Source organism: Microbulbifer sediminum (assembly GCF_021729035.1).
Lineage (GTDB): Bacteria > Pseudomonadota > Gammaproteobacteria > Pseudomonadales > Cellvibrionaceae > Microbulbifer > Microbulbifer sediminum.
On sequence record NZ_JAJSAP010000004.1, the window covers coordinates 172,624 to 287,966 of the forward strand.

The following is a 115,343-nucleotide window of genomic DNA, read 5'->3' on the forward strand; positions in this document are numbered from 1 at the left end:
CTGGCTGCCTTCCTACCAGCAGAGCAACCGCAGTTACACTTGCGTCGCGGTCGGCTGCACCGGTGGTCGCCACCGCTCCGTCTATATGGTGGAGCAACTGGCCAAGACCTTTGCCGGCCAGTTCGATAATATCCAGGTTCGCCACCGCGAACAGCAGCCGTAACGCACAGCCGGAGACCGCGACACCACCATGCAGAAGTGCCGCCTGACCATTATCAACAAACTGGGCCTCCACGCCCGCGCCGCCAGTAAGCTGGCCCAGACCTCGGCCCGCTTCTCCGCGGATATCCGCGTTCACTGCCAGGGCAAGTGTGTCGATGGCAAGAGTGTCATGGCCCTGATGCTACTGGCCGCGGGCAAAGGTGTGGAACTGGAGCTGGAGGCTTCCGGCGGCGACGAGGAGGCCGCACTGGAAGCCATCGCAGCGCTGATCAACGACCGCTTCGGGGAAGGAGAGTAGCCACTCCCCCGTTGCCGCTGGCAGCCCGACGCCGAACGGCATAAAATCCTTTCCCGGCCGCCATTGCCGCGCCACCTCTCTCGAATCCACGCAGTGCAGTAAGGAAACGCCGTGTCCAACCCGCCACCCGCTGACATCCAGTTCCGCGCGCAGAACCAGCTGAGCGAGCTTTTTGCTGCCCTGGACAGTGGTACCGGCCGGGAGGTGCAGCGCATGCTGCACACCTTGTCACCGCAGAGTATTGCCCAGCTGCTGGAAAGCTCGCCGCCGCGCATCCGCCACATTCTGTGGAAGCTGATCGACCCGGAGGTCGAGGGCGAGGTACTGCCCGAGCTGTCATACGAAGTGAAGAGCCAGATCCTCGCCACCATGGACACCGAGGAGATGGTGGCGGCGATGGAAGGCCTCGACGCCGACGATGTGGCCGACATCCTGCAGCAGCTGCCCGATCGGGTCATGGGCGAAGTGCTGGCGGCCATGACCGAGGCAGATCGACTGCGGGTCGAGCGGGTGCTCGCGTTCGACGAGGAAACCGCGGGCGGCCTGATGGACACGGATACCATTTCCGTGCGGCCCAACCTGACCCTGGATGTGGTGCTGCGCTACCTGCGTCGCCACGAGCAACTGCCGCCCTCCACCGACAACCTGTTCGTGGTCAACCGCAGGGACCAGTATATCGGCCTGCTGCCCCTGTCCCGGCTGCTGACCACCGACCCGTCGGTCACGGTGCGCGAGGTCATGAATACGGATGTCGAGCCCATCCCGGCCGATTTTCCCGATACCGAGGTGGCGCGGCTGTTCCAGAAATACGACTGGATCACGGCGCCGGTAGTGGACGACAACAACCGCCTGCTGGGCCGCATCACCATCGACGACGTGGTGGACGTGATCCGGGAAGACGCCGACCACTCGCTGATGAGCATGGCCGGCCTCGACGAGGAAGAGGATACTTTTGCCACCGTGCGACGCACGGCGCCCCGGCGGGCCGTATGGCTGGGGATCAACCTGCTCACCGCCCTGCTCGCCTCCTGGGTCATCAACCTGTTCCAGGGCACAATCGACAAGGTGGTGGCGCTGGCAGTGCTGATGCCCATCGTGGCCAGCATGGGGGGCGTGGCCGGCAGCCAGACCCTGACGGTGGTGATCCGCGGTATGGCACTGGGCCAGATCGGGCGCAGCAACCTTAGCTGGTTGCTGACGCGAGAGCTCGGTTCCGCAGTGCTCAATGCACTGCTTTGGTCACTGGCCATGGCGGTGATCGCTGCCCTGTGGTTCGACGATATCACCATCGCAGCGATCATCCTCGCCGCCATGGTGATCAACCTGATCACCGCCGCCATTGCCGGAGCCATATTGCCAGTGGCACTACGCGCCATCCGCATCGATCCTGCGCTGGCCGGCGGTGTGGCCCTGACTACTGTTACTGACGTGGTGGGCTTTATGTCCTTTCTGGGCCTCGCCACCCTGTTTTACGCCTGAGCAAACCGACCTGGCCGGCCCCCAGGTGCCGGCGAGGCGAGCGACTCTGCACCTTATTTAGCTGGAACACCGCAATGCAAGAATACGACGATTTCGATGAGGACCTGCCCAAAAGCAAGACAAGGGTAAAGCAGGAAATGCACGAGCTGCAGGAGCTGGGCCAGCAGCTGACCCAGCTGGGCAAGGCGCAGCTGGCGGAAGTACCGCTGGATGCGGACGTCCTCGAGGCCATCGACACCCTTCACCGCATCAAGTCCAACGAGGCCCGGCGGCGCCAGATGCAATATATTGGCAAGCTGATGCGCAGTGCTGACCGTGAAGCCATCGAGGCGGCCCTGACGCGATTCCACGAACGCGACCAACAGCACGTGCGCTTCGACCGCATGGCAGAGGAGTGGCGCAAGCGCCTGCTCGACGGCGGTAACGAAGCACAGAGCGACTTCTTCAACCAGTACCCGCACGCAGACCACCAGCACCTGCGCCAGCTGGTCCGCGACTCATTGCGCGAGCGGGACAGGCAAAAGCCACCCACCCACCAGCGCAAGCTGTTCCGCTACCTGCGGGATTTCTTTATGCAGGAACAGGAAAACCAGTAGACGCCACGGCGGCCAGGCGCAGCTGCCCGGGAGGGCGAATTACTGTCGCCCGGGCTCAGCGGCGGAACAGGAAAAAGGGCGAACTGCTGGGTTCGCCCTTTTTCATGAGCTGCCGGCCCCGACTCAGGCCGCCGATTCGGCCCTGCTCTCCGCCGCCGTCTCCGCCTGCCACTCGAACAGGTTCAGTTCGATAAAGAAGAAGGCCACCAGCCACAGGAAGGCATCCCAGAAGTCCAGGAAGCTGCCGTTGATACCCCAGTAGATAGCGCACAGCAGCAAGGTGAAATACAGCACTGCCTTGATCACCTGCGAGTAACGCATGATGGCGCTGGACAGCTCATGGCGCAGCTGCAGCCAGACATCGAATGCCAGGATGGCCACCACCAGCAGCCAGGCCCCCGCATTGATCACATCGGTCCACGCCAGCCACTTGATCTCGTTCCAGGTGGACACTGCACCCACGATCTGCGCATCTGCCAGCCGCAGCACCTGCGTGTCAGCGAGGGCAGCACAGTTCTGCGCGGTCAGCGCCACGTAGTCATCCTGCCCCACGACCAGCAGCCACCCGCCGCTGGCTGCCAGTTGGCAGGCGGACTCGGAGACCGGTAACAGGTGGGTCAGGGAAGCCATCTCGGCCACATAACCGTAGAACGAATAGACAATAAACAGGTAACAGAAAGCGGACACGCCATTCAGGGCCCACTTCACCCAGCCGCGAATCCGGTCATCCGCCAGCACGAAGGTTTCCAGCTCGAAGACCAGTAGCAGCAGGACCCACGCCAGGGTATCAATGGAATCGTTGTAGGCCTCGATCACCCGCCCCAGCTGTACACCATCGGCGAACACAGACCCGGCTGCGGCGTGGTTTTCGACAAAAAACGCATACACATTGTATGCGAGCAACAGGTAAATGGTGTATTTGAATACCCGGAACAGGGCGTAGCGGTTGACGGAAAACCCGCCCAATGTGGCCACCTCGGACATCTGCTCGAACCTCTATTGATTATTGTTTTGCATCGGTAGCCCGCCCGCACTCAGCCGACAGCGACTCCCGGGAACGGTAACGACGCACTCGAATCCATATATCCAATCGGCACCGGCCTGTCCCACTCACTTTCGCTGGGCCGTGCCGCGCGGCTGGGCCGCACGACACAATATCGAACAATTATTCGGTTTTTTCAAGCGCCGGGACAAAATCCAGGGCCAGGGAATTCAGGCAGTACCTCAGGCCGGTTGGCGGGGGGCCGTCCTTGAATACATGCCCAAGGTGCTCCCCGCACTTGGACAACACCTCGGTACGCTTCATGCCCCAGCTGTAGTCCTCCTTGAGGATTACATTTTCCGGGTGGGCCACGTCCCAGAAACTGGGCCAGCCGGTGCCTGACTTGTACTTGTGCTCTGAGCTGAACACCGGCAGCCGGCAACCCGCGCTGACATAGGTCCCTTCAGCCTTGTTCTCCAGCCACTTGCCGGAAAACGGTCGCTCCGTCTCTTTTTCCCACAGTATCTCGTACTGCTCGGGGGTCAGGATCTGCTTCCAGACCGAATTGGGGATGGCAGACAGGTTGGTGCCCGTGCGGATATTCTCTCGGGCCTCGGCCACGGTCATGTTCGCGTCCGTGGCGCGCTCTTCATCCGCCTCGGTACAGGCCGGCAGGCCGATGACCATCGCCAGCAGTGCGGTTCCCAATAGGCGCTTGCGCATGCGTACTCTCCTCTATGTCCAGAACTCCTCGCTGTACAGTTCTAGTCGGAGATCCGGCCTTCAGATTACACCTGTGGGGTTTTCACCCTCATTCTTTTCTGGCCCCGGAGCGGGCGAACCGGAGACTTCCTCAGCATCCGGCGCCTCTGGCTGGCCCGGCTGACCGCCAGGGGGCGGGCGATACAATCCCGCCTCGGCACCCTGGCGCTCGGCGCCATCACCATCGAACAGCTTGTCGAACCGCACCTCGGGCTCGGACCAGTCGCCGCTGATGCGGTAACTGACACTGGCCATCTTGTTCACCTGCTTCTTGAACGCCTTACTGATCAGGTAAACACCGGCCGCGGCGGGCAGGCCGCCGGCAAGCGCGGCGACCAGGGCCAGGTTGTTGCCCACCGGCAGAGTCGCCACAAGTGTAAGGTTGAGATCTTCACGCTTGAGGTTAACGCGCCCCGCCATCTGCAGCTCGCTGGTGGGCCCCTCCACCTGGATCGGCACCGCAATCAGCAAGCTGCCATCCCCCTCAAAGAACACCTCTCCACGCACCCGGTCGAACGCCATACCGCTCTGGTAAAGGTCCGAGAAATCCAGCCGCAGGCGCCGCGCCCAGGTATCGAAGTTGAACAACGACAGCAATCTCAGCAGGGCCGAGCCGGCATTATCGCTGGCCCGCAGGAAGCGCCCGTCACGAATATCGATTTTCAGCTCGCCGGTGAGTGCATCTGCCGCCACCCGCGCTGGAGAACCATCCCAGCGCAGGGCGGTATCGAAACGCGCAGACTCACTCTCGATCGCGGGCTCCTGCCCCCAGGCCCGCTGCACGTCCGCCAGGTCATCGGCGACCAGGCGCCCGACAAACTGGGAGGACTCGTTGCCCTCCGCGTCCCGCATCCACATCAGCTGGGCACCCAGGCGGTCATCTCCGTCACCGCGGCCCTCCACCCGCACGCCGCGGGCTGCGCCACGGATATCCCCAACCACCAGGCGCTGCGCAGACGGACGCAGGTTGAATGACCAGCGGCCGAAATCCTCGTCGCCCACATAGAGCCGCTCGGTGCTGAAATCCAGCTGTGGCAGGTCGGCAAACTCAAATCCGGCCCAGGGATCGGCAGCTGGCTCAACCTGCGGTGACTGATCCACCCCTGCCTCAGGGGATTTTTCCGGGCCCGGGAGCCTCAGGTGTTCCAGCTCAAGCTGCAGAGGAGTCTCCGCGTTCAGTACACCACTCAGGTGGCCGGCAGCCATTTCGCTGTCGAAATCCAGCTCCCAGCTTGAGCCCAGCCCCCGCCCGCGCACATGGATATGCTCGATGTCCGTCTTGCCCAGAATCAGGCGATCGGTGCTGAGATCCAGCATTACCGGCAGTGGGTCCGCCGTATCGACCCCGGTTCCCGAGGCGGAGACAGTGGCATCACCGCCTTCAATTGCCGCAGGCCCGCTGCTGCGAACCGCACGCACGGCCGGCTCGGTAGCAGTTTCGTAAATCTTGAGCAGTCGCTGCCAATGGGGGAAGTCCACCTGCGACAGGTCACCGGTGATCGCGAGCCCCCGCTCACCGGGCAGCCTGGCCTCGGCATTCAGGGCGATTACCGCGCGCTCCAGTTCACCATCGACTTTCCAGAACTGCCCGGCGACGTGCTCACCATACTGGAGGTTGTAGAGGCTGCCCTGCTCCCCAATGGGCACCCGCATCACAAAATCGGAGGTCTCACCTGCCGCTTTGCCGAGCGGCGCCGGCAGGTTGACCGCCACGCCAACCAGGTCGGAATTCACCTCCACAATGGCCCGGTAGGGCTTTTCCTTGCTGGCCGCAGGGATAGTCACCAGGGTGTGGTACTCCAACTCTCCATCCAGCCAGGACAACTCGGGCCGGCCAGTCCACTCGCGCAGTGCCTGGGTGGTAGTGCGTCCGCGCACCACCACCTGGGTGTCGCGGTTGTCCCCCTCGCCCTGGTGACGGATGCTGGCGGTCAGGGGACGCCCCCAGAGCTGGCCACTCAGGGCTGTACCCTCGAGACCTTCATCACTGTCGTAGTGGAAGTTGCCGGCCAGGGACTGGACCACCAGCCGGGTATCCTCCATGCGCAGGTCACCATCGACCAGGGTCAGGTCAATCATCTGGCGCGGCTCGATACTGGCTTCTCCCAGGGGCTGGGAGAGGGTCAGGTTGCCACGCAGCTTCCCATCCAGCTGCCAGTCATCAAAACCATCACCGAGCCGCTCGCGCAGGGGAGTCTCCCGCAACAAGCGCAGGCCATCGCCGGCCGGGCCCGCCAGGCTGGCATGGACACCGAGCAGCGCCCCCTCCCCCGCAGGGTCCGGCGAGACGCCCACCTCGATGTCGCGGGCATCAATCCCCCAGAGCCGGGCGTGTTCCGCATTGACCATGACATGGGCGTCGTTGATGGCGAGGTGCGCATCCAACTCCCTCGCTGCGGGCCAACCGGGAAGGTAGTCGATGTGCCCATTCTCCAGCTCGGCAGAAAGCTGCACGGTCTGGCGCTCGGGGCGCTCGCCCAGCGCCAGTAACTCCGGGTCATCGCCCTCGCGATAGCCATAGCCGCGGTAGAGGAAACCCGCCCGGGACAACCGGCCGGGATTATCATCACCCAGCGAACGACCGAGCCAATCGCGCAACGAATCACTCACGGTAAAGGGCACCAGCAGCTTCTGCGCCGAAACCGGCGCATCCCGCAAGCCCAGGGCCAGGGTCAACTGCGCCGCCCGCGAATAAGGCACAAACGGCAGCTGCAGCAGGAACTGGCCGCGAATGGCGCCCGCCCCGCCCTCGAGCTCCAGCGGACCGGAATTCACCTGGACAGAATTTCCCTCTTTGTCCACATGCCACGCAACGGTGCCGCGCGCACGCTCAAAACTGAACGGCTGCTCATAGAGCTCGGGGAAGTGCAGCCGCAGGTCTTCGTCACCGGCCAGCTGCACCGCCCCCTCACTACCGCGCACCTGCAGGTAGCCGTCGAGCCCCTCTACCGCCGGGGCAGACTTATAGGCGGAAGCGCGCATATCCCGCAGATTGGCACGCAATGACACCATTCCGTCACTGTCGCGACCGAACCGGAGATTCTCGAGCGCGCCGGCGGGCTGCAGCGCCTCCAGCCAGGCACCGGCCTTTTCCGGCAGTACCTGCAAGCGCGACAGGATGCGGCTCCAGGCCTCCAGCTCCAGGTGGTCCAACGACAGCTGGACCCCGCTGTCTTCGCCGCCGCTGGCCTGTACGTTCAGGACCGGCATGGCGACATCGCGCCAGTCCAGCTCGATGTCCTGCAACGCAAGTCGCCACTGGCCGCCGGGCAACCATTGCCCGGAAATATCCCCGCCCAGGGACCGCAGTGGCTCCAGGGTATCCACCGCCACAGCAGTGGCATCGCCCGACTCCTCTCCTGCTTTTCCGCTATCCCCGGGAGACAGGTCTGCCGCCGTCGCGGGATCTTCGCTCCCCGGCGAAAGCTCCCCATCGAGCTGCACCAGGTCGAGTCTTCCGCGCAGGCGATAGCCGGCATCGTTGTCGCTGTTCAACCACAGGTTGCCTCGGGCAATTTTCCGGCCCTGCCAGTGATAGCGCTCGGGGACCGGTGTCAGCTGCTGCAGCAACGCCACAGTGTCCGAATTCACCTGTAACTCATTCAGCTGGAGATAGCCGTTGAGCCTGAATTCTTCCCGGTCGCGAGGATCACCCCGCCCCTCCAGGATCAGCCTCAGGGTTTCCATACCAGCCGGGGCCTGCGCGGCCGGAGCTGCCCCTTCCGCGACAACCGTATCGGCAATAAAGGCGCGTGCGCTAAGCCGGTGGAATGCCCCACTGTTCTCCAGCAATACCTCTGGCAGATTGATCCGGGCCCGCTGGCCATCAGCAAGCTGCAGCGTAATGCTGGCGTTCCTGACCTCTACTTTGGGCCCCAACTGGAAGATGCGCGCGGGATCACCGAGACGCTCACCAGCCTCGCCCCCGTCTGCTTCGGCGCCCTGGGGTGCGGCGGGAAAGCCGTCCACATGCCAGTTGCCCGCACCAATGCGGTTCAGCTGCGCGGTGAAATCCCGCACCTGCAGGTTTTTCCACACCAGCTCGCGGTTCCACAGGCTCGCCAGCAGGTCGAGGTGGAACAGGCCGTAACCCAGGCGCATCTCGCCATTTTCCCCGAGGCGCAGGCCATCCAGCTGCAGCGCCACTTCCAGGGCCTCCCAGCGCAGGGCGATGCGATCCATCTTTACCGGCGCTCCCAGGCGCTCGGAAAGCAATGCAGTGATCTGCGGCCGGTACTGCTCCACCTGCGGGGAGAGCAAACGCCCGGCCTGCACCACGATGGCCAACAGGATCACCACAGTGACGGTCAGTAACCAGAACTTGCGTGCCAGCCAGCGCACCGCGCCCATCATAGGTCTGCTCCCCGCGGCTCGCAGGCCGGAAGCCGGCCACGCACGGCCGCCGCGCCAGCGGGCGCGGAACAACAGCTCGGGCGAGCATGGGGATGGGGATCAGACCAGAACAATGTCGTACTGCTCCTGGTTGTATATAGGCTCTACCTGGAACTGGATCGGTCGATCGATAAACTCCTCCAGGTCCGCCACGTTGGCCGACTCCTCGTCGAGGAGCAGGTCGATCACCACCTGGCTGGCCAATACCATGATTTTTTCGCTGTCATAGGCCCGGGCCTCACGAATAATTTCGCGGAAAATCTCGTATACCACTGTCTCAGCACTTTTCAGTGTGCCGCGCCCCTCGCATACCGGGCACGGTTCACAGAGGATCTGCCCGAGTGACTCCCGCGTGCGCTTGCGCGTCATCTCCACCAGCCCCAGCTCAGAGACCCCGGTGATGCTGGTCTTGGCGTGGTCGCGCTCCATGGATTTCTCCAGGGTTCGCAGGACCTGGCGCTGGTGCTCGACATCCTTCATGTCGATAAAGTCGATAATGATGATACCGCCCAGGTTGCGCAGGCGCAGCTGGCGCGCGATCGCGGTGGCCGCCTCGAGATTGGTCTTGAAAATGGTCTCTTCGAGGTTGCGGTGCCCGACAAATGCCCCGGTGTTCACATCGATCGTACTCATCGCCTCGGTCTGCTCAACGATCAGGTAGCCGCCGGACTTCAGCGTCACCTTGTTCTGCAGGGCCTTGCGAATCTCCTCCTCGACACCGTAGAGATCGAACAGCGGACGTTCTCCCGGGTAGTGCTCCAGGCGACCGGCGATCTCCGGGGCATATTTGCCTGAAAACTCCGCCGCGCGGCCATGGGCCTCCCGGGAATCAATGCGGATCTTTTCCGTGTGCGGGCGGGCCAGGTCGCGCAGGGCGCGCATAAACAGGGGAAGATCCTCGTAGATCACCGATGGCAGCGGCCGCGAGCGGATGCGCTGTTCCAGTTCCGACCAGAGCTTGTACAGGAACGGGATATCCCGCAGCAGCTCCTCCTCGCTGACCCCCTCGGCCACGGTGCGCAGGATAAAACCGCCATCGCCGGACTGGCCCTCGTCGGCCAGCTTCGCCGACGCCTGCTCAACCAGCTCCCGCAACCGCTCGCGCTCCCCCTCGTCCTCAATGCGATTGGAAATGCCGATGTGGCGGGTCTGGGGCATGTAGACCAGGTAACGGGCGGACACGCTCAGGTGCGTGGTGAGGCGGGCGCCCTTGGTACTGATCGGGTCCTTCACCACCTGTACCACCAGCGACTGGCCCTCGCGCACCAGCGCGCGGATATCCGCCACCTCGGCCTCGCGGGACTCCATGCCCTCCTCGTCCAGGGGGGCGATGTCGGATGCGTGGATAAAGCCGGCGCGCTCCAGGCCGATATCGACAAACGCCGCCTGCATGCCCGGCAGCACACGCACTACCTTGCCTTTGTAGATATTGCCGACGATACCGCGGCGCGCGCTGCGCTCCAGGTAGACTTCCTGCAGCACGCCGTTCTCCACCAGGGCCACACGGGTCTCGGTGGGCGCCACATTGATCAGCAGTTCCTCGCTCAAGATGCCTCCCCGGCCTGCCAGTAAGGGATTCCCGCTTCCTCGAGCATGGGGACCAGCGCCTCCAGGGGCAACCCCACCACGTTGCTATAGCTGCCACTGAAGTTTTCCACCAGCGCCGCACCCAGCCCCTGGATGCCATAGCCACCGGCCTTGTCAGCTGGTTCCCCGGTGCGCCAGTAAGCCTCGACAGTACTGTCGCGCAGCGGGCGCAGACGCACCCGGGATTCTACCACCCGGCTCAGGCGGCGCTCGTCGTGGCACAGGCAGATGGCGGTGAGCACCGAATGCTCAACAGCAGAAAGTGTCGCCATCATGCGTCGAAAATCACTGAAATCCGCGGGTTTTTCCAGAACCTCGCCGCCACAGACCACCACCGTGTCAGCACCCAGGGCCCAAGCCCGGGCCTCGGTACGGGGCTGGGCAGCAAAGCCGGCCGCCGCTTTCTCACACGCCAGCCGCAGGACATAATCACGAGGTGACTCGCCGGCGGCCCTCGATTCCGGAACGGCGGTCTTCGCCTGGGTAAAAGGCACCCCGATCTGCGCCAGCAATTGTGCGCGGCGCGGGGAGCCGGAAGCGAGGATCAGTCTGCTGTGATCGACGGTATCTGGCACGGTACTGCTTTATTGTTGGTGAATCAGCCGCTGATTATAACGGCATCGCTCGAAAAATGAGCGCCTCTTTACCGGACTTAACGGAAAATGTGACGTGAACGCCGGTTCACACACCCCGCAACGCCAGGCCTCAGCGCACCTGCAGGCGCCCGGCCATACGGTCGAGCCAGGGTGTGATCAGCGGCCACAACAGCGCCGAGGTGAGCGCCGGCCAGAGGAAGGTCAGCCCGGGCACTGGCTTTCCTGCCAGGCTGTGCACCCAATTACCCACCACCTGGTGAATACCCACCAGTACAAATACCCACATCAGCTGCTGGGCGGGGTTGAACGCGCGGGTGCGCTGGTAGGTAAGCAGGCAGAAATAGGCCAGCGCCCCAAGAGCCAGGGCATGGGTGCCCAGCACAGCGCCGGTGACGAAATCTTCCAGCAACCCGACCAGCCAGGCAAACCCCACCCCCAGGCTCTGGGGCATCCGGTTGATCCAGAAAATCACCAGCAACGCCATAAACGCGGGGCGAAACCAGAGCCACTGGTGCGGCAGGGGCATCACCGAGAGCAACAGGGCCACCAGCACCGTCGCGGCGATGAACCAGCGGTTATTCGGTTCCAACGGCCTCTTCCCCTTCGCTGATCACAGCCAGTACGAAACGACTGCGGTTCATGCGGCCCCGGGGCTGGACCTCGACCTCGGCAAAAGCGCGCCCGGGATCCCGCTCGACGGAAATAACCTCACCCACCGGGTAGCCCGATGGAAAGCGGCCACCCAGGCCGGAACTCAGCAGCAGGTCTCCCTCACGGACATCACTGGTATTGGCCACATGGCGCAACTTGAGCCGATAGAGGTCCCCCGTACCCTCGGCAACGGCGCGCACACTGTTGCGCAACACCTGTACCGGCAGGGCATGGCTGGCATCGGTTATCAACAGTACGCGACTGGCACCGGGGCCCGCCTCGATAACCTGGCCCAGCAGGCCGCTTGCGTCCATGATCGGGGTGCCATCGCGCACGCCATCATCAAGCCCCTTGTCGATCACCACGACGTGTTCCAGGGGATCCGGCGACACGCCAATAATCTGGCTGACCAGGACCCGCTCATCCAGCGAATCAGCCGAGTTCATCAACTCCTTGAGCTGGGTGTTTTCCGCCTTGACGGCGGCGAGCAGCTGGCTGCGCTGCTCCAGCAGCAGCACCTGGCGCCGGAGACGGCTGTTCTCCTCCTCCAGCTCCTCGCGCGAGCGCAGCTGGTCGCCGGCCCACTCCCCTACGCGGGAGGGCGCACCGGTAATCCAGTAGAAAGGCGCCGCCAGGCTGGCCACGCGCTCACGCACGGGCTGCAGCCAGTCGGTATAAATATTGATGACGATAAGCGCGGCCGCCACCAGGCCCAGGACCAGGATGCGGGACTCCGGCGAAGGGCCGCGGGTAAATAGCGGTTTAATGGGTAACCCCCATTAACTGGTGAGGTTGCGTTGTTGTTATCGATATCCGGTACAAGGGGTGCCGAACTCAGTTCGACACCAGGTACAGGCGGCTCTTGTCCATCATGTCCAGCGCCTTGCCGCCACCGCGGGCAACGCAGGTCAGCGGGTCGTCAGCGACGATCACAGGCAGCCCGGACTCTTCCATCAGCAGGCGGTCCAGGTCGCGTAGCAGTGCGCCACCACCGGTCAGGACCATGCCCCGTTCGGCGATGTCGGAAGCCAGCTCGGGCGGAGACTGCTCGAGGGCACTCTTCACCGCCTGCACGATACCAGTCAGGGGCTCCTGCAATGCCTCGAGGATCTCATCGGAGTTCAGGGTAAAGCTGCGCGGCACGCCCTCGGCCAGGTTGCGGCCACGCACGTCGATCTCGCGTACCTCGCTGCCCGCGTAGGCGCAACCGATCTCTTCCTTGATGCGCTCGGCAGTGGCATCGCCGATCACGCTGCCGTAGTTACGGCGCACATAGTTCACGATCGCCTCGTCGAAGCGGTCGCCGCCGATCCGCACAGAATCGGAGTACACCACGCCGTTGAGGGAGATGATGGCGATTTCGGTAGTACCACCACCGATATCCACCACCATGGAGCCGCTGGCTTCCTCCACACGCAGGCCGGCGCCGATGGCGGCCGCCATGGGTTCCTCGATCAGCCAGACCTCCCGCGCACCGGCACCCATGGCCGATTCGCGGATCGCGCGGCGCTCCACCTCGGTGGACTGACAGGGCACACACACCAGCACGCGCGGGCTCGGGCGCATCCAGCTGTGCTCATGCACTTTCTTGATGAAGTGCTGCAGCATTTTCTCGGTGACCTGGAAATCGGCGATCACGCCATCCTTGAGGGGGCGGATGGCCGTGATATTGCCCGGCGTGCGGCCGAGCATACGCTTGGCCTCGACACCAACGGCTTCGACGATTTTCTGCCCGTTATAGTGGCGAATGGCAACAACAGAGGGCTCATCGAGCACGACCCCACGATCGCGCACGTAGATCAGCGTGTTGGCTGTCCCCAGGTCGATGGAGAGATCACTGGAGAACATGCCCCGCAAACGTTTAAACATGGAATTCGATTACCTTGTACTAATAGTAACGGCGCCCCGGGCGGGCACTGTCAGCGCAGACTCGTGCATGCTGTAAAGCCTAATTAGTCAGCGCGAATTATTCTGAGTTCCGGGCCGCATTATCCGAATTGGGAGCGATCCCGAGGCCCTGCCGACATCCGGTGTTCGGCGGCCTTCCGGGCGATGGCACACAGTCCACCTCCAGAATCGGCAAACTCTAACAACGGCGGGGGGTCAGGGCAAGGCTGAATCCGCCCAAACATGGCAACAGGTCGCAATATGCCGTATCGGCGGGCTCCCGCCGCGCAACGTTCGGTGCCTGTTTATGAGAATCGTGGCCGCTTGTGCTAAATTTGCGGCCCTTCTGCCCCACAAAAGAGTCCGGTTGGCCGGTCACGGGGCAGTTCCCATTTGCACCCAAGCTGGAGCCCCAATTGCCATGTCTGTGGACAAGCAAACCGTAGAACAACTGGCCGAGCTGGCCCGCATCGCCATCTCGGAGGAAACCATCGACGAAGTCGGCAAGCGCCTGGGCAATGTGCTGCAGCTGGTCGACCAGCTGCAGTCTGTGCACACCGAGGGCGTTGCACCGATGGCGCACCCGCTGGACGAGGTGCAGGCATTGCGGCCGGACGAGGTCACCGAGCCGGACAGGCGTGAAGAATTCCTGCAGCTGGCCCCCCAGTCCGAGCAGGGCCTCTACCTGGTTCCCAAGGTGATCGACTGAGCGATCCCTGGCAAGCACCTGAACACAGAGAACACAGCGGGAATACCATGCACCAGTTAACCATCGCCGAAATCATCCGCGGCCTGCGGGAACGTGAGTTCTCCAGTGTCGAGATCACGCGCCAGCTGCTCACCCGTATCGAGCAACTGGACGGCGACCTGAACAGCTTTATCAGTGTCACCGCCGAGAGTGCCCTGCGGCAGGCCGAGTCCGCCGACCAGCGCCTGGCGGCGGGCGATGCCCCCGCCCTGTGCGGCGTCCCCATTGCCCACAAGGATATCTTCTGTACCCGCGGGACGCGCACCAGCTGCGGCTCCAAAATGCTGGATAACTTTGTGCCGCCCTACGATGCCCATGTGGTGGAACAGCTCCAGGCCGCCGGGATTGTGAGCCTCGGCAAGACCAACATGGACGAGTTCGCCATGGGTTCCTCCAACGAGACGAGCTATTACGGCCCGGTGAGGAATCCCTGGAACCCCGGTCATGTACCCGGGGGCTCATCCGGCGGCTCGGCCGCCGCAGTGGCCGCGCAACTGGTACCCGGCGCCACCGCCACCGATACCGGCGGCTCTATCCGCCAGCCGGCGGCCCTGACCGGCACCACCGGGCTCAAGCCAACCTACGGCCGGGTCTCCCGCTGGGGCATGATCGCCTTCGCCTCCAGCCTCGACCAGGGCGGCCCCATCGCCCGTACTGCCGAGGATGTGGCCTACCTGCTGTCGGCCATGGCAGGCCACGATCCGCGTGATTCCACCAGCCTGAACCGGCCGGTCCCGGACTTTACCGCCACCCTGGGCGACGACATCCGCGGCCTGCGCATCGGCGTGCCGAAGGAGTACTTCAGTGAGGGGCTTAATCCGGATGCCGCTGCACGGGTGCAGGACGCCCTGAAGGAATACGAGCGGCTCGGCGCTGAGCTGGTGGAGATCAGCCTCCCCCATACCCACCTGGCGGTGCCCGCCTACTATGTCATCGCGCCGGCCGAGGCATCGGCCAACCTGTCGCGCTTTGACGGCGTGCGCTATGGCTATCGCTGCGAGAATCCCGCCGACCTGCGCGACCTCTACATGCGCTCGCGGGGCGAGGGCTTTGGCGAGGAGGTCAAGCGACGCATCCTTGTCGGCGCCTACGCGCTTTCCGCCGGCTACTACGACGCCTATTACAATAAGGCCCAGCAGGTCCGCCGCCTGATCAAGCAGGACTTTGTCCAGGCCTTCGGGCAGGTGGATGTCATCATGGGCCCGACTGCCCCCAACCCCGCCTTCCGCCTCAATGAAAAAACCGACGACCCGGTGGCCATGTACCTGGAAGATATCTACACCATCTCCGCCAACCTGGCGGGGCTGCCGGCCATGTCACTGCCCTGCGGACAGGTAAACGGCCTGCCTGTAGGCCTGCAGGTCATCGGTAACTACCTCGATGAAGCGCGGATGCTGAACGTCGCCCACCAGTACCAACAGGCTACCGACTGGCACCGAGCAAGCGCCCCATTTGCTCAAACGGCAGGAGAACAATGATGGAATGGGAAGTCGTCATCGGGCTGGAAGTCCACGTCCAGCTCGCCACCCAATCAAAACTCTTTTCCGGGGCCAGCACCCAGTTCGGGGCGGCACCCAATACGCAGGCCTGCGCCATTGACCTGGCCATGCCCGGCACCCTGCCGGTGCCGAATGAAGAGGCATTCCGTTTCGCCGTCATGTTCGGCCTGGCCATGAATGCGGAGATCGGCCGGCGCTCGGTGTTCGAGCGCAAAAACTACTTCTACCCGGACCTGCCCAAGGGCTACCAGACTACCCAGCTGGCAGAGCCGATCGTCGGACCGGGCGAGATCGAGATCCACCTGGAAGACGGCAGCAGCAAAAAGGTGCGCCTGCACCACGCGCACCTGGAAGAGGACGCCGGCAAGTCCCTGCACGAGGACTTCCACGGGATGTCCGGCATTGACCTCAATCGCGCCGGCACACCGTTGATCGAGATCGTTTCCGAGCCGGACCTGCGCAGTGCCGCCGAGGCGGTCGCCTACCTGAAAAAGCTGCACAGCATCGTCACTTACCTGGGCATCTCCGATGGGGACATGTCCCAGGGCTCCATGCGCTGCGACGCGAACGTCTCGGTGCGACTGAAGGGCGAACAGGAGCTCGGCACCCGCACCGAGATCAAGAATGTGAATTCCTTCCGTTTCGTGGAGCGGGCAATCAAGGTAGAGGCCGAGCGCCAGATCGACCTGCTCGAGGACGGCGGCACTGTTATCCAGGAAACCCGCCTTTACGACTCGGACAAGAATGAGACCCGCTCCATGCGCAGCAAGGAAGTCGCCAACGACTACCGCTACTTCCCCTGTCCCGACCTGCTGCCGGTTGAACTGTCCGCGGACTACATCGAGAAGCTGCGTGGTGAACTGCCGGAACTGCCGGATGCCAAGAGCGCGCGCTTTGCCAGCGATTACGGCCTGTCCGCCTATGACGCCGACCAGCTGACCCAGGAACGCGCGACAGCCGATTACTTTGAAACCGTGGCCAAAAGCTCGGCCGAGCCCAAACTGGCTGCCAACTGGGTGATGGGTGAGCTGGCAGCACTGCTGAACCGTGAGGAGCTGTCCATCGGGCAATCGCCGGTTACCGCCGGGCAACTGGCGGGACTGATCGCGCGGATCAAGGACAACACGATTTCCAGCAAGATCGCCAAGCAGGTATTCGAGGCCATGGCGAATGGCGAGGGCGATGCGGATACCGTGATCGAACAGCGCGGTCTGAAGCAGGTCTCCGATACCGGCGCGATCGAGAAAATGATCGACGAGGTAATCGCCAACAGCGCCAAGCAGGTAGAGAATTACCGCAATGCCGACGAAGCCAAGCGCCCGAAAATGATGGGCTACTTTGTCGGCCAGGTAATGAAAGCCTCGAAGGGCCAGGCCAACCCGCAGATGATCAACGAGATTCTCAAGGCCAAGCTCGACGCCCTGCTCTGATTGCCCGCTGCGAGCCCGGGTCCCCACGCAAGACGCCTCGTGCATTGCGTCGGGGGCCCGCCCTCCCGCTCTGCAGGAGCGGCCGCTGGCCGCGTTCCTCCCGCCTCTCATGCACGGAAAGCCGGATTCCGGTCACAAATAGTTCGCCCCATTCTCTGGACAAAAGGGACGCAAGTCAGGAAATTAAGGACCTGCAATTGATAACAACAAGAGGTGCAGGTGATGACCGAGACACTCCCGAGCTATACCCGCGGCCAGGCTGGGCAGCCACTGATCGAAATGACCATCGGCGACAAGCTCGACGAGATCACCGCGCGCTTCCCGGATAACGAGGCCCTGGTTGTGCGCCACCAGGGCATTCGCTGGAGTTATCGCGAGCTCCAGCAGCAGGTCGACACCTGTGCGCGGGCCCTGCTGGCCATCGGTATCGGCAAGGGCGACCGCGTGGCAGTCTGGTCACCCAACAATGCCCAGTGGACCACGCTGCAGTTCGCCACTGCCAAGATCGGTGCCATCCTGGTGAACATCAATCCATCCTACCGCCTGCACGAACTTGAATACGCCCTCAACCACTCGCAGGCGCGCATGCTGGTCACCGCCGAACAATTCAAGGGCACGGATTACACGGCCATGCTCTATGAGGTGGCGCCGGAGCTGAGGACCTCCCCTGTCGGGAAGCTGCAGTCCGTGAAACTGCCGCACCTCGAAATAGTGGCGAACCTGGATGAGCAGGCACACGAAGGTATGTGGCGCTGGCGGGACCTGCTGCAACAGGCCCCCCAGGTCGATGGTGCCCGGCTGGCCGCAGCGCAGGCATCACTGCACTGCGAGGAAGCCATCAATATCCAGTACACCTCCGGCACCACCGGTTTTCCCAAGGGCGCCACCCTGTCCCACCGCAACATCCTCAACAACGGCTTTTTTGTTGCCGAGAGCATGGGGCTGACAGAGCGCGACCGGATGGTAATTCCCGTGCCCCTGTACCACTGCTTTGGCATGGTGATGGGTAACCTGGGCTGTGTTAGCCATGGCGCCACCATGATCTACCCCGGCGAGGCTTTCGAAGCGAAGACAGTGCTGGAGACAGTGGCCGCGGAACGGGCCACAGCCCTGTACGGCGTGCCCACCATGTTTATCGCCGAGCTGGAGCACCCGGACTTCGACCAGTTCGACCTCAGCTCCCTGCGCACCGGCATCATGGCGGGCTCCATCTGCCCCGCCGAGGTGATGAAAGCGGTCAACAGCAAAATGCACATGCAGGAAGTACAGATTGCCTACGGCATGACCGAGACCAGCCCGGTTTCAACCCAGACCGCCGCCGACGACCCTTTCGACAAGCGCGTCACCACTGTCGGGCGCACACAACCTCACCTGGAATCGAAGATCATCGACCCGACCTCCCGCAAGACGCTGCCCCGCGGCGAGGTCGGCGAGCTCTGTACCCGAGGGTACAGCGTCATGCTCGGCTACTGGAACAACGAGGAAGCCTCTCGCAGCGCGATCGACGAGGACAACTGGATGCACACCGGCGACCTGGCCACCATGGACGAAGACGGCTATATCCAGATCGTCGGGCGCATCAAGGATATGGTGATCCGCGGGGGCGAAAACATCTATCCGAAGGAGGTGGAGGAATTCCTCTACACCCACCCGGCGATTGCCGATGTGCAGGTAACGGGCGTACCGGACAAGAAATACGGCGAAGAGCTTGTGGCCTGGGTCCAGCTGCGCACCGATGCCGGGGAAGTGACAGAAGAGGAATTGCGCGAGTTTTGTAAGGGCAGGATCACCCACTTCAAGATCCCGCGCTATTTCCGTTTCACCGACAGTTTCCCGATGACCGTCACCGGCAAGATACAGAAATTCCGTATGCGGGAGATTTCCATCGAGGAGCTGGGCCTGAAGGCCTGACTTCTGCGGGGCCAGGATCCTGCCTGAGCCCCGTACCCCCTTACTCCCGCTTCCCTGCCCCGGTCCCCCTGGCCCGCATTCCTGTAGCTGCCGACATGAGCAGGAATCCGGGCAGTCCTTTGTATGCCGGTATTCTCAGGTAATATGGGGTTTCCCCTGCGGCCACTCCCCCGAGAGCACAGCCACGGGGATCGCCTTCCGGATACAGGTGGACCATGAAAAACATAACAAGATTGATATCGCTCGCCGCCGTCGCACTGACCGCGCTCGTGTCTGTACCGCTGACCGCAGACGACTACCCATCAGTCAGCGACTTGCGCACAGCCCTGGACAGCGGACAGAAAACCTCTGCCCAGCTGGTGCGCGAATACCGGCAGCGGATCGACACCTTTAACGAACGACTCAATGCCATTACCCGCCTCAACAACGAGGCCCTGCAGGAAGCGGAGCGACTCGACCGACTGCGTGCCGCAGGCACTATCCTCGGTCCACTTCACGGTATCCCCGTGCTGCTCAAGGACAATATCGACACCGGCGACGGCATGCCCAACACCGCTGGCTCCTGGCTCTTGCGGGAGAACATTCCGGCCGATGACGCTTTCCTGGTGAAGTCCCTGCGGGAACAAGGTGCCATCATCCTGGGCAAAGCCAATCTGAGCGAGTGGGCCAACTTCCGCTCCACCCGTTCGTCCAGTGGCTGGAGCGCCATCGGCGGCCAGACCCGCAACCCCTACGACCTGTCCCGCTCGCCCTGCGGTTCCAGCTCCGGCTCTGCCGTCGCCGTGGCGGCCGGCCTTGCCCCCCTCGCCGTGGGCACCGAGACCGATGGCTCCGTTACCTGCCCGGCAGCAATCAACGGCGTGGTGGGTATCAAACCCACCCTGGGACTGGTCAGCCGCGACGGCATTATTCCCATTTCGGCCCACCAGGACACCGCCGGCCCCATGGCCACCACTGTCAGCGGCGCGGTCATGCTGCTGGATGCAATGGTTGGCGAGGATCCGGCGGACCCGGACAGCATCCCCGCGCGCGGCCCCTACCGCCGGCACCTGCAACCGGATGGCCTCAAGGGACTGCGTATCGGTATTGTCCGCAACCTCACCGGCTATAGCCCCAAAACCGATGCGGTGTTTGCACAGGCGCTGGAAGTCCTGCGCGCACAGGGGGCAACCCTGGTCGACAATGCCAATATCGATACCCTGGACGAGATACATGCCCTGGAATTCGATCTGCTGGCGTGGGAATTCAAGGATGCCGTGGCCGAGTATCTGGCAACCGCACCGGTAAAGGCGAAAACCCTCCAGGCACTGGTGGCGGCCAATGAGCGGGCGCAGGGACGGGAACTCCAGCATTTCGGCCAGGAGATTTTCATCATGGCCCAGGAATCCCGCGGTCGCCAGGAAGCCGGGTTCACCGAGGAGGTGGCGCGGCTCAAGTCACTGGCCGGCAAGCAGGGGATCGATGCCGTACTCAGGGAACATGACCTGGATTTACTGGTGGCGCCCACCACCAGCCCGGCCTGGAAAATTGACCAGATCAATGGCGACCACTACCTGGGGTCGGCTTCCACACCGGCCGCGGTTGCCGGCTACCCCCACATCACCGTACCCATGGGCTTTGTGCGGCACCTGCCCGTGGGACTCTCGTTTTTTTCCGGCGCCAACCGGGAGGACATCCTGATTGCAGCTGCGTACAATTACGAGCGGGCCAGCATGGCGCGCCGGGCACCAGTGATCCCGGCAGCCCCGGGACGGGACGAACAGCCCTGAGCGGGGTGTACCCCAGCCTGGCCAATTGACATCAGCCAAAGCGAAGGAACAGATTGTGACCCTGAAGAAAGACAAGCAGAAAGTCCTCGGTGAAGTATTCGATGAAGAGCGTATCGCCGGATTTCTTGAGGGGGAGGCGCCCGCGGGCGTGGAGCGGGATTTCTATCTGCTGGAGCGCGCCTACCGGGGCATGAAAGCGGAAAACTTTTCCACGTTCGTACGCCTGTTCCTGGAGCAGGGCCACAACCTGGACAGTGTCGGGCCCGAAGGAAAGACACTGCTGCAGAAAGTCGCCGAACATCGCCAGGCTGACGAATACGCACATATCCTGCGCGAAGCCGGCGCTCGCGAATAAGTCACCCGCACAGGGAGTGTCCTGATGACTTCCAATCCCACCCACGGTGTCGATGCGCTGATCCAGGGAGCACGCCTGCTGGGACGCCGCGAACTGCGGCCGTTCATCATTGTGCCGCTGCTGATCAACCTGGTGCTGTTTATCGCCCTGACAGCGGTCATGCTTTCGCAGCTTGGCGGGCTGGCGGAATACCTCAACAGCCTGCTGGCGCACGAACCAGTCAATACCGAGACCATGTCCTGGTGGCGGGCGATCCTGGCGAAAGGCGCTGCCTGGGCCGCCAATGTTTTCCAGTGGCTGGCATGGCTGATTGCCATCGCTGTGGTGATTCTGTTCCTGTTCGTGTACGGCTACCTTTTTGGCATCATCACCAACATCATCGCCGCACCATTCAATGGTTTCCTGGCAGAAAAAGTTGAGGAGCTCCTCACCGGCCAGGCTCCCCCGGCAGAACCGATGCTCAGCATGGTATGGCGCACGATCGGCCGGGAACTGCGCAAGCTGGTGTACTTCATTGGCTGGGGCCTGGTGATTTTTGTCATCGCCATGCTCACCAGCTGGACAGTGTTTATCCCTGCCATCATGGGCGGGCTCTGGGGCGCCTGGTGCATGGCAATCCAGTACGTCGACTACCCGCTGGATAACCACCAGCGCCCCTTCGACGAGCTGAAAAGCGTGCTAATGCGGCGCAAGCTGTCCAGTCTCAGTTTTGGCGGCGCGGTAATGCTGGCAAAAATGGTACCAGTCCTGAATATCTTCGTGATGCCGGCGGCTGTGGCCGGGGGCACGGTCCTGTGGGTAGACCGCCTGCGGCGACACGGTGACCCGGGTGCAGGGCGGCTGCTCAATGATGGGCGCAGCCAGCCCTGATACGGCTGGCCGCCCTTCCCAGCCTTCCCTGCCCGCAGGCTACCGGCGGGCATCCGGATTCAGACAAATGCCGCCATGGGCCGCTGACGGTACCAGCGCGCAGCCAGCACGCAGGATGCCAGCACCACCAGGGTAACCACACCGGCGGTGATTCCCAGGTACTCGGACGGCAGCGAACCGGCGAAGCCTGGCGCCGGCGTGACTCCAGTCGGGCGGTAACTGGCTGCCGCCATGCCGGTATAGTGCATTCCGCTCACCGCTACTGCCATCACCAGCGAGCTGCCGATTTTCTGCCAGCGCCCACGCATCACAAACGCCATCCACAACGCGGCGTAGGCGGCGACCACGGCGATCATCACGGAGATGATCATGATATTGAGGTTGTATTCGATGGTGGCGGGCATCAGCATCGCCTCCATGCCTACATAATGCATGCCCGCGACGCCAGCCCCCATGAACACCGATGCCGGTATCAGCCGATCAAACATGAATTTCCCGGTACCCACAATGGCCAGCCCCAGGGAGCATGCCGCCACCGCCACCAGTACTGAGCCGATGGTGCCGGCCACGTCATAAGCCATAGACATCTCGGTTTGCAGGGCCAGCATACCGACGAAGTGCATCGACCAGATGGCCCCGCCACCCATGGCCAGCCCTGCCACCAGAATGGCGCGACGCCGGTCATTACCGGTTACCGCCTCGGGAATGGCAGTCACCAGCTGCAGTGCCGCAAAGGAACCGACAGCGGAAACCAGGTAGGAAAGCAGCACTAGCAGGGGATTGTACTCGGTGGACATGGCAGCCTCGTTTTGATTATTGGAACTCATGCCCCGGCCGGTTGCCGGGTAAGTTGCGATGGGCTACGGCAGGAAACGTGAAACAGATCACATAGAGTGCAAATTCGCTGAAAGGCCGGCCGTCAATTCCGGCCTGGATGGGGGGCAATTCGCGGATCCCATGGGCGGGAGCCAGCGGGGCCCGGGAGCGGCCAGTCGCGAGGAGCGGCCGCAGGCCGCGACCGGAGGAGGAGGATCAGCAGGCGTGTAGAGGTCATATCCGGATAGAGCGCACAGCGCCGCAGGCAGCCGGAGGAATCAACAGGTGAGGGAATCAGCCGCTGACGCCGTCCCGGCATTCGCCACGGACCTCGCCACCGTATGCATACTCAGTGCGCTCCAGTTCGAAAAAGCCATCGCGACAGAAACCGGTCTCAGCCAGTTTCTGCCGCAACATGCGGTCGAACTGCAGGCGGTCACTGAGCGGGCGCACGCGGTTGCGCGGCTGTACCATACCCTGCTGGGCCATGCGGTTGCTGTTCATGCCGCTCGCGGTTGCCGGCAGGGGAATATCATTGCGCATGATTTCCAGCGCATAGGTGAAGCGCTTGGCACCATTCCTGGCGATTTCCGTGTGAAAGGATTCCTTCAGGCCCGGCACGGGCAGCGGCCCACTGGCACAGGCGGAGACCAGCAGAACCGGCAAGAGGAGCAACAGGCGAGGATTACTGGCGCCGCTGTGTTTCTTGTTTTTCATCTTCTCATACTCCAGAGGGGGAGCTCTTGCTCCCACGACCCAACACAGCCCTACCCGGGGCCGGTATTCTCCCGGCTTCCGGACGGGTGGCGGTTACAATCGCCCGTTTCCGGGCAATTACTTGAAGACTACCGTCTTATTACCGTGGATAAAAACCCGCTCCTGCAGCACCAGTTGCAGGGCCCGGCTCAGCACCGATTTCTCCACATCGCGCCCCGCGGCCGCCATGCCATCCGCCGAGTAGGCGTGGTCCACGTGAATCACATCCTGCTCAATAATCGGCCCCTCATCCAGATCATCTGTGACGAAGTGGGCTGTGGCACCGATGATCTTGACCCCGCGCTCGAAGGCCTGCTGATAGGGACGCGCACCGATAAAGGCGGGCAGGAAGGAATGGTGGATGTTGATGATGCGCCCGCGGTAACGGGCTACAAAGTCGGGGGTCAACACCCGCATATACTTGGCCAGCACCAGGTAGTCCGGCCCGTAGCCGTCCACCAGCTGCATCACCTGTTCCTCGTGCGCCCCCCGTTCCAGGCCCTCGGCGGGCAGACAGTGAAAGGGAATATCAAACTTCTCCACCAGGGCGCCCAGGTCCGGGTGGTTGCCGATCACTGCGGTGATCTCGACATCCAGTGCGCCGGCATAACACTTCATCAGGATATCCCCCAGGCAGTGGGGTTCCCTGGTGACCATCAGCACCAGGCGCTTGCGCCCGCTCGGAACCAGCTTGCGTACCGCACCGGCAGGCAACGCCATATCCAGGTCTTCCAGCAACGTGGAGTCATTGAAATTACCCTCCAGTGCCGTGCGCATAAAGAACCGCCCCTGTACACGATCCACATACTCATCGTTCTTGATGATATTGAGCTGGTGCTTGTAGCAAATATTGGTGATCTGGGCGATCAATCCCTTGGCATCCGGGCAATCGGTTAGCAGTATCTTCTTTTCCATGGTAGAAATTCAGGCCAAATATCCAGAGCAGAGACTATACACTAAGGGCTTATCCCGATTCACACTTGCGCAACCCCTGACAGGCCCGCGGTCTGCCACGCGGGTTTCCAGGCACCAGCCAACCAAGGGCAACCATGGACAAGAAACTGTACGCCACGCATATGGCCACGCTGCGCCAGCGTTATGACCAAATTCTGGAAGAGACCGGCTTCGACACCCTGAACGTCCTGAGTGGCCGGCCCAAGGTGCAATTCCTCGACGACAATTACTACCCGTTTCGCGTCAACCCGCAGTTCAAGGCACTGGTGCCGGTCACCGACAACCCCCACAGCTGGGTAATCTACCGCCGCGGCCAGAAGCCCAAACTGCTGTTCTACCGCCCGGTGGACTTCTGGCACTATGTACCACCGGCGCCACAGACTTTCTGGAGCGACGAGTACGAGATCGAGCTGCTGAGCAAGCCCGATGAGGCGAAGCAGTACCTCGAAGCCGAAAATGCCGCGTTTATCGGCGAGACCGATGGCCTCGACGGCTGGAACATCGGCAACGCCAACCCCGAGGAACTGCTGGCACGGCTACACTGGGCCCGGGCCTACAAAACCCCCTACGAGATGGCCTGCCTGCGCGAAGCCAACCGTATTGCGGTGAGAGCCCATCGCGCCGCAGAGGCGGCATTCCGCGATGGCGCCAGCGAATTCGAGATAAACCTCGCCTATTTGCAGGCGGCGGGACAGGGCGAGAACCAGATGCCCTACGGCAATATTGTCGGCCTCAACGAACATGCCGCAATCCTGCACTACACCCACCTGTCCGGCGAACGCCTGCCCGAGAGTGAGCGCCGCAGCTTCCTGATTGATGCCGGTGCCGACTGCAATGGCTTCTGCGCCGACATCACCCGCAGCTACGCGTATCGCGATGGCGAGTACGCCGAGCTGGTGGCGGCCATGCATGAGAAGGAACAGGAACTGGTGGCCGGCCTGAAGCCCGGCGTCCCCTACCCTGACCTGCACCGGGACTGCCACCAGAAAATCGGCGAACTGCTGGAGCAGTTCGGGGTAATCAACTGCCCGGCCGCGGCCGCAGCCGAGTCCGGGCTCACCGCCACCTTCATGCCTCACGGCCTGGGTCATTTCCTCGGACTGCAGGTACACGACGTGGGTGGCCACCAGAGTGCTCCCGAGGGCGGCACCACCCCGCCCCCGGAGCAATACCCGTTCCTTCGCACAACGCGGACGGTGGAGGAGAACCAGGTCTTTACCATCGAGCCGGGCCTGTACTTTATCGACAGCCTGCTGGGCGACCTGAAGGACACCAAACTGGCTGGCGAGGTCAACTGGGCCAAGGTGGAGGAGCTCCGGCCCTTCGGCGGTGTGCGTATCGAAGACAATGTCATCGTGCACGAAGACCGCGTGGAGAATATGACCCGGGACTGCTATTCAGGCTAACTGAGACGCACCCGCGCGCCAGGCCCACTCTGGCTCCGTGAGCCGGGCGCGCAGGGCTGTGCCAACCGGGGACCAGGTAACAGTCCCCTCGGCAGGCAACTCACCCTTTACTCCGTTTTCCGCGCAATGAACGTAAGCGCTCTCAAGGCGCTGATCAGGGCCCGTTTCTTTCCAGACTTCAGTACCGATTTCTGACTCCAGGACCGCCAGGTAGTGAACGCAATGCCTGGCCCACAGTTGCATAGCACTGTCGAGTTGGCTTCCCCCCGAGATCCCCCTACAATCCTTCCCCTGCTGCAGGGAAAGCGCGGCTATGAAATCCAGGGAGGGATAATGTGAAACCACTCAATGCACTTTACGGCCCGGCACGATCCGGCACCACGTGGATAGGCAGTGTATTCAATGCCGCCCCGGAAGTGGCTTACCGTTTCGAGCCAATCCATCGCCTGCGCCACCACGAAATCTGCCAGGCATTCAACCGCCCGGAAGGTCCCTTTGACCGCAGCCACCTGGAGCAGCTCTACACCTTGCTACTCCGCTCCACCGCCGCCATCGACAAGCCACCCTTTTTTCGTAAAGCCCTGGAACCCGGGCTGGGCAAATCCCTGCTGTGGCCGCTGGCCCGTAAGCTCCCGGTCGTCGACAGACTGTACAGCAGCCTGTATTCGTCGAGTAAAGAGCGTCCACTGGTTTTCAAGGAGGTTGCCCTCACCCATACGATTCCGCACCTGGTAGCGGGTGGCATTCCCGTGGCTTACGTCGCCCGACACCCGTACGCGACCATCATGTCAGAAATCCGCGGCCAGCAGGCCGGGCTGATGCCCAGCGGCAGGGCCTCTGTGGTGGCATCACTCCTGGAGAAATACGCCCCGAACCTCTATGAGCAATACGGTGACAGTATCGAGAGGATGGAACACATCGAAAAGCAGACGCTGATCTGGCTTATGGAAATCCAGTTTACCTATCAATCCCTCGCCGCTGCCGACCAGGGCACTGCCCGGATTTACACTTACGAGGAAATCTGCACCGATCCCCTACCCACCTTTCGCCAGATGTTTTCCCTGTTCGGGATTCCCCTGGGAACTGAAGTGGAAAACTATCTCGACCGGCTTTATGCCAGCAGTCCGGCTGCAGCGAAACGCCGGCCGCAGTGGATGAGTTATTTCAGCATCATGAAAAACCCGGCACACTCTGTGCATCAATGGCAGCAGCGCGTCGACCGCCCGGTAATGAATAAGATCATGGGCTTCCTCGAGGGCAATACGGCTTTTGAGTACTTTGCCAACCGGGGCAGCTGGTAGCCACCCCCGGTTTCCCCTGAAGCCCGATAGGTAAACAACGTGAGGTGGTGGCTATATTGGGGGCAACAATCACCCCCGGGTACCTCAGGCAATATCCACAATTTCCAGCGCTGTCCTGACCTCCCGTGCTGCCTCCACCATGTTCAGCAGTGAAGTACCCACCTCGGCCCATTCGCGGGTTTTCAGTCCGCAGTCCGGGTTCACCCACAGTTTTTTCGCGGGAATCACTTCCACCAGCTTCCGCAAGCGGGCCACCAGCTCCGCGCGCTCCGGCACATTGGGCGAGTGGATGTCATAGATGCCCGGCCCGATCTCGTTCGGGTAACCGCCATCACCGCTGGCAAAGGCCTCCAGCAAACGCAGGTCGGACCGCGCCGATTCAATGGTTATTACATCGGCGTCCAGCGCCACGATGGCATCCATGATGGTATTGAAGTTGCTGTAACACATATGGGTGTGCACCTGGGTTTCCGGCCTCACCGCACTACAGGTATAGCGGAAACAGCCCACCGCCCAGTCGAAATACGCCCCGTGGTCGGACTCCCGCAGCGGCACTCCCTCGCGCAGGGCCGGCTCGTCTATCTGGATAATGCCAATCCCTGCCGCCTCCAGGTCCAGCACTTCATCGCGCAGGGCACGGGCGATCTGCAGGCAGCTTGCACTGCGTGGGATGTCTTCCCGTGGGAAAGACCAGTTGAGGATGGTCACCGGGCCGGTCAACATGCCCTTGACCGGCTTTTTCGTCAGTCCCTGGGCATAGCGGCTCCACTCCACGGTCATGGGCTGAGGACGACGGATATCCCCGGCGATAATCGGCGGCTTCACACAGCGGGAACCATAGCTCTGTACCCAGCCATTTCCAGTGTGGATAAAGCCATCCAGTTGCTCACCGAAATACTCCACCATATCGTTGCGCTCGGCCTCACCGTGAACCAGCACATCCAGGCCGAGGATTTCCTGGCGCCGCACCGCCTCGGCAATTTCAGCCCGCAGGTGCTGCCGGTACTCCTGCTCGCTGATCTCACCGGTACGGAACTGGCGGCGCACCTGCCGGAGCAGGCCCGTCTGCGGGAAGGAGCCGATGGTCGTAGTTGGCAGCACCGGCAGCTGCAAGCGTTGTTGCTGCAGCGGCGCACGCTCGGCGTACGACTGCGGGCGCCAGCTGTCCCGCAATTCCGCCAGCACACCGGTATCCCCATGCGTATCGGGTGACTCGGATTTCCCATCACCAGGCAACAGCTGGCCCGACGCCAGTGCCGCCTGCAAAGTCTGCAGCTCTTCGAGCTTCTGGCGGCTGTAGGCCAGTCGTTGTCGCTGTTCAGCCGGTAGGTCAGCCTCTGTTTCCAGATCTACCGGGCAATGCAACAGGGAGCAGCTGGCCGATAGCCACAGGGCATCCCCCAGCTCCCGCTCCAGCGGTTCCAGGCGCTGCTGCCAGCCGGCCAGCTCAGTGCGCCAGACGTTGCGGCCGTTCACCACCCCCAGTGACAGCACCTGTCCCTGACTCCGCGCAGCCACCGCCAGGTCGATTTCCCCCGGTGCGCGCACCGCATCAATATGCACTCCCTGCACCGGCAGGCTGAATGCCAGCGGCAGGTTTTCCCGCAGCGGCGAGAAGTAGGTTGCCAACAGCAGCTGTGGCCCCGCGTCAGTGCGCAGCTGCTCATAGGACGCGGCAAATGCCTGGCGCCAGCGCTCTTCCAGGTCCAGCCCGAGGATCGGCTCGTCAATTTGTACCCACTCCACGCCGGCCTCTGCCAGCTGTTGCAGCAGTTCCCGGTACAGGGGCAACAGGCGCGGTAACAGCCCAAGCCTGTCGGCGCCGGAACGGCCGAGCCACAGGTACGTCAGCGGGCCGATCAGCACCGGCTTGGGGGGGAAGCCCTGTGCCCGTGCCTCAGCCACCTCTGCCAGCAGCCATTCACTGTCCAGCGTGAACTCCTGGGTCGCATCGAATTCCGGCACCAGGTAGTGGTAGTTGGTGTCGAACCACTTCGTCATCGCGCTGGCCGCAACCGGTTCGCCGGCAGGGGCGCGGCCACGGGCCAGGCGGAAATACTGGTCCAGTTTTGTGTCCGCCGCCCCCCGGGTAAATCGCTGCGGGACCACGCCGAACATCAGCGAGTGATTCAGCACCTGGTCATACCAGGCAAAGTCCCCCACAGTGACAAACTCCAGGCCGGCCTGCTCCTGCGCGCGCCAGTTGTCGCGGCGCACGGCGGCCCCCACCTCATAGAGCTGCGACGAGGACAGCTCCCCGCGCCAGTATGACTCCAGCGCCCGCTTCAGCTCACGCCGCGCGCCAATGCGCGGATAGCCGAGGATATGTGTCTTTGCCATTCCTGGTTTCCCCCATGTCCATTGATACGGCAGGAACGCGTCCACGCGCCGCCGTTAAACCGTATTCCCACCCGCCCCCTATCGGCTTGCGGCACCGCAGTGAGTCCGGCAAGCGAGGGGGTGTGACGGGTCCTGATATTTCGGGGTTGATTCTGGGCCGCCGCTGATATTCAATCAATTTCATATTTTTTGCCAAAAACATGAATTTTTCTAAAGATGATCGAGCTGCGCCAGCTTCGCGCCCTCACCGTGCTGCGGGAGACCGGCAGCATGGTGCGTGCCGCGGAACGCCTCCACCTGACCCAGTCCGCCCTGTCGCACCTGTTCCGGGAAATGGAAGACCGCCATGAACAGGCACTGTTCGTGCGGAAATCGCGGCCACTGCGTTTTACCACCGCGGGCCTGCGCCTGCTGCAGCTGGCAGATGAGGTACTGCCACGGGTTGCCGTGGCACAGCGTGACCTGGCCCGGCTGGCCTCGGGCCAGGCGGGGCGACTGAACATCGCCATCGAATGCCATAGCTGCTACCAATGGCTGATGCCCACCCTGGATGCCTACCGGGATAACTGGCCCGAGGTGGAACTGGACCTGTCCAGCGGCTTCCATTTCGCCCCGTTGCCGGCCCTGACTCGGGGCGACCTGGACCTGGTGGTGACTTCCAACCCGGATCCCGAACTACAGGGCATCCACTATGAGCCCCTGTTCAGTTTCGAAATGGTACTGGCGGTCAGTCGCAAGCACCCACTGGCCAACCGGAAATGGGTGGTGGCGGAAGACCTGTCAGGCGAGGTACAGATCACCTATCCGGTGGAGCGGGAACGCCTGGATATCTTCCAGCATTTCCTCGACCCGGCCGGGGTGGAACCGGCCGAGATCCGCACCGCCGAGCTGACCGTGATGATGGTGCAGCTGGCCGTCAGCGGTCGCGGAGTCTGTGCCCTGCCCAGCTGGGCCCTGCACGAATACCTGCAGAAGGGTTTTATTACGCAGTTGCGCCTGGGGGAAAAGGGACTGTGGAGTACGCTGTACGCAGCTGTCCGGGAGGAAATGCTCGGGCAGGCTTACCTGACGGATTTCCTGCAAACCGCGCGGGATACCTGCTTCGGCAATCTCAGGGATATCCGGTCCGTTGCCCATGCCAGTCCCCTGCCGAGTGCGGACTACCCCCTTGCACGGAAAAAAGGATAAGCTTTGCCAAAAGAAAAGTTACATGAACAGGGAGATATATCATGGCCAATACTGCCCCGACACAATGGCACTTTCTCAGCAGGAGCCTGCACTGGCTGATCGCCGTTTTCTTCCTCTTCGCCTGGGCTTCCGTGGAGCTGCACGAGAGCTACGAGCGTGGCGACCCGATGAGAACCTGGTGGATGGTGCTGCATTTCTCCATCGGCCTGACCATCCTGCTGCTTGTATTTGCCCGGATTTACGGCCGCGCGAAACACCCGCGGCCGCAGCTCTATGGCGGCCGCTGGCAGCGCAAGGTATCGCTGTCGGTGGAGGGACTGATGTATGTCGTCATGCTCGCCATGCCCATCACCGGCCTGGCCATGCGCCAGTTCGAGGGTGACGAGACCCTGGTTTTCTGGCTGTTCAAGATCCCGGCTTTCGTACAGGAAAATGAGGGCATCGCCGAGCAGCTGGAGTTCTTCCACAAGGAACTGATCTGGAACACCTTTCTCGGCCTGCTGGTGCTGCATGTAGCCGGCGCACTCTGGCACCACTTCGGCAAGGGCGACGCGACACTGCGACATATGCTGCCCTGGTCGAAAAGCGAGTAACCCTGGCGCCTACTGACGATGCGCGATTACCAGCGGCAGGTAACGCGCATCAAACCAGTCCAGATTGGCCCACCTGATCGCCATCGCAACCAAAACACCCCCGGCCCCCATAGCAGAGCCCTGGTAAATACAAACCTTCAGTAGTAGCAATGCCAGGCGGGCCAGAACAGAACACCACAGACTCGCGATAAGTTATCGGTTCTGCTCAGTGAAACCGGGTTTCTGCCTTCAGAGTAAATACGAAAAGAAACGGAAGACGGTGGGAAAAGGCAGGGAAAGAAAAGGAAAAGAATAAAACAGGAGTCGGGAATCATTGGTGCGGCATCTGCCGCACCAATGAGGAACCCATTACTGCTTTCTTTTACGCGGCTTACCTGCCGGCTTGGGACCGGATTTCGGTTTGCGCTTGCTGTGTGATGGCTTGCCGGCCTGCTCACTGAAGCGCGAGATCCGCATTTCCCGCCCCGCGACACGCACCTTTTTCAGGTGGCTGAAGATTTCCTTCGGCATGCCTTCAGGCAGGTCCACGGTTGTGTACTCGGGATAGATCTCGATACGGCCGATATAGGAGCTGTCCAGGTCCACCTCGTTGGCGATAGCGCCGACGATATTACCCGGCTTGACGCCGGCCTCGCGGCCAACCTCGATGCGGTAACGTTCCATGCCCTCATCCGGCGGCGGCATCTTCTTGTCTTTTTCGTAGCCACCCTGCTTGCGGCCACGGCTTTCGTAGTCACCCTCGCGTTCGCGGCGCTCGCGCTTCTCGCGCGGCTTGAATTCCTGCTCCTTGACCAGCAGCGGCTGGTCGCCCTGGGCCATGGCGGCCAGTGCGGCGGCCACATCCAGGGGATCCGCCTCATTCATTTCCAGGTACTTCTCTACCAGCTCGCGGTAAGGCGCCAGATCAATCCCGCCTTCCAGGGTGGCCGTGATCCGGTCACGGAAGCGCTGCATGCGCGCGTCATTCACCGCCGCCGCACTGGGCAGCTGCAGCTGCTCGATGGGCTTCTTGGTGGCGCGCTCGATGGAGCGCAGCATACGGCGCTCGCGCGGGGCCACGAACAGGATGGCATCACCCTCGCGCCCGGCTCGACCGGTGCGGCCAATGCGGTGAATATAGGCTTCGGTATCGTAGGGAATGTCGTAATTGATCACGTGGCTGATACGGGCGACATCCAGGCCCCGCGCCGCCACATCAGTGGCAACCACGATATCCAGCTTGCCCTTCTTGAGCTTGTCGATCACCGCCTCACGCAGGTTCTGCGCCATATCGCCATTCAGGGCCGAGCTGGCGAAGCCACGGGCGGCCAGCTTGTCCGCCAGCTCCACCGTGCTGTTCTTGGTGCGCACGAAGATAATGGTGGCATCCACCGGTTCCGCTTCCAGGATCCGGGTCAGTGCATCCAGCTTGTGCAGGCCTCCCACCGGCCAGTAACGCTGGCGAATGGTTTCGGCAGTCTCGGTCTTGACCCGGATCTTCACTTCCACCGGGTCACGCAGGTGCTCGCGGGCAATGCGGGCGATCTCTTTGGGCATGGTGGCGGAGAAGAGCGCAATCTGGCGCTCGGCGGGAATCTGTTCCAGCACCCACTGTACGTCATCGATAAAGCCCATGCGCAGCATTTCGTCGGCTTCATCCAGCACCAGGGTCTTCAGGTTTGACAGGTCCAGGCTGCCGCGACGCATATGGTCCATGACCCGGCCGGGGGTACCCACCACCAGCTGCACACCGCGCTTCAGCTGCTTTATCTGGCCGCGGTAATCGGCGCCACCGTAGACGGGGGCCACATGGAAACCTTTCAGGTTCTGGGCGTAGGACTGGCAGGCCTCGGCCACCTGGATGGCCAGCTCCCGCGTGGGCGCCAACACCAGCGCCTGGGGGCGACGATCATTCAGGTCCAGCTGCGCCAGCAGGGGCAGCGCAAAGGCCGCGGTCTTGCCGGTGCCGGTCTGTGCCTGGCCCAGCACGTCGCGGCCGTCCAGCAGGGAGGGAATGGTCTGTGCCTGGATCGGCGACGGGGTTTCATAGCCCAGGGACTGGACGGCACTGAGGATCTCGGCCGGCAGGTCCAGCTGGTCAAAGCCAATCGGCTCGGGGGTATCGGTCATGTTGGAATTCACTTGAATCTATGTAGGGGGCCTGGCGTGGCCATGTCCCGGTGGGGTAACCATAGCGCACAGCCGCACATTGCTGGGCAGGCGCGAAAGCCCACTAATAGCAACCCGCTATCTTCAAGCTTAATCAACGCAGTACAGGGGCCTTTGGCGAGGAGGTCTGTTACCCATGAAGGCTTATGCCCCGCTTGCAACCCTCGACGGGTGGGGACAGAAGGCCGCGGAGTCTAACAGAATGACACGGGAATTGGCAGTATATTTTTTGACCAATTTCGAGGGGAGAGGGGGAGGCTCGTGATGACAGCCCCTGGATCGGGGAGGCCCCCGCCGCCCTGAACCGGCGGCGGGGATGGGCCTACTCAGTCACGGCCATACAGGTCGCGGGTGTAGACCTTGTCCGCAACGTCCTGCAGTTGCGGGCACATGCGGTTGGCAACAATGACGTCGGCGCGCTGCTTGAACGTGTCCAGGTCGTTCACCACATCGGAATTGAAGAAGCTGTCACCCTCGTAGGTGGGCTCGTAGACAATCACCTCGATGCCCTTGGCCTTGATCCGCTTCATGATGCCCTGGATCGAGGAGGTCCGGTAATTGTCGGACCCCGCCTTCATGATCAACCGATGCACCCCCACAACCTTTGGCTTCAGCTTGAGGATGGACTCGGCCACAAAGTCCTTGCGGGTCGAGTTGGCATCCACGATGGCCTTGATCAGGTTATTGGGCACATCCTCGTAGTTGGCCAGCAGCTGCCTTGTATCCTTGGGCAGGCAGTACCCCCCGTAGCCAAACGAGGGGTTGTTGTAGTGATCGCCAATGCGAGGGTCCAGGCCCACTCCACTGATGATCTGGAGGGTATCCAGCCCGTGCGTTTCGGCGTAAGTATCCAGCTCGTTGAAGTAGGCCACCCGCATCGCCAGGTAGGTATTGGAGAACAGCTTGATCGCCTCGGCCTCGGTCGAGCCGGTCATCAGGATTTTCACATCCTTGCTGAGGGCACCCTGCAGCATCAGCTCCGCAAACATTTCCGCTTTCGGCGATTGTCCGCCGACCACAATGCGCGAGGGATACAGGTTGTCATGAAGGGCCTTGCCCTCACGCAGGAATTCCGGCGAGAAAATAATGTTGTCGTTGGCAAAGCGCTCTCGGACTTCGCAAGTGAATCCTACCGGGATCGTCGACTTGACTACGATCGTGGCATCCGGATTGATGGCGGTGATATCCTCGATTACGGACTCAACAGTACTGGTATTGAAGTAGTTGGTCTCGGGATCATAGTCCGTCGGCGTGGCCACGATGACAAACTCAGCATTTTCATATGCCTGCTGCTTGTCCAGCGTGGCGGTAAACTGCAGTTCCTTCTCGCGGAGGAACAGCTCGATCTCGGCATCGACAATCGGGGCGACTCCCCGGTTCAGCCCATCTACCCGCTCGGGCACCACGTCCAGAGCCACCACTTCATTGAACTGCGCCAGTAGCAGCGCATTGGAAAGCCCGACATAGCCGGTGCCAGCCACGGCGATTTTCATATAGGAACCTCTTGGAATCTCTTCTTGCCTCGCAGCAACCTTTGCGCGGGTACGGTTGGGTGGGGCCCTGCCCCGCCGAAAGTGGGCAATTCTACGAAAAAATGTCCCAGGGGAACACATGCCGGGCCCTGAAAAGGGCCCGGCAGGTCGAAAAGGGGTCTAATAACCGGGTGGGGTTGCTACACAGCCTCGGGCACCGGCTGCTGTGCCGCCACCAGGAACCCCTGCAATTCTTCGCCCAGGTCAGGATGGCGCAGGCCATATTCAATCTGGGCCTTCATATAGCCCAGCTTGTTGCCGCAGTCGTGGCTGCAGCCCACGATCTGGTAGGCTTCCACCCGCTGGCGGGCGAGTAGCTTATCGATGGAGTCGGTCAGCTGGATCTCACCACCGGCACCGGGCTGCGTCTCGTCCAGCAGGTTCCAGATCTCCGCCGGCAGTACATAGCGGCCCACCACGGACATGTTGGAAGGGGCCGCGTCGACACTGGGCTTCTCGACCATACCGTCAATCTTGGCGGTGCCGCCAGCATGCAGTTCGGCACCCAGGCAATCCACCACGCCGTACTTGCTGACCTCTTCCCAGGCCACCGGCTCCACCATGATCTGGCTGTGGCCGGTCTGTTCGAAGTTGCGCACCATGGCCGCCAGGTTATGGGCCGCCGGGTCGGCGCGGTACTGGTCCACCAGTACATCCGGCAACAGCACGGCAAAGGGGTTGTCCCCCACCACCGGGCGGGCACAGGCAATGGCATGCCCCAGGCCCTTGGCCTGCGCCTGGCGCACGGAAATCACGGTGACGTCCTCTGGCACAATAGAGCGCACCTCGTCCAGGATCTGGCGCTTCAGGCGGTTTTCCAGCTGGGCTTCCAGCTCAAAGGAGGTGTCGAAGTGGTTGGCGATGGCATTCTTACTGGCGTGGGTGACCAGGACAATCTCCTTGATCCCGGCACTCACCGCCTCATTGACCACGTACTGGATCAGCGGCTTGTCCACAATCGGCAGCATCTCTTTCGGGATGGCCTTGGTGGCGGGCAGCATACGCGTCCCCAGACCCGCTACCGGGATGACCGCTTTTTTTACTTTGTTCATTTTTTGCTCCTATTAATACTTTCAGAATTCCATTTCACAGAGCGGTTCAGACCCGCTTTTGACAGAGTGCCAAAGACACCCGGGACTCACTGTCACCAAAAGTCGTAATTCGTTACTCCCGGAAGCAGACAGGCCTCCAGGCAATCTTGCCCCGTTATCTGCAGCTTGCAAGAGGTGGGCCCTCCGGGCAAGTGTCTGGCACTCACACCTCATTACAAAAGCCTAACTCCCGGCCAGATAGGCCGCCTCTTCCTTTTCCGGCACGGGTATACGCCTGCCGCTCCCCACCACCGGCAGTATTCTCAGACTGGCGGCGTCCACCGCATAACCGGCCATTTTAAAGAAACTACCGTCCAATTGTGTCAATTCGTAAAGGTACTGGCGGAAGCGACGGAACAGCTGTGGGTCCACCGCGTCGGCATCGCGCCAGAAGCTGGCCAGGTCACCACCGTGGGTCAGGCCCGGGATATCGTACAGGGCCCGCCCGAGCAGCTTGGTGGGCACCCGGTGCAGCAGCGCGGAAATACCCACGGTACTGTTGATGGTCACCACTCCGCGGGCATGATCCAGGAGAGTGGGCAGGTGCTGGTCGTGGCAGTAGATCACCCGGCGTTTCACCCCCTGCTGTGCCGCCAGTGTGCGGATAAGGCGGCCGTAATGACAGAAGCCCCGGTCCATCGGGTGATGCTTGATCACCAGAAAGGCTGTGGGCTCCGCGTTGGCTGCAAACGACGAAATGACTTCATCAATGGAGTTCTCGATCGACAGCAGGTCGGAATGGGTGCGCAGCTGGAAGTCATCCCGGGTCTGCAGCGGGAACAGGTAGAAGCGACCGGAGAGCTCGCCGGCAAGACGCGGCTGAATCGAGCGCTCGGTCAGCCGGTACAGGCCCTTGCGGTAGAAACTGCGCAACCAACACAGCCCCTCGCCCACCCAGCCTCGGCCACGGTGATGGTGATAATGCGGGAACTCCCCGCGGGCCAGGCGGGCGAACAAATAGTAACGGCAGGCATACTTGGTGCGCTGCCAGAAGGTGGGGCCCACCTTCACCGAAGGCTTGCGGCCCCGGGGCCGGTAACTGTCGATCGCCGGAATGGACCAGTCGGTGTGGGAGTTCGCGTTGACGCCGTGCCACTCAAAGGTGACAAAATCCGGCCGCAGGTACCCTTCCTCAAAGACCCCGAATGCCACCCCCAGCTCTTCACAGATCTCACCGGCCACACGGTGGTAATACCGGCAATCCCCATACACGAAGACCGCATCGATCTGATGTTCTACCAGGTAGCTGCGAAAAAAGGCCGACCAGTCGCGGTGCCCACCGGTGTAATCCACCCGCCGATGCGCCCAGCAAAAATGACGGTCGCCGCCATTGAAGTTGATCTTGTGGGTTTCTGCCCCATGGCGCGCCAGGCGCCGCGCCAGCTTGGCGAAGAAAGGCCCCAGGGGCCCCTGCAGAAAAACGACGGATGACACGATTCCCCCAGACCGGGTGCGGGCCTGGCGGCCCGTTGCCCCGGAATACAGCGGTCCCGACACCCGGCCCCGCGGCAATCCCCATTGCCGACGGAAACGTTTTTACGGTGTCGCAGACCGCCCCCATTTATGCGGCAGTGCCGCCGATCAGTGGCTGCCGGTTCCGGCAGGATATGGTTACAAAAGCCGGAGCCGTGCAGAGCCCCTGGCCACTGATCTCCCCTTTGACCGCTCAAAAAACAGGCGGACTTAGTATAATTTCATCCGCTATTCTATCCAGAATCTGCTACCCAGTCCGCAGTTTGTAATGCGATGTAATGGTATTCGCGGAAAGAAATTGGCTTGCCGGCGGTGAGACAGTCCAGCCTGCTGCCGTCGACAGGGATCCTCTAGCAATCGTCGTTCCAGAAAGCGGCAGTGGGGGGATTTTTCCGGGGTTCAGCGGCTGAAGCGGCCGGTAAACCTGCGCTGCTCACCGGCGACCTCGCGGGGCCCATCGAGCCTGCGCAGTACCCGTTCCCAAACCCACTCAAAGGCGCGCCCGGCAGCCCGGGGCAAGGGCGTAAACAGCGGGTTGAACGGGTTGTCGCGCGCCTGCATCCAGATGGTCATACGGTGAGAGGCAGCACCGGCCTCGCCGCGGCGGTGGAAACCGTAGACATTGGCCACCAGCAGGGTATTGGCCGGCACCCGGAAAGCCCGGGGGGCAAAACCCATTTCCGCCAGTTCGTGCTCACTGACCCGGAAAGAGCCATCCCAGTAGCGCCCCGGGGCCCGGGCCTCCCCCTGCTTGCACGCCTCCAGGCTCTGGCGGTATTCCCACCTGAGCCTCGCCCAGCCCAGCTTCTGGGATCCCGGTACGTATACGAAAGGACCATTACTGTCGTCCACAGGGTCAAGGTACAACCACCCTTTCACACAGGGATGGAAGGTATCGGCGTGCATATCGCGCTGTGGATCCGGTCGCGGCGTCACGTTGGCGTGATTGCAGAGATTCTCCACATAGAACAGTGGCGGCCGGTTCTTGGAGGAGCAGTAGCGCACCAGGTGATCGAGACGCGGGTCATTGGCGAAGGCAGCCATCTGCGGCGTCCCATTCCGGACCTCATGCGTCATGAAAGTGCGCTGGGTGAGCGTGGTGCCCTCCACGGTCTCACGCACCTCACCCTCATAGTGCAGGAGCTCATCCCGCAGGCGCTGGAACTGTTCTGGCGGCAGGAAGTTTTCCTTCAGCACATAGCCATCGCGCAGGAAGGCCCGGCGGTCTGCAGCGGGCACCAGTGGAGCCAGCAACAACAGGCGGAAGCGGAACAGCCCATGGGCAATCACTACGCGCACAACGTGCAGCCCACAGCGGTTCAGCCAGTAACTGCCGATAACCGGGTTGTTCTTGAAACTCTTCCCCCAGGCGAGCAGCTCCACAAGCCACAGGGGCAGTTTCCACAATGTTTTCAGCCTGCGTGTTGGCATAATTTTTCTCGAATAATCGTAATTTCGCCCGGTAGCGTCATTATGAGCCAGCCCCCGGTCGCGGCCAGCGGCCGCTCCTACGGGCTGCTTGTATCACCCCGGCGCAGGATGGAACCCGGATCCGCGGCGGGCTAACGGCGCAGGAACGCGTTGCGGTAAAGGCGATACAACCAGCGGCCGAAAGCCAGCGGGCCCGACGGTTCGGGCCGCTCCCGTTGTCGCTGTAACAGACGCGCCGCCGTCTCGGCATTCACCAGCTCACCGGTATGCGGATCGCAGTACACGGGGTACAGCAGCAACACCCCCGCCACCAGTTCATCAATCTCCAGCGCGCGTCCGCGCCGCTCCAGCACGGCCGCAGCATCAACCTGCCCTGCCCGTCGGTCCGCCAGCTCCTGTAACCGGGCCAGGCTGTCCGCATCCAGTAGCAAGTCTTCGCTTACCCCCCAGCCCGTATAAAACGGCAGCCCGTAGGTCACCACCTTGCGCCCGCGTAACAGGGCCTCGAAACCGCTCAGCGAACACAGCGTATGCACCTCGTCCACCTGCTCCAGCAGCTGCGGCATGGCGATATCCGTGACCTCGAGATCGCAGAGCCCCGTCCCCGTGACCGCGCCCTGCCGGGCGCCGGCCACCACATCCGGATGGGGCTTATAGACGATATACGCATCGGGGTTCAGCCCCCGCACCGCGCGCAGCAATTCTTCATTGGTTTTCAGCAGCGGTGAGCCACCGGTAATGGACGCATCGGTTTCCACCTGCCCCGGTACCAGCAATATTCGCTGCCCGGGCGCCGCGCCGAGGTCTGTTAACTCCGCAGCCTGGCCCACGTTGTATTTACTGAGTCGCGCCCTCACCAGTGATTCCCGCAACGCACGGGCTCGCTCTACCAGGGCTTGCTCAAATTCCGTTTCCGCCAGGATTATCTCCAGGTCACTGGCAGCCCGGGCGTCGTAATAAATGCCTCGCGCATCCAGCACCAGCGACAGGGGCCGGACCAGGTCGGCCCCCAGCCCCACCGAGCGCAGGAAGCCGTCTTCCATCCGCCACAGCGGTATGCCCGCATCGTCACAAGCGCGCAGCAGTGATTGGGGCAGGCCACTGGCCCAAGCAACCACACGCAGGCTGTCCTCGTCCTTTCGCACCCGCACCGAAGCCGCCCGCGCCGGGGCAAATTCCATGGAATCTGGACGCCCCAGGAAATCCGGCACAAAGCGCCTTTTCCACGGCGAGAAACCCAGCCCCAGCCAGCGATCGCCCAGCCTACCCCGCTGGCGTTTCTGCTCTGCCAGCAGGGCGATGGTGTCCTCCAGCGCACAGCGCTCGCCGGTGTAGGGATTGATATAGCGGCTGTAATGCAGGTAGGCCGCGCAGAACACCTGCTCCAGGCTGCGCGACACTCCGCGGCGCTCGCAGGGCTGCCGGTCTTCCGTCAGTCCCCAGCCGGCATAAAACGGCAGGCCGTAGCAGTGCACTTTCCTGCCCGCCAACAGGGCATCAAAGCCCATCTGGCTGGTCACCACATAGACCTCGCTCACCACATCCAGCACCGCCCAGGGCGAAATATCCTCGGCCAGTACACGGCAGCCGCGCTCCCGCGCCAGCTCAAGGAGATAGCCACGCTTCTTGCCGGCAATCACATCCGGGTGCACCTTGACGCACACCTCGGCCTGCGGGTGCTCCGCAATCGCCGCTTCCAGCATCTGCCGGAAACTGCCTGCATCCGCACCGCCAAATGTCACCGCCGCATCCCCCAGGGTCTGGTCCACCACCAGCACCCGCGGCCGCTCCGGCCATTGCAGCGGCGTATCCGGCGCGCGGTTATATTTGGACAATCGGTATCGACGCAACAGCGCCATACATTCGCGCGCGCGCTCCAGTTCAGGCTCACTGAATGCCGCGGCGCTGATCAGGCTTTCCAGGTCACTGGGGCGGGTGGCGTCGTAATAAATACCGCTGTGGTCCACCACCATGCTGTGGGCTGGCGCCCCGCTCACACCCAGCTCCAGCGAGCGCAGGAAACCGTCTTCCAGGCTGATATAGGGCAGGTTGCGGGCCGCGGCAATGCGCCGGGCCTTTCTTGCCGTGGGCTTCAGGCCCCAGCCGGCAACATGGGTGATGTCACTGCCGGGCCGCTGGAAAAAAAACCGCGCGGGCGCTTCCAGCAGGGCCTCGAGATGGCGAATCCGGCGAATGCCGGGTGAACAATAGCCGACTACAGGCATGCCCGGGCCCCTTCCAGCAGCCGCTGACGCAGGGCAGCGTCATCCGCCAGGCGCAGGATCGCCTCCACCCAGGCCCCCTGCTCCATGGGCACCAGCAGGCCGTTTTCCCCGTTGCGGACAACATCCCCGTAAATTGCCCCGGCGGCATAGACACCAATCGCGCCCGCCAGGGTGATATCGAAGAACTTGGTATGGGAACGCGCGCGATTGAAACGGTTATCCAGCAGCGGCGCCAGGCCAATGGTGCGGCCGGGCCGACGTACCAGTGCCCGGTAGGCGGGCCACTTCATGGGATGTAATACGTGGACTCGCGGCAGACCCCGGAACACACGGTTAACCGCCGCATTGCCGATCACCTCGAACGCCAGGTTTTCATTGCGCTCCAGAACCGTGGCAATCACCGGTCGCAGCCAGCGCAGGTCGGCCCCATGGGAGGCGGAACCGTGGTAAAAGACTGTTATTACTGGCGGAACCTGCGCCGGGTCATCCCCCTGTCCGCCTCGCAGGGACTGCGGCGGCCGGGCCGGCAATAGCTGTGGCTGCCAGTGGGCATACTTCGCTTGCAGGTAGGGGGTAGAGACCAGCAGCTGCGCGCCCTGAGACTGCAGCCAGCCACGGTGACGCCAGCTGCGGCGCAGCAACTTGGCCTGGTACCGCAGGGGCATACCAACGAAGGCGCGCCAGTCGAGCAGGTCATCGTCCATGAAAAAGTAGAGGCCGGCAATGGCGGCCCGGTGCCGCGTTACCAGCGCGCGCCAGGGCCCGGGCAGGTAGCGGACAAACACCACCGTGGCCCCCTGCAGTTCACCCACAGTGGGCAACTGGGAAAAAGTGCGGCGCAGGGGCGTGTACCCCTGTTCCTGCAGGAAGGGCATCACGAAATAATCGGTGGACGGGTTCTCCCCCTCTTCCACCACAAAGCAACGCTTATCCCCCACCAAAAAACTTCCCCAATTCTATTTTTATTATGTAGCAGTGGCCGCTGGCCGCGACTCCCCGCGCCGAGAGCACCCTCTCCCGGCCTATCAACAATTCGTAGGGGCGAACCTTGTGTGCGCCCGGGCCCCAAAACCGAAACAGGGCGGATACAAGATCCGCCCCTACAGAACCCTGCAATCTCAACCGCTAAACGGAAACACCAGCGGCAACAACAGCAGCACCGTCACCGAATAGGCAATGGTCAACGGCAGACCCGCCCGCAGGAAATCCCGCAGGTGATATCCCCCCAGGTTCTGCACCATCAGGTTGGTCTGGTAGCCGAAGGGCGTCAGGAAACTGGCGCTGGCTCCATAGGCCACCGCCATCACGAACGGCATCCAGCTCACGCCAAAGCTCTCCGCCAGGCTCCAGGCCAGCGGGAATGCCAGCGCGGCCGCGGCGTTGTTGGTCATCAGCTCGGTCAGCGCCAGGGTCAGGAAGAATACCCCAATCAACCCCACATAGGGCCCCGCATCCGCCACGGTCCCCCGCAGGGCCGAGGCCAGTGCATCCGCCAGCCCACTGCCGGAAAACGCCTCCGCCAGCACCAGGGCGCTGGCAATAATCAGCCAGATCTGAAACGGGAAGCGCCGCTGCAACTCAGTGGTCGTCACAATATTCAGGCTAATCATGCCCCCCAGCAGCACCACCAGGCCTTTCAGCAGCGAGAAATACCCCAGTGCCGCGCCGGCCACCACCGCCGTAAATCCGAAGCCCAGCAACCAGCTGTCGCGGCGGGACAACTGGCGCTGGACCTTGCCGCCGCTGATGACATAAAAGTTCTTGTCGATATTGCGGTGGTGCTTCCAGTCCGGGCCCACCGCCAGCAACAACGCATCCCCGGCCCGCAACTCGATTTCCCCCAGCTTGCCGGAGAGCCGCTCACCGCCACGGCGCATCGCCACCACGGCCGCGTCGAAGCGGGTGCGGAACTGGCAACTCTTGAGGGACTCCCCCAGGATGCTGGAGTTGGGCGTGAGCACTACCTCGGTGAGGTTCATCTTCAGCTGCTCGTCCTCCAGGGCAAAGACCTTGAGCCCCTGGATATCCTGCAGCCGCCCAAGGTCTTTGACATCGCCACTGAAAATCAGCTTGTCGCCACTGCGGATAACCTCGGTGGGTGCCACCGGACTGATTACCGTACCGCTGCGCACAATCTCCACCAGGTAGAGCGTCTCCAGCTGGCGCAGGTTGTTCTGCTCCACCGTGTTGCCGTGCAGCGGTGAATCCTCAATCACCTTTGCCTCCAACAGGTATTCCTTCACTGCCTCTGTGGCCACCCGCCCCTCCGGCAGCAGGCGGTTGCACAGCAGCAATACCACCAGGCCCACCAGCGTTGCCGCCAGCCCCACCGGCAGGAAGGCAAAGAAATCCAGCCCGGGCAGGCCCCGGTCCAGCACAAAACTGTTCACAATCAGGTTGGTGGAGGTACCGATCAGGGTCAGGGTGCCACCCAGGATGGCGGCGTAAGAGAGGGGCAACAGCAGCTTGGCGGGCGGGTAGCGACGCTGCGACCGCACACTGGAAGCCAGCGCGGCCACTACCGCGGTATTGTTCAGGAAAGCCGAACTCAGCGCCGTGGCACCGGTCAGGCGCAGCAGGCTACCCTTCAGGGAACCATTGATCAGCCCATCGGAGATCGCCCGCAGCCAGCGCGCCTTCTCCAGGCCGATAGAGGCCAGGATCAGGGCCACCAGGGTCACCAGCCCCGGGTTCACCGCCTTCTGCAGCACGGATTCGGCCGGTACCAGGCCGGTCAGGAAGCACACCCCGGCAGCCGAGGCGAACACCAGTGACGGGCGGACACGGCTAAAGACCAGTGTGCCGATCACGACCAGGAAAATACCGGCAACAACGATTTGGGTAAGTGTCATAAGTTATTGTGCCGGTCTGCTATTCAGGTGAATGGCCATATTTTAAACACTCGGCGGATTCAGGCAATTATGCCAAACCTGCCGACGCCGCCCAAAGTACTTAGCGCTATCGATATATAGCCAAACCCACGCTATTTCAGTGAGAAATCCTCATGCACCAGCGTCAGATTGGGATTGTAGGCGGGGTCCGTGTCCAGTGCCTGCCCCCAGCGCTTGCGCATATATTCGGCCTCACGCTGGGCACGGCGGCGTTTGCGGAAAGTGTCATCCGCGCCCCGCGAGAGGGATTCGTGGTGATATAGCTCCGCATATGGCGTCCACAGGTTGCGGTAGCCTGCCTCCCGCACCTTCAGGCACAGGTCCACATCGTTATAGGCCACCGGTAGGTCCCGTTCATTGAGTCCGCCGACCTCCTCAAATACCGATTTACGCAACACCAGGCATGCGCCGGTTACCGCAGACAGGTTTTGCACCACCTGCAAGCGTCCCATATAACCAGGCTCTTCCCGGCGGGCATACTTGTGGCTGTGCCCGGCAGTACCGCCAATACCGAGGATCACGCCCCCATGCTGGACCGTATCATTGTCGTAATACAGCTTGGCCCCGACACAGCCAATCTCCGGCCGGCAAGCATGGGAGACCATCTCCCGTAACCAGCCCGGTGAAATGACTTCGATGTCGTTATTGATTAACCCAAGTAGCTCGCCGCGGGCATGGCGAGCCCCAAAATTATTGATGGCCGAGTAATTAAACGGGTAATCCCACCGGAGTACCCGTACCCGCGCATCAGTCTCCACCTGCTGCAGATAGGCCAGTGTCTCCCGGCAACTGCTCTGGTTATCGAGCACCAGCACCTCGAAGTTGGGGTAATCCGTCAGGGACAGGATAGAACCCACACAGCGTCGCAAGTATTCAATGCCATCACGTGTAGGCACCAACAGGCTCACCAGCGGCGCTGGTTCAGGGATAGGGAATCGGCAACGCATGACCGCCGCAGAACCGGGAAACAACTGACCATCCTCAAGCTGAGTACCGGGCATTACCCGGCTCAGGTAGCCAGCCAGGGCCTCTCTCTCCGCACCTTGGCACGCAGCCAGAGCCGTCTCCAGCAGGGGCTTCTGGTGGTAGAGCACCCGGGGCACATGCGCCACATCTTCCTGACCAAGCCGCGCCCGGGCCTCTAACAGCAGGCGATATCCACTCTCACTCCATGAATCTAGGCGAAGCGACCGGAAACCATCCAGGAGTGGCCTGCGGAACAGGCAGGCACTACCGATATAGTTATAAGCCAGCAGCAGGTCCGGGTTCCAGCCTGGTTTGAACAGCGGCGCTTCCCGCTCACCCGCCCGGTTCAGGGAGTCGGAATCGGTGTACACCAACAGCGCGTCGGGCTGTGCTCCGACTGCCCGGGCGATGTAATAAAGAGCATGCTGCGCCAGGTGATCGTTATATGGCAGGGCTGCCACAAAATCGCCACGTTCCTCCTCCAGCAAATCGCCCAGTCGGGCATCGTCAGGCAACAGGGTGATACGCTCGTCGTCAGCGGAAATTCGCTCCAGCTCAGCTACCAGCGCCGGCGGCACGTCGACTCCTATCGTGACAGCCAGGCGCCAATTCGGGTAGGACTGCTGCCGCAGGGAGTGCAACGCACCCAGGTCCAGTTCCTGGATAGCGGGCAAGTGCAGGTGGAAAAGAAACTGTGGTGGAGATTTCTGCTCGGCAAGGTAGTCAGCGACCTCACCGGCGCAGGGCAGGGTCTCTGCCTCTACTTGTGCCAACCACATTTGGTAGCCCGCATCCGGACAGCGCTTGTGGAAGGTCTCGGCATAACGGGAGAGCCCCTGGCCATGCCAGGTGCGGCCCCGTCCGGCCGCTTCCTGCCGCAATGCTCGCACAACCTCGCGATGCTCCAGCCCCCGGTAACGATGGTGCATATTGGCTAGGCGCTGGCATATACGCCCGCGCGCAAAGTGCGGAGCCAGCCAGGCAAGGCAGCAGTGGCTGATTTCTGGCAGGCCGCTTTCAGGCGCTGATTGGCCATCGGGAGCAATGCTGACTTCCAGTACCAGCTCGCGCACCGGCTCTGGAAAATAACACACACGCTTGGCCACCCTGCCCCATTTTAGCGGCAGGGAGACCGACAACGCTGGATCCGCACCTGAGCCGCAATCTACATGGAGGGTAAGCGTTGCCCGGCTGCCGGCGTACTCCGCAGCAAATTCCAGCATATACCAGCCCCGGCGCGGCAGGCGCCCTTGCCACGGCAGCCGCACAGTCGCTTCAGCAAAACACTCAGGCTCCAAGGATTGCCGGTCTTGAATACACTCTTTTGGCACAAGAGCAGTGGGCTCCAGCCGAAAAAAGCGGGCGAATGGACGAAAATCCATGATTGTTAGCTGCCTGCCGGGATATGAAGAGAGGACTGCGTCAGCGGCTGACCGGTCGAAAGGACCACGCATTGCACTTCATCGCTCGCTTCCAGGCCTGGCACCTTGATCGCGAAGCCCACCAGTCCAGCGCGACCAACACCCTGCGCCCGTAACCCCGGACGGCTCTGGGTCGCATCGGCCTCTCCTGCCAGCTCGCCATTCACCAGCACGCCGATTCGCGCAGGCTCGTCACCCAACTCGGGCAGCGCCCAGCCGTGAATACGATCATTGCGATATTCTCCTAGCGCCCCGGCCACATATATATTGCCTTGCTCTGCCAACCGTTTGCGCCACTCAAACTGTACCCGAGCACTCTCGTAAAAGGAGACTTCGCGCGCATTGAGTCTGAGGATTTCCTCCCGTTGCGACTCTGACACCGGGTACTGCTCAGCAAGCGAATCTCGGCCACGGTTCTCAGCCAGCACCGGGATTTCCAGAGCATACTTGCTGTTTATCAAAGCCACGGACTCCTCATAGGCCTCGGTCAATCCGATCATACCGAGCGCGGCCCAGGCCGTGTTATCGAACATGCCCAACTGTCGATTAATAAACGGCGCTGACCGATAGAAATGCTCAAATCCGTGCTGGTAATCATAGTGGCGTTGAAAATGCTGAAATTCGGACACAATCCGCTGCACGGGCTCCCGCAAAAAGGTCACCATTCGGTCGACTCCAAAAATGGGCAAATAGCGCTGGGCGTTGAAGTGTCCGGTCAGGAATTGGTACTGCTTTTCATTAAAGGCTCTGCGAAAGCGCCAGATGTCGCTTCGTTCGAGAACCCAGTCGCGCACGATCTGGCTTGTTTCCGGAGAATTGGGGCCGTAATCACGGCAAACATTATCGCCCCCCCAGTAGCTGTCTGCACCATAGCGAAAACTGGTTCCAGCCGTCTTGGGAACATGTACAAAGACCAAAGGGGTCATCTAATACTGCCTTAAGGAAAAGTCCTCACGGGAGTGTGTGAGGTTGGGATTATAGTACGGATCGCGCTCTAGAAGAGCACTCCAACGATCGGACAGCCGGGCCTTCTCCTGATCAAAACGGGCGACTTTCTCAGGCGTGTCTTCCTGTCCGCGTGTCTTGCTCTCATGGTGATACAGCTCGGCAAACGGAGTGAAGACGTTGAGATATCCGGCTTCCTGAACCCGCAGGCAGAAATCCACGTCGTTATAGGCCACGGTATAGCTCTCATCCAGCCCACCGACCTGCTCGTAAAGCTCTTTGCGCACAAACAGGCAGGCACCGGTAACGGCGCTGAGGTTTTGCCGTACTTTCAGCCGATTGAAGTAACCCTGGCTGCCCCGGGGCGATCCCCGGTGGGAGTGGGCCGCGTAGCCTCCCAGCCCCAAGACCACTCCCGCGTGCTGCACAGTATCGTCCGGGTAGTACAGCAGGGCACCGATACACCCATTCTCCGGTCGCTGGGCCAGAGATGCCAGCTCCTCTATCCAGCCGGGCGTGATCACTTCCACATCGTTATTCACCAGACCGATAATTTCACCGCGGGCGTGCGACGCACCGAAGTTGTTGATAGCGGAATAATTGAACGGAGCATCGTAGCGCAGCACCCTCACGCGGGGATCCCCAGCCGTAATCTCCTCGAACCACTGCAGGGTGTCGTGCTCGACGCTGCCGTTATCCAGTATCAGCAACTCAAAATTGCGGTAACTGGAGCGGTTCAGAATGGATTCCACACAGGGGCGCAGCACATCCAGTGCATCTCGGGTGGGAATCAGTAGGCTCACCAGGGGCTCGCCCTCCAGTGGGTAGTCAATCCGGTAGAGGTTATCATCCTCGGTATCCAGCACCTCGGCATCGATACCCTGGCGCGCCAGGTGATCCTGCAGGGCACGCTTGCCCGCGGCCGATGTATAGGATTTTTCCTGGGGACCCAGCGCGGTGGAGCCCTCGTGGGCCCGCCAGTGATAGAGCACCCGGGGGATATGAACTATCTTGGCCGCATCCGTAAGTTCGATGCAGCGCAGCAGCAAATCGTAGTCCTGTGCCCCCTCTACCCCCGCGCCCTCGCGGAAGCCGCCTACCCGCTCCAGCAATTCGCGACGAAATACGGCCAGGTGCGTAATATAGTTGTGGGAAAGCAGTAGCGCAGGATTCCAGTCGGACTTGTAATGGGGCGCAAAGCGCCGGCCCTCGGCATCGATAAAGTCTTCATCGGAGTAGAAAATATCCACCACAGGATTGGCCTGAACCGCAGAGACCACCTCCAACAGCGCATGCTTGACCAAGCAGTCGTCATGGTCAAGTAGCGCCACATATTCGCCCTCCGCAAGGGCGAGCGCGGAATTACTCGCGGCGCAAATATGTCCGTTATTTTCGCGCCGAACCCAGCGGATACGCTTGTCCCGCTTCTCATATTCCTCCAGCACCTGTCCGACTGCTAGATTTGTCGAAGCATCGTCGGCGATACACAGCTGCCAGTGCGGGTATAGCTGCGCGAGTACCGAGTCCAGACAAGCCTTAAGCAGCTCGATTGGTGGGTTGTAGACAGGCACTACGATAGAAATCAGCGGTTGTACTTCGAGCTCCCGCAACCGGACGGAAACCTCGGGTCGAGCGTAACGTGCTCGCTCCTCAACAAGCTGCATCTCATAGCCCGAAAGAGCGCGGCGGATAAACAGGGCATTGTATTCCGTCCACAGTGTCTTCCAGCCCAGCTCACGAGCCTGCGTAAGTGTTTCAAGCGCTCCCGCGTTGACGAGCTTACGTGCCATCGACCCTATAGCGAATCTTCGGGTGACCCTCGCAAGCACAAACTGGTCTACTTTTATTCGAGCAGAAAAGTCACAGGGATCAAACCGCAAAGAGCGGGCACGATGAGGGAAATAGCAAATGCGCTTCGAAAGTCGGCCGGAATCTACAGGCAGGCAGAAAGACTCTAGCTCCTTATACCCATGGCCGTAATCAGCATAGAGCTTCGCGGGGAGAGTATCTGTCTCCGAAGCAGCCAAGACCTCCAGCATATACCAGCCGCGAGGCAGCAAGTCGGATTCCGGCTCCACACGAAAAGCCGGATCCAAGCCAACACATTGCCAGCCATCATTCATGACAGCGCATTCCTGAAGTGGAACAAGATCACAGCCTTGACGACGGTGTAGCCAACGGCGCAATTCACCTACAGCGTAATGGAAAAAAGACATTGATGAATCATATATAACTATCGAGTAATCTATATTCAGAAGTTACGCAAAAATCCAATTAGAATTCGTTCTATTTTTTAAAAACGCCAACAACAACACCTTTGTCAGCCACCAACACAGACGTAATCTTCCTAGATTCCATTAATTGCAAAGCATCCTCAACTCTCGTCCCAACGGAAATGGTAATAGGATCCTTAGACATGAAATCTACAGCTCGGATCTCAAAGATTCCGACACCATAAGATTCCACAGCGCGCCTGACGTCGCCATCAGTAACGACCCCATAACTGCTGCCGGTCTTAACTATGGCCAGCCCGAGCCTTCCTCTACTCATTGCCTGAATAACTTCCGTTACGGAAGCATCACTCTCGACAAAAGGTAGCTCCTCTCGCTCCATTTCGTCATCAACACGAGCCAACAATCGACGTCCCAAAGATCCACCAGGGTGAAACCGAGCAAATTCTTCAGGCTGAAAACCCTTAGCTTTCATCAAAGTCACAGCCAGCGCATCACCCATAGCCAAAGTTGCAGTCGTAGAGGCTGTAGGGGCAAGCTGAAGAGGGCAGGCTTCTTCTTCGACACCGATATTTAAATGGCTATCAGATGCCCTGGCTAGTGTTGAGTCTCGATTACCTGTCATTGATACCAAATAATTACCATTATCCTTTAGAAAGGGTATCAGCTTTAGAACTTCATCAGTCTCACCGGAATTCGATATCGCTACAAAGACATCCTCAGGGGTAACCATCCCCAAGTCCCCATGGTACGCCTCACCTGGATGCATGAAAAAACTCGGGGTCCCTGTGCTTGCCAAAGTCGCCGCTATTTTCTTTCCAATAATGCCGGATTTACCCATTCCACACACAATGACACGAGCTTGAAGTTCCAAAATTCGAGATACAGCATCATCGAAGTCCGCACCTAAACTTTCAGTCAACGAACGAACTGCGTTTGCTTCAATATTAAAAACATCTCTGGCAATTGACCTGTAATCTAACATCTACTTATGCTCGCTAAACCATTTAACTATCTTTTCCGCATCGGAAGGGGTGTCTACACCATGAGGAGGACAGGAATTCCAGTCAAAAACTCGCACTCTAATCCCAACCCTTAACGCTCTAAGCTGCTCCAGCTTCTCCATTGATTCCACAGGGTCAACAGCAGTTTCCGAAAAATATTTGAGCACCCGATACTTATAGGCATAGATACCCACATGCCGACGAAAATTATCCAGCGTAAACTCTTTAAAATCTGAAATATCGCGCACATGCGGTATAGGGCTGCGAGAAAAGTACAAAGCATCACCATGCACGCTTGAAACAACCTTTACCACGTTAGGGTCCAACAACTCCTTCTGCGTCGATATCGGGCACGAAACCGTAACCATTTCTAGATCATGTAACCGACGGCAATAACCCGCGAATCCTTCCAACAAGTCTACAGGAATCAACGGCTCATCACCCTGGACATTCATTATGCAATCGTCTTCAGACCAGTCCAGTTCCGCACCCACCTCCGAGATCCGATCAGTGCCTGATTCATGCTCCCGATCTGTCATAACTCCCGAAATACCGTGCGCCTCTAGCACTTCCATGATCCGCTCATCATCCGTAGCCACAACTATGGAATCGGCAATTGATGCTTTCACTACTTGCTGAAAAACACGTACGATCATCGGCGTGCCCGCTATATCAATCAGCGGCTTACCGGGAAGGCGGGATGACGAATAGCGTGCAGGGATAACTACTCGAACAACGGGATCACTCACTTTATTGCACTACCTCGACCTTTTCTTTGCTCTCCAGTAAGGGCTGGTACATTTCCTCAAGAGAAAGCCCTCTTTGAAATAAAATGTACTCCGCAACTTCGCGAGCTACCCCGCCGCCACCAATGCTTTCCAATGTGACATCGGCCCGCCTCTTTGCCAAAGCATGAGCGTCTGCAGGGGCGAAACTAATACCGGCGAACATCATCGCAGACAAATCGATTATGTCATCCCCAACGAAAGCGACTTGAGAACTTGTAATGCTCATCGCCGACACAATTTTTTCCGCCGCAACCAACTTATCTTCACAGCCGGTTACTACTACATCGAGACCCAACTGATCGCACCTAAAGTCTAGGGCTGCACTTTTTTTACCCGAAATCACGCCAGTTTTAATACCGTGACTTTTCAACAAAGCGACGGCCACACCATCCTTTACATTGAACTGTTTAAAAATTTCTCCCTCAGACGCTATGCTTAAATAACCATTGGTCAACACTCCATCGACGTCAAACAGAACAAGCTGGAGGCCCATACATTTCTCTAGCGTACTCACTGTATTTCGAGCCGTGGTAAAGACTTAACTAGATCATCCACAGCCTTGACCTGCGCCAAAAATGGTTCCAGCTTGTCTAGCGGCAAAGCGCTAGGGCCATCACAGCGCGCCTTATCCGGATTCGGGTGTGATTCCAGAAACAGCCCCGCCAAACCAACGGCCATTCCCGCTCGAGCCAACTCTACAACCTGCGCACGCCTTCCCCCAGAAGCCGAACCCATCGGATCTCGCATTTGAAGACTATGAGTGACATCGAAAATTACTGGACAGCCCTTAGATGCTTCTTTCATTTTTCGAAAGCCGAGCATATCAACGACGAGATTATCGTACCCAAAGCAAGTCCCACGCTCGCATAGAATCACCTGCTCATTCCCTGCCTCTCGGCACTTATCGACGATATTGCCTACTTGCGTTGGGCTTAAATATTGTGGTTTCTTTATGTTCATTGGTTTACCAGTTCGTGCGACTTCGACCACCAAATCAGTCTGACGCGCTAGAAATGCTGGTATTTGGATAACGTCCACCACTTCGGCAACCGCCGCGACCTGATCTATTTCATGAACGTCAGTAACAACCTTAACACCGAACTCATTCTTTACGGCGTTAAATATTTCAAGCCCCTCGTGTAGGCCTACCCCTCGAAAAGACTCTATCGAAGATCGATTAGCCTTATCATAAGAAGCTTTAAAAATAAAAGGAATGCCAAGTTTCGTCGTAACATTTACATACTCTGAGCAGGCGAACAAGGTTGACTCCAGGTCTTCCAGGACATTGATCCCACCAAATAACGTGAATGGTAAATTATTACCTAAATTTTTCATTGTCTTCTTACCGAATTCTGCAATTAAAATTTACTCAATTATCTACTTTGCCTTCAAGGCAAATAACTTAATAATGAACCGCCCATCATAATCAATAATAAAAACTTGCGATCACCGGTCCCAAACCTCTAACAAATAGGCCGCAAACAAGGGGCAATTGGGCTTAGACGCTTTAGACAGAAGAAACCCCTCATCAACGAGACGAAAAAATCTGATAACAATCACGATGCAGCTACAGAATACGCTTAGCTTTTTCAAATGGCACTGAAAACACACCACTTTCCGCACGGACCGAAAGCGCTCAGGATGAGTCTCAGCCCGAGGCGCGATTAGCAACAAATAGCGCTTCAGCCAAGTCTGCGGCTAGGCAGTCCAATTCATCTGCATTCGGCTTTTGTGGACTCGGAGGCTCAACTTCCTTACCTAAATAGGCATCTATGGACCACCAGCGATTATCCGACTCAACCGCAGCGCGCTCTTCCGGGCTCATTAATTTTAAAAGTTCTTCATTATTCTGCTTCAGTCGACTTAAAATGGAATTACCAATATCCACAGGAATAACCCAAGGGGGTGCCCCAGATAGACTTAAATGCCGAGCCAAGACAAAATCTATACCCGAACGATGGGGTGAGGGTCTCAACCTAGCGGAATGGCGCTGGAATAGCCGTAAAATACTTGCTGGCAAACTTGCATTTGCCCTGCTAGCTTGAACGGAGCCTGGATCGCAGCCCAAAGCAGTTAGACACTGATCAATGATATTACCACCTAACGGGTGAACGAGGATTTCAGTGCCTGGAAAGAGCTTCTGAATTTTCTTTAGTGAGGTTAACCAGTCGCAAACGTTAGCAGCATGCTCGACCCATTTTTCAAAACCATCTCCGGACCATGCACCCCACTGCCACCAACCAGAATTAATAAATTCCAATGGAGGGCGAACAAATGCAATAATCTTCACTCGGCCCTTCCAGAATGGGAGAACGAAGGAGGCTAAATCTTGCGGATTACCAGACCAAGCCTCCCTCGACAGAAGCAGAGAGTCGACCTTTAACTCTTCTATTTTGCTCCACCACTGCGAATGATCGAGATGCTCAGCTCTACCGAGCTCAGCAGATGCGGACGCCACATAACCGGAGTTACTTTTAGCTACCGAGCGATAAATTTCTTCGCCAAGCACTAATTTTCCAGACGGAAGAATTGCACCATAACATCCGATTCCACCTTCAGAAGTTCTGAATATAGGACTCTGAGAAAAGGTCGACTGAATCGAGCTAGAGCCACACTTTGGAAATCCCACGTGAAGCACTAAAGTACGGTCTGACATCACAACCTCAAAAAAATAGAAAATTTAGTTGAAAGCATTAAAACTAACGCTAAAAAACAATCTGAATAACTAATAGGCGCCGTCCTAGCAACGACATTACCTCTACCCATTAATCGAGGGCAAACACCATATAACCAACAACAAAGCCCTACACTATTACCCCAGAAAGCACTAACTTGAGAATAAAGATCGCGGCCTCAAGAATCTAAATTTTTTCGAATATGATTCATTAGGTACCACTCGTTCTTTGGCAGCCCCGGGACAATTATTTGAGAACATATCCCAAAATTTTGAACACTCGTTATCAACACTCGCAGACAGCAATACATCTTCCCTCATTCGCACTAATTCAGAGCCACCAATAGTACCTCCAAAGCGACTAAGTTCTCGATCCCAGTCCCCGGGGGTGGAACAGGTGGTTAATAAATCACTTTGAAACCGAGTTATGTCAGGAATAGGGGATGCAAAAACCTTGGTATTAAAAATCGCACTCTCAAAAAACTTTAATCCACTTTTACAGGAATTAAATATTGATGCTTCTAACGGAGCAATGATCGCGTTGCACAGCGAGACATACGAAGCCATCTTATAGTAACTTTGCAGCGGAAGGTGAGAAACCTGCCCGGTGTTCATAAGTCTGTCGCTCACCTCAAGCGGGCCCATGAGCAACAGCGAAAACTCTTGATTACTCTCGAGGAGCTTTAACAGTGCTCCTTCCACCATCCTGAAGTCCTTATCATGGCTCTTCGTTCCTGAAAAATATCCGAGGGTATATTTTTTATGCAATTGCTGAGAACATATGATCTTCGCAAAATCAACGTAATCGGATGTCAGACCATTATGCACCACAGTTACATCAATATGCGGGAACAGCTCCTTCATCCTTTGCATCAGGGGTTCAGTCGACACAGTTGCCTTATCAAATAATGAAAGTGCCGATGCATTTCTATCAAAAATTTCACAAACTTCTCTAGCATTCGCCCTACCATTTTTGTAGATAGAACTATTTAACGCGTTACTAACATCAAAAATCAGATCATCATAGTCCGCCGCCAGGTATCGCTCCTTTACTTTTGCCTTCGCAATAAACTCAATCAACTCAGTAGAAAAGCTTGGACGATGAAAAATAAAGGCATCAAAATTATCTAGGAGACTGTCACATAGCTCGTCCTGTGAAATAACACACGTTTTCCAACCATACTTACGCTCAAGCGCAAAGGCAAAATTAAAACAACGGTACCGAACCGATGGGTCAAAGTAGGGCCGGCTAATCCTGGATGTATTCGTTACAAAAAGGACTTTCACAAATATTTCTCCACCCAAAAAATCAAAAATTATTTAACTAGGTTAAATTCCGAATAGAAGCCTTGATTGATAAATCCGATTTTCAACCTGGCTTTATCTACACAGCCGAGATTAACCTTAGAGTGGAAACCAACCATTTCAGAGCGCAACTCGAAAACTCGCCTAACATCGGGTCTCATTGCACCACAGAAGGAAATTACATACCTATCGCCATCGTGAAAGTAAATTATATCTGGGGAGAATTTCTTTGCTGTACAGAATGCCCACCCCCTAACCTCTACAATCTCCTCGGTGATTACTAACGAATCAATATGAAACTTGACCGAATCACCATGCGCAGCGCCCTTTTGTCCAATAAAAGAGGCAACAAGGCGATCAAAATCAGACCTATTGACAGGCTTATTACTTGGATCAAACATCGACAACAACATCCTTCAAAAACTCGTTATCCAATCCCTGCTTAGAAAGCCTTATAAAGTCAGGTACAGAAAAAGACTTAGCTGAAGTTAGCGTAAGCAGCTCAACACGTTTGAAAAACTTTTGAGAATATACAGATTCTGGGCTAAGAAAATAATTCCGCAGGATAAAGCCAACCAGGTATTCAATGTTATTTTTGTATGCGGATAGATCAAACCGATCAGACAAGACACACTCGAGTGTCGGAAATACGCCTTTCACTTTATACATCGCATCTCCAAGCACGCAAACCACCTTACCAAGCAGTAAGCTTTCAAACCCTAAAGAACTATTTATCGTAACAACCAGGTCGACGGAATTGATTAGCTCTAAGTTTTCCAGTGACGACACACCTTCATCCAAGATCGTAACGTTCGGCAGGCTTTTCGCGTACTCGATACACTTCGTCTGATGAAGGTAATTTACTGGTCGTAACTTGGCTGCGGGATGCGTCTTTACCACCACATGATATCCCCCGTCCAACAACAGTTGTACAGTTTTTTTTAAAAAATCAAGCGGCGTTTCGAACGGTGAGTAAAGTAATATATTCGCATCGTCATACAACTGTAAGGGAAGAAGTGCCACCTTTTCGGCGTTCAAAATTGCGCCATCCTTAAAGACTCTTTTTCCTGCATCAAATGGCGTTCTAGTTTCCGCTTGGTTTTGACTATCTATTGACAATAAGAGCCGCGCAAAATGTGGATCTAGAGGCTCGGAAAAGCGCTTGATATCTTTGATAGTGAGCTTTAAAGGAGAGGCGTTTCCATTAACACCGCGGGGATCCAATATCAAGTACTCTGGGAATGGGCTTCTTATACTTCCCAACTCCATGTGCAGCAATACCACTTTATTTTTCTTACAAAATTTTTCCAATGCGCCATTTTGGCCCCAGCAAATTAGAACATCAAAATCGAAGCTTTTGGTCTTGACGTCAGTGAGCAGCTTATCCGTGAACTTTGAGAACTCCCCCTTGCCACGCATCAAATCCTTCCAAATCTCGATCCCCTTTGCCCTCCAGTCAACCAACATGTCTTCAATAGTTGAGTCAATTTCAGGATCTAGAACATGGAGGGCTGGCCTCACGACCGGCCTTTTTTCTAAAAGCTCATTATGCACGTGCTGATTGGCAAGAATTTTAACTTTTATCTTTTTTTCCAAGATATAATCGAGATTATTTTCAATAATATCAGCGAATTTTGACGCGACTGCAGAGTGCTGATGAAAACTATTCCTGATAGGTAGTGGTTCTGCGTAAAACAATATATTCATTTTTGCCAAACACCGGACTTAAATTTTAATGGACGTCGTAAAAGCACGTAACGCGCCGATACCTTCAATCTGATTTTTTGGCCCACCACCTGTCATTACAAAGATACCAGCTGATAGTCTTTTCGATGCCCTGCGAGAAGGAGAAGCACGGCTCGTAATCGAGCTCGTCTCTAGATTTTATTGGGTCTATCGCATAGCGCCTATCATGGCCGGCACGGTCTTCCACAAAAGTAATTAGATCTTCAGCACGGGCCTTAATGGCTCTAGTGGCTGAAGGATATTTTTCAACCAAGGCCGGATCGTTCATAAACGCCTTATTCATTAGCTCACATACGAGCTTCACGATATCGATATTGGCCCACTCGTTAATACCGCCGATGTTGTAGCACTCTCCCAGGCGACCTTTCTTTATCACCAATTCGATTCCGCGAGCATGGTCCTCCACATACAGCCAGTCCCGAATCTGTTTGCCATCGCCATAGATTGGCAGCGGCTTGTCCTGCAGGATATTCGTGATCACCAGCGGTATCAGCTTCTCCGGAAAGTGATAGGGCCCGTAGTTATTGGAGCAGTTGCTGGTGGTGACCTTCAGTCCGTAAGTGTGGTGGTATGCGCGGACCAAGTGGTCCGATGCCGCCTTGCTGGCAGAATATGGGCTGTTTGGTGCGTAGGGGGTGGTCTCACTAAACGCTGGATCATTCGGGCCCAGGGTACCGTACACCTCGTCGGTGGAGACGTGGTGGAAGCGGTGGCTCTCTTTGTTCAGCCCCTCATCCAGCCATATTTTCTTCGCGGCCTTGAGCAGGCTGTGGGTGCCGATGATATTGGTTTCGATAAAGGCATCGGGGCCCGTAATCGAGCGGTCTACATGACTCTCTGCGGCGAAGTGCACCAGGGTATCGATGCGGTGCTCTTTCAGGAGCATTTCTACCAGAGCCGTATCACAGATATTGCCGTGACAGAAAAAGAAGTTCGGGTTTTGTGCGACCGGGGCCAGGTTGGCTTTGTTACCGGCATAGGTCAGCGCGTCCAGCACGACGACTTTGTCTTCTGGATAGGTTCTCATCCAGTAGTGGACGAAGTTGGCGCCGATGAAGCCGGCGCCGCCGGTTACTAGTAGGTTGCTCATTGCTTGCGTGTCTTCTGTGTTCTTTCCGTCTGCTGGTCGCGGCCATGGGCCGCTCCTACAGGTCTTAAATTTTTTCTGGATCCAGGGTTCGGCGGTGCGCTGGCCCAGCGGGATGCCGAATTCCTATTGGGTTTTGCTTTGCAGGACCTCGCGGAGGATCTGGCGCCAGTGCGTTGGCCTGAAGCCGCTGCCGAAGTCTTCTACCCGCTTTTCCAGCACGCTGTAGGGCGGGCGGGTGGCGGGAGTCGGGTAATCGGTAGTGGTGATCGGGGTTATGTACACCTGCTTATTGGCCGGGATCAGGCCGGAGGTTTTGCCTTCCTCGTAAATTGCCACGGCGAAGTCATACCAGCTGGCGGCGCCGGCGTCGGTGCAGTGGTAGATGCCATGGGCGCACTCGTCGGCAGCCAATGCGTATAAAGCTTTTGCCAGGGTGCCGGTCCAGGTAGGTGTGCCAACCTGGTCCGCCACCACACCCAGCTGGTCTCGCTCATTCATCAAACGCAGCATGGTGTTGACGAAGTTGTTGCCGTGGACGGAGTACACCCAGGCGGTTCGGACGATGGCGGCTTCCGGCAGGATGGCCTGGACGGCGGCCTCGCCGGCGGCCTTGCTGCTGCCGTAGACGCCCAGAGGGCGGGTCGGGTCCTCGGTTGTATAGGGGGAGGACTTCTGGCCGTCGAAGACGAAATCCGTAGATACGTGGACAAGGCGGATGCCGCATTCCTTGCAGGCCTGGGCCAGGTTCTCGGGGCCAGTGGCGTTGATGGCGTAGGCGTTTTCCACATCCGATTCCGCCCTGTCTACGGCGGTGTAGGCGGCGGCGTTGATTACGACATCCGGGCGGTGCTCGGCCAGGGCACTGAAGACGGCATCGCGGTTGGTGATGTCCAGGTCTTCGCGGCCGAGGGCGATCAGTTCGGCGCCTTGCGGGGCGTCTTGCTGTAGCTGTTGGCCTAGTTGGCCGTTTTTGCCGGTAATTAATATTTTCATTCGTTTCTGTGCGTATTTGCTTTTGTTGCGGTCGCGGCGGCTCTCTTCTTTTCGCCTGCAAGCAGGCTCCTACGTGGTTGCGAGTGCCTGTTCGCCTGCAGGGCAGGCTCCTACGGTGGTGGAGCCTGCGCGTTTGGTATCAATCGAAGGTGACGGCGTCTTTTAGCAGTTTGCCGTCGGCGTCTTTGGCAGAGAGCTTTGGTGGCTCGCCGTTTACCAGGGGCCAGTCGATGGCCAGTCCCGGGTCGTCCCAGCGGATGGAGTGCTCGTGCTCCGGTGCGTAGTAGTCGGTGCACTTGTAGACGAACTCGGCGGTTTCGCTGGTGACGTAGAAGCCGTGGGCGAAGCCTTCCGGCACCCATAGCTGCCGCTTGTTTTCTGCCGAAAGGATGACGCCCACCCATTGTCCGAAGGTGGGGGAGCTTCTGCGCAGGTCTACGGCCACGTCGTATACCTCACCCTGGGTAACGCGCACCAGCTTGCCCTGGGTGTTCTGGGTCTGGTAATGCAGGCCGCGCAGGATGCCCTGGCTGGACTTGCTGTGGTTGTCCTGTACGAATATGCGGTCGGCGCATTCGCGGCTGAATACGTCGTGGCGGAAGGACTCGAAGAAAAACCCGCGCTCATCACCGAACACCCTGGGTTCGATGATTTTTACTTCTGGAATTTTTGTTTCGATAATTTTCATACTGCTTATCCTGGAAATCGTCTGCTCACCTGTCGGCCGTTTAGTTGTAAAACGTCCGGGCCGAATATTCGGTAATCTAAAACCCTGTGAATCAACGCCCGAAGGCGTGGTCGCTGCGGGACTCGGCCAGTATCTGCATCAGGTACTCGCCATAGCCGCTCTTGATCAGCGGCTGGGCCTGGGCTTCCAGCTGGGCGGCATCAATAAACCCCTTGCGATACGCCACTTCTTCCGGGCAGGCGATCTTCAGGCCCTGGCGCCGTTCGATGGTCTGCACATAGTGTGCGGCGTCCAGCAGGTTGTCGTGGGTACCGGTATCCAGCCAGGCGGAACCCCGGCCCATCAGCTCCACATTCAGCAGGCCCTGCTCCAGGTAGATACGGTTGAGGTCGGTGATTTCCAGCTCGCCGCGGTGGCTCGGCTTGATCTCCCGTGCCAGTTCGCACACCTGGCTGTCATAGAAGTACAGGCCGGTGACGGCGTAGTTGGACTTGGGCTGCGCCGGCTTTTCCTCGATGCTGATGACCTTGCCGCTGGCATCGAACTCGGCCACGCCGTAGGCACGGGGATCCGCCACGTGGTAGCCGAATACCGTGGCGCCCTGCTGGCGGGCGTCCGCATTGCGCAGCACTTCATTGAAGCGTTCCGCGTAGAAAATATTGTCGCCCAGCACCAGTGCACTCGGGCTGTTGCCCACGTGCTCGCGGCCGATAATAAAAGCCTGCGCCAGGCCATCCGGGGAGGGCTGCACGGCATAGCTGAGATTGACGCCCCACTGGCTGCCGTCACCCAGCAGGTTCTGGAACAGCTGCTGTTCGGTAGGCGTGGTGATGACCAGGATATCCCGTATCCCCGCCAGCATCAGCGTGGTGAGCGGGTAGTAGATCATCGGCTTGTCGTAAACCGGCATCAGCTGTTTGCTGACCCCCCTGGTGAGCGGGTACAGGCGCGTGCCCGAGCCACCGGCCAGGATAATGCCCTTGCGGGCGGAGAGTCCTTTCTCCATTGCAGGCGTGGCCTCCATAGCTTCCATGGTTTTTCCCCTTTCTTGTTGTGCGCAGCGGCGGCTCCGGGCGGGTACGGCCAGAATCATCCCCACAATGATTCAAGTGCCGTGCCACCTTGCCCCGGAGTACTGCTGCTTCCCCAAATTGCGGTGTTGACACCGCGACCCCTTTTGCCTGTTTTCAGGCGTTAAGAATTTTTTGTTCTACGTTGTTTCTATATCAATTGTCAGAAAGACAGCACCGCGGCAGTCCCCACTGCGATACGGTACAGGATCTCTGTGACATCCTTGGTCACCTGCAGCTCGCTGGAATTGATCTTCGGCATCACCATGATCTCGTCCCCCGGCCGCAGGGCGTCACCCAGGCGGTTGTCGAACTTGCTGTCTTCAATGCGGCTGATGGTGCCGTCCAGGTGCAGGATCACCAGTTCATCCTGGTTGGCGTTGTTGGCAAAGCCGCCCGCGAGTTCGATATAGTCTTCCAGCGTGCGCCGGTCGTTGTAGACCAGCGAGGTGGGGAACACCACCTCGCCCACCACGGAGATGGTGGAGGTCTTCACCGGCACCACCAGCTCGTCGCCATCTTCCAGCAGCATGGTGCCGGCGTTGGGCGTGTTGGCCAGTACCACCTGCCCGCGCGGTTGCGCCTTGCGCGCCTGCTTGATAAAGCTCTGGATCATGGCCGCATTGTCTTTCTGGGCGGTCTTTTCCAGGTCGGTATTGGGCTGGCGGGTAAGCACTTCCATCTGTAGCGCATCCAGCGAGCGCTCCAGTGCCACGCGCTGTTTCTCGGCCACGCTTTCACGATACAGCTGGATGGAATCCCGGTCGGCATTGGCCTTGAACTGCAGTTGCGCCAGCAGCTCGTCCAGGGTGGCCCCGTAGGGCAGGACGTAGGTGGCCGGTCCGTCCGCTTCTCCACTGACTTTCACCGAGATGGACTGGATCTCGTTATCGCGAATCAGCTCGACGCGCGCGCCGGGATACAGGGGGGTGCTCAGCGCCTCTTCCAGTGGTACGTAGGTGGCCTGCTGCTGGTCGTCGATCACCTGGGTGATGCGGGCAAAATTCGCCTGCGGATCCGGCTTGGCCACCATCAGCATTTCCGCCAGGTGGGTGCTGGGGCCGATAAATTCGATCTGGGCCGGTTGCTGTACCGCGCCCTCGATGGTCACCGCACCGTTGCGCGGGCCCACCACTATCGCATCGCCGTTACGCAGCTGCAGCGGCGGCATGGCGCCCGCGACCAGGAAGTTATACAGGTTTATTTTTTCGATCAGCCGGCCATTGCGCTGCACTTTGACATCGATAAAGCTGCCACTTTTGCGATCAATGCCCCCGGCGCTGTCCAGGTAGTAGAGAATGGAGTCGGAAGAGTAGCCGTTGTACAGGCCCGGATTCTTCACAAAGCCGGTGACAAATACCTTCACCGGCTGGCTGGCTTCCAGGTTGGCGTAGGCGCGCACATTGTTCTTGAATACACGCTTCACATGACGCAGCACGAACGCGTTCAGTTCGCCATTTTCCACGCCGGCCACATGCACCGGCCCCACTTCCGGGATAAAAATATTACCCTGCGGGTCTACCGGCAGGGTGGCACTGAAGCTGTAGGCCCCCCACAGCTGCAGGTTGATCTGGTCGCCGACGGTGATGCGGTAGGACGGGTTGAAGCCTGCGAACGGCTGGTCCTTGAAGGCGCCGCGAAACAGTGAGGCACCGAATACCGGCACGCCGGTATCCACCGGCATCTGCGCCGCTTCCCCCTCCAGCTGCTGGGTCTCCAGTGTCTGGGCAGTGGCAGTGAACCCGGCGCTCCCCATCAGTGCCAGCAGCAGGATCCCCATGCCTTGTTTCAGTGTCTGTTTCATGTTGTCCGTTTTAATTCGCTTTTTAGCTTTTGTTCTGTTTGCCCATCGACGGGCAAGCCCTGCCCTTCGATGACGGATCAGTAGTTGCCCACTCAGATCCGGTGGTCGCGGATGCTGGAGACCAGCATCTTGCCGATGCCGTAGAGCAACAGCAGAATCACTGCCAGGCTGGCCAGGTTATAGAGTTTGCGCGGATACTCCGCCTCTTCAGGCAATGAGGGCTTACTTACCGTCATCAGGTGCTTGAGGCGGCCCGAGGCTTCCATACGTGCGGTTTCCAGCGCAGCCAGGGCAGCCTGGTAGGCGTCCATGGCGAACTGCAGGTCCAGTTCCAGGTTCTGGAAGTGGGCACTCAGGCTGTTCAGGCGCTGTTCCCCGTCTTCTTCCCCCGCGCCGACCAGGCGAACCTTTTCCGCCTCGATCTGCTGTTCCAGCGCACTGATTTCCGCCCGCAGCGATACCACCTGGGAAGACCCCGGGTTCAGGTAGGTCCTGGCCGCAGTGAGCTTGGCACGCAGCTCGGACACCTTGGCCTCCAGACCCTGGATAATGCTGCTGATGCCCTTGGTCAGCTCTTCGGGGCTGACCACCCTGTTGCGATTCTGGAAATCCAGGATCTCCTGTTTGGCACTGCGCAGCTTGGTCTGTGCCAGTTCCAGCTCCGTGCGTACAAAGGCCACCTGCTTGTCTGCCAGCTGGTTGCTGAGGGCGTTGACGAAGTCCTCGGATTTTTGCGTGAGCACCTGTACCTGCTGGCGGGCGAATTCCGGATCAAATGCCTGGGCGGCAATGGTGATGATGCCGGTCTGCTCGTCGAAGGCTACCGAGACGTGTTCCCGGTAGTACTCCAGGTAATCTTCCTGCGAGGCGTCGGCAGCCAGGCGGGAAAACACATCGTGCTCGGTACTCTGGTAGTAGTCGGACAGGCCCAGCTCCTCATCCAGGAACAGGGCCATATCCAGGGAGTGAATGTAGTTCACCACCAGGTGGGCATCCTGGTTTTCACTGCCTACACCCGGCACCAGGAACCCCAGCGTAGAGGACATACTGGGCTCGGAGCCATTCTCTTTAACGATCAGCTGGGTGGTGCTGACATAACGCTCGGTGACCCAGAACAGGTAGTAAGCACTGACCAGCAGTAACGGCAGCAGCACAAATACCGCCAGCCCCTGCCAGCGACGCCAGCCGCCCGCCACGGCGGACTCGCCCGGCTGGGGCTCATTCGCAGAGAAGCGAGCCATCATGCCCTTTACACTGGCCGCGGCTTTTTTCAGGCCCTGCGCTTCGCCGCCCGCTTGCTTTGCCTCGGGCCCGGACTGTTGCGCCGGTGCGACCGGTTCTTTCGTTTCCATAGGTTCTGGATACTTCCCTGAAATCAGTGATTCGCGGCCGCCGCGGGTCGCTGGTTGTTCTGTTGTTTCTGTTTTGGTTTTGGCAGGCCCTGCTGGTACAGCGCGATGGCCTCTTCGACCGTGTCGAAGATTTTCAGGCCGCCATCCCCCACATAGATGCCCACATCGCAGTTCTTTTTCAGCTGAGGCATGGCGTGGGCGACGATAATAAAGTTGGATGTCTTGCGCTTTTCCGCGATCACCTGCTCGCACTTGTGCTTGAAGTGGGCGTCCCCCACGGACATCACTTCATCCACCAGGTACACATCAAAGTCCACGGCAATACTCAGGCCAAAGGCCAGCCGTGAGCGCATGCCCGAGGAATAGCTTTTTACCGGCGCATCAAAGTAGTCGCCGATTTCGGCGAAGTCCTGCACCCGGTCCAGCACCCGGCGGCGGGCCGAGCCCCAGATGCCGTGGATACCACAGACAAAGGCACAGTTTTCACGGCCGGTCATACTGCCCTGGAAACCGCCTGACAGCCCCATGGGCCAGGAAATACGCTTGTCGGTGATTACCCGCCCTGCATCCGGGTAATCGATCCCCCCCATAATGCGCAGCAGCGTCGACTTGCCGGCACCATTGCGGCCGAGGATGCCGATGTTCCTGTTCTCCGGGAACACCGCGCTCACGTCCCGGAAAAGTACCTTGCGGCCGTGGGGTGTGCGGTAGGACTTGGTGAGGTTGCGCAACTCGATCATCGGCTGCGCACCAGGTCGCGCCACTGGCTACGATAGACCAACAGGCCAAAGGCCAGCATGGCCAGGGAACTGAATGCCAGGTACGGCAGGTTGGCGAACATGCCGTGGTAGCTGGCAAACAGGCCCTCGCGGGTCAGCTCGATCACATGCAGCAGCGGGTTCCAGGACAGGTACGGGTGGTACTCCTCCGGGATCTGCTCCAGGGAGAAGAACACCCCGGACATGAAATACAGAGGGCGCACAATCATCGGCCCGAATTTGGCGGCTTCCGGGTACTTCTCACCCGCAACGCAGAGTGCCAGGCTGAGCCCCAGGCAGAACCCCAGGTAAAGCAGGTTCACTGCCACCAGCAACAGGAAATCATTGAAGGTGGCCGAGACCCCGAACCAGGCCAGGATGGCAAGCAGCGCGACCATGGAAAACAGGTAGATGGAGAATTCCAGCAATACCCGGGTGATCACCGCATCGAATGGCCGGAGCTGGCGGTAATTGAACAGGCCCCGGTTGGATTCCACCGCCGCCAGTGATTTCTGGAAACAATGGGAAAAGAACAGGAATGGCCCGATACCACCGAGCATAAACAAGACGGTGGGAATGCCCGGATAGAACTCCCGACCCATAAAGCTGAAGATGAAGGCCAGCACCATGATGTGCATGGCCGGCTCCAGCAGCACCCACGCATAGCCCAGGCGCCACTTGCCGAAGCGGGTCTTCATCTCGCGTACCAGCAGCGCGTGCACCACGTCGCGCTGGATCTGCCAGGGACTGCGTTGAGTGATGGAGTTCATTTTTTGTTACAGCTTTTTCTTTTTGCTTTTGACGCTGGCATTGGCGTGCCGCCCGGACAGGCTTTCACCAATGCAAAGCCCGGGCCAGACGCCAAAAACTGGCGGCAACCAGCCGGGACACATCAATGACGGCCAACAGTGCCGTCAATGGCAGCCAGCCCCGACATTTTGTGAACTCCCTCTCCTTCCCCTGCTGCAAGGCCGGTTAGTATGCGCGGCCTGCCAGATTCCATTTCCGATACTTGGGGGATTCTAACTCCCGTACCACAGCCACTTCAGCCGTTGTGTGATTACAAGCTATTACAGCGCCTTCCCCTAAAAAGAGGTGCCCTGCGGAAGCAATACCACCACGCCCTGACTCCGAGCACTTCGGCCGGCCACCACTGCTGTAACGAACCAAGGAGCACGCCCCTCAACACATGACGCACCAGGTTGGTGCAAACAAAATGTAAGCAAGCGGATGAAAAACAATCAACTCATCGTGACTGCTTTTGCCAGTAATCCCTTCTTCTTTAAACGCACAAAATACAAACAATGTGCTGCAGTCTGCACCAAAAATGCAAACTGGTTCACAACACCGGCGAGAGTATGCCGGATTATCAGCGGCCAATCCAGCTAGCCCCAGAATAAAATTTGCTGCCATTGCAACGAAGCAGGTGTCTTTAGAATGCTGTGCTCAGGGTAACGCCGCGGTAGCAACCGACAAGCTGGCTTAAATGCCGGTTCGGGAAAACCGTGACTGTCCACTTGGGCGCAAACGTGCGATGACCGGCCCGTCATCCAGGAGACTCGCCCCGGGCAAACCAGGCAAGCTATCTTGATCAGCGGAACCACCCTCCGTTAGCCTCCCCCCCCTCTGGCCTGTGCACTTGGGTTTCCGCCTGGCTGCCACAGTACTATTCTGAGACCCGTTTGGAATCAGCATTCGCGGCCGCAACCCGGGGTAAACTGAAACCCGCCCCCCGGTTCAAGGTTGCATGCTCGTTTCCGTATTCATCCAGCAACGGTGATGAGCTCACCACACTGAAGTGAATCTCTTTCTCGTTCGCATAGATGACCTTGCCCATGAACACGGCAGCTGTACGGACAGGCCGGCCATTCTTGCCCGGCTTCTTGTAAAAAAGCACAAGCTCAACTTCTTCAGCCTGCTCGAGCTGTATGCCCGGTGTCACCTCGCCCAGCGGATAAAGGACCCCATCTCCCATCGCCATGGGTTTCCAACCCTTGAATCCTTTGATGAGTTCCCGCACGCGGATGGCGTGCCCCTTACGGTTCGGACGCAGCGGTTGCGCCTCTGCGTCAGCGGTTTCCCGGCTGCGTTCCTCTTCGGAGACAGCGGAATCCCTGTTCGCCCTGGACTCTTTCTCCCCCTCTTTTTCCACCCCGCGATGCTTGTCCAACGGCGTGGCATCAGCGGGAATATCTTCACCGTCCCCACCACCTGCAAAGATGCGATAAATGGTCTTTACCAGCCAGCAGTCCGGCAAGTACTTGAGCGGGTGATCCACCAGGTCCTCCAGCTGCGCTATTACGTCGGCCAGCGTTCCACCCTTCAGCCCGGCATGACAAGTCTTGCCCAGCTCCACGAAGATATCTCCCCGCACCTTGGCACCCGCACCTAGCTTGCCGCCTGCGCCGATCGCCGGCCCGGACATGAGGTAGAAATGTGGCTTCTGCACCTGCACGCTGCGCAACAGGAACTGGATCAGTTCGTCCGAGCGCTCACCAAGCCTGTTGCCGTAATCACTGAGGTAATCAGCAAGTGCCCTCACCTGCACCAGGGGATCGCTGGCGGAAGGCTTTGGCAGGCCCGAGGGCAGTTCAGGGAGCAGCTCATAGAATCGGGTGGCCAGGTCTGCCAATTCGGAACCACTCATCTTTACCGTCATTTCCGCGTACATTTCAAAGCGGAAACCCAGGCGCGAGGCCTTCATGGAAAACTCGTCACCCAACAGCGAGCGTGCCCCGTGCTGGCGGCGCATGAAGGTCCGCAGGCCCGACCCGCGCATGCCGCCAAGGCTCACCCGGTTCCAGAAAATTGCCGAGTCCAGCTGGGTAAAGATCTGCAGGAACGAAATCGACATGGGCTTGCCTTCGGCAAGCCGCTGCAGGATCTCGGGGATCGAGACCACCTCGCTGAGCGGGAAGCGCAGCTCCTGCCGGCTGGCGGGCCCGGCCAGGTAGTCGTCTTCGCCGGTAAAGCTGTAGACGCTGAGCAGGACGTCGCTGAGCTTGTCGCCCTCATACTGGAAAAGCAGTGCCACCCCAGCACCGAGACTGGTGGGGAGTAGTTGCAGTAGCTGTTTTACTCCGGGAATGGGGATTTCCAGGAGTACCTTAAGCTCGCCCTCCATGGACGCCTTCACGGCATTGCCGGGAATATCCTGCTCTACTGCCACGGTGGCCACGCCCCTGGCGAGGGTGGTAAACCGAACCGACAGGAAGTTGAGCAGGGCCAGCGGATCCAGGTTCAGGTGCTGTACTACGCCGGAGCCATCGCGGGTGAGCATTTTCCTGACTTCCGGGTTGGCAAGCCTCGGTTTCTTGCCCGGCTTGTTCCGCTTCTCTGCAGTGGAGCTCCACATCGAACCGGCCGTCGTCACCCGCCCCTTGCCGCCCTCTTCCGCCGGCCGGGCCAGGCCGGCTGTCGCCTCAACCACACCCTGCCCGAAGGCGCCGATCTCCAGCTTCTTCTTGACCAGATATTGTTCGGCGTACTGCGCCAGAAAGTCATTCAGGAAAGTCCCGGCCACCTGCGTTGTCGGATTCATCATCAGCATGGGGCTGAACTGGTCGACCCAGACACTGAGCAGCGCCGAGTAGAGATCCGCCACCGGCAGCTCGTATTCCTCGATCACCGTACCCAGCACGCCGACTTCCACATTGGCACCGGCCGCGAGATTGACGCCGGTCTGGTGGCGTTTGCTGCCCGTATAGAAGCCGGCACCGACACCAATATCCAGCCCGACCCTGCCGGTCTTGAGGACCAGAACACTCACCTTGTCGCCGGGCGGTGAGCGGGAGATCACGCCGCGCACATGGCCCTCGGTGCGCACGGGCACCCCCCAGGTCACGCCGCCCTGGAAATCAAAGTGATAGCGGCGATTGGGGGGGAACAGCTTGTTCAACAGCGCAATCGCACTGCCCGTCTCGCCGTGTTGCCCGGCCGGGTTGGCGGGGCCGTTGCCGGCCCCGGGGGCACGGCCGCGGGTGGCGGGGGAACCGGTTGCCCGGTCATCACGGCCCCTGTCGGAGGTGCCGCGATCCAGTGTTTCTGCTGGGTCTGCCATGGCTTTCGATGTGACTCAATTTAGAGGGATGCAGGGCTGGCGCCCGGCGGCTTGCCGGCGGGTGCCAGGTTCACCACTGCGTATGGAAAGCGAAGGGTGGCAATGTATCCTGCCACCCTCCGGGTAAGGCCTGTCAGACCTCTACTTCCGCATCGCCGTGCACAACTACCTGCTTGTCGATCTCGGGGTCACCGCGCTCACCGGCCAGCAGGCGGTCGGCCCGGCGCAGGTTCTCCAGCCGGCGCTCCCGCAGCTCTTCCTCAGCCTGCAGGGTGTCGAGGGCGCGATGCTTCAGCTTGAAGTCCTCCAGCAGCGGGTGGGTGCCGGGCAGCGCCTCGATAAACAGCTCGCCGGAGGGCACGATGACCAACTGGCCCTTACGGTCAAGGTTGGCCATGGCCTCTTCCAGTGCCTTCCGCATCCCGGGGCTGAGCACCGGGCGTGGAATATCGAGTGAGGCATTCCGCAGGCGGCATTCGGCGAGACTGGCAATATCGAACGGATCGAACAGCTCCCCCACATGGTCGGGGTCCCGCACTCCCTGCTCATCGTCCAGGTAACCCTGCATCATATAGGTGGTAAGGGCATTGGACTCGCGCATCGGGAAGATCGCGTAGTTGCCCTTGAAACCCAGCAGGTTGTCCACGTCGGCCACCTCGTAAAGCGGACGCTCTTCCCCCATGCGGGGCAACGGGCACTTGATCTCCAGCTCCTCGCGCTCGATGGGCTCGCCATTTTCCCCCAAGCCCACAAGACGCTTGCCGCGGCGACGTACGGTGCAGGGACCGCTGGCTTCGGGCTCGCGGATGGGCAGGTCGTACAGTTCGAAGAAGCGCTGGTCGGGCGGCATGTGCACCCAGATGGCCTGCATGTAGTAGAGGATGTTCTGCTTGATATGCATGCGCAGCTGGTCGATGGCCGTGCGGCGGTTCTGGCGCTCGCGCAGGGCGGACACGTAGCGGCGGGTGGTTTCCTGCACCGAGGCGAGAGAGCCGGACAGCTGGCCCTGCATTTCGGCCAGGTCGGATTCCAGCCACTCCAGCGTCCGGACCGCGGACTCGGTGCGCGCTGCATAGGTGGCGTCCTCGTTCTCTCCGCCAAAAAGCGCCTCCAGCCCCTTCTCGATAAGACCCTCGCTGCCCTGCGGCGCCGTCTTGTACCAGGTGAGGATGTCTCGGGCGTTGCGCCGGGCATCGCTGGCAGAGGCGAGATCACCCTTGAGCTCACGCAGTGCGGACATTTCCTCTTCCCATTGCGCCTGCAGCACACTCACGCCCAGCTCGTCGCCGGAGAAGGTTTCGGTGAGGTAGTCCAGCGCCGGCACCAGGTCTTTATCCAGGAGTACCCGCCGCAGCACCCATTCGTGGGCCAGCAGCCAGTCCTCGTCTATTTCGTGGGGCCTGGGCATGTCCATGGCCACCATGATCACCGGCTGAACGCCGTGTAACTGCTCACTGACCCAGTACTGGCGCTGCAGCTCGTAGAACAGGTAGGTGACGGTCAGCTCGCTGTTGGGGTTGCTGAGCTCACCGGTTTCCTCCATCAGCGACTCTGTGCTTTCCTCGCTGGAAATCTCGATGGTGCGCTCGTTGCGGTATTCGGTCGCCGCACGACGCACGGCCTCGCGGAAGTCCCGCTTGGTGCTGGCCGACTCCCGCGACTGCTGGCCACTGAACTGGATGGACTGGCTCAGGCCACCCTCGCCCACCTGGGGAATCTTGAGTTTCAGCGAGCCCGATGTGGTCATGTCGAAATTGGTGGCGAAGCTGGCCCGCTCGACGATTTCCGCATCGGCGCGCCGTTTATGCTCGCTTTCACGGGTCTGCGAGGACATCGCCTTGCGAACCTCCTTCTCGGCTCGGCTCTGCTGGATATTGCGGCGCTTCTTGTAGGATCTTTTCTCGCCCGGTGCCAGCGGGATCGTCGCTACCAGGTCTCCGGCCTGGTAGGCCTGGGGTTCCCACTTCTGGCGATAGGTGGTCATCAGGCCGAAGTTATAGGTGTGGGGCTTGAACACGTCGAAGCGATACCCCTCCTTGAGGCGCTTGTCGATACCGGCGATCAGGCGGTTGAGACGCCCGAGTTTTGGGCCGCGGTCTTGATCGTCCTCATTGCCCCCAAACAAGACAGCAAGAGGTTTCCAGCTGCGGGCCTTGCCGCGAACCTCACTTACCAGGTCCTGCAGGTCATTCAACTCACTCAGGTCCCGCGGACGATCCAGCCCGTAATCCTCCGCTACTTGGACAGCCTCCTGGTAGAGTTCAGCCATTTCGTCGGCGAGTCCCGAGTCGACCATCGAGGTCCAGGTATTCTCGAACGCGATCTGCAGGGAGTGGAAATCGTGATAGGCGGTCTCGTCGGCCGGGCCGCCCGAGAGCGAGGTGTTAAGGTTGCGGGTAACAGCCTGGGCATCGGGCCTGTTCCCCAGGTTGAAGGGCTCGCTGCCAAGGGCAGCCAGGATCTGGTGCCGGAGCTCCTCCTGTGGTGTGGCATTTCCCGAATTGGCCGTGTTTTCCGGCGTGTGGCGGGCCCCAGCGCCCGAACCAGCGTCCGTCAGGCTGAATGTTTTCTGGTGAAGCAGGCTTTTTGCCTTGCAGTCGCGGCGCGGATCCCTGAAGCGGGTGGCCCCACCCACCAGGCCCTGGTTACGCAGGTAATCGCTAAGCCTGCCAGGGTCAATTGAATCCGGCAGATTGATCAGGCTGCCCTGGGCGTCGAACTCAAAGCGGTCGTCAAGTTTAGCCAGCCGCTCAGGATCGATGCCCACGCTGACACCCGAGACCTGGCCGTCCACTTTTCCGAGACGCTCCATGCCCGATGCCACGCGCTTGTCATTCAACTCGCGCACGTCCCCACTCGGGGAAACGAACAGGCGATCAAACACAGGGCGCTGGATCATCATTTTATCGAGTGCGAATTGCCTGCCCTTGTTGATCCATTCCACATGTCGCGCGAGCAGGTTTTTTCTCGAGATCTTCGGCACCACTTGCGCCTGCTCACTGAGCAGGGACAGCTTCATGGCTTGCATACCGCTCTCGGCAACTGACAATTCAGTCGCCGGTATGCGAATCACAAAATTCTGGTTTCCGCTTGAATACGGATCGGGGCACTCCTGGGAGTAAAGTACTTCACCCTCTGTACCGCCTTTACCGGACACGGCCGGCGAGTGTACCGCCAGGTGCCACGGGTCTTCTGAAGCGGCGGCATATTTTTTATCGAGCGCCAACTGGATGGCGAACTGACCATTGTCACCGGAAACAGCAGAAGCAACCCGGTTCGCCCCCTTTAATGTACCCGGCCGGTATAGCCCGATGACCAGCCCTTCCAGGGGCTTGTTTGTTTCATGTGCGATTAACTTACCGTCAATTGAATACATAAGCTTCCCTTCTTATTGATATCCACGCTTGCAGTCGTATCCCGAGTCCCCGGTCACGCAACCTATGATCGCTTTCGACGAAACGGATAGACAGGACCAAGTCTTCATCGTCGACCCTGTTACACGAACAATTTGCTGCGTTCACGAAGAGGGCTGGTGCCAGTCTCAATGATCCCCTTTTTCCTTTTCAATGGTTTGTAATCTAACGTAATGACTTCGGCGCGTATCACTTCCAGTTTCAGCGGGATACACACCTTTAAAGCGCTTGCGGAATGTCATCCGGGTTAGAAAAAACAGCTGTTTCCGGGAACCAGGGGAACTCTGTTCGAGAGCAGGCGAAAATAAGTAGGGGGAATATCAGGGAGCGGGGCACTTACTTTATCCATCTTGTCTGGCGCTGTTTTCTCCGAAACCTCCCGGTTGCGCAGACTCCGGGACGCCAATAGTCGCGCGCCCGCGGAGAAAGTATCCCGAGGCTATCGCGTATAGAGGTATCCGCCGGCGGTTGGCGACAGGGGAGGGTTTTACAGATGGTTTCGGTTGCTTCGGGGCCAGCAGGCTACAAGGAGGGACACATTCTGACCTATTGCACTGGCTTTCCCGTCCCGCGCAGTCATTTGGATGGAGGTTACGGCTCGACGCTCCGAACGTGGGAGCAAGCTCTGGAAGTGAAATGATTTGCGGGCGCAGCCTGGCCAGTCCTGCACTTTCCCGGGTCCGGCCACATGCGGGCTCGCGCGTGCGAAAGTCCTGCGTCGCCTGAAATACGGCGCATATGAACCGAGAGCCAAACCTCCATCCCCCAGCGACAACGGATACAAAAAAGGCCGCATCCTTTCGGATGCGGCCTTTTTTGTATTTGGTGGAGCTAAGGCTGGGCGCCCCCGCGGCATCAAACCGCTTTCAGCGGTTCGGTCTCTCAGGGTCAGGCCAAATAAAAAACCCCCGCACCTCTCGGTGCGGGGGTCTTTATTTGGTGGAGCTAAGCGGGATCGAACCGCTGACCTCAACACTGCCAGTGTTGCGCTCTCCCAGCTGAGCTATAGCCCCAAATTGGGTTGCCTTCGTTTGAGTTTCCCCTGAAAGCGAGGCGCATTTTAACAGCGCGCCGGCGCCTGTCAACAAGAAAAACAACTTTTTAATCAATCAGTTACGACCGGGGCGTCGCGACTGGTTCCCGGCCGCCCCGCCAGGGGCACCGGGACCGGCCCGGTTTGCCCCCGGAGGCTTACGCCAGGCTGGCATACTCCTTTTCCCAGCGCTTCAGCACCTTCTTGCCGGCACCCCCAAGGACGTCCACGGCCTGGCGCAGGCGTGCGCGGCTGAGATCGGGGCCCAGCAGGACCATGGCATCCATGACCGAGAAGGAGGCTGTGGTACCGCTAATGGCCACGAACAGCGGCGCGTTGAAGTCCTTGAGCTTGATGTCCATGGACTGGGACAGCGCCTTCACGGCCTGGAAGATGCTGTCGCGATCCCAGGTGCGCAGGGCTTCCAGGCGCCACAGGGCGAATTGCAGCAGCTTCTTCTGCTCGTCCAGCTCCAGCTTGTTGCCACTGAAGCTCGCCTCGGTGAGGGGCAGCTGGCCGGAGGCCAGGAAGCTGACCAGGGGGGCGAAGTCGCCGAAGGTCTCCATGCGCTCCTTGGCGTGGGGCAGGACCTTGAGCAGGTTGTCGCGGTTGAACATCCACTGCTGCAGCCGGTCTGCCAGCTGTTCGTTTTCCAGCTCGCGGATCCACAGGCCGTTGAGCCAGGACAGCTTCTCCACATCGAACACCGGGCCGCCCAGCGAAACGCGCATGATGTCGAAGTGCTCCAGCATCTCGGCCAGGGTGAACTTCTCGCTTTCGTCCGGCATGGACCAGCCCATGCGGCCCAGGTAGTTCAGCAGGGCCTCGGGCATAAAGCCGGCACGCTGGTAGTAGAGGATGGACGTGGGGTTCTTGCGCTTGGATAGCTTGGTCTTGTCCGGGTTGCGCAGCAGCGGCAGGTGGCAGAGCACCGGCATATCCCAGCCGAAGTATTCGTACAGCAGCTTGTGCTTGGGAGCGGAGTTGATCCACTCCTCGCCGCGCAGCACGTGGGTGATCTCCATCAGGTGATCGTCCACCACATTGGCCAGGTGGTAAGTGGGCATGCCGTCGGACTTGAGCAGGATCTGCGCGTCCACCTGGGCCCAGTCGATCTCGATAGGGCCGCGCAGCAGGTCTTCCACCACGCAGGTGCCGCTTTCCGGTACGTTCATGCGCACCACATAGGGCGCGCCGGCCGCGCGGCGCTTCTCGACTTCCTCGTCCGGCAGGGCCAGGTCGCTGGGCTTCAGCGCGGTGCGGCCGGCCTCGCGCAGTTCCTCGCGCAGCTGTTCCAGCTCGTCGGCTGTGCGGTAGCAGTGGAAGGCGTGGCCTTTCTCGACCAGCTCGTCACAGTACTTTTTATAGACATCGCCGCGCTCGCTCTGGCGGTACGGGCCGTGCGGGCCACCCACGTCCGGGCCCTCGTCCCAGTCCAGCCCCAGCCACCGCAGGCTGTCGAGGATGGCCTGCTCCGATTCCGGGGTACTGCGCTGCTGGTCGGTATCCTCGATGCGCAGCACAAACTTGCCACCCTGGGCGCGGGCGAAGCACTGGTTGAACAGGGCAATGTAGGCCGTGCCTACATGGGGGTCGCCGGTGGGCGACGGGGCGATACGGGTTCTTACGGTCATGACTAACCTGGTTGTGAACGGGTGTATTGAAGGCGCGGCATTATATCGCCACGGGGCGCGGGGGCACAGTCATGTGGCATAACCTGTACAAACTGACAGATCGATCAAAATAACTCCAAAAAGTGCAAAAAGGGCCCGCAAAAAGCGTGACTAGCGTCACAAAAAAAGTATTATTGCCGCGAAAACCGGGGGGATACGACGCCCGTACCCAATAACCGGTAGCAGCCACAAAAGCTGGCCTGATAACAACCCAACAACGACCTGTTCTATTTAAGGGGAAAATCCATGCACTCAACCCTGCGCAGTGCCCTCGCGGGCCTGATTCTCGCCGTTCCCGGTGTCGTCATTGCGGCTGGAGAAACCGACTTCAAGGATATCCAGGTCAACCTGAATATCCCCGAGCGCATCGTCGTCGACCAGCTCGACAATATCGACCTGTCCGCAGTTGCAGGTACCGATGCCGCCGGAGCCGATGCGTTCTGTGTGGGCGGCACCGGTTTTGCCACTTACTCGATCCAGTTCGACAGCAATGCCGGCGGCGCTACTAATGAATTCCTGCTGGCCAATGTTGCCGATACCAGCCTGACCGTGCCTTACTCTGTCGGCTATAGCAACGATGAGACCGCGACTGACGCCGCATCATTCGCCGACGAGGGGGTGGTACTGCCCGGAAACCTCCGTCGTGACTTCCGCTGTGGTGCGGGCTACGAGAATGCCAAGCTGTTCGTCAACGTCGCCGCCAACGATTGGCAGAATGCCACTGGCGGTGATTACAGCGACACCCTGACAGTCACTGTTGTGGCTGAGTAAGTGCGCTTCCGGCACCGGGTACCGCCCGGTGCCAATGCCCCTCCCCGATGAAGTACCTGATCGTGGCCGCCCTTCTCACTGCCGCCTGCTACAGCTGTCCGTCTGCAGGTGCGGCCGCGTTCACCCTGGAAACGGCTCCCCCGAAAGGCTTCGACGATCTCACCGGGCCCCAGCAACTGGTGGCGGACCTGTATTTTGGCGGCCGCATGCTGGGAGCAACGCAGGTGACGGTGACACCAGGCCGCATCCGCTTTGACGAACCTGCCGCAGTGATGGCCCTGTTGCCGGAAGCGCTGCCCGCGGAAAAGGTCATTCCGTTGCTGCAGGGGGATCATCCCATCAACGCCTACCGTATCTGTCGCCGGGACCAGGCAGCCGGCTGCGGTTTCCTGGAGCCGGAGTCCTTCGCGCTGATCTACGATGAGGATCGCTTCCGCGTCGACCTGTTCTTTGCCCGGCACCTGCTGCCCCGCCGCGCCGCGGTGGAAGATCCCTACCTGCCTGAATCCAGCAGCGACTTCTCATTCGTCCACAGTTTCAGCGGCAGCTGGAGTGGTGTGGAGGGAGACACCAGCAGCGATACAAGCACAGCCACCCTGCTCGGCCGGTCCATCCTCGGTTTTGGGGAGAGCGGCCTGCACGCCCAGTGGGCCACCGGCAACAAGCGCGGGACCGAGCTCTACCAGCTCAACTGGGCGCGCGATTATCGCGGCCGGGCCTGGACGGTGGGCCTGTTGCAGCCGCAACAGGGTTTCAGCAGCTTTGCCGCTGCCCCTTACCTGTACGGAGTGGAGTACCGCACCTCCTACAACAGCCGCACCGACAACCGCCAGCAACAGGGAGCACCGCTGGAGATCAATATGCCGCTGCGCGGCCGGGTGGAGGTTTACCGGGATGGCCGGCTGCTGTACAGCGAACTGCTGGAGGCTGGCAACCAGTTGCTGGACACCTCCGGGCTGCCCGGTGGCGCCTACGAGGTGGAGGTGCGCACCTACGACGAGAGCGGCCGGCCGCTGGCACAGTTCACCCAGTTTTTTGCCAAGGATGCCCTCCTGCCCGCCCCGGGAGAATGGCGCTGGAGCCTGCAACTGGGGCGCCCGGCAGAATTGTCGGAAAGCCTGTTCCCGGCAACGGCCGGGGACTACCTGGCGAGTGGCGGGGTGGCCCGGCGCGTTCATGACAGCGCGGGCATTTTCGCCAGTGCCGCCGCCACTGAAGATGAGCAAGTAGTGGAGATCGGTGCCCGCTGGATCACACCGCTGCTGAGCGTTTCACCAAGCGTTATGCAGACTGCGGATGGTCGCCGGGGCCACCGTCTCCGTGCCCAGCTCACCACTCCCTGGTTCCGCCTCAATGCGACCGAGTCTTACCTGCAGGCCGGGGAACCGGCCGGCTCAACGGAGGAATTTTCCCTGCTCGGCCGGGGATTCCGGCAACGCAGCGCCAGTGCCCAGCGGGAATTCTGGGATGGCCAGCTCGGCCTGCGTTACAGCTCGCGGGAATTTGGCAACGCCGTGGTGGAACCGGAGTTTGTCTTGGACACCGGGCTTGAGGGCGCCAGCCAACTTACCACCGTGGAATACCGCCGCAATATTTTCCGCAGCGGCAACTGGCTGGGTGATCTCACCCTGGCGCACAGCGAAGCCGACGGCCGCGCCTTTACCACCGCAAGCCTGCAGTTTCGTGCACGCGGGGAACACTGGACCCACGGGGCACGGCTACGCAGCGAGCGCAGCCCCGCTGGTTTCGGTAATCGCGCGGGTATGGACAGCACCTGGAACGACCGCGACTTGTGGGCGGCGGAGCTGGAACAGCGTGTAACCGCGGAATCTACGGGAAGGGATCACGTCCTGGGCAGTCGTACCCGCCTGTCGGGCCACCGCGGCTACCTGGAGTCGACCATGCAATGGACGGATACTGCCGATTCGGAGTCTTTCAATTACGTGGGCAGCTTCAGCACCAACCTGGCCGGCGACGGCGAAACCTTTGCCTGGGGAGGGGAACGGCCGTACGAAAGTGCCGTGGTTGTGGATATCGATGGCAGCCCGGAGGAGAACTTTGAGATTCTCGTGAACGGTGTGCGACGCGGTTATGCCCGGGGCGAGCAAAGCTCGGTGGTGAACCTGCCCTCATTCGACAGCTATGAAATCAGCCTGCGGCCACTGTCCGACGGGTTTCATGACTATGCCGAATCGAGCGAAACACTGACCCTGTACCCCGGCAATGTTGCCCGCACGCGCTATCGCATCCAACCGTTGATCCTGGCGCTGGGAAGGATTGTCCGCAACGGCCAGCCAGAGCCCGGGGCCAGGATCACCATCGGCGAATACTCGACTGTCACCGATGAAAACGGGGTTTTCCAGATGGAAATCCACGGTAACCCACGCACCCTTGACATGCCGCCGGTGCGTTGGCGCGACTGTCGCGTGGCCCTGCCCGGGCAGAGCGCCGGCGAACACTGGATCAACCTGGGTGAAATCGATCTGGGCAAGGCGGAGTGCACGCCGGCGAACACCCGGAACCGACAAGGAGGCCAGAGTGATTGAACGGATTCGACAGCGGCTGCTCCTGTGCACGCTGGGTGCACTCACACTGCTGGTAAGCCATGGCACAAGTGCGGCCTGTGATGCCAATGCGTTAATGCAGGCCTGCGATTTCGACAGTCCCTACAGTGCCACCCTCCAGTATCCTGTCACTACACCTGCGATCGGCGATATCGGCTTTCGCATTACGAGTAAGCGCATCAAGAAAAACGGCAGTTTCCAGGACAATAAATACCGTGTCACCGCCTATCCCGATATCGGGTCCGGTTTCACCCTGGTTTCCGAATACGGCGACGAGCTGGCGCTGGCGCTGACCTATAACAACTGGGATGGCAACAGTGAGCTGCTGTCTGCCGGCATTGGCTCCGGGCAAATGAGCGGCACTGTCAGCTACCAACCCGCCTCGCTAACCCTCGCGCGTGCCGACACAACCACCACACCCCGCCCCGGCAGCTATGCCGGCAGCATCCGGCTGGTGTGGGAACCTGCCTTCGCGTGCAAGAGCTGCACGCCCTTTGCCACAACCATCGATCTCACGGTGGTCATCCCGGCCACCATTGCGATCAGCGGGCTGGACGATGTCACGATCGATTACCCGGCCAATAGCCACATGCAAACCTTTTGTGTTTCCACGTCTGCCGGGATGGGTTTCAATATCCGCGCGGACAGTGAAACTGGTGCCGGCCGTTTCGCGCTGCTGGGTCCGGGCACCGGGGACATCATCGATTACCGCGTGGCCGCCGGTGCCGCCAGCGGTATCACTGAGGACCTGGTGGAAGGCCTATCGAGTGCTACGCACTGGCCGGGCGACCCGCTGGATAACTGTGCCAGCGGCGGCGAGAACATGCAGCTTCTTATCTCGGTAGACACCAGTGCGCTGGAACGCGCTGTGGAAACAAGCTATGCGGACAAGCTGACGCTGACCGTCGAAGTGCAGTAACGCCGATCAGCCCGGCACCGGCAGTTCGAGCCGGCGGCTTTCACCGCCTCGGGCCAGCAGTTTCAGGACTCCGCCCGGCTGCAGCGGTTCGCCCAGTGCGAGACCCGCGCCGGCGTAGATGCGCCCCGCCACCCCCAGTGGGCGGCAGGTTGCCGGGGAGGGACAATAGGTGATATCCGAAACCTCGGTGTTGATGTTGCCACGATTGGTGAGTTGCCACCCGGACTGACTCCGCTCCAGGGCCAGCTGGAATTCACCGTCCTGAGGCTGGATAAACACCAGCGCCTGGTAGGCCACCAGGATTTTCAGCGCGGTGCGATCCGTCTTGATATCCCCCACCACCGGTTTGAAAGTCACCCGGTAAACCTTTTCCGTGTCCAGGTCCCGCTCCAGCGACATCAGCCGGAAACGCTTCTGTTCACCCTGGCCCAGCACCGCTTTGGCGGGGTTTACCAGTAATTTGAATTCCTTCGGGTCCACCACCCGCACACGCCTCTCATCGGGCATGCCCGGATTATCGACGCGGTAGATTTCCGTCTGCAGGTAAAGGGTTTCCGCATCGGGGTTGGTCACCACGATATCGTCACGGGAGTTGGGCTGGTCGTCCAGATAGACAATGATCTTGTCCAGCGACATGGCGCCCAGCGCCGGCTGCGCCAGCAACAGGAGGATAGCGACGATATAGCGTTTCATGGCGAAGATGGTACCCATTGATATGTGGGAGACGTTCAGGGCGCCATTCTATGCCGAAGTCCCATGCCGGCAACAGCCCGTCACTCCGCCGCGACAGTAACCGTGAGCACGCCGCCCCCCTGCCCGCTGGCAGGGGCCGGCTGGCCGGTTCGCGGTATCGGGATACAGCCACCTGCCATCCCATCCCGGTTCTTGCCAACAGATCCGGAGCCCACCAGGACGGAATAATGCCTGGCCGGCACGTGGCGAACACAGAATTGCCGACCTGGACGGCCCGCCTCTGGGGACCTCCATTCGCTGACGGCCGGCAGGCGCAGGGTGATACGCACGCTGCCGGAGGCGGAGGCAGAGGTACTGTCCGCCACTGCGACTGGGCAGGCCAATAATGACACCACCGCGACCAGTGCTGCCTTGCCGCACGACATATTCACCTCCGCCCCGGCCAATGGGACAAAACCTGACCAATGCTGTCAGTCTAGACAGGAGCACCAGGGCGCAGTGATCTCCTTGACCCGCCGGGCCGGCGGACACTGTTTTCCGCCCGCCATAAGCTTGCAACCGCGGGTGTACGGTCTATTTTTTCAGTGGGGCCGCCGGCACAGGGCGGCCGCCTTGACAGGCTCGTTACCGCTGGACCGCTTGCGTAGCGCGGCAGCGGCTAACGAAAATAATGCCGCCAGCAAGGTCAGACACTCATGCTCATTGCCCACCGAGGCGACACTATTCGCCAACAGGCCAATACCATCGCCGCCTTCGAGGCAGCTCACAGCCTCGGTGCCTGTGCTATCCACACGGAAATCCAGTTCAGCGCGGACGGCACGCCCTGGTGTCACCATGCCCCCACCCTGCCCTCGACCGGCAAAAAGCCGGTGTCCATCGAAGATCTCCGCGATCGCGACCTGCGCGGCCACGGCCTGAACACCCTCGCCGAGGTTGTGGACTGGGCCGGTCGTCACCGCCACCTGGACTGGTTTGTGGAGGTGGACCTGGCGGTGATGGAGCGCGTGGGGGTCGAGAACACGGTTGGGCAGATCGCGCGCCTGATCCGCCCGGAGAGTGATTCCTTTGCCCTGCTGAGCCGCGATATCCGCAGCCTGCGGATGGCGCGCAACCTGGGCTGCCACCAGGTGGCCCTGAAGGTGGACAGCGTGGCGCAGAGCCTGTCTGTGGGCGTGCTGACCCTGGCCCCGGACTACCTGCTGATTGGCGACAGCCAGGTGGACTGCCCGGAACTGCCACCGGGGCCCTGGCAATGGGTGGTGTACGAGATCAACTCTGCCGAGGAGGCGGTACGCTGGCGGCGGCGCGGGGCGCACCATATCCTGACAGGCAATCTCGCCCTGTTGATGCGCTCCCGGGAAGCCAGTGATGTCTACGGATTTTGATGTACTTGTGATCGGTGCCGGTATCCAGGGAGCCGGTGCCGCCGAAGCCCTGGTCAATGCCGGTTACAGTGTGGCCATCCTCGAGCAGTCGGGCATTGCAGCGGCTACATCATCCCGCTCCTCCAAGCTGATTCACGGCGGCCTGCGCTACCTGGAGACCGGCCAGTTACGGCTGGTACGCGAATGCCTGCGGGAGCGGCAGTGGCTGCTGGACCACAAGCCACACCTGGTCCACATGGTGCCCTTCTACCTGCCCGTATACCAGCACAGCAAGCGGGCCCCGTGGCAGATCCGGCTGGGACTGACGCTCTACTCCCTGCTCGCCGGCGCCAGCCGGGAGTACGCCCGCTTCCGCAAGATTCCCCGTGAGGAATGGCACACCCTGCAGGGCCTGGACCAGGAGGGCCTGCTGGCGGTTTACCGCTACTTCGATGCCCAGACCGACGATGCGGCCCTCACCCATGAGGTGATCAATTCAGCTCTGCACGGCGGCGCGCGCCTTATCTGCCCTGCGAGCCTGGTAGGGGCGGAGCTCACCGATCACGGGCTGCTGGTGGACTATGTGGCCGATGGCCAGCTCAGCACGCTCCATACCCGTGCCCTGGTGAACTGCAGCGGACCCTGGGTGGCATCCACCAACGAGCGCTGCACCCCGGCCGCGCCGTTACCGAGGCTAGATTTGGTGGCAGGCACCCATATCGAGCTGCCCATTATTCTCGGCGACAGCATTTTCTATGTGGAAGCTGAGGATGGGCGCGCCATTTTCGTAATGCCCTGGCGGGGGCGTACCCTGGTAGGCACCACTGAACGCAGCTATCACGGTGACCCCCGCGATGTGGGCCCCACGGTGGAGGAAGAGCGCTACCTTCTGCACACCCTGCAGCGTTATTTCCCACGCACCCGCAACCTGGTCCTGAGTGATATCTGCGACAGCTGGGCCGGCCTGCGGGTACTGCCTCAGACAGAGGCCAGTCCCTTTGCCCGTACCCGCGAGACACTGATTTCCAGCGACGACAGCCGCCACCCACGCGTTCTCGCGGTCGCCGGTGGCAAGCTGACCAGCTACCGTGCCACTGCGCGCAAGATCCTGCGGAGACTGCGCCCGACCCTCGATGGTGGCCTGGGCGGTGGCAGCACGCAATCGGCGGTAAATAACCCGCAGGGCACCTCCGAGAAAGAGCGCAATCTCTGAGCTGTTTCCCGCAGCCCCCTGCTGGCCCGGCTTATGGAATGACGCCCCCATCCCCTATAATGCGCGGTTTGGCCACCCCGCAAACCGACACGCTGTTTTATGTCCGCAAGTTTTTCGCACCGTTTCTGCACCGCGCCCCTGCTCGACTGGAGCGACCGCCACTGCCGCTATATGTGGCGGCTGCTGAGCAAGCGCGCAGTGGTTTACAGCGAGATGGTGACCACCGGGGCCATCATCCACGGCGACCAGGCCCGCCACCTGCAGTTTGACCCCGCCGAACAGCCGGTGGCACTGCAGCTCGGCGGCAGTGACCCGGCGGAGCTGGCGGAATGCGCGCGCATCGCCGAGGACTGGGGTTACAACGAGATCAACCTGAACTGTGGCTGTCCCAGCGACCGGGTACAGTCCGGTCGCTTCGGTGCCTGCCTGATGGCCGAACCGGACGTGGTGGCCGAGTGCCTGGCGGCCATGCGCGCGGCGGTCTCGGTCCCGGTAACGGTGAAGCACCGCATCGGTATCGACGATATGGAAGACTATGCGGGCCTGACCCGCTTTGTGGAGGCACAGGCAGCCGTTGGCATCACCACCTTTATCGTTCACGCCCGCAAGGCATGGCTGAACGGGCTGAGCCCGAAGGAAAACCGTGAGATCCCGCCGCTCAAGCATGAGATGGTGTACCAACTGAAGCGGGACTACCCGCAGCTGGAAATTGTCCTGAACGGCGGCATCAATACCATCGACGAATGCCGCGAGCACCTGCGCCATGTGGACGGAGTCATGCTGGGCCGCGCCGCCTACCAGACCCCCAACCTGCTGGCAGAGGTAGACAGCGCCCTGTTCGGCGGGCAACCCGGCCCAGGCCCGGTGGAAGTGGTAGAACTGATGCTGCCCTATATCGAGCGCGAACTGGCCGCCGGGCAGCGCCTCAACCACATTACCCGCCATATGCTGGGACTGTTCCAGGGGCTGCCGGGTGCGCGCCGCTTCCGCCGCCACCTGAGCGAAAACGCACACAAGAAAGGCGCAGGTGTCGAAGTGGTGGAGCAGGCCCTGGCACTGGTGACCCAGGCCGCCTGACCGCCCGGAGCCCCCAACCGTTCACCGGGGGTTGCCGTGCGCCCGGTTCCCTTCCATGATGGTTAGCCGCTTTTCACCGCCGGAAATCGCTGCACCCGGGCATGGGTGCACCAGGAAGCAGGAAACGAGGTAATACAGGGAGATCAACCATGAGCAAGCTCGAACAACTCAGGCAACGTAGCCAGGTAGTGGCCGATACCGGTGATATCGAGGCCATCCGCCGCTATCGCCCCCACGATGCCACCACCAATCCCTCGCTGCTGTTCAAGGCCGCGCAGCTGCCCCAGTACCGCGACACGATCGACGAAGCCCTGCAGTGGGCCGACCGCCAGGGCGGTGACCAGGCCAGGCTCGCGGCGATGAAACTGGCTGTCAGTATCGGCAGGGAGATCCTGGAGCTGGTTCCCGGCGTGGTTTCCACGGAGGTGGATGCCCGCCTCTCATTCGATACCCGTGCCTCGGTCGAGTACGCGCGCCGCCTGATCGCCCTGTACGAAGAGGCCGGCGTGGAACGCGAGCGGGTGCTGATCAAGGTGGCCTCCACATGGGAAGGCATTGCCGCCGCCTCGGTACTGGAGCGCGAAGGTATCCATTGCAATCTCACCCTGCTGTTCAGCTTCGCCCAGGCAGTGGCCTGCGCCGAGGCTGGCGTCACGCTGATTTCACCGTTTGTGGGACGGATTCTGGACTGGCACAAGGCCAGGACCGGGGTGGACCATATCCCCGCCGAGGAAGATCCCGGGGTAGCCTCTGTGCGCAACATCTACCATTACTACAAGTCTCGGGACTACCCGACGGTGGTGATGGGTGCCAGCTTCCGCAACACTGGCGAAATCGAGGCCCTGGCCGGTTGTGACCGCCTCACCATCAGCCCGCAACTGCTCGACGAACTGGAGCAGGACAGCGGCCCGCTGGCCGCCGGCCTCGATGCCGGGGCGAAAGGCGAGGCGCGCCCGGCCACCCCCCTGGACGAGGCGGCCTTCCGCTTCCAGCTGAACAGCGATGCCATGGCCACGGAAAAACTGGCCGAGGGCATCCGCAACTTTGTACACGACCAGGAGCAACTGGAAACCCTGCTGGCCCAGCAGGCGACCACGGGAGAACAGAACCGGCATGCTGCGACAAATACGTAAGCTGTTCGAACAGATCGGCAGTGGCGACGATGTGGAGGTCAGCAACGATCGGGATGTGCGCATGATCAGCGCCGCCCTGCTGGCCGAGGTGGCCACCGTTGACCAGAAACTGGACGACCGCGAGCAGGCCACCCTGGTGCGCCTGCTGCAGGAGCACTACCAGCTGGGCGAGCCGGAAGCCTGCGAGATGGTTGACCATGCGCTGTCCCACCGGGAACAGGCGACCTCACTGTACGAATTCACCCAGGTGGTGAACGACCAGTTCGACGAGCGCAACAAGTACCTGCTGGTGCGCCAGATGTGGGAGGTGGCGTTCTCTGATGATGTGATCGAGGCATTCGAGGAACACCTGATCCGCCGGGTGGCGGAACTGATCTACCTACCGCACGGGCTCTTCACCCGCGCCCGGGCCGAGGCCCGGGAAATGCGCAACGGGGAGGACTGAGCGCACTCGCCACTGCTGGTCGCGGCCAGGAGGAAAGAGCCGGAAAGGGAGTCGTGCCGGGGGCCTGGGAAAGGTAGAGAGCTAGAGAGGTATTAAAGAGAAAGACAGTCAGTGCATGCGCGCAGAGGGCTTGCGTGTCGGCTCGCACTCGCGCTCGAGGGTATGGACCAGGTCGCGGAAGGTCTCCGCATTTTGCTCGTTCAGGCTCATCAGCACCCGGTGGGCCTCCAGCACTTTCTCGCGCGCAGCACACTCGTCCGGGGTGTTGCAATGCAGCGGCTGCGGTTCGCTGCCGTAATCGCGCTGCTCGTCACTGATCTCGATCAGCGCATCAAAGCCCATGGCATCGAGAAGGTGGCGTATCCCCGGGTCGGCACTGAGCGCCAGGGGTTTCTGGCAACCCCGGTCCAGGGCTCGGATGGCGACCTTGGCCATCAGGCCGAGGGTGGTGCTGTCGACCCCCCTGGCATCATGCAGGTCGAACACCACATCGTTGAAGTCCTCATGCGTGAACATCTTATCGATAAAAGTGTCGAAGGACGTGCACAGGTTCAGCCGCACGTCGCCCACCAGTTTGATGACATAAACACCCTCGTGGGCGCCGACCATAATTTGCCCGGACTGCATAACAACCTCTGGCACGCCGGTCAGGAGCGGAACAGCTACTGGGGCGGCGGCGAAAGTTTATCGACAGGGCACTGTGTCAACGCGTTTTCATCGCGCTGCAATCACAGTGCAACTTTGATGCATAAATCGGGCGGAGCTTACTCCTGCATACCGGCAGTGACAAGCTCTGGCCGCCAACAAGCCGGACCATCCGGTCACCGGCGTGCTCCCGCTAGTCCTGGCGAACCGTCAATATGGTAACGTCATCCGGCAGCTCCTCGGAGGTATCCACGTGCAGGGCCCCGCACAGGGTGTCCAGGTCGCCGCGACTCTCGTTAATCTTTTGCAGCAATTGTGCCTCCCGCTGTAACAGGTCCCCCTGCAACAGTTCCAGGACCCCGTCGGAGCAGGCAACCAACCGCCAGCTGGTGGGCAGGCTGGCCCGCAAGACCTGCCAGTTGCCCTGCTCGAACAGGCCCAGGGGCCGGCCCTTGCCAGGCAACCACTCGGCCCCGGCCGACGTCACCAGGGCCGGCATGGGGACCTGGCCGGCCACGGCGTAATGCAGTTTACGCGCCCGGCTGTCGACAACGCCGACAAACATACTGGCGTGCTTGTCGAGGTGGGTGGAGAGCAATTCCCGGTTGATCAGCTGGAGAATTTCGAGGAGATCCGAGTCCAGGGACTCCAGGCTGGCAAAGAGCGGCTTCTCCCGCAGCAGGTGCATAATGCTGTGCTTGATCAGCGCCGTCACCAGTGCCGATGAGACACCGTGGCCCGAGACATCGACCAGGTAAAAGGCGACAAAACGCTCCCCGAACAGGCCGTAATCGATGAAATCGCCGCTCAGGTAGAGAGAAGGCACGAGCCGGTAGGCGGCCTCGATATTGCCCGGGTACTTGTAGGGTGTGCGCGGCAACAGGTGCTGCTGCAACAGGCGCCCGGCTTCCTGGTCCCGCTGCAGCACCTCGACATGCTCGTGCAGCTCCCGGTTGCGCTCCTCGAGCTGCTCGCGGTACTCGTGATTCTGGCGTGCCAGTGCCTCAGCGTCGGTGATACGGGTTACCGCGTGCTCGATAACCGCTTCGTCCTCGATGGGCTGCAGGAGGTAGTCGCTGGCCCCAAGGCGCAGGGCCTGGACCACATCACTCACTTCGCTGTTGGAGGCGATCACCACCACAGCAGCGTCGGGGGATAAGTGCTTGATCTTGCGCAGTACCTCCAGCCCACCCATGTCGGGTAGGTGCAGGTCGGTAATCACCACGCGGTAGAAACCGGGAACAAAGCGGCCGATCCCCTCCAGGCCGGTTTCCGCCTGGTCGACCTCAAATCCCAGGCGAGTGAGGCTGCGCCGCACGAATTCGCGCGACGCGCCATCAGATTCAATCAGTAGCAGGCGCTGGCGGTCAGGCATGAAGCTGGAATGCGGTCTGCTCGCCGCTGGTGGACATCAACTGTCGAAGACATCGGGTTCGTCGGCAGCATCGCCACCGCTTTCATTCGCCGGTCCGGCCGGTTCCTCAACGGTACCGGCATCTTCGCCGCTACCAAATGGGTCACTGTCGTCCGCGGCGGTATCTGCGTCACTGCCGCCACCACCGCCAAAAGGATCATCATCTCCACCGAACGCGTCGTCTTCATCGCCGAAATCGTCATCTACGTTACCGTCGTTGATGAGGAAATCGCGGCGCTGCAGATAGGCGTCGCGCAGCAGGACATAACGGTCGCCCTGCAACAGGGATTCGGTCTTCAGCAGGCTGGCCCGGGTCTGGGTCAGGTCCGTGAACCGCAGGCTGTACCGGGTCTGGTTGTGGTCAACATAGGATACCGGGTCGGTGTAATAGTCCACCGCCATGCTCGGCACGCCGCGCACCGTTGACGGGCCCAGGAAGGGCAGCACCAGGTAAGGACCGGAGGGCACGCCCCAGACGGCCAGCGTCTGGTCAAAATCCTCGCCATCGGTTGGCTCCAGGCCCACATGCTCAGCCACATCGAACAGCCCGGCAACACCCACGGTGGAGTTGATCAGGAAGCGGCCGGCGCCGTTACCCGCCTCTCCCCACTTCCACTGCAGTACGCTGTTGAAGGAATTGGTGATTTCCAGCAGGTTGCCGAAAAAGTTACTGACGCCATGCTGCATGAAAATCGGCGTTACCTGGCGATAGGTAACAGCCACCGGCTTCAACACCCACCGATCTGCGGTGTCGTTGAAGCGGAATACGGCGCGGTTGAACCCCTCCCAGGGATCGCGCGCCACGGGATCCTGGCCGCCGGAGAACTCTTCAGCGGGGTCGAAACCGTACTCGTCCTCAAGGCTGGAATCAGTGGATGCTCCTGCAGTCGATGTATCGTCGTCCCCTCCTTCAGCAAAGGGATCTGCCTCCCCCGCCTCGGCGGTATCGCTGGCAGAGCCATCATCGGTGGGGGCTGCGGCGGACTCACCGGTACCAGAGTCGACAGGCTGGTCCGCCGGCTCATCCCCAGGCTGCCCTGCAGCCTGGACTGCGGCGCCTTCCGCAAAGGGGTCCTCCTGGGCGGCTTGCGCCAGTACAGGACTGGCAGCCAGCAATGTTGCCAGCAACCAAGGCGATTTTACTGTGCGTCCAAGCAAGCCACTGCTCCTCTAATCATTCACCCGGAAGTTGCGCAAATTCTACCGCCGCCCGGGTATGCAGGCCACCCTTGGCAGCATAGCACCTGCCCGGGTTACGGTTTCTGTCAAAGATCAGGCAGTATCGGGCAAGCTGACGGGGAGATTCCACCAGTGCTATTCGAGGGGTTCCAGCCCCGCAATCACACCAGCCTGCAGCAACTGCTGCATAAGGGACTCACCGAAACCTACTACTGCTGACACATCGCCGTGGTTCATTTCCGCGGCGAGGTCTTCGAGCAGCGCCCGCCCGGTTTTGTTCCCAGGCTCCGCCAACTGTAATAGTCGCGCGGTTACGGCATTGATTTCCATGAACCCCACCTCATCCTCACGATTCCGGTATACCAGCAGGAAGGTGGGGTCTGCCGGCGGCTCCTGTGGCTGGAAGCCGGCTCCGATCATATGCACCGGGAAGCGGTAACTCAGGCTCCATGCCAGTGGCGACACCACCGGCACCTGTGCCAGCACATCGCCTTCCAGGTCAAGCCCGCCGGGCAGCTGGGCCGGGTTGACATCAAGCGCCAGCTCTACCCATTCGTAATGCGCCAGCTCCAGCAGGAAGGGCGGATCCGATTCCTGCGTACAGCGCTCTTCCTGCAGGTAGTGCAGGAACTCCTCACTGATTTGCAGGAAATAGGGGCTGCGCGAGGCATGGTGATGGACAAAATCCCGCACCATCCTGTGCCAGGCCTCATCACTGTACAGGCTCCGCAACACCGGAAAACCACTGGCGATAAAAGACTCGATATTGTTGTAGATAAGGTCGCGATAGATGCCCATACGGCGGTCTTCGATCTCCGCCGGGGCCTCATTCTCTACAGGGTTGCGCAGGTGCGCAGCGAACCGGCGCTGCACTTCGGCAAAGTGCGACGCCCCCGAAATGGCACGTTTTTCATCGGTACGCGCGGGCATGGGCCATCCCTCCTGGCGCACTCGCACTGCTTTCAGGCATTGCTGCTCCCGCTGCCCCAGCCTGGAGTTGGCGCACATGTCCCACCTCCTGCACCAGTTCCCGCAGCGGCGGGATATTGAAGTCCCTCTCCAGCAAGGTGGGGAAAACGCCAAAGTGCGCATAAGCTTCCTGCAGCAGCTCCCACACGGGGTCGATTACCGGCGCGCCGTGGGTATCCACCATCAGGTCTTCCGCCTCATTGAAATGGCCCGCCACATGCGCGTAGCGGATCCTTGCTCCGGGAAGCCCACGCAGGAACTCCACTGGATCGTAGCGGTGATTGATGGCATTCACGTAGATGTTGTTGACGTCCAGCAGCAGATCGCAGTCCGCCTCCTCCAGCACGGCGTTGATGAATTCCAGTTCGGTCATTTCCTGGGCCGGTGCCGCATAATAAGAAACGTTTTCCATCGCTATGCGCTGCCCAAGCACATCCTGGACCTGGCGAATCCGACCGGCTACATAAGTCACCGCCTCCGGCGTAAAAGGAATCGGCAGCAGGTCGTACAGGTGGCCGTGGTCGGAGCAATAGCTGAGGTGTTCACTGTAACAACGGATACCGTGCTCGCGGATAAACCCTTTGACGGACTTTACCAGCTCCAGGTCCAGCGGGGACGGAGAGCCTATTGACAGTGACAGACCGTGAATAACGAACGGGTAGCGCTCGGTATATTCGCGGAGCCAGCGACCGTACCGCCCGCCGACATTGATCCAGTTTTCCGGTGCAACCTCAAGGAAGTCAACCGCACCGGGTGGCATTTCCTCCCCCATCATGGAGCGGCGCAGGCCGAGCCCGGCGCCACTTACAGGGTATTCAACGGTCTTGCTAGTGATCATATTGCCTCTTCTGCTGTTGCCAGCAGTGGGAGCGGCAGGGGCGGGGCTACGCCCTACCCCCGCACGGGGACCATGCGGACATTATCCGCCGCATTTACCCTCACCACATTTACCTTCTTTTTTCTTACCTTCTTCGCCGCACTTACCTTCTTTTTTCTTACCTTCTTCGCCGCACTTACCTTCTTTTTTCTTACCTTCTTCGCCGCACTTACCCTCTTTTTTCTTGCCTTCTTCGCCGCATTTACCTTCTTTCTGCTTGTCGTCGCCGTGCTCACTCAGCATGGCCAGGTTGTAACCGGAAGACAGCTCTTCGGCCGCGAAGGGGTTGGCGCTGCCCACACCGGCAGAAGCGTTCATGGATGCCGAAGCGATAAAAGCCGCACCAACTGCCGCGGCCAGGGGCAAATTCTTCTTAGTCATAACAACTCTCCTTTTAATATCCTAATGTACATCAATCCACGCTGACGGAGCGCTTATGCCCGCCTGCCCGGATTATAACCAGCAATCCCATGGAGTGGTCACGGGCTGAGACCAGCAGTATCCCGAAAGCATTCAGCATCCGCGGGTACGTATCTCTGTGTCTCCCGGGTACAGTCGCGGGCCATCGGCGTTTGTTACAGTCCTGACCAGGATTTACTTCCCTGACCTGTGCGCTGGCGCAAACTCCCGGTTCAGGAGCCACCCGGAATCATGACTGTATGGGGAAGGGGGAACCCGCGAGCAAATAAAGAAAAACCGGCCCGCGCACTGAATGCAGCGGGCCGGCCACCGGAACTCCGGCGATAGCGGATGGACAGAACATGAAAAAAACCACAATGACCGCCGGAGCCAAAAGCGGGAGCGGTCACCTTCCCTGGCGCAGGCGCTACCCAAACCCCGACAGCCGTTTCCGTCAATGCTGTATACGGCCGTCAGGGCAGACTGGATTGCTCCAGTTCACTCCAGAGTTTGCCGAGGCGCTTACCGGATACCGGCATCAGCATTTTCAGTGACTGTGCAAACAGGGAGACGCGAAACTCCTCCAGCATCCATCGGTACTGGCGCAGCTCCGGCTCAGAGGCCATCACGCGCGGGGAGTGTTGCTCGGTCAGTGCCAGGAACGGCTCTGCCGCCTTGTGCCACTCGGCCTGCAAACGCCGGTCGCGGTTGGGGTCCAGCGCGGCTTTCTCCAGCCTCAACTCGATGCCCTTGAGGTAGCGGGGGTACTGGCGCAACCACTCGAGCGGCGTGTCGAACAGGCAGCCCCGGTAGAAGAGCCGCTGCAACTGGTGCTGGATATCCCCCACCGCCATCGCCACTGCCAGGTTCTTCTGCTGCTTGATCTGCTTGCGCAGGGGCACCAACTGGCCGAGCGCCTTTACCAGCAGGTCGGCAATTTCCTGCGCCACCGCAACCAGCTCGCCACTGCGCTCCAGCGCCGAGAGGAACTCTGCCTCGGTCCGCGGCCAGCTTTCATCAGGCCAGAACAATTCGCGCACCGCCGCCAGCAGGATGTCGTCGGCCACGTCTTCCCGCCGGCCCAGGTCGGCGGCACTGAGGCCCAGCTCCTTGCCACGCAGCAATTCCTTGCGCAGGTACTTGACCGGCTCCGGCAGGTGCAGAAGCGCCAGCCGGCAGGTACCGGCCCGGGACAGTCGCCAGGCCTCGCGGGGGTTGTCGAGCAGCTTGAGGGAGACACTCTCGCGCTCTTCCTGCAGCGCCGGGTAGGCGCGCACTTTCAGGCCGCCCTGTTCCAGGGTATGGGTTTCCGGCAGGTTGCCGAAGTCCCAGCGAGTGATGCCGTCCCGCTCGAAACCGTCACCGGCGGAGGCCAGCTCGCGCTGGACACGGTCTTTATAACGCGACTGCAGGGTGGGCAGGTCCCGGTCCTGGTCGATCAGCTCACCAGACTCGTCGAGCACCTGGATATTGAAACGATAGAAATCCTCCAGCGACTGCTCGGCGGACTCCCACGCTTCTGCCGGCAGTTCAATGGCCGTCTGTCGGTGCAGCTCGTGCGCCAGCGCCCGCCACAGCGGTGTATCACCAGCCTGCATCCGCGGCAATGCACGGTCCACGGCCGCGGGTACGGGGACAAAGTATTTGCGCCACTGCTTGGGCAGCGCCTTCACCAGCGCGATACATTTATCGCGCAGCAGCCCGGGCACCAGCCAGCTCAGTCGCGCCGCCGGCACCTGGTGCAGGGCGCCCACCGGCACCTGGATACTCACGCCATCATCCACGGCCCCGGGCTCGAAGTGGTAGCCAAGCGGGAACTCGATGCCGCCGGCCCGTAAGTCATCCGGGAATTGCGCCTCACCCACATGCTCAGCGCTCTGCTGCATCAGCAGGTCGCGGGGGATAAACAGGAGTTCGGGATCCTCTTCCTCCACCTTCTTGCGCCAGTGCTCGAAACCCGCCAGGTTGACGATATCGGCCGGGATGCGCTCATCGAAAAAGCGGAACACCACCTCGTCGTCCACCAGGATGTCCCGACGGCGCGACTTGGCCTCCAGGTCACCCAGCTCCTCCAGCAGATCGAGGTAGTGACGGAAGAAACGCCCCTTGCCCCGACGATTCTTGTCGTAGCGCTGCTCTACCAGAGCCTGGCGGATAAACACTGCGCGCGCGGTCTGGGGGTCCAGCTTGCCAAAGTGGATCCGGCGCTTTTCCACCAGTACCAGGCCGTAGAGGGAAATTTTTTCATAGGCCATCACCTGCCCGGCGCGGGCGTCGTAGTGGGGCTCAAAATAATTGCGTTTCACCAGGTGCTCGGCAGCCGCCAGTACCCAGTCCGGCTCGATTTTCGCCACGGTGTGGGCGAACAGGCGGCTGGTCTCCAGCAGCTGTCCGGCCACAATCCAGCGCGGCGGTTTCTTGTACTGCCCGGAGCCCGGGAAAATATGAAAACGCCGGTTGCGACAGCCTATGAATTCCTTGTTTTCATCCCGCACACCGATGTTGCCCAGCAGGCCGGGCAGGATCGCCCGGTGCACCGTGGCGTACTCGGCGGGCTCGCGGTTTTCCTTCAGCTTCAGTTCGCGACTGGCCACCCGGAGCTGGTGGTGGATATCCCGCCACTCGCGCATGCGCAGCCACGACAGGAAGTTTTTCTGGCACCACTTGCGCAACTGGTTTTGGCTCAGCTCCTGGCGCTGCTCCTCGAATCCGTCCCACAGCTGTACGAAAGAAAGAAAATCGGATTTCTCGTGGCGCCATTGGCGGTGTTTTTCATCCGCCGCCTGGCGTTTCTCCGCCGGGCGCTCGCGCGGGTCCTGCACTGCAAGCGCACTGACAACCACCAGCACCTCGCGCAGGCAATCGTGCTCGCCCGCCGCCAGCAGCATGCGGCCCAGCTGCGGATCCAGGGGAAGGCGCGACAGGGCGCGACCAAGCGGCTTTACCTGCCCGTGACTATCCACGGCCTGCAGCTCTTCCAGCAGCTTGTAGCCGTCATTGATCAGGCGCGGGTCGGGCGGGTCGACAAAGGGGAAATTGTGGATATCGCCGATGCGCATCTGCAGCATCTGCAGGATCACCGCGGCCAGGTTGGTACGCAGGATCTCCGCATCGGTAAATTCCGGCCGCTGCTCGAAATCGCGCTCCTCGTACAGGCGCACACAGACACCGGCACTTACCCGGCCACAGCGACCGGCACGCTGGTTGGCGCTGGCCTGGGAGATCGCCTCTACCGGCAGGCGCTGGATCTTGCTGCGGTAACTGTAGCGACTGATTCGCGCCGTGCCCGGATCGATCACGTAGCGGATGCCCGGCACGGTAATGGAGGTTTCCGCCACATTGGTGGCCAGCACGATGCGGCGGCCCTTGTGGCCGTGGAACACCCGGTTCTGCTCTGCCAGGCTCAACCGCGCATACAGGGGCAACACTTCCAGCTGGGGAATCTGTGCATCCCGCAGCGCTTTGGCACACTCGCGGATTTCCCGCTCGCCGCTCATAAACACCAGGATATCGCCGCCGCGCCGGCTGCTGCCCTTTTCTTCATGTAACAGCTCTTCCACTGCCGCGATCACCTGTTCACTCAGGTCCGCATCGCTGTCCGCGGGTGGCCGGTAGTGGATTTCCACCGGGTAGGTACGGCCGGAAACCTCGATGATCGGTGCATCATCGAAATGCTTCGAGAATTTTTCCAGATCAATGGTGGCGGAGGTAATGATCAGTTTCAGGTCCGGGCGCTTCGGCAGCAGGGTCTTGAGGTATCCCAGCAGGAAGTCGATGTTGAGGCTGCGCTCGTGGGCCTCATCAATGATCAGGGTGTCGTACTTGTTCAGCAACGGGTCCCGCTGGATCTCGGCCAGCAGGATGCCGTCGGTCATCAGCTTGACGTGGGTGTGCTCGTCGCTGTGGTCGGTGAAGCGGACCTGGTAGCCCACGGAGTGACCGAGCGGTTGCTGCAGCTCCTCGGCGATACGGTTGGCCACGGTCCGCGCGGCGATACGCCGGGGCTGGGTATGACCAATCTGGCCATAGACTCCACGCCCCAGCTCCAGGCAGATTTTCGGCAGCTGGGTGGTCTTGCCGGAACCGGTCTCGCCGGCCACCACGACCACCTGGTTCTGTGCAATCAGTTCGGCGATCTCATCGCGGCGCGCCACCACCGGCAGCTCTTCCGGCCAGGTGACCTCAGGCAGCTTGTCCCTGCGGGCGGCAGCCAGTGCCCGCGAGGCCTCCAGCTCCTTGCCCAGCTTCTCCAGCATGCGGTCCGCCGGCTTACCCTCCCGCAACCGTCGCCGGGCGCTGTCCAGGGTCTTGCGCAGGCGATGGCGATCGCGCCCCATGCACTCGGTGATGCGGGGCCCGAACTCCTCGCTCAGGGCTTTCAGGGCGGCGGTGGTTTCGGTGTGACTCATAATCCGGAAACTGACTGCAAACGGGCGATTATACCCGCTGGGCCGTGACGGGCTAAATGCCCCGCCGGAGACCAGCAGGTAACGAGCGGCACTGGGATGTGCCGCCCGCCGGCAAAGCCGGCGCGAGCCCCGGAATGCCAGCAGGTTCGCACACCTGCGCCAGCATTCCCGGGGCGACGGTCTGAGCGGTCAGGACGACCGCGAAGACCAGCAGGTAACGAGCGGCACTGGGATGTGCCGCCCGCCGGCAAAGCCGGCGCGAGCCCCGGAATGCCAGCAGGTTCGCACACCTGCGCCAGCATTCCCGGGGCGACGGTCTGAGCGGTCAGGACGACCGCGAAGACCGGCAGGTAAAAAGTGGCGCTGAACTATACTCAAGGCAACACCGTCCCCGGAGGTGCAGCCCGGGCGACACCTTTTCCTATGCCCGGGACTTGCCAGAGGTACCTTCATGCAAGATCTCAAGCCAAAACCGCCCGCCACCGCCGGGGAGATGCTCGGCCATCCCAAGGGGCTGTTCCTACTGTTCGGCACCGAGATGTGGGAACGGCTCAGTTATTACGGCATGCGCGGTATCTTTGTCTTCTACCTGACCTCTGCCGCAGCCGCGGCAGCATTTGGCTGGGAGCAGCTGTCGGATACCGAGCTACAGTCCCAGGCCCTGAGTTACCTGGGCTGGTACGCGATGCTGGTGTACCTGACCCCGATCATCGGCGGCTGGATGGCGGACAACAAATGGGGCCAGCGCCGCTGCATCATGTTCGGTGGCACCCTGATGATGCTGGGCCAGTTCGCCCTGGGCTTTCCCCATAGCTGGCTGCCTGACGGTACCGAAATCTACATGCTCTGGCTGGGCCTGGCGCTGTTGATTGTGGGGAACGGCTTCTTCAAGCCGAATATCTCCACGATGGTGGGTGACCTCTACGATGAGGGTGATCACCGGCGCGATACGGCTTTCACCATTTTCTACATGGGCATCAACCTGGGCTCGATCCTGGGGTACCTGGTCATCGGGTGGATCGGTGAGAAGGTGAATTACCAGCTGGCGTTCTTCACCGCCGGTATCGGCATGCTGCTGGGCCTGCTGCTGCAGATGGCCCAGGCGAAGAAATTCCTCGGTGATATCGGCTTACAGCCCTCGGCCAAGCTGGGGCTGAAAAAGGATACTGCCGACAAGCACAAGCCCCTGACCCCGGAAGAACGCGACCGTATCAAGGTAATCCTGATCCTGGGTGTGTTCACGGTGATCTTCTGGGCCGGCTTCGAGCAGGCGGCGGGCTCAATGAACCTGTTTGCCAAGTACAACACCGACCTGAACGTGATGGGTTTCGAGATCCCGGCCAGCTGGCTGCAGATGGTGAACCCCCTGTTTATCATTATCCTGGCGCCGGTGATGGCGAGCCTGTGGGTGGGGCTGGGCGCACGGGAGCCCAGCTCCCCGGCCAAGTTCAGCATGGGCCTGGTATTCCTGGGCCTGGGCTTTGTCTCCATGTGCGGTGCCGCCCTGCAGATCGGCGATTCCGAGACCATCAAGGCGAGTATCTGGTGGCTGGTATTCGCCTATATCTTCCACACCATCGGCGAGCTGAGCCTGTCACCAATCGGTCTCTCCATGGTCACCAAACTGTCCCCTCTGCGCTACCTGTCACTGATGATGGGGCTATGGTTTGCCTTTATCGGCGTGGCCAACAAGGGGGCCGCGGAAATCGGTAAGCTGGTGGGTGAATCCGGTCCCCTGGCCACGTTCGGTGGCGTCGCCATCGCGGCGATCGGTGCGGGTATCATCCTGTTCCTGATCCGCAACAAGCTGGTGGACTGGATGCACGGTGCCGAGGAGGAGCATACCCGGGTTGGGCCGACCACCCAGGAAGAGATCGGCATCACCGCCGACCACGAGGGGGCACCACAGCGGCACTTCAGGGAATGATTTGAGGTAATCGGGCCGCTCCCCGCGGGAGCGGCCTATGGCCGCGATGGGCCGTGCGGGCACCCGGGGCTCAGCGCCCCTTGACCAACCGGCCGATCGCGCGATCCAGGCCTTCCAGGGTCATGGGGAACATGCGCCCTTCCACCAGCTGCGCGGTCATGCCGATACTGGGCGTGTATTGCCAGTATTCCTCCCCCACCGGGTTCAGCCACACCAGGTTGCTCCAGGTATCCGTTACCCGCTCCATCCAGGCTGCACCGGGCTCTTCGTTCATGTGCTCGACACTGCCGTAGCGGTGGGTGATCTCGTAGGGCGCCATCGAGGCATCGCCCACAAAAATCACCTTGTAGTCGTTACCATAAGTGCGCAGCACCTCAAGCAACGGTGTGGTCTCCTGATAGCGGCGCTGGTTGTCTTTCCACACATGCTCGTAAATGAAGTTGTGGAAATAGAAATACTCCAGATGCTTGAACTCCGACCGGCAGGCTGAGAACAGCTCCTCGCAGGATTTCACATAGGAATCCATGGAGCCGCCCACATCGAAAAAGATCAGTACCTTGATAGCGTTGTGGCGCTCCGGAACCATCTTGATATCCAGCAGGCCGGCATTGCGGGCGGTGGAGGAAATGGTGTCGTCCAGGTCCAACTCTTCGGCGGCGCCGGTGCGGGCGAACTTGCGCAGCTTGCGCAGGGCGACCTGGATATTGCGGGTACCCAGCGACACGCTGTCATCCAGGTTGCGGAACTGTCGCTTCTGCCACACCTTGGCGGCGGACCGGTTGCGGCTGTTGCCGCCCACACGGATGCCTTCCGGGTTGTAACCGTTGTTGCCAAACGGGCTGGTACCGCCGGTTCCGATCCACTTGTTACCGCCGCTGTGGCGCTCTTTCTGTTCCTCCAGGCGCTTCTGGAACTCCTCCAACAGTTTTTCCAGGCCACCCAGGCTTTCGATCTTCGCCTTTTCCTCCTCACTCAGCTGCTTGAGGAATTCGGCCCGCACCCACTCTTCCGGGATCATCTGCTCCAGCAGGTCGTCGAGGGTTTCCAGGTCCTTGAAGTAGGCATCGAAAGCACGGTCAAACTTGTCGAAGTGCTTCTCATCCTTCACCAGGCAGGTCCGCGCGAGGAAATAGAACTCCTCCAGGTCGGCGAACACCAGCCGTTGCTGCAGGGCCTCGATCAGGGCCAGCAGCTCGGTGATGGACGCCGGGAGTTTGTAGCGGCGCAGGTTGAGGAAGAATCCAATCAGCATGGGAAAAGGCCGGCTCAGCGGTTTTCGCGGCGCGCCATAAACGCCAGGCGCTCAAGCATATGCACATCCTGCTCGTTTTTCAGCAGGGCGCCGTAGAGTGGCGGGATGGCACTGGTGCTATCGCGGTTCTTGAGCACCTCCTCGGGGATATCGTCTGCCATCAGCAGCTTCAGCCAGTCAATCAGCTCGGAGGTGGAGGGCTTTTTCTTCAGGCCCGGGACCTCTCGCAACTGGAAAAAGATATCCATCGCTTCCCTGACCAGCTGCTGCTTGATACCCGGGTAGTGCACGTCGACGATCCGGTGCATGGTGTCCCGGTCCGGGAAACTGATGTAGTGGAAGAAACAGCGGCGCAGGAACGCGTCGGGAAGTTCTTTTTCATTGTTGGAGGTGATGATCACAATCGGGCGCTGCCTGGCCCTTACTGTTTCGCCGGTTTCGTAGACGAAAAACTCCATGCGATCCAGCTCCACCAGCAGATCGTTGGGAAATTCGATATCGGCCTTGTCGATCTCGTCGATCAGCAGCACCACGCGCTCGTCAGAGTCGAAAGCCTCCCACAGCTTGCCGCGCTTGATGTAGTTGGCGATGTTGTGCACCCGGTCCACCCCCAGCTGGGAATCCCGCAACCGCGACACCGCGTCGTATTCATACAGGCCCTGCTGGGCCTTGGTGGTGGACTTGATATGCCACTGGATGAGCTTCAGGCCCAGGCTCTGTGCCACTTCCTCTGCCAGCAGGGTCTTGCCGGTGCCCGGCTCGCCCTTGATCAGCAGCGGGCGCTGCAGGGTGACCGCCGCGTTCACTGCCATCTGCAGGTCATCGGTGGCGACGTAGTTGTCGGTGCCGGTAAATTTCATGGTGACTCCCATCGCGAAAGAACAGAGATGGGCAGCATGGTAAGGGATGTCAACGGGAGATCAATGACAATTCAGCATGGATCGCTTGCCCGGACTTTGCAGTATCCGGGACGATGGATTCAGGAATGGCCGGTCACTCACCCACCCGCTCGTCGGCAACCGCCTGCGAGCTGCGCCGGCGCACCACCTGCCGGCCCTTGTCAGTGATATACCAGCGGATGCCCAGGTGGCTGTGGATCTTGCCCACCATCTCCAGCACCAGCAGGCTGTTCAGGGCGCGGGCGGTGGAGTTTGTCTCCATCCCCCCTTCCTGCACCATCCCGCCCAGGGAACGGAACACACACTCACCGGTGTTAAGCAGTTTCAGCACGTGCAGGGCGTTCTCATCGAGCTTGCGGATCTCGTTGAAATCCAGGGTCGGCCCCTGGTCCGGGTCGCCCTCGATTTCATGTTCCAGCAGCGGCATCATCTCCAGCTGCATGGCGCGCAGTTCCTGCTCCAGGTTTTCCACCCGGGCACGGGCAATGCTGGCGTCGCGCAACTGCCGGCGCGCGGCGTTGAATACGAACATGCGCGAGGCGATGGCGGCAAGCAGGCAGTAGCCGGTGAACAGCAGCAGGCGGGAGGGGTCACCCTGGATCTCGATCAGCAGGTCGCTCTGGGTGAACTTGAGGAAGATGGGCACCATCAGTGCGCCACACAGCCCCATGATCAGGCAGCGTGCCAGGCCCGCCGGATCCTCCTCGGTGAACAGCATCTGGTAGTAATTGACCAGGCCACCGAGAATACCGGAGACCAGCATGACAGCACTCAGAATTAACAGATGGTCGAGCATCCGGGCTCCTCTGCCGGGCAGGACCGGAAACCCCTGTGCCCCCGGACCGGAGGCCCGGGAGGCTGTCTGGAAGGGAGGAGGGTTCCCGGGTACCAGGCCACATTCTTGTAGTCACCGGGCCCCGCCTTGCCGCGGGGCCAGCCCTATAGATATAGCAGCTGTCCGCCGGGCGCGGACAGCGCCATGAGGAATTGCGCGCCTTTGCTCGACCGGGCGCGGGAGATCGGTACTGTTACAGCTTCCGGTTATTGATTGCTGTAATAGGGGTCGTCCTCGAACTCGCGACGCTTCTCCCGGCGATGACGCAATATCAGCGCCACCAGCCCCCACAGGGATACCAGGGCAAGCGCCCCACCGGTGGCGAAAACCAGGTTGGCAGTCACTTCCGGGGCTGCCCCTTCTTCCTCAAATACGAGCTGGTAGACAAACATGGGCAGTACCGGCATCGGCGCGGATTCCGGCGTACGCCCCACGGTAGGCACCAGCAGGGCCGCAGCCGCTACCAGCAACAGGGCACGCCGCGGCCATGACCAGCGCCAGTTACGCATAAACCACCAGCCCGCCAGTAACAATACCAGGGTACCGCCCAGGTAAATCATCCAGGCAATTCGAAACTCTTCCGCCATAGTGTCCTGTTCTTAACTTTATGTCTTGTGTTGGTTTTAAACGGGATCGTCACCCACCCAGGTGACAATATGTTCCTCGAAGTCGTCCGGATGTACCAGCTCTTCGCTGATCACGCAGCCCTGTACCGAGATGCCGGCTTCGTGTACGGACTCGGCTCGTCCCGACACCAGCGGATGCCAGTCCTCCAGCGGGCGGCCTTCCGACAGCGCCCGGTAGGCACAGGTCTGCGGCAGCCAGTGGAAATCGGCCAGGTCGCCGGCACGCAACTGGATGCAGTCCGGCACCCGTTGCTTGCGGTTCGGGTAGTCACTGCACCGGCAACTGTGGGTATCCAACAGGCGGCAGGCAACACTGGTGGTGAAGACCTGGCCGGTCTCCTCATCTTCCAGCCGGTGCAGGCAGCAGCGCCCGCAGCCGTCGCAGAGCGACTCCCATTCGGTATCGGTCATCTGCTCCAGTGACTTGTACTGCCAGAATGGTTTGTCGTTCACGGTTCAGCGCTGTAACTTGCTGTTCTGCGCGGCGATCGCACGCATTTCATCGTCGGCAGCGGGCGGCATCTGCAGGTAGAAACCGCGCTCACGGATCTCTTCCAGAACCCTGCCCGCATCGGCCCGCGCCAGCGGCTTGTCCGGTGTAATCAGCAGGGTCACCATATGCTCGGGTTTGCCGAAGAGGTCCAGCAGCTTTTCCGGGACACGCGCGATGCCTTCACGCTTCTCCACGTAAAGATACATTTCCTCTGTCCGCGGGCTGCGGTAGATATCACAAACTGTCTTCACTACGGTATTCATCCTACTCTCTCGCCACGCAGTGCCTGTAACTCCCGCAACAGGGGCTCACCGATAACATTGCCTCGCCAGCCGGCCAGGCGCCCCTCCAGGCAGGGCTTATCGGACTGCACCAGCGCTTCCAACTCTTTCTTGCGCACCAGGATTTCCGCCGGCAGGCGGCGTTCCTCGGCGACCTCGCGCACACGCTGGCGCAGCTGCTTGAGGCATTCCCCCTCGCGCCGGTCAAGGGGCCGCGGCATGGCCGGAGGCGTATCGTCACGCCCTGCCGCACGCCCAATAATCTGCAGCAGTATATCCCCGTACTCCCGCAGCGCCTTGCCTTCAAGCCCCGGTTGCGCCATAGCGGCGGCGTGGTTCGGCAACTGCTGGGCCAGGTTCATACAGACACTCTCTTTCAGCAGGTGATTGCGCGGCATGTCCCGCAGGCGCGCCTCGCGCTCACGCCAGGCACAGAGATCCTGCAACGCAGCCAGCTGCGGGCCGCTCAGGCGCCAGGCGCCCTTGACCCGCTGATAGTAAAGCTCCGGTGGCTGCGGATTGCGTGCGGCACTAACCAGCGCCGCGCAGTCTTCCTGCAGCCACTCGAGCCGGCCCTGTTCCCGCAAACGCTTCCACAGCACACCGTAGACCGGTGGTAACCAGGCGACATCCAGGGCCGCATAGTTTTTCTGCGCCTCGCTCAGGGGGCGCTGCAACCAGTCGGAGCGGGTCTCGCTCTTGGGCAACTCCACATTGAGCAGTTCATGGACCGTGGCGGCATAGCCCAGGCCAGCCCCCATACCGGTCAGGGCCGCTGCGATCTGGGTATCGAAGACCGGGTCGGGTATTGCCCCCAGCAGCCGCTCCAGGGTCTCCAGGTCCTCACTGCAGGAATGCATGACCTTGGTAACCTCCGTATCCAGCAGCAACTCCCGCAACGGTTCCAGGTCATCAATTGCCAGGTTGTCGATCAGGTAGGCGTGCTCTCCATCCCCGACCTGGACCAGCGCCGGCTGTGGATAAAAGGTGCGGCTGCGCATGAATTCGGTATCCAGGGCCACAGCTTTCTGCCCGCGCCACTTTTCACACAGTTGTGCCAGCTGCGCACTGTCATCCACCCAGACGGGTGTGGTGTCCACATTGAGCATCGAAACCTCAGTTACCGGAGAAAAACGCCGTACGGCTGTTGAAGGCGTGCGCGAGGGTACCGCCATCGATATATTCGAGTTCCCCCCCGATAGGTACACCATGGGCAATGCGGCTCACGGCAATACCCCGGTCACGGGCCCGCTCGGCGATAAACTGCGCGGTGGCCTCACCTTCGACGGTGGGATTGGTGGCGACGATCAGTTCCTGCACCGGCTCGCGATCGAGCCGCTGCTCCAGCAAGTCGATGCCAAGGTCTGCCGGCCCCACCCCGTCGATCGGGGAGAGATGCCCGTGCAGGACAAAATAGCGGCCGTGGTAATTACCTGCCTGCTCGATGGCCAGCACATCGGCCGGCGTCTCGACCACGCACAGTGACGCGCCATCGCGCCGGCTGCTGCCGCACAGGGCGCAGAGCTCCTGCTCCGTGAGGGTTCGGCACTGCGAGCAGCGCCCAACCTTCTCCACAGCCAGCTCCAGGGTTCGTGCCAGCAGGCCCGCCGCGTCGCGGTCCCGCTCCAGCAGGTACATGGCCATGCGCTGGGCGGACTTGGGGCCGACGCCCGGCAGACAGCGCAGGGCGCGGATCAGGTCTTCAATCAGGGGACTGAACATAGGTACGGGTAGCCCTTAAAACGGGAACTTGAAGCCTTCCGGCAGGTTCATGCCGGAAGCCAGGCCACCCAGCTGGTCTTTCTGCAGCTTTTGCGCCTGCTCTTCCGCCCGGCGCACCGCATCGTTCACCGCGGCGGCCACCAGGTCCTCAAGCATTTCCTTGTCTTCACCCATCAGGTCGGGGTCAATCTCGACCCCGGTGACGTCGTGGCGGCCGTTCATGGTGACTTTCACCATGCCGGCGCCGGCCTCGCCGACCACGCGCAGCTCATTGAGTTGCTCCTGCACTTTTTGCATCTTTTCCTGCATGTCGGCCTGCATTTTCTGGGCCTGCTGCATCAAATCGCCCAAACCTTTCATGGTCTCACTCACTCTCTTTCAGGTATTCAACCGAGTCGGCCACCAGTTCGGCGCCGAGCTCCTCCTGCAGTTCCCGCACCAGCGGGTCCTGCGCCAGGGCATCGCGGGCCGCTGCGGCCCGCGCCTCGCGGGTCGCCTGCACCAGCCGCGCGGGGGTGGTGCCATGTACCTGGCCCACCTGGATATGGACATTCACCGGCTGCTGCACAAAGTCACCGATGACGTCCGCCAGCCGGCGCTGGTGCACCTCGTCATACAGGCTGCTGTAGGACTCATCGAGGGTAAAGGACAGTATATTGTCCTGCCGCCCCACCAGTTCCAGGTGCATTGCAATGGAGTGCAGTATGCCGGTAATCCCCAGCTGCGGGTACAGTGCGGGCCAGTTGCCCGGGGTCAGGGCCTCCAGCCGGGCCCGCGGCGCCGCCGGTGCTGGCTCCGGTTCAGGTGCCGCTGGCTGGGCTTCCTCGCCGACCACCGGGGCAGACTCTACCGCGGCAACCTGCTGGCGCAGCTGCTCGCGCAGCGCCGCGCGCTGGTCCGTCGCGGCCCCCGATTCCGGAGACCGGGGTTCGGGGCCGCCCTGGACGGGGCCGCCCTGGACGGGGCTGCGCTGTTCGGTAGCCGGAGCCGGCTGCCGCGGCTGGGGAAATGGCCGCTCCACAGGCTGGGGGCTCTCCATTCGCTGAGGGCTTTCCACGGGCTGAGGGCTTTCCACGGGCTGACGGCTCTCAAAATGCTGGGCACCCTGCCTTTCACCGGGAGCTTCCTCCCACGGGGGGGGACTGTCCGGGAAAGCGCTATCGCCGGGGTCCTGCGGCGCGCCGGCGGTATCCGGGGCAACTTCCGCTCCTGTCACAGACAAGTTTTGCGCCCCGGCGGGGGCAGGCTGAGGGTCCTGGTGCTGCGGCGCAGTGACTGGTCCCATGGGCTGGGGGCCTGCGGCACCCTGCTGTTGATTTGTGAACGCGGGGCCACTGGCCCGCTGCGGAGGTACTTCCTGCGGGGGGAGGTCCTCGGCCTGAGGGCTCTCTATCCGCTCAGGGCTGTCCATCCGCTCAGGGCTGTCCATCTGCTGAGAGCTCTCTGTACGCTGAGGGCTCTCTGTGCGCTGAGGGCTCGCAGCAGGTGCGGGCGCTGCGCCGGCAGCCGCAGGCTCGGGCGGCGGTTGTACAGGGGACGCGCCGGCTTCAGCCGGCTCCGGGCTCGGTTGGGACTTTTTTGCCTCGGGTTCCTCCGCGCTGGCCGGCTGGCCGGAGTCCAGCCGGGCACTGGGGATATCCGCCACACCCTGGGGCCGGAAGGCCAGCATCCGCAGCAGTGCCATCTCGAAGCCGCTGCGCGGGTCCGGCGCCAGCGGCAGGTCACGGCGAGCCAGCAGGGCCATCTGGTAATAGAGCTGTACGTTTTCCGGGGCCAGTCGCGCCGCGTGCTGTTGCAGGCGCTCTCCGTCACCCAGCGTGTTGTCCACCGACTGGGGCAGGACCTGGGCCACGGCGATACGATGCAGGTTGTTCGCCAGCTCAGCCAGGGCGGCACTGAAGTCCGGCGCCTGCCCGGCGAGTTCCTCCACTGCGGCGAACAGGGCCGGGGCGCTCTCATCGGCCAGGGCTTCCAGCAGCTTCCATACCAGCCCGGTATCAATACTGCCCAGCATGGCACGCACCTCGGCCTCGGCCACCTTGCCACCGCCAAAGGCGATGGCCTGGTCGGTCAGGCTCATGGCATCGCGCATACTGCCATCTGCGGCGCGCCCCAGGTGCCACAGGGCCCCCTGCTCAAACGGCACCATTTCCTGCTCAAGCACAAAGCGCAGGTGCTCCACCACGCGCTCCGGGCTCATGTTCTTCAGGTTGAACTGCAGGCAGCGGGACAGGACAGTGACCGGTAGTTTCTGCGGGTCGGTGGTTGCCAGCAGGAACTTGACGTGGGGAGGCGGCTCTTCCAGCGTCTTCAAGAGGGCGTTAAAAGAGCTGTTGGAAAGCATGTGCACCTCGTCGATCAGGTACACCTTGTAGCGGCCGCGGGTCGGCGCATACTGCACATTTTCCAGGAGCTCCCGGGTATCCTCCACCTTGGTACGTGACGCGGCATCCACTTCAATCAGGTCGACAAACCGGCCCTCGGCGATCTCCGTACAGGCCGTGCACTGCCCGCAGGGTTCCGAGCTGACCCCACTTTCACAATTGAGGCATTTGGCCAGGATTCGGGCAATAGTGGTTTTCCCCACCCCCCGGGTGCCGGCGAACAGGTAGGCGTGGTGCAGCCGACCGTTATCCAGGGCATTGATCAGGGCCTGCAGCACATGCTCCTGCCCCACCATTTCCCGGAACAACCGCGGCCGCCACTTGCGTGCCAGTACTTGATAACTCATCCGTTCTCCAGCGCCCCCGGCGCCCTGTGAATTCTGTCAGCGTTGGCGCCTGTGGCGCGGGGCCATTATAACGGGATCACGGGCAAGTTATAGCGCCGCGACCACCCCGGCCGCCCGCGAGGCTGGTAATCCGGGGCAGGGATTTCCCCGAGCCCCCTCGTCGGCGGGGAGATGGCTGTGATATAACTGTGCGCCAGCTCGCAATACAACAAAATCACAGCGGGCGTAGTTAGGAATCCCACTTATCGATGAATAAAGGTCGGAAAACGCTTCTCGAAAAGCTGTTTGCCGAACACGGCCAGGCGCTGGTGCGCTTTGTGACCCGCATTGTCAGGAATACTGAGGATGCCGAGGACATTGCCCAGCACGCCTACCTGCGCCTGCAGAAGCTCAGCGACGAGAAAGAGCTGGACAACCCGCGGGCGTACCTTTACCAGATCGCCAACAACCTGGCCGTAGATCAACTGCGCCGCGGCCGCCTGCACATGGATTATGTCAGCCAGCAGACTCCGGCAGAGGGAGAGCCCCCGGCTGACGACCACGCCGACCACCAGTCCCCTGAACGGGTGCTTGCCGCCCGCCAGCAACTGCAGTCTATATACGAGGCAATGGACAGCCTGCCGCTGAAGTGTCGCCAGGCATTCCTCCTGCACCGGACTCGCGGCCTCTCCTACAACGAGATTGCCCGGGAAATGAACACATCGGTGAGCAGTGTCGAAAAATATATCCTGCAGGCCCTCAAGACCTGCCGCCAGAGGGTCACTCCCCCCTGACCACGGCCTGTGCCCCAGCGACTACACTTCCCGACGACAGTGCCAGGCAAAACCAGTCAGGGAATCTTCATAATCCACTGCTACCGTGCGCCTACGGCCACGACCGCCGGCACACCCAGGCGGGAACCATCAACCGGACGGTGCTGTCGCGGACTAAGCCGGCCAGGGCGCCTGCGCGCTGTGCCAGCAAAGGCTTCCGAGAGCCAGCGCACAAGCGTTGTGCGCAACGAGTTAGATTTTTCACAAAAACACTTGAGGGATCCACTGTGCCGGTCGTCTCATCTCAAGAGCCGGTCATCTGAGCACAAAAAGCGGGCCCGGCAACACAGGAAACGCTAAGATTCAGCGCAATTGATAGAAGTTATTGCGCGAATGGTTAGCAGGACGCAGAAAAACGCGCCAATAGTGCACTTTGCAGATAGAATGCGCCGTTTTGGGGCGGCCAGCCGGCCACCCCAGCTGCAGGCAGGCGTAACAGGATTCTTAAGTAAACAGGATAAACAGTGGTGAACTCAGCGGGCGGACAGACAATTCCCAGCGATGAGCAGCTCGACCAGGCCTGTGCCTGGATCGCGCGCCTGCGCTCGGATTCTGTTTCCGCAGCCGACCGCCGCGAGTTCACCCACTGGATCGGCAGCGCCGAGGCAAATCGCCGCGCATTCGATGAAATGTCCAGCCTGTGGGGCGACCTCGGTGCCCTGCGTCACATGCCGATCAACGAACTCTTCCCGGAAAGCCTCCCCAGTGCGTCGAGCCGCCCCGCTCCTGCAGCCCGCAGCACGGCCACTGCGAAAAGCACCGGCTGGAGCTGGCCACAATGGCTGACCGGGGGAGGCCTGGTAGCCGCATGCCTCGTTGTGACCCTATGGGTAGGCAACCAATGGCTGGCCGGGGAAGCTGTAAATCAACAGGTTTACGCCACCGTCGTTGGCGAGACCCGCACTGTCACCCTTGCGGATGGCACGCGGGTACAGCTGAATACCAACTCCGAACTCCAGGTGAGCTACAGCCGCGAGGAGCGCCACACCGCCCTGCTCCGCGGCGAGGCGTTTTTCGATGTGGAACGCCAGACATCACGGCCATTTATCGTTGCGGCAGGCAAGGCCAATATCCGCGTCCTGGGCACTGAATTCAATGTGGAACGCAACCCGGATAACACCCGCGTCTCCGTTACCGGGGGCGTGGTCTCGGTGAGCGAGTCCAGCAGCGCCAGCGGCCTGCGCCCCGAATCTGTCAAACTGGTCAAGAACCAGAAAGTCAGCGTATCCGGCAGCGGCCTGAGCCAGGTCAGTACCACTTCCGCTGACGAAGCGCTGGACTGGACCCGCGGTGTGCTCGTGTTCGACCGCACGCCCCTCGAGGACGCGCTGGAAGAGCTGAACCGTTATCTGTCAGTACCGGCAGAGGCTGAGACCAGTGTGCGCGAACGCAAGCTCTCCGGCACTTTCGAGCTTTCCGATCCGGACAGCGCCCTGAAAGCCATTGCCGCGGCCCTGGACCTGCGGGAAGATCGCAGCAACCCTGACCTGACTCTCTTGTCTCCCAAGCCTAACTAAGTTATAAAACTGCCCGGGCGGATAAATATTAAACAGCTTCCCCGCTGATTGCCGCCGATCACTATAAATCCTGATAAAAAGCAGCGGCCTCCCGGTCAGACGGGCCGCCGTTGGCGTGGAACGGGCAAGCAGATTGATTAAACGGCTCTGGGCCTCCCTGTCACTGGCGACATTTGCAGCGCTACCCGCGTCTGCCGATACCGCGTGCCCGGCCTCCGGAATCCAACTGCCCGCCGGCAATCTCTCCAGCGCCCTGATCACGCTGGGCCGGCAATGCAAGATTTCCATCCTGGTACAGACTTCAGCGGTACATGGCTACACAGTGCCAAGCCAGAACCTGCCATCCGAGGATGGGGACTTTGTGGCCGCACTGGAGCAGTTGCTTGGCAACTCCCCATTTGACTACCGCCGCATCGGTCCCGCGGCAGTGGCCGTGGTGGCCCGCACGGGATCCCCCGTCGAATCCGCTGACGACGCCCCCCCGTCGCCCACGGAAGAGATCACGGTTACCGGCCGCAGCCTGACCGGTACCCACCTGCGGCACAAGCGACTCAGCAGCTACGCGCCTATCGACATCCTGGCCCAGCCGGAACTGGAAATCACCGGTGCCCAGACGATCTCCGAGCTCCTGAAATTCCTGCCGGCGGTCTCCGGCAACTCCACCAGTACATCGGTCAGTAATGGGGGCGACGGTACGGCCAATGTCACATTGCGCGGATTACCCGCCAGCAACACCCTGGTTTTGATTAACGGGCGACGGATCGTAAGCAACGGTTTTGGCGGCGAGACCGCTGACCTGAACACCATTCCCCTGTCCGCCGTCGACCGGATAGAAATCCTCAAGGATGGGGCCTCGGCCGTATACGGTTCGGACGCCATCGCCGGCGTGGTCAACATTATTCTGCGCCGTGACTTCGAGGGGCTGTCCCTGAACACCTACTTCGGCGCCGCCGAACAGGGCGACCAGCAAACCACTTCGAATCACCTGACCTGGGGCCAGGCATTCGAACAGGGCCACCTGATGTTCAGCATCGCCCATTACCAGCAGGGAGAACTGAATAGCCGCGATCGCGCACTGTCCGCCACCGCGGACAATCGCAGCAGGGGCGGTACCGATCTGCGTTCCGCCGCCTCTCCCGATGGCTATATCGCCCTGCCCGATGGACAGGTCGTGACCAATGCTGGCAGCGGTGGTTACCGCGAATGGACCCAGGAAGACCGCTATGACTACAGTGAATTTACCACTGCAGTAGTGCCTTCAGAGCGCTGGTCGGCCTATATGGCCGGGGAGCTGGCTCTCGAAGACAACAGCACACTGTTCGCCGAAATCATGGGTGTGCAGACGCAGGCGGAAACAATCTTTGCCCCGACGCCGGTATTCACCCGTTTCGATAATGGCGACCTGCAAATCAGTGCAGACAACACCTATAACCCGTTCGGCCAACCGCTCACCGATGTGCGCAAGCGTGTGCTCGAGCTGGGCCCACGCGAGCAGGAAAACCAGACTGACACCTGGCGTGCCAACACCGGCGTGAAAGGCGCCTGGGACAGCTGGCAATGGGAGCTGGCCCTGAGCCTGCACTACACCAAGGCCGAGGAATCGCTAAGCAACCTGATCGACCCTGACCGCCTGTCCGCAGGATTAAAGGGAGCTGATTGCAACGCTGATCCCGACTGCGTTCCGGTTAACCTACTGGGTCCCAGTGGCAGTATTGATGCAAACCAGCTGGACTTTATTCGCGCACAGAGCCGGGTGACCGGGGAAACCGAGATGACGTCGCTGACATACATCACGGACGGTATTCTGGCCAGTTACGGGGCTGGCGACATTCCCGCGGCGGCAGGTATCGAACTCCGCAGCGAAGCCATTGACTTCCGCTCCAGCGACGCGGGCAAGCTGTCCAAGATCGGTGGTATCGCCGCAGGTGCGGCCGAGGGCACCCGACTGGTCGCCGAGGCCTTTACCGAAATCTCGATACCATTGCTGGAAGAACAGCTCTGGTTCGATGCTGCCCTGCGCGTGTCCGACTACAGTGACTTCGGCAGCACCGCCAACCCGAAAATGGCGCTGCGCTGGAAAGCTTTTCCGTCACTGATGATTCGCGGCACCTACGCCACAGGTTTCCGGGCCCCGAACCTGGTTGACATGAACCAGACCGGCTACCAGAGCCAGGAATTCCTGTTCGACCCCTGCACCCGGGAAAATGCGGACACGCTGCCCGGCTGTACCGGCATTGCAGACAGCTCCCGTATCCAGTTCCTTACCGAATTCGGCGGGAACAGCGACTTGCAGCCGGAGACCTCTGACAACCGGACCATTGGCCTGGTCTGGACCCCCGAGGTGGCAGAGGGATTCGCGGCAACACTGGACCTGTTCGACATTCGCCAGAATGATGTGATCGACACCAGCCCCCAGTACCTTATCGACCAGAATGCCAATCGCGGCCTGTTCTCCAGCCGGGTGCTGCGCGATGCACAGGGCGATATCACCAAAATTATCGCGACCCGCCTCAATATCGGCGCGCGCGAAGTGCGGGGGCTCGACCTGGCATTGCGCTATGAAAAGTCTTCCGAAAAGCTCGGCCAGCTGCGCTGGTCTTTCAACGCCAGCCACCTGCAGCGCTACCTGAACCAGCCGGCGCCCGGCGCCGAAATCGAGGACCTGACCGGCACATTTGTCGATCCGGCCAGTGGCGGTGCCGGCTCGCTTCCGGAGTGGAAGGCCAACACCGGCATATACTGGAAACGCAAACGCTGGGAAGGCGGGTATACCATCCATTATGTGGACACGCTGGAAGAAACCTTCACCCGTGGCTCTGTGGCAGTAACGCGCAAAATCGACAGCTGGACCAGCCATGATATGCAGGTTGCCTACGCCATGCCGCAGGGCATCCGTGTAGCGGTGGGCGTCGACAACATGTTTGACCGAGCCCCGCCTTTTGCAGCAACCGCATTCAATGATAATCACGACGGTCGCACCTACGACCTGAGTGGACGCTACTGGTATACAACCCTGTCCTACAGCCTGTAGCCATATCCCCGCGGCTCGCCCCTGACCAACGCCCCCGGCTTATCCCCAACCTTCTCTGGCATTTTATTTATCAGAATACGCCGCCTTAGGCGTACGAATGTTCGAAGCAAGCTTTCCATGTAGAAAAAATGTTCTAGTGTTTTAGCAAGCCTCTGTTGATAGTAGTTAGCAGTTGTCATGGAGGGCACTGCCGAATTCGGCGTTTAGAACCGGTATCAGGAGAGGTATACCATGGACAGATCCCGTCTATCCCGGGCAATTAAGGGCGCAATCGCAGCCACCGCCGTATCTTCAAGCTTTTTTGCCACTTTGTCGTTTGCTCAGGAAGTGGAGGAAGTTGTCGTTACCGGTACACGCATCCAGCGTGCGACCGATGCTACCAGCGCCACCCCAATCAGCGTTTTTGATGCAGCGGCGCTGGAAGCGTCTGGCCAGACAACGCTGGAGGATTTCCTGCAGGAAGTCCCCTCAATGACTGGCGGCCAGCTGGGTTCTTCGGTCAACAACGGCAACCCCGGCCTGGCCACCGTATCGCTGCGCGGCCTGGGCTCTTCCCGGACACTGATCCTGCTGAATGGTCGCCGCCTGAGTTCCTCCGGCCCCTCTACCGGTGTGGTGGACCTGAATACCATTCCCACCACCGCCATCGAGCGGGTGGAAATCCTGCGGGATGGCGCCTCGACGATTTACGGTTCTGACGCCATCGCCGGCGTGGTCAACATCATCACCAAGAAGAATTTCGAAGGTGCCGAGGCATTCTTCGACGCGGGCACCTCGCAGGAAAACGACGGCCAGGAATACCTGGCGGCCTGGACCTTTGGAGCCGCCTCAGATGACGGTGACGGGCACGTAATGTTGAATGTCCAGTACACCAGGCGCCACGATATTTTCCAGGGCGACCGCAAGTTCTCCGATTGCCCGCTGTTTGAGAGCGGCGGCTCAGTGCTCTGCGGCGGCAGTAGCTATACCGTTCCCCCGCGCTTCTTCAGCGATAGCTTCCCCGGGGGCCCGATCCTGGATGCCAATACCGGCCAGATACGCCCGTTCAACCCGGCAGGGGATGCGTTCAACTACGCAGAGGTCAGCTACCTGATTACCCCACAGGAAGTGGTCACTTTCTACGGCTTTGGTGACAAGGACTTGTGGGACTGGGAGAACTTCACCACATTCGGCACCTTCGGTGAGATTCTCTACGCCAACCGCCAGTCTGACCAGCTACTTGCCCCAGAGGGCACCTTCTTCCAGCCCACAGTACCGGCCACCAACCCCGGCAACCCGACCGGAGAGGATGCCATTATCCTCCGCCGGCTGGTGGAGACCGGCGGCCGCTCGTTCAACCAGGACCTGAGCATGTGGCGGGGCGTGGTTGGCTTCGACGGCGAAATCTGCAACGAATGGACCTGGGATATTTCCTACAACTACGCGCGCTGGATCGACTCACAGATCGATCGCGGCCGCGCCAACCCCGGCCGCTTTACCACCCTGCTCGATCCTGCTCTCTGCGCGGCGGACGAGGACTGCGCCGCAGCAGCAAGCGAGGCCGGCGTAACCGCCTGGGATCCCTTCCGGCCGGGCACCTTCACCCAGCCGCTGCAGGACTATGCGCTGGTGGTCAACTCCCCGGTGGAGAAAGCCACTCTCAACAGCCTGCAGGTCAACCTGGTCGGCGATTTCTATGACTGGTCGATCCCCTGGGCCAGCGAAGACCCCGCGTGGGCCGTAGGCTACGAGCGCCGCCGGGAAAGGACCGAAATCACCGTCGACGGCGCCGCGTCCCTGGGACAGATCTACTTTGTCAGCGGCGTGGACTGGGGCGGCTCCTATGACGTCGACGAGTTCTATGGCGAGGTGCGCCTGCCCATCATAGATGGCCGTGAGTGGGCAGACCTGCTGGCCGCCGAGCTCTCGTTCCGCTACTCCGACTATGACACCATCGGCAGCGACACCACCTGGGCCGGGGTGCTGGAATATGCGCCCCTGGAACAACTGCGCTTTCGCGGCACCTACGCCGAAGGCTTTCGGGCCCCGGGCCTGGACGACCTGTTCCTGCCCCCGACACAGTCTGCAGAAACCTATACCGACCCCTGCGTGAATTACGGCAGCAGCGGCAACTCAGTACTGCGGGATAACTGTGCCGCCGACGGCCTGCCACCCAACTTCGAGCTGGGCAACTCCCAGGCCACCGGCCTCTTCGGCGGTAACGAAAACCTGAAGGCAGAGGAGTCCGAGAGCTGGACCCTGGGCATCGTGTGGACGCCGACGTTCGTGTCGGACCTGAGCTTCTCCGTCGATTACTTCGATATCAGCGTCGACAATGCCATCGGCACCTTCAACACCAATACCATCGTCAGCAACTGCTACAACAGCCCCGATTTCAGCTCGCCTTCGTGCGCCCTGATCACCGGTGCCGGCGCTGTGGGCCTGACCTCACTGCCCACCAGCCCGCGGCGGGACCAGAGTGGCACCATTGCCGGCCAGCTACTTAACGCCCAGAACATCTCCACGTTCGAAACCTCAGGCGTGGATTTGGGGGCCGAATACAGCCAGGATCTGGGCCCCGGGGTCTTCACCTTCACCGGTAATGCCACCTGGCTGGATGAGTGGAAGTTCCAGGCGAGTGAATTCGAGCCAGAGGTCGACCTGTCCGGTTACTACGGTGTTGACCCGGTCACTACCCGGATCGCGGCCTTCCCGGAATGGAAGCTGTATACCAGCTTCGGCTACGAGTACGACTGCTGGTCCACCAATGTGATCGTACGTATGGAGGGCGAAGTCGAGGATATCGATCCCCGGGATGTTGACCTGGCCACCCGCGTGGACAGCACCTGGTACACCGACTTCAACTTCCGTTACTTCCGCTGGGAGAACGTCACCCTGTCGGGTGGTATCCGCAATGTCTGGAACCAGCAGCCGCCCTATGTCACCAACTACGATGACATGAACACGCTGCCGCTGAACTACGACACCGTGGGCCGGTTCTACTATGGCCGGGTAGCCTTCTCCTTCTGATATGCCCCTCTCGCCCCGCCCGCCAGGGCGGGGCGCGCTCGGACAAAAAACCACCACACTGATCATATTTTGCCCCACCCCAAAGCTCCCTCACCTGTCTATTCAAAAATTGCGAAAAATTCTACGAATTTATTGAGGGGATCCTTCCGTCATCCGTCTCTATCTCTGTTGGGAAGGAAGCGACCACTTGGGGGTAGTCGTTTCCACTATCGCCATTCGTGGCAAAAGTCCAATAAATCCAACGATCAAGAGAGGATTTACAATGAAAAAGAACCTCCTGTCCGTAGCTGTAAAGGGAGCCATTGGCTTCACCGCAGCCGCAGTAATGGTTCCAGCCATGCCCGCCTTCGCGCAACAAGACGCGACCCTGGTGGAAGAGGTTGTAGTTACCGGTTCGCGTATCCAGCGCGACGCCAATGAGACAAGCGTTAGCCCGGTTACTTCCGTCGGCGCAGAAGACTTCAAGGCCACGGGCGTCGTGCGCGTCGAGGATCTCATCAATGACCTGCCGCAAGTCGCTGCCACCCAGACCGCTGGTCAGGCCAACGGTGCCACTGGTACCGCCACTGTCTCCCTGCGCGGCCTGGGCTCTACCCGTACTCTGGTACTGATTGATGGTCGCCGCATGCCCGCCGGCTCACCTCTGGCAGGTGGTTCTGGCGCTGACCTGAACCAAATCCCGGGTGCCCTGGTTGAGCGTGTTGAAGTACTGACCGGTGGCTCCTCTGCCACTTACGGTTCAGACGCCATTGCCGGCGTTGTGAACTTCATCATGATGGACGACTTCGAAGGTGTTCGCTTCGAGTCCCAGACCAGCGTCTATCAGCACAACAACGACAATAGCGACATTCAGGACCTCGTAACCTCCAACGGCTTCGATGTCGCCGATGGCAGCGTGACCGATGGTGAAACCAATGATTTCTCCATGATCATGGGTGCAAACCTGGACGGTGGTCGCGGTAACGTGACCGGCTATGCCAACTACCGCAAGATTGACGCTGTCC

General features: G+C 60.6%; 89 protein-coding genes and 1 tRNA gene (2 of these 90 only partly in view). 29 read left to right on the top strand and 61 right to left on the bottom strand.

Going from position 1 to position 115,343, the window contains the following annotated elements; all coding sequences use genetic code 11:
- The 4 genes from rapZ to yjgA form a co-directional block, all read left to right on the top strand.
- Positions 1-163, top strand: the end of a protein-coding gene (rapZ, locus tag LVD11_RS08200; protein ID WP_237057793.1) for an RNase adapter RapZ. Its footprint begins 698 nt before the window's first position; the window shows 163 of its 861 coding nt (coding positions 699-861); its start codon lies off the left edge, out of view; its stop codon occupies positions 161-163.
- A 27-nt stretch (positions 164-190) separates the two neighbouring features.
- A complete protein-coding gene (locus tag LVD11_RS08205; RefSeq protein ID WP_237057796.1) occupies positions 191-460 on the top strand; it encodes an HPr family phosphocarrier protein in 270 nt (89 codons plus the stop codon).
- A 111-nt stretch (positions 461-571) separates the two neighbouring features.
- Positions 572-1,939 carry a magnesium transporter gene (gene mgtE, locus LVD11_RS08210; protein WP_439651278.1) on the top strand — a complete coding sequence of 456 codons (1,368 nt, stop codon included), beginning with the start codon at positions 572-574 and terminating at the stop codon, positions 1,937-1,939.
- A 74-nt stretch (positions 1,940-2,013) separates the two neighbouring features.
- Positions 2,014-2,535, top strand: a complete 522-nt coding sequence (gene yjgA / locus LVD11_RS08215; RefSeq protein WP_237057798.1) for a ribosome biogenesis factor YjgA — start codon at positions 2,014-2,016, stop codon at positions 2,533-2,535.
- A 123-nt stretch (positions 2,536-2,658) separates the two neighbouring features.
- On the opposite strand, the gene LVD11_RS08220 is transcribed toward yjgA, so the two are convergent.
- From LVD11_RS08220 to LVD11_RS08255, 8 genes are all read right to left on the bottom strand, one after another.
- The gene (locus tag LVD11_RS08220; protein WP_237057800.1) at positions 2,659-3,519 is read right to left on the bottom strand and encodes a hypothetical protein; all 861 of its coding nucleotides are present in this window, start codon (positions 3,517-3,519) and stop codon (positions 2,659-2,661) included.
- Positions 3,520-3,700: 181 nt separating this feature from the next.
- Positions 3,701-4,240 (bottom strand): peptide-methionine (R)-S-oxide reductase MsrB, encoded by a 540-nt coding sequence (gene msrB, locus LVD11_RS08225; protein WP_237057802.1) that lies wholly within the window; start codon positions 4,238-4,240, stop codon positions 3,701-3,703.
- A 60-nt stretch (positions 4,241-4,300) separates the two neighbouring features.
- Positions 4,301-8,632 (bottom strand): YhdP family phospholipid transporter, encoded by a 4,332-nt coding sequence (locus LVD11_RS08230; protein WP_237057804.1) that lies wholly within the window; start codon positions 8,630-8,632, stop codon positions 4,301-4,303.
- A gap of 99 nt (positions 8,633-8,731) precedes the next feature.
- On the bottom strand, positions 8,732-10,219 hold the full coding sequence (rng, locus tag LVD11_RS08235) for a ribonuclease G (protein ID WP_237057806.1): 1,488 nt from the start codon (positions 10,217-10,219) through the stop codon (positions 8,732-8,734).
- On the bottom strand, positions 10,216-10,833 hold the full coding sequence (locus tag LVD11_RS08240; protein WP_237057808.1) for a Maf family protein: 618 nt from the start codon (positions 10,831-10,833) through the stop codon (positions 10,216-10,218). The genes rng and LVD11_RS08240 overlap by 4 nt, the downstream gene beginning before the upstream one ends.
- A gap of 130 nt (positions 10,834-10,963) precedes the next feature.
- Positions 10,964-11,443, bottom strand: a complete 480-nt coding sequence (gene mreD, locus LVD11_RS08245; protein ID WP_237057810.1) for a rod shape-determining protein MreD — start codon at positions 11,441-11,443, stop codon at positions 10,964-10,966.
- Positions 11,430-12,272: a rod shape-determining protein MreC gene (gene mreC / locus LVD11_RS08250; RefSeq protein ID WP_369413311.1), complete on the bottom strand. Its 843-nt coding sequence runs from the start codon at positions 12,270-12,272 to the stop codon at positions 11,430-11,432. The genes mreD and mreC overlap by 14 nt, the downstream gene beginning before the upstream one ends.
- A 67-nt stretch (positions 12,273-12,339) precedes the next feature.
- Positions 12,340-13,374, bottom strand: a complete 1,035-nt coding sequence (locus LVD11_RS08255; protein ID WP_091507849.1) for a rod shape-determining protein — start codon at positions 13,372-13,374, stop codon at positions 12,340-12,342.
- 439 nt (positions 13,375-13,813) lie between these two features.
- Here LVD11_RS08255 and gatC point away from each other — a divergent pair, with 439 nt between their 5' ends.
- The 7 genes from gatC (at position 13,814) to cysZ (ending at position 21,974) form a co-directional block, all read left to right on the top strand.
- Entirely contained in the window at positions 13,814-14,101 is a 288-nt protein-coding gene (gene gatC / locus LVD11_RS08260) for an Asp-tRNA(Asn)/Glu-tRNA(Gln) amidotransferase subunit GatC (protein WP_237057814.1), read from the top strand.
- Positions 14,102-14,148: 47 nt separating this feature from the next.
- Positions 14,149-15,618 (top strand): Asp-tRNA(Asn)/Glu-tRNA(Gln) amidotransferase subunit GatA, encoded by a 1,470-nt coding sequence (gene gatA, locus LVD11_RS08265; protein ID WP_237057816.1) that lies wholly within the window; start codon positions 14,149-14,151, stop codon positions 15,616-15,618.
- Entirely contained in the window at positions 15,618-17,069 is a 1,452-nt protein-coding gene (gene gatB / locus LVD11_RS08270; protein WP_237058276.1) for an Asp-tRNA(Asn)/Glu-tRNA(Gln) amidotransferase subunit GatB, read from the top strand. The genes gatA and gatB overlap by 1 nt, the downstream gene beginning before the upstream one ends.
- A gap of 222 nt (positions 17,070-17,291) precedes the next feature.
- The gene (locus tag LVD11_RS08275; RefSeq protein WP_237057818.1) at positions 17,292-18,980 is read left to right on the top strand and encodes an AMP-binding protein; all 1,689 of its coding nucleotides are present in this window, start codon (positions 17,292-17,294) and stop codon (positions 18,978-18,980) included.
- A 215-nt stretch (positions 18,981-19,195) separates the two neighbouring features.
- On the top strand, positions 19,196-20,749 hold the full coding sequence (locus LVD11_RS08280; RefSeq protein WP_237057820.1) for an amidase: 1,554 nt from the start codon (positions 19,196-19,198) through the stop codon (positions 20,747-20,749).
- 55 nt (positions 20,750-20,804) lie between these two features.
- The gene (locus tag LVD11_RS08285) at positions 20,805-21,104 is read left to right on the top strand and encodes a PA4642 family protein (protein ID WP_237057822.1); all 300 of its coding nucleotides are present in this window, start codon (positions 20,805-20,807) and stop codon (positions 21,102-21,104) included.
- A 24-nt stretch (positions 21,105-21,128) separates the two neighbouring features.
- Entirely contained in the window at positions 21,129-21,974 is an 846-nt protein-coding gene (gene cysZ, locus LVD11_RS08290; RefSeq protein ID WP_237057824.1) for a sulfate transporter CysZ, read from the top strand.
- A 59-nt stretch (positions 21,975-22,033) separates the two neighbouring features.
- Here the strand turns inward: cysZ and LVD11_RS08295 are convergent, their stop codons facing one another.
- The 3 genes from LVD11_RS08295 to purU all read right to left on the bottom strand — a co-directional run bounded on the left by LVD11_RS08295 (position 22,034) and on the right by purU (position 24,461).
- Positions 22,034-22,801, bottom strand: coding sequence for an MHYT domain-containing protein (locus tag LVD11_RS08295; RefSeq protein ID WP_237057826.1), 768 nt, complete (start codon positions 22,799-22,801; stop codon positions 22,034-22,036).
- Positions 22,802-23,084: 283 nt separating this feature from the next.
- Positions 23,085-23,507, bottom strand: a complete 423-nt coding sequence (locus LVD11_RS08300; protein WP_237057828.1) for a hypothetical protein — start codon at positions 23,505-23,507, stop codon at positions 23,085-23,087.
- 117 nt (positions 23,508-23,624) lie between these two features.
- Positions 23,625-24,461 (bottom strand): formyltetrahydrofolate deformylase, encoded by an 837-nt coding sequence (gene purU / locus LVD11_RS08305; protein WP_237057829.1) that lies wholly within the window; start codon positions 24,459-24,461, stop codon positions 23,625-23,627.
- A gap of 134 nt (positions 24,462-24,595) precedes the next feature.
- Here purU and pepQ point away from each other — a divergent pair, with 134 nt between their 5' ends.
- On the top strand, positions 24,596-25,906 hold the full coding sequence (pepQ, locus tag LVD11_RS08310) for a Xaa-Pro dipeptidase (protein ID WP_237057831.1): 1,311 nt from the start codon (positions 24,596-24,598) through the stop codon (positions 25,904-25,906).
- A gap of 335 nt (positions 25,907-26,241) precedes the next feature.
- Positions 26,242-27,207 carry a sulfotransferase domain-containing protein gene (locus LVD11_RS08315; RefSeq protein ID WP_237057833.1) on the top strand — a complete coding sequence of 322 codons (966 nt, stop codon included), beginning with the start codon at positions 26,242-26,244 and terminating at the stop codon, positions 27,205-27,207.
- Positions 27,208-27,291: 84 nt separating this feature from the next.
- Here the strand turns inward: LVD11_RS08315 and metE are convergent, their stop codons facing one another.
- Positions 27,292-29,547 carry a 5-methyltetrahydropteroyltriglutamate--homocysteine S-methyltransferase gene (gene metE, locus LVD11_RS08320; protein WP_237057835.1) on the bottom strand — a complete coding sequence of 752 codons (2,256 nt, stop codon included), beginning with the start codon at positions 29,545-29,547 and terminating at the stop codon, positions 27,292-27,294.
- Between the two features lie 216 nt (positions 29,548-29,763).
- Between metE and LVD11_RS08325 the strand changes: the two genes are divergently transcribed.
- Together LVD11_RS08325 and LVD11_RS08330 are read left to right on the top strand one after the other, a co-directional pair.
- The gene (locus tag LVD11_RS08325; protein ID WP_237057837.1) at positions 29,764-30,735 is read left to right on the top strand and encodes a LysR family transcriptional regulator; all 972 of its coding nucleotides are present in this window, start codon (positions 29,764-29,766) and stop codon (positions 30,733-30,735) included.
- Positions 30,736-30,776: 41 nt separating this feature from the next.
- Positions 30,777-31,328 (top strand): cytochrome b, encoded by a 552-nt coding sequence (locus LVD11_RS08330; RefSeq protein WP_237057839.1) that lies wholly within the window; start codon positions 30,777-30,779, stop codon positions 31,326-31,328.
- 348 nt (positions 31,329-31,676) lie between these two features.
- Here LVD11_RS08330 and LVD11_RS08335 read toward each other — a convergent pair whose 3' ends face one another.
- The 31 genes from LVD11_RS08335 to gltX form a co-directional block, all read right to left on the bottom strand.
- Entirely contained in the window at positions 31,677-33,437 is a 1,761-nt protein-coding gene (locus LVD11_RS08335) for a DEAD/DEAH box helicase (RefSeq protein ID WP_237057841.1), read from the bottom strand.
- Positions 33,438-33,802: 365 nt separating this feature from the next.
- Positions 33,803-34,969 carry a nucleotide sugar dehydrogenase gene (locus tag LVD11_RS08340; protein WP_237057849.1) on the bottom strand — a complete coding sequence of 389 codons (1,167 nt, stop codon included), beginning with the start codon at positions 34,967-34,969 and terminating at the stop codon, positions 33,803-33,805.
- A gap of 179 nt (positions 34,970-35,148) precedes the next feature.
- Complete coding sequence (gene galU, locus LVD11_RS08345) at positions 35,149-36,060, bottom strand: UTP--glucose-1-phosphate uridylyltransferase GalU (protein ID WP_237057851.1); 912 nt, start codon at positions 36,058-36,060, stop codon at positions 35,149-35,151.
- Between the two features lie 222 nt (positions 36,061-36,282).
- The gene (locus LVD11_RS08350; RefSeq protein ID WP_237057853.1) at positions 36,283-37,533 is read right to left on the bottom strand and encodes a capsule polysaccharide biogenesis protein; all 1,251 of its coding nucleotides are present in this window, start codon (positions 37,531-37,533) and stop codon (positions 36,283-36,285) included.
- Between the two features lie 438 nt (positions 37,534-37,971).
- A complete protein-coding gene (locus LVD11_RS08355) occupies positions 37,972-39,003 on the bottom strand; it encodes a phytanoyl-CoA dioxygenase family protein (RefSeq protein ID WP_237057856.1) in 1,032 nt (343 codons plus the stop codon).
- A gap of 131 nt (positions 39,004-39,134) precedes the next feature.
- Positions 39,135-41,228: a capsule polysaccharide biogenesis protein gene (locus LVD11_RS08360; RefSeq protein ID WP_237057858.1), complete on the bottom strand. Its 2,094-nt coding sequence runs from the start codon at positions 41,226-41,228 to the stop codon at positions 39,135-39,137.
- A complete protein-coding gene (locus LVD11_RS08365) occupies positions 41,219-42,166 on the bottom strand; it encodes a glycosyltransferase family protein (protein ID WP_237057860.1) in 948 nt (315 codons plus the stop codon). The genes LVD11_RS08360 and LVD11_RS08365 overlap by 10 nt, the downstream gene beginning before the upstream one ends.
- A gap of 180 nt (positions 42,167-42,346) precedes the next feature.
- The gene (locus LVD11_RS08370) at positions 42,347-44,080 is read right to left on the bottom strand and encodes an SLC13 family permease (RefSeq protein ID WP_237057862.1); all 1,734 of its coding nucleotides are present in this window, start codon (positions 44,078-44,080) and stop codon (positions 42,347-42,349) included.
- 131 nt (positions 44,081-44,211) lie between these two features.
- Positions 44,212-46,308, bottom strand: a complete 2,097-nt coding sequence (locus LVD11_RS08375; protein WP_237057864.1) for a glycosyltransferase family 2 protein — start codon at positions 46,306-46,308, stop codon at positions 44,212-44,214.
- Positions 46,309-46,472: 164 nt separating this feature from the next.
- Complete coding sequence (locus LVD11_RS08380; RefSeq protein WP_237057866.1) at positions 46,473-47,432, bottom strand: sulfotransferase family protein; 960 nt, start codon at positions 47,430-47,432, stop codon at positions 46,473-46,475.
- Positions 47,433-49,241 (bottom strand): glycosyltransferase family 2 protein, encoded by a 1,809-nt coding sequence (locus LVD11_RS08385; RefSeq protein WP_237057868.1) that lies wholly within the window; start codon positions 49,239-49,241, stop codon positions 47,433-47,435. It abuts the gene before it with no gap.
- A 496-nt stretch (positions 49,242-49,737) separates the two neighbouring features.
- Positions 49,738-50,667 (bottom strand): KpsF/GutQ family sugar-phosphate isomerase, encoded by a 930-nt coding sequence (locus LVD11_RS08390; RefSeq protein WP_237057870.1) that lies wholly within the window; start codon positions 50,665-50,667, stop codon positions 49,738-49,740.
- Positions 50,668-51,435 carry a 3-deoxy-manno-octulosonate cytidylyltransferase gene (kdsB, locus tag LVD11_RS08395; RefSeq protein ID WP_237057872.1) on the bottom strand — a complete coding sequence of 256 codons (768 nt, stop codon included), beginning with the start codon at positions 51,433-51,435 and terminating at the stop codon, positions 50,668-50,670.
- A gap of 1 nt (position 51,436) precedes the next feature.
- Positions 51,437-51,967, bottom strand: coding sequence for a KdsC family phosphatase (locus LVD11_RS08400; protein WP_237057874.1), 531 nt, complete (start codon positions 51,965-51,967; stop codon positions 51,437-51,439).
- 17 nt (positions 51,968-51,984) lie between these two features.
- On the bottom strand, positions 51,985-52,809 hold the full coding sequence (gene kdsA, locus LVD11_RS08405; protein ID WP_237057877.1) for a 3-deoxy-8-phosphooctulonate synthase: 825 nt from the start codon (positions 52,807-52,809) through the stop codon (positions 51,985-51,987).
- A 313-nt stretch (positions 52,810-53,122) separates the two neighbouring features.
- On the bottom strand, positions 53,123-53,983 hold the full coding sequence (locus LVD11_RS08410; protein ID WP_237057879.1) for a hypothetical protein: 861 nt from the start codon (positions 53,981-53,983) through the stop codon (positions 53,123-53,125).
- A gap of 318 nt (positions 53,984-54,301) precedes the next feature.
- On the bottom strand, positions 54,302-55,435 hold the full coding sequence (locus LVD11_RS08415; RefSeq protein WP_237057881.1) for a glycosyltransferase family protein: 1,134 nt from the start codon (positions 55,433-55,435) through the stop codon (positions 54,302-54,304).
- A 29-nt stretch (positions 55,436-55,464) separates the two neighbouring features.
- Positions 55,465-55,854, bottom strand: a complete 390-nt coding sequence (locus LVD11_RS08420) for a hypothetical protein (protein ID WP_237057883.1) — start codon at positions 55,852-55,854, stop codon at positions 55,465-55,467.
- A complete protein-coding gene (locus tag LVD11_RS08425) occupies positions 55,847-57,160 on the bottom strand; it encodes a capsular polysaccharide export protein, LipB/KpsS family (protein ID WP_237057885.1) in 1,314 nt (437 codons plus the stop codon). Before LVD11_RS08425 ends, LVD11_RS08420 begins: the two co-directional genes overlap by 8 nt.
- 64 nt (positions 57,161-57,224) lie before the next feature.
- Positions 57,225-58,289, bottom strand: coding sequence for a dTDP-glucose 4,6-dehydratase (gene rfbB, locus LVD11_RS08430; protein ID WP_237057887.1), 1,065 nt, complete (start codon positions 58,287-58,289; stop codon positions 57,225-57,227).
- A gap of 123 nt (positions 58,290-58,412) precedes the next feature.
- Entirely contained in the window at positions 58,413-59,282 is an 870-nt protein-coding gene (gene rfbD / locus LVD11_RS08435; protein ID WP_237057889.1) for a dTDP-4-dehydrorhamnose reductase, read from the bottom strand.
- 139 nt (positions 59,283-59,421) lie between these two features.
- The gene (gene rfbC / locus LVD11_RS08440) at positions 59,422-59,970 is read right to left on the bottom strand and encodes a dTDP-4-dehydrorhamnose 3,5-epimerase (protein ID WP_237057891.1); all 549 of its coding nucleotides are present in this window, start codon (positions 59,968-59,970) and stop codon (positions 59,422-59,424) included.
- 91 nt (positions 59,971-60,061) lie between these two features.
- Positions 60,062-61,003: a glucose-1-phosphate thymidylyltransferase RfbA gene (gene rfbA, locus LVD11_RS08445; RefSeq protein ID WP_237057893.1), complete on the bottom strand. Its 942-nt coding sequence runs from the start codon at positions 61,001-61,003 to the stop codon at positions 60,062-60,064.
- 200 nt (positions 61,004-61,203) lie between these two features.
- Positions 61,204-62,844: a polysaccharide biosynthesis/export family protein gene (locus LVD11_RS08450; RefSeq protein WP_237057895.1), complete on the bottom strand. Its 1,641-nt coding sequence runs from the start codon at positions 62,842-62,844 to the stop codon at positions 61,204-61,206.
- Between the two features lie 92 nt (positions 62,845-62,936).
- Positions 62,937-64,196 carry a KpsE/RkpR family capsule polysaccharide export protein gene (locus LVD11_RS08455; protein WP_237057896.1) on the bottom strand — a complete coding sequence of 420 codons (1,260 nt, stop codon included), beginning with the start codon at positions 64,194-64,196 and terminating at the stop codon, positions 62,937-62,939.
- Positions 64,197-64,219: 23 nt separating this feature from the next.
- Positions 64,220-64,936 (bottom strand): ABC transporter ATP-binding protein, encoded by a 717-nt coding sequence (locus LVD11_RS08460; protein WP_237057898.1) that lies wholly within the window; start codon positions 64,934-64,936, stop codon positions 64,220-64,222.
- Positions 64,933-65,724, bottom strand: a complete 792-nt coding sequence (locus tag LVD11_RS08465) for an ABC transporter permease (protein WP_237057900.1) — start codon at positions 65,722-65,724, stop codon at positions 64,933-64,935. Before LVD11_RS08465 ends, LVD11_RS08460 begins: the two co-directional genes overlap by 4 nt.
- A gap of 896 nt (positions 65,725-66,620) precedes the next feature.
- Entirely contained in the window at positions 66,621-69,014 is a 2,394-nt protein-coding gene (locus tag LVD11_RS08470) for a hypothetical protein (protein ID WP_237057902.1), read from the bottom strand.
- Between the two features lie 133 nt (positions 69,015-69,147).
- On the bottom strand, positions 69,148-72,390 hold the full coding sequence (locus tag LVD11_RS08475; protein WP_237057904.1) for a hypothetical protein: 3,243 nt from the start codon (positions 72,388-72,390) through the stop codon (positions 69,148-69,150).
- A 974-nt stretch (positions 72,391-73,364) separates the two neighbouring features.
- A tRNA-Ala gene (locus LVD11_RS08480) sits at positions 73,365-73,440 on the bottom strand.
- A 178-nt stretch (positions 73,441-73,618) separates the two neighbouring features.
- Positions 73,619-75,094, bottom strand: coding sequence for a glutamate--tRNA ligase (gene gltX / locus LVD11_RS08485; RefSeq protein ID WP_237057906.1), 1,476 nt, complete (start codon positions 75,092-75,094; stop codon positions 73,619-73,621).
- Between the two features lie 285 nt (positions 75,095-75,379).
- Here gltX and LVD11_RS08490 point away from each other — a divergent pair, with 285 nt between their 5' ends.
- The 3 genes from LVD11_RS08490 to LVD11_RS08500 are packed head-to-tail and all read left to right on the top strand — an operon-like array spanning position 75,380 to position 79,387.
- On the top strand, positions 75,380-75,904 hold the full coding sequence (locus LVD11_RS08490) for a hypothetical protein (protein WP_237057908.1): 525 nt from the start codon (positions 75,380-75,382) through the stop codon (positions 75,902-75,904).
- Between the two features lie 47 nt (positions 75,905-75,951).
- A complete protein-coding gene (locus tag LVD11_RS08495; protein WP_237057910.1) occupies positions 75,952-78,450 on the top strand; it encodes a TcfC E-set like domain-containing protein in 2,499 nt (832 codons plus the stop codon).
- The gene (locus LVD11_RS08500) at positions 78,443-79,387 is read left to right on the top strand and encodes a hypothetical protein (RefSeq protein WP_237057912.1); all 945 of its coding nucleotides are present in this window, start codon (positions 78,443-78,445) and stop codon (positions 79,385-79,387) included. The genes LVD11_RS08495 and LVD11_RS08500 overlap by 8 nt, the downstream gene beginning before the upstream one ends.
- 6 nt (positions 79,388-79,393) lie before the next feature.
- Here LVD11_RS08500 and LVD11_RS08505 read toward each other — a convergent pair whose 3' ends face one another.
- A complete protein-coding gene (locus LVD11_RS08505; RefSeq protein WP_237057914.1) occupies positions 79,394-80,080 on the bottom strand; it encodes a fimbrial biogenesis chaperone in 687 nt (228 codons plus the stop codon).
- Between the two features lie 695 nt (positions 80,081-80,775).
- Here LVD11_RS08505 and LVD11_RS08510 point away from each other — a divergent pair.
- From LVD11_RS08510 to LVD11_RS08530, 5 genes are all read left to right on the top strand, one after another.
- A complete protein-coding gene (locus LVD11_RS08510) occupies positions 80,776-81,465 on the top strand; it encodes a glycerophosphodiester phosphodiesterase family protein (protein WP_237057916.1) in 690 nt (229 codons plus the stop codon).
- Positions 81,449-82,657 (top strand): glycerol-3-phosphate dehydrogenase/oxidase, encoded by a 1,209-nt coding sequence (locus tag LVD11_RS08515; protein ID WP_237057918.1) that lies wholly within the window; start codon positions 81,449-81,451, stop codon positions 82,655-82,657. Before LVD11_RS08510 ends, LVD11_RS08515 begins: the two co-directional genes overlap by 17 nt.
- 99 nt (positions 82,658-82,756) lie before the next feature.
- Positions 82,757-83,734 carry a tRNA dihydrouridine(20/20a) synthase DusA gene (dusA, locus tag LVD11_RS08520; protein WP_237057920.1) on the top strand — a complete coding sequence of 326 codons (978 nt, stop codon included), beginning with the start codon at positions 82,757-82,759 and terminating at the stop codon, positions 83,732-83,734.
- A 149-nt stretch (positions 83,735-83,883) separates the two neighbouring features.
- Entirely contained in the window at positions 83,884-84,867 is a 984-nt protein-coding gene (tal, locus tag LVD11_RS08525) for a transaldolase (RefSeq protein WP_237057922.1), read from the top strand.
- Complete coding sequence (locus LVD11_RS08530) at positions 84,848-85,312, top strand: tellurite resistance TerB family protein (protein ID WP_237057924.1); 465 nt, start codon at positions 84,848-84,850, stop codon at positions 85,310-85,312. Before tal ends, LVD11_RS08530 begins: the two co-directional genes overlap by 20 nt.
- A gap of 108 nt (positions 85,313-85,420) precedes the next feature.
- Here the strand turns inward: LVD11_RS08530 and LVD11_RS08535 are convergent, their stop codons facing one another.
- The 7 genes from LVD11_RS08535 to hrpA form a co-directional block, all read right to left on the bottom strand.
- Positions 85,421-85,939 (bottom strand): STAS domain-containing protein, encoded by a 519-nt coding sequence (locus LVD11_RS08535; protein ID WP_237057926.1) that lies wholly within the window; start codon positions 85,937-85,939, stop codon positions 85,421-85,423.
- Between the two features lie 211 nt (positions 85,940-86,150).
- Entirely contained in the window at positions 86,151-87,332 is a 1,182-nt protein-coding gene (locus LVD11_RS08540; RefSeq protein ID WP_237057927.1) for a PP2C family protein-serine/threonine phosphatase, read from the bottom strand.
- A gap of 36 nt (positions 87,333-87,368) precedes the next feature.
- The gene (locus tag LVD11_RS08545; RefSeq protein WP_237057929.1) at positions 87,369-88,529 is read right to left on the bottom strand and encodes an MlaA family lipoprotein; all 1,161 of its coding nucleotides are present in this window, start codon (positions 88,527-88,529) and stop codon (positions 87,369-87,371) included.
- A gap of 156 nt (positions 88,530-88,685) precedes the next feature.
- Positions 88,686-89,480 (bottom strand): HvfC family RiPP maturation protein, encoded by a 795-nt coding sequence (locus LVD11_RS08550; protein ID WP_237057931.1) that lies wholly within the window; start codon positions 89,478-89,480, stop codon positions 88,686-88,688.
- Positions 89,461-90,357, bottom strand: coding sequence for an HvfB family MNIO-type RiPP peptide maturase (locus LVD11_RS08555; protein ID WP_237057933.1), 897 nt, complete (start codon positions 90,355-90,357; stop codon positions 89,461-89,463). Before LVD11_RS08555 ends, LVD11_RS08550 begins: the two co-directional genes overlap by 20 nt.
- Positions 90,358-90,438: 81 nt before the next feature.
- Positions 90,439-90,777, bottom strand: a complete 339-nt coding sequence (locus LVD11_RS08560) for a hypothetical protein (protein ID WP_237057935.1) — start codon at positions 90,775-90,777, stop codon at positions 90,439-90,441.
- 491 nt (positions 90,778-91,268) lie between these two features.
- On the bottom strand, positions 91,269-95,132 hold the full coding sequence (hrpA, locus tag LVD11_RS08565; protein WP_439651282.1) for an ATP-dependent RNA helicase HrpA: 3,864 nt from the start codon (positions 95,130-95,132) through the stop codon (positions 91,269-91,271).
- 523 nt (positions 95,133-95,655) lie between these two features.
- Here hrpA and LVD11_RS08570 point away from each other — a divergent pair.
- Complete coding sequence (locus LVD11_RS08570; protein WP_237057939.1) at positions 95,656-97,131, top strand: peptide MFS transporter; 1,476 nt, start codon at positions 95,656-95,658, stop codon at positions 97,129-97,131.
- 70 nt (positions 97,132-97,201) lie between these two features.
- Here the strand turns inward: LVD11_RS08570 and LVD11_RS08575 are convergent, their stop codons facing one another.
- The 10 genes from LVD11_RS08575 to dnaX form a co-directional block, all read right to left on the bottom strand.
- Positions 97,202-98,383 carry a vWA domain-containing protein gene (locus LVD11_RS08575; RefSeq protein WP_237057941.1) on the bottom strand — a complete coding sequence of 394 codons (1,182 nt, stop codon included), beginning with the start codon at positions 98,381-98,383 and terminating at the stop codon, positions 97,202-97,204.
- 14 nt (positions 98,384-98,397) lie between these two features.
- The gene (locus tag LVD11_RS08580; RefSeq protein WP_237057943.1) at positions 98,398-99,243 is read right to left on the bottom strand and encodes an AAA family ATPase; all 846 of its coding nucleotides are present in this window, start codon (positions 99,241-99,243) and stop codon (positions 98,398-98,400) included.
- A 133-nt stretch (positions 99,244-99,376) separates the two neighbouring features.
- A complete protein-coding gene (locus tag LVD11_RS08585; protein WP_237057945.1) occupies positions 99,377-100,078 on the bottom strand; it encodes a YEATS-associated helix-containing protein in 702 nt (233 codons plus the stop codon).
- 245 nt (positions 100,079-100,323) lie between these two features.
- Positions 100,324-100,704, bottom strand: a complete 381-nt coding sequence (locus LVD11_RS08590; protein WP_237057954.1) for a hypothetical protein — start codon at positions 100,702-100,704, stop codon at positions 100,324-100,326.
- Positions 100,705-100,740: 36 nt separating this feature from the next.
- Positions 100,741-101,196 carry a YcgN family cysteine cluster protein gene (locus LVD11_RS08595; protein WP_237057956.1) on the bottom strand — a complete coding sequence of 152 codons (456 nt, stop codon included), beginning with the start codon at positions 101,194-101,196 and terminating at the stop codon, positions 100,741-100,743.
- Positions 101,197-101,199: 3 nt separating this feature from the next.
- Positions 101,200-101,487, bottom strand: coding sequence for a YcgL domain-containing protein (locus LVD11_RS08600; RefSeq protein ID WP_237057958.1), 288 nt, complete (start codon positions 101,485-101,487; stop codon positions 101,200-101,202).
- Between the two features lie 8 nt (positions 101,488-101,495).
- Complete coding sequence (gene rnd / locus LVD11_RS08605) at positions 101,496-102,626, bottom strand: ribonuclease D (RefSeq protein ID WP_237057960.1); 1,131 nt, start codon at positions 102,624-102,626, stop codon at positions 101,496-101,498.
- Positions 102,627-102,633: 7 nt separating this feature from the next.
- Complete coding sequence (gene recR / locus LVD11_RS08610; protein WP_237057962.1) at positions 102,634-103,239, bottom strand: recombination mediator RecR; 606 nt, start codon at positions 103,237-103,239, stop codon at positions 102,634-102,636.
- 15 nt (positions 103,240-103,254) lie between these two features.
- A complete protein-coding gene (locus tag LVD11_RS08615; protein ID WP_237057964.1) occupies positions 103,255-103,599 on the bottom strand; it encodes a YbaB/EbfC family nucleoid-associated protein in 345 nt (114 codons plus the stop codon).
- Between the two features lie 4 nt (positions 103,600-103,603).
- Entirely contained in the window at positions 103,604-105,970 is a 2,367-nt protein-coding gene (dnaX, locus tag LVD11_RS08620) for a DNA polymerase III subunit gamma/tau (RefSeq protein ID WP_237057966.1), read from the bottom strand.
- 248 nt (positions 105,971-106,218) lie between these two features.
- Here dnaX and LVD11_RS08625 point away from each other — a divergent pair, with 248 nt between their 5' ends.
- The 5 genes from LVD11_RS08625 to LVD11_RS08645 all read left to right on the top strand — a co-directional run.
- Positions 106,219-106,743 (top strand): RNA polymerase sigma factor, encoded by a 525-nt coding sequence (locus LVD11_RS08625; protein WP_237057968.1) that lies wholly within the window; start codon positions 106,219-106,221, stop codon positions 106,741-106,743.
- Positions 106,744-107,249: 506 nt separating this feature from the next.
- Entirely contained in the window at positions 107,250-108,299 is a 1,050-nt protein-coding gene (locus LVD11_RS08630) for a FecR family protein (protein WP_237057970.1), read from the top strand.
- 133 nt (positions 108,300-108,432) lie between these two features.
- Complete coding sequence (locus LVD11_RS08635) at positions 108,433-111,330, top strand: TonB-dependent receptor (protein ID WP_237057972.1); 2,898 nt, start codon at positions 108,433-108,435, stop codon at positions 111,328-111,330.
- A gap of 231 nt (positions 111,331-111,561) precedes the next feature.
- Positions 111,562-114,339, top strand: a complete 2,778-nt coding sequence (locus LVD11_RS08640) for a TonB-dependent receptor plug domain-containing protein (RefSeq protein ID WP_237057974.1) — start codon at positions 111,562-111,564, stop codon at positions 114,337-114,339.
- 262 nt (positions 114,340-114,601) lie between these two features.
- On the top strand, positions 114,602-115,343 hold the 5' portion of the coding sequence (locus LVD11_RS08645; RefSeq protein ID WP_237057976.1) for a TonB-dependent receptor plug domain-containing protein. Its footprint extends 2,135 nt past the window's final position; the window shows 742 of its 2,877 coding nt (coding positions 1-742); the start codon lies at positions 114,602-114,604; its stop codon lies off the right edge, out of view.

Coding starts and splice junctions, on each gene's coding strand:
- LVD11_RS08205 (WP_237057796.1), top strand. CDS start 191: ATGCAGAAGTGCCGCCTGACCATTATCAACAAACTGGGCCTCCACGCC.
- yjgA (WP_237057798.1), top strand. CDS start 2,014: ATGCAAGAATACGACGATTTCGATGAGGACCTGCCCAAAAGCAAGACA.
- LVD11_RS08220 (WP_237057800.1), bottom strand. CDS start 3,519: ATGTCCGAGGTGGCCACATTGGGCGGGTTTTCCGTCAACCGCTACGCC.
- msrB (WP_237057802.1), bottom strand. CDS start 4,240: ATGCGCAAGCGCCTATTGGGAACCGCACTGCTGGCGATGGTCATCGGC.
- LVD11_RS08230 (WP_237057804.1), bottom strand. CDS start 8,632: ATGATGGGCGCGGTGCGCTGGCTGGCACGCAAGTTCTGGTTACTGACC.
- LVD11_RS08255 (WP_091507849.1), bottom strand. CDS start 13,374: ATGTTTAAACGTTTGCGGGGCATGTTCTCCAGTGATCTCTCCATCGAC.
- gatC (WP_237057814.1), top strand. CDS start 13,814: ATGTCTGTGGACAAGCAAACCGTAGAACAACTGGCCGAGCTGGCCCGC.
- gatA (WP_237057816.1), top strand. CDS start 14,149: ATGCACCAGTTAACCATCGCCGAAATCATCCGCGGCCTGCGGGAACGT.
- gatB (WP_237058276.1), top strand. CDS start 15,618: ATGGAATGGGAAGTCGTCATCGGGCTGGAAGTCCACGTCCAGCTCGCC.
- LVD11_RS08275 (WP_237057818.1), top strand. CDS start 17,292: ATGACCGAGACACTCCCGAGCTATACCCGCGGCCAGGCTGGGCAGCCA.
- LVD11_RS08280 (WP_237057820.1), top strand. CDS start 19,196: ATGAAAAACATAACAAGATTGATATCGCTCGCCGCCGTCGCACTGACC.
- cysZ (WP_237057824.1), top strand. CDS start 21,129: ATGACTTCCAATCCCACCCACGGTGTCGATGCGCTGATCCAGGGAGCA.
- LVD11_RS08295 (WP_237057826.1), bottom strand. CDS start 22,801: ATGAGTTCCAATAATCAAAACGAGGCTGCCATGTCCACCGAGTACAAT.
- LVD11_RS08300 (WP_237057828.1), bottom strand. CDS start 23,507: ATGAAAAACAAGAAACACAGCGGCGCCAGTAATCCTCGCCTGTTGCTC.
- purU (WP_237057829.1), bottom strand. CDS start 24,461: ATGGAAAAGAAGATACTGCTAACCGATTGCCCGGATGCCAAGGGATTG.
- pepQ (WP_237057831.1), top strand. CDS start 24,596: ATGGACAAGAAACTGTACGCCACGCATATGGCCACGCTGCGCCAGCGT.
- metE (WP_237057835.1), bottom strand. CDS start 29,547: ATGGCAAAGACACATATCCTCGGCTATCCGCGCATTGGCGCGCGGCGT.
- LVD11_RS08325 (WP_237057837.1), top strand. CDS start 29,764: ATGATCGAGCTGCGCCAGCTTCGCGCCCTCACCGTGCTGCGGGAGACC.
- LVD11_RS08330 (WP_237057839.1), top strand. CDS start 30,777: ATGGCCAATACTGCCCCGACACAATGGCACTTTCTCAGCAGGAGCCTG.
- LVD11_RS08335 (WP_237057841.1), bottom strand. CDS start 33,437: ATGACCGATACCCCCGAGCCGATTGGCTTTGACCAGCTGGACCTGCCG.
- LVD11_RS08340 (WP_237057849.1), bottom strand. CDS start 34,969: ATGAAAATCGCCGTGGCTGGCACCGGCTATGTCGGGCTTTCCAATGCG.
- galU (WP_237057851.1), bottom strand. CDS start 36,060: ATGAACAAAGTAAAAAAAGCGGTCATCCCGGTAGCGGGTCTGGGGACG.
- LVD11_RS08355 (WP_237057856.1), bottom strand. CDS start 39,003: ATGCCAACACGCAGGCTGAAAACATTGTGGAAACTGCCCCTGTGGCTT.
- LVD11_RS08360 (WP_237057858.1), bottom strand. CDS start 41,228: ATGCCTGTAGTCGGCTATTGTTCACCCGGCATTCGCCGGATTCGCCAT.
- LVD11_RS08370 (WP_237057862.1), bottom strand. CDS start 44,080: ATGACACTTACCCAAATCGTTGTTGCCGGTATTTTCCTGGTCGTGATC.
- LVD11_RS08375 (WP_237057864.1), bottom strand. CDS start 46,308: ATGCTGGAATTTGCTGCGGAGTACGCCGGCAGCCGGGCAACGCTTACC.
- LVD11_RS08380 (WP_237057866.1), bottom strand. CDS start 47,432: ATGACCCCTTTGGTCTTTGTACATGTTCCCAAGACGGCTGGAACCAGT.
- LVD11_RS08385 (WP_237057868.1), bottom strand. CDS start 49,241: ATGGCACGTAAGCTCGTCAACGCGGGAGCGCTTGAAACACTTACGCAG.
- LVD11_RS08390 (WP_237057870.1), bottom strand. CDS start 50,667: ATGTTAGATTACAGGTCAATTGCCAGAGATGTTTTTAATATTGAAGCA.
- LVD11_RS08400 (WP_237057874.1), bottom strand. CDS start 51,967: ATGGGCCTCCAGCTTGTTCTGTTTGACGTCGATGGAGTGTTGACCAAT.
- kdsA (WP_237057877.1), bottom strand. CDS start 52,809: ATGAAAAATTTAGGTAATAATTTACCATTCACGTTATTTGGTGGGATC.
- LVD11_RS08420 (WP_237057883.1), bottom strand. CDS start 55,854: ATGTTTGATCCAAGTAATAAGCCTGTCAATAGGTCTGATTTTGATCGC.
- LVD11_RS08425 (WP_237057885.1), bottom strand. CDS start 57,160: ATGAATATATTGTTTTACGCAGAACCACTACCTATCAGGAATAGTTTT.
- rfbB (WP_237057887.1), bottom strand. CDS start 58,289: ATGAGCAACCTACTAGTAACCGGCGGCGCCGGCTTCATCGGCGCCAAC.
- rfbD (WP_237057889.1), bottom strand. CDS start 59,282: ATGAAAATATTAATTACCGGCAAAAACGGCCAACTAGGCCAACAGCTA.
- rfbC (WP_237057891.1), bottom strand. CDS start 59,970: ATGAAAATTATCGAAACAAAAATTCCAGAAGTAAAAATCATCGAACCC.
- rfbA (WP_237057893.1), bottom strand. CDS start 61,003: ATGGAAGCTATGGAGGCCACGCCTGCAATGGAGAAAGGACTCTCCGCC.
- LVD11_RS08450 (WP_237057895.1), bottom strand. CDS start 62,844: ATGAAACAGACACTGAAACAAGGCATGGGGATCCTGCTGCTGGCACTG.
- LVD11_RS08455 (WP_237057896.1), bottom strand. CDS start 64,196: ATGGAAACGAAAGAACCGGTCGCACCGGCGCAACAGTCCGGGCCCGAG.
- LVD11_RS08460 (WP_237057898.1), bottom strand. CDS start 64,936: ATGATCGAGTTGCGCAACCTCACCAAGTCCTACCGCACACCCCACGGC.
- LVD11_RS08465 (WP_237057900.1), bottom strand. CDS start 65,724: ATGAACTCCATCACTCAACGCAGTCCCTGGCAGATCCAGCGCGACGTG.
- LVD11_RS08470 (WP_237057902.1), bottom strand. CDS start 69,014: ATGGCAGACCCAGCAGAAACACTGGATCGCGGCACCTCCGACAGGGGC.
- LVD11_RS08475 (WP_237057904.1), bottom strand. CDS start 72,390: ATGTATTCAATTGACGGTAAGTTAATCGCACATGAAACAAACAAGCCC.
- gltX (WP_237057906.1), bottom strand. CDS start 75,094: ATGACCGTAAGAACCCGTATCGCCCCGTCGCCCACCGGCGACCCCCAT.
- LVD11_RS08490 (WP_237057908.1), top strand. CDS start 75,380: ATGCACTCAACCCTGCGCAGTGCCCTCGCGGGCCTGATTCTCGCCGTT.
- LVD11_RS08495 (WP_237057910.1), top strand. CDS start 75,952: ATGAAGTACCTGATCGTGGCCGCCCTTCTCACTGCCGCCTGCTACAGC.
- LVD11_RS08505 (WP_237057914.1), bottom strand. CDS start 80,080: ATGAAACGCTATATCGTCGCTATCCTCCTGTTGCTGGCGCAGCCGGCG.
- LVD11_RS08510 (WP_237057916.1), top strand. CDS start 80,776: ATGCTCATTGCCCACCGAGGCGACACTATTCGCCAACAGGCCAATACC.
- LVD11_RS08515 (WP_237057918.1), top strand. CDS start 81,449: ATGTCTACGGATTTTGATGTACTTGTGATCGGTGCCGGTATCCAGGGA.
- dusA (WP_237057920.1), top strand. CDS start 82,757: ATGTCCGCAAGTTTTTCGCACCGTTTCTGCACCGCGCCCCTGCTCGAC.
- tal (WP_237057922.1), top strand. CDS start 83,884: ATGAGCAAGCTCGAACAACTCAGGCAACGTAGCCAGGTAGTGGCCGAT.
- LVD11_RS08530 (WP_237057924.1), top strand. CDS start 84,848: ATGCTGCGACAAATACGTAAGCTGTTCGAACAGATCGGCAGTGGCGAC.
- LVD11_RS08535 (WP_237057926.1), bottom strand. CDS start 85,939: ATGCAGTCCGGGCAAATTATGGTCGGCGCCCACGAGGGTGTTTATGTC.
- LVD11_RS08540 (WP_237057927.1), bottom strand. CDS start 87,332: ATGCCTGACCGCCAGCGCCTGCTACTGATTGAATCTGATGGCGCGTCG.
- LVD11_RS08550 (WP_237057931.1), bottom strand. CDS start 89,480: ATGCCCGCGCGTACCGATGAAAAACGTGCCATTTCGGGGGCGTCGCAC.
- LVD11_RS08555 (WP_237057933.1), bottom strand. CDS start 90,357: ATGATCACTAGCAAGACCGTTGAATACCCTGTAAGTGGCGCCGGGCTC.
- LVD11_RS08560 (WP_237057935.1), bottom strand. CDS start 90,777: ATGACTAAGAAGAATTTGCCCCTGGCCGCGGCAGTTGGTGCGGCTTTT.
- hrpA (WP_439651282.1), bottom strand. CDS start 95,132: ATGGGGCGCGATCGCCATCGCCTGCGCAAGACCCTGGACAGCGCCCGG.
- LVD11_RS08570 (WP_237057939.1), top strand. CDS start 95,656: ATGCAAGATCTCAAGCCAAAACCGCCCGCCACCGCCGGGGAGATGCTC.
- LVD11_RS08575 (WP_237057941.1), bottom strand. CDS start 98,383: ATGCTGATTGGATTCTTCCTCAACCTGCGCCGCTACAAACTCCCGGCG.
- LVD11_RS08580 (WP_237057943.1), bottom strand. CDS start 99,243: ATGAAATTTACCGGCACCGACAACTACGTCGCCACCGATGACCTGCAG.
- LVD11_RS08585 (WP_237057945.1), bottom strand. CDS start 100,078: ATGCTCGACCATCTGTTAATTCTGAGTGCTGTCATGCTGGTCTCCGGT.
- LVD11_RS08590 (WP_237057954.1), bottom strand. CDS start 100,704: ATGGCGGAAGAGTTTCGAATTGCCTGGATGATTTACCTGGGCGGTACC.
- rnd (WP_237057960.1), bottom strand. CDS start 102,626: ATGCTCAATGTGGACACCACACCCGTCTGGGTGGATGACAGTGCGCAG.
- recR (WP_237057962.1), bottom strand. CDS start 103,239: ATGTTCAGTCCCCTGATTGAAGACCTGATCCGCGCCCTGCGCTGTCTG.
- LVD11_RS08615 (WP_237057964.1), bottom strand. CDS start 103,599: ATGAAAGGTTTGGGCGATTTGATGCAGCAGGCCCAGAAAATGCAGGCC.
- dnaX (WP_237057966.1), bottom strand. CDS start 105,970: ATGAGTTATCAAGTACTGGCACGCAAGTGGCGGCCGCGGTTGTTCCGG.
- LVD11_RS08625 (WP_237057968.1), top strand. CDS start 106,219: ATGAATAAAGGTCGGAAAACGCTTCTCGAAAAGCTGTTTGCCGAACAC.
- LVD11_RS08640 (WP_237057974.1), top strand. CDS start 111,562: ATGGACAGATCCCGTCTATCCCGGGCAATTAAGGGCGCAATCGCAGCC.